This is a genomic window from Pseudaquabacterium inlustre, from assembly GCF_038066595.1.
GTDB lineage: Bacteria > Pseudomonadota > Gammaproteobacteria > Burkholderiales > Burkholderiaceae_C > Pseudaquabacterium > Pseudaquabacterium inlustre.
The window spans coordinates 1-115,343 of sequence record NZ_JBBUTH010000003.1 but is presented as its reverse complement, the minus strand read 5'-3'; the positions used below and the strand labels follow the sequence as shown (position 1 = coordinate 115,343).

Sequence of the window (115,343 nt, the reverse complement as noted above, 5' to 3'; positions counted from 1 at the left end):
GATTGCCTGACTGGAGTACCCCATGAGCACCTTCGCCCAACGCTCGGCCGCTGCCATCGCCGCCCTCACCTTGCCGGTGGCCGCGCTGGCGGTCCCGGCCACCGAGAGCCACACCTCCAACCTGATCGCGCTGCAGGACACCGACTGGGACGACCAGCTGGTGCTGCAGCAGTACGCCGGCACCGGCACGCTGACCGGCGTGACCGTGGAACTGTTCGGCTCGCTGGCCGGCAACATCGTGGTCGAGAGCACCGACAAGCAGGCCTCGACGCTGACGGTGACGCTGGCCTCCACGATCTCGCTGGCGCTGCCCACGCTGGGTTCGCCGTCGCTGAGCGTGGCGCCGCAGTACGCCAAGCAGCTGCAGTTCAGCGCCTTCGACGGCACGGAAGATTTCGCCGGCACCTCGGGCACCGAGCTGAACCTGAGCACCCCGGTGCAGCGCAGCGCCAGCCTCAGCTTCAGCGACAGCGCCAGCCTGGCGCTGTTCACCGGCAACGGCACGCTGAACCTGGCCGTGATGGCCCGCGACGGCTCGACGACCAGTGGCGCCGCCAATTTCACCGACGGCTACGCCTCGCAGGCCGGCGCCTATGCCCGCGTGACCTACACCTACGTGTCGGCGCCGGTGCCCGAGCCCGGCACCTGGGCGCTGATGTTCGCCGGCCTGGGCATGGTGGGCACGCTGGCCGCGCGTCGACGCGTCGGCTGACACGTCCTCCCGGCGCGGCGGGGCGGCCGGCTACCATGCCGGCCATGAACCCCATCTTCACCCGCGTCGTCCTCTTCACCGACACCGACGGGCGCGCCCGCTTCCGCGAGGAACCCGTCGTGCTCAGCGAGGGCAAGCCGCAGGCGCGGCTGTCGCCGCTGATGCCCAGCGGCGGCTTTCAGCTGCGCGAGAGCCCGGTGGGCTTTCGCAGCGAGTTCCACTGCACCGAGAACCCGCAATGGCTGTTCGTGCTGCGCGGGCGCATGGAGATCGGCCTGCAGGATGGCAGCTCGCGCGTGTTCGGGCCGGGCGAGCACTTCTACTCTGCCGATGTGCTGCCGGCCGGCGCAAGCTTCGATCCGCAGGTGCACGGCCACTGGAGCCGGCAGGTGGGCGACGAGCCGCTGGTGACGCTGTTCGTGCGCGGCTGAGCGCCGCGCCAGCGACACCCCCTGGGGCTTGATGGATGTCAACCCAAAGTCAGCGGCTTCAGGCACAGTCGCACGCCATGGGCCGTCACGCCACCATCATCCCCATCGTCGCCGCGCAACCCGCGCGCGGCTGCCAGGCCTGCCTGCAGGCCAGCAGTGGCCCGGTGTGCCGCAGTGTGCTGGGCGAGCCCTGCGGTGCGCCCGAGCTGCACGGGCCGGCACCGCAGGTGCAGCGCCTGCTGCTGGCCTTGGGGCAATCGCTGGGCCTGCCGGTGGATGGTGCCGAGAACCGTGTGGTGCGTTCGCTGGCGCTGGGCGATGGCGAGGTGGAATTGCGGCTCACCGTGAGCCCGCGCTGCGGCGGCGCCGAGCTGGCCGACACCGCGTTCCAGACGCTGCGCCGGCTGCTGCCCGACACCGACATCTACGTCACCCACGCAGGTTGAGCGGCTTGCGCGCCGGCGTGGCCGCGGCCACCGGCTGGCTGGCAGCGGTGGCCTGCGCCAGCAGCTGCTGCGCGTGGTAGCCATCGGCCAGGCCCTGCATGGCCGAGAAGCTGACCAGCGTGGTCGCGGCGGCCAGCACCAGGGCGGCCAGGCGTTGCGACAGGGGCATGTGAAGGGCTTGAGCGGTCATGTCGGGTGCTCCGTGTGGAGGCCATCGGTGAGTCGATGGCTGGATCATCGGCATCCCGGCCGGCCCGCGCGAGGCGCGTGCGATGAACCGTCAGCCCACCCACCTCAGCCGCAAGGCCGGGCGACGAACGCGGCCCCCGGCGGCCTGGCCGGCATCAGCACATCAACACCGCGGCGCCGGCCAGGCGGCCGGCGCGCAGGTCGTCCAGCGCGCGGTTGGCATCGGCCAGCGCATAGGGCGTGGTGTGCACCTGCAGCGGCACCTGGGCGGCCAGGGCCATGAAGGCCTCGCCGTCGGCACGGGTCAGGTTGGCCACCGAGGCAATGCGTCGCTCGCCCCACAGCAAGGCATAGTCGAAGGCCGGGATGCGGCTCATGTGGATGCCGGCACAGACCACCACGCCGCCCGGCCGCACCGCGCGCAGCGCCTGCGGCACCAGTTCACCCACCGGGGCGAACAGCAGCGCCGCATCCAGCGGCGCCTGCGGCGGCGCATCGGATGGCCCGGCCCAGACCGCGCCGAGCTGGCGCGCCAGCGCCTGGGCGGGCGCATCGCCGGCGCGTGTGAAGGCGTGCACCTCGCAGCCCTGGTGCACGGCCACCTGCGCGATCAGATGCGCGGCGGCGCCAAAGCCATACAGGCCGATGCGCTGCGCATCGCGTGCGGGCTCGGGTCCGGCCAGCTGACGCGCCATGGCATAGGCGCGGTAGCCGATCAGCCCGGCGCACAGCAGCGGCGCAGCCTGCGCGTCGCTGTAGCGCTCAGGCAGTGCGAACACGTAGCGCGCATCGGCCACCATCTGCTGGGCATAGCCGCCCGCCAGTTGCCAGCCGGTGAAGCGGGCGTCGCGGCACAGGTTCTCGCGGCCGGCCCGGCAGTCGGCACAGCGGCCGCAGGTCCAGCCCAGCCAGGGCACCCCCACGCGCTGGCCCAGCACCAGGCCGTGCACGCCCGGACCCCGTGCAGCCACGCGGCCCACCACCTCGTGGCCGGGCACCAGCGCATGGCCCGGGTGCGGCAGGTCGCCGTCGATCAGGTGCAGGTCGGTGCGGCACACGCCGCAGGCGCTGACGGCCAGGCGCACCTGACCCGGCCCGGGCACAGGCAGGCCCTGCCGCCACACCGCCTGCAGCGGGCGGCCGCTGGCGGCCAGTTCAAGCCGGGTGTAGCCCGCCTCACCGCCAAGCGGTGATGCAGGGTCGGGTGTCGGGTCGACGGCATCCATGCCGCCCTTGTAGCGCGACCGGGGCGGCGCGCGCTTGACGCGCCGCAGCCCCGGCGCTGCCGCCGCAGCGGCAAGGCCCCGGCTTACAGCTTGGCAGCCGAACGGCGCTTGGCCTCGGTGGCGTCCAGCTGGTACTGGGCCTCGGCCTCGCGGCGCATCTGGATTGCCGAATCCAGCGCCGCCTGGTAGCGCTCGGGCGAGTAGGTGTTCTGGTTGGCGATGTAGACGCTGCGGCGCAGCGGCTTGGCCCCGAAGCGCGGCAGGTTCACCGAGAAGTGGCACTCGGGCACCGAGCGGCCGGGGCGGTGGCGCAGGATCGGGCCGCTGATGCCCACCGGCAGGTCGTTCTGCTTGTTCGGGCTGATCTCCTTCTGCAGGCCCGTCGGGGCCGGCAGTTCGGCGATGCGCTGGCGCAGCGCCTCGACGGCGCGCTTGAGCGCCTGGCGGGGGCCATTGCCGGCGCCCTGGCCGTCGGAGAAGAACAGCGTGGGCTGCCCGTAGCGCATCTGCCAGCCATGCGTGCTGTGCGTGTCGATGCGCTGGATGTGCTCCGGCACGCGGATGCGGACGCCGGTGTGGATCGTGACAGTTCTTGTATTCATGTGAGTAGGCCTTTCAAGGGTTCCTCCCCTCGAAGCCGTCGCTCGCGTATGCCGACGACGCCCGTTCTAGTTCTCTTCTGCAGCGGATCGGTCAGACGTCCCAACGGGAAACCGGCACGGAACCGTTCTCCGGCCTGACCTTCCAGGTGATCGGTCCGGTTTGCTCATCCGGCTCGTCACGCATGGAAACAATTCTATCGTTTTCGCAGACTTCAGCGCATACGCTGTCCCCGCAGCCGACAGGGTCCTTCCACGCCGGGCGTGCGGCATTGCACGCCCGCGCCGAACTTTGCGATGCCGGCCAGGGTATCAGACCCGAGTGCATCAGACCGTCCGGTATGCCGCAACGATGGCATGTTGGGTGCGCGTCCAGAAACCCTGACTCCGCGAATCGGGAAACACCGATCACGCACCCGCCGGCGCGGCCGGGATCGGCTACCAACGGCAGCCGTCGCCCTGGATCGCGTCGCGTGCCAGCGGCGCCACGGCGGCCAGGCCCATGTTGGCGTAGGCCGTGCGGCAGTCGGGTTTGGTGGCCTTCTCCAGCTCTTCGGCCAGCTTGGACTTCGCCGGTGTCTCCGGTGGCCGGGGCAGCAGCGGCAGCACGCCCGACGTGGCGCGGCGCGACAGCTCGCCGCCACGCGGGCGCACCAACTCCAGGTTCAGGCGCGGCGCGCTGGCCGGCAGCGAGGGCGGCGTGGCCACGTCGTGGCCCAGGCGGGCACCGGCGGCCGGATCGCCCGCCACGGCGCGCCGCTGCGCGTTGTCGGACAGCGGGCCGACCTGCGGCGTTGCGGTGGTGGCCGTGGTGGCTGCCATGGTTGCTGTGGCGGTGGTCGCGGTGGTCGCGGGGGTGGCGGCCGGGCTGGTCGTGACGCGAGTGGCCGGTGCGGGCGTCGGCGAAGGGCTGGACGCCGTGGCGTTGGCGGTGCTCGCCGGCGATGTCGGCACCGTCGACGTGGCCGTACGCACCGGGGCCGGCGGTAACGCCGCAGACGAGGCGGCTGCGGCGGGGGCGACCGGCGCGGCCACCACGGCCGCTGGAGCCGGCGGCGCCACGGCGACGGTGGGCGGCGCCGGCAAGGTCGGCGGCGGGGCCAGCGCCGGGCCTGCCGCCAGCGGGGCACTGGCTGGCGCCACCACCGATCGCACGGGGGCCGGCAGCGGCAGCGCCGCCCGGGGCGGCTCTGGCGGCGCCGGCTCCGGGGCGGGGGACGGGGCAGGCAGGGCCACGGCCGGCAGCGCCGGCAGGGGGGTCGACAGCGCCGGCGCGGCGCTGCTCAGGCTGGGCGAAGGCGGCACGGCAATGGCACTGCGCACCTGTGCCGGGCGCGGCAGCGGTGCACGCGCGGGCAGCGGTGGCTCGGGCAACTGCGGCGGCGCAGGCAGCGCGGCGGCGGCAGCGCCCAGTTGCACCGGGGCCACCGGCGCGCGCACCGAGGGCGCCGGCGGCGCCAGCGCCGTCGGTGCGCGCGGCGGCAGTCGCTCGGGTTCGGCCGGAACACGCAGTTCGGGCGGCGCCACCGCCAGCACCGCGGCGGCGGCCTGCGGCGCGGCAGCCGCCACGCGCACGCTGCTGGTGGCGGCGCTCAGCGCCACGGTGGCGCGCGGTGGCAGCGGCTGCGGCGCCACCGGCTCGGCGGGCACGGCCGGGGCCGGCTGCGGTAGAGGCTGAGGCTGAGGCTGGGGTGGGGGTGGGGGTGGGGGTGTCGGCTCGGCACGCACCATCGGCGGCGGCTCGGGAACGCTGCGCGCGGCAGGCTCCGTCGCGGCCTGTGGCGGCACCGGCAGCGCCACGGCGGAAGGCTGCGGCTGCGGCTGCGGCGGAACGGCCGGAGCGGCCGGGTGGGCCGGCGCGGCATCGGGCGTGGCCGCCAGTTCGGCCGCGGGCGACGGGTCGGTGGACGGCGTGGCCTGCCACTCGCCCAGCCGCGCCGCGCCGGGCCGGTCGGCGGGCGCCGGGGGGTCGCTGTCGCGCCGCACGGCCCCACCCCAGCGCCGCTCGCGGGCCTCGCCGCGCGGGCCGGTGTAGGCGTCGCTGGCCACGGTGGCGGCGTCGCCCTCGCCCCGCGCCTCGCCACGCAGCGTGACGTTGAGGGCGCCGAACACGCCTTCGCCCTGGCGCGCGCTGCCGCCGGGCGTGTTGCCCAGCACCAGCACCGCCAGCACATGCAGCAGGGCCGCCAGCAGCAGGCACTGGCGCAGCGACGGCGACCGCAGCCCCGCCGGCCCACGCCAGGGGCCCGGCAGCAGTTCGGCGATCAGGTCATGGGCGGCGGTCAGGCTCACGGCGCGCGGTGCCAGGGCACCGGCCCGCACTGGCGCGGCTCAGCGTCGCGCGCCTGCCCAGGCCGGCAGATGACGCATTCTGGCCGCAGCCCGGCGCGGGGAACGGTGGAACAGCGCGGCGAACCACCGCGCCGTGTCAGCCGGGTTGACCGTCCAAACGCGGCGCGAGGAACCAGCGGCCGTGGCGCACGGCCCAGGCGGCCATGGCGGCGAACCAGCACTGGGCCGCGAACAGCGTCAGCGGCGTGGCGGCGGCCGGCACCAGCGCGGCCACCACACGGGCCACGATGCCGGCCTGCAGGGCCCAGAACATCATCCAGGTCCAGTTGTCGGCCACCAGCGTGCGGCCGGAATGGCCGCAGGCCACGCGCGTGGCCATCGAGAACAGCGTGCTGCCCAGGTAGCCCATCGTGAGGGCATGCAGCGGCGCCAGGCCCAGGCTCACGGCGCCGTCGCTCAGGCTGATCAGCGCATGCGACACGCCGCCCAGCGTGAAGGCCACGCCCAGCCAGAAGAAGCCCATGTGCAGCATGGCCAGCAGGCGGATGCGCAGGCTCTGCACCAGGCCCCAGCGGATGGCCAGCCACAGCAGCAGCGCGCCGCCCGGCAGCTCGATGGCCGCGCGCAAGCCGGCCGGGCCCGGCGGCAGCTGGCCGCCGGCCAGCACCTCGGCCGCCGCGAACGGCGCCTGCACGGCCACCAGCAGCGCCAGGATGCCCAGCAGCGCGCGCGGCTTCCAGGCATCGAGTGCAGGGACTGCGGCCGCGGTGAAGAACGGGATCATGCGGTGCGCCACGCTGACGAACACCAGGCCGAAGCAGCCCCACAGCGCGGCGTGCATCGCGGCACGGGCCACGGCGTCGGCGCGCAGCGCCACGGCCACCGCGGCGATCCACAGCGCCACCACGCCGACGAAGCAGCCCAGCAGCACCAGCGTGGCATGGTCACGGTCGCCCGCGGGCTGCTGCATGCGGCTTTCCAGCAGCATCAGCCCGAACAGGCCGGTGCCCAGCGCGAAGCCCACGGCCACCGCGGCCAGGCCCAGCGCGGCCAGCGCCGGGCTCAGGTGGAAGCCGGCGAAGGCCGCCACCCAGCCCAGGCCGATGAAGCCCACCGGCACGCGCAGCTGGCGAGCAGGCACGGCGGCATGGCCCAGCCAGCGCGGGCCGGCGGTGAACATGAAACCCAGCATGAACAGCGGCATGAAGCCGAAGCCCATCGCCAGCGCATGGGCGGTGCCGGGGTTCACGGCCCAGGGCACGGCCACGCCGGCGGCGCGCGCCACCAGGGCCAGGCCCCACCACAGCGCCGAGGCGCCCATCAGCACCGCGGCAGCGAAGAAGGCCAGGCGGTGCGGCGCGTCGAGCAGGCGCGCGAACGGGCCGGAGCGTGCGGCCGAGCGGGAACGGCGGCCGCCGATGGTGCCGGAGGGCAGGCCGGCCGGTGCGGGTTGCAGCGGGATCATGGGGTCACACGAGACGAGGGAAGTGATGAATCGGGTGGCCCGCCCGCGGCACCGCACCCACCGGTGCGACACCGGAGCGGAGTCAGGTGGGCAGCGGTTGCGGCACGGCCATGCCGCGCGTGAGCAGGCGCTCCATCAGCTCGCGCACCGAGCGGATCTGCGCGCCGAAGGGCAGCGCGCCGGCGCCGCGGAAGAACAGGCCCTTCTTCAGGTCGCCACGCAGCGCGGCGGCCAGCTGGTTGTCGATGCAGAACTGGCCCCAGTCCTTGAAGCCGTCGCGCAGGCCGCACTGGGCCAGGCAGTCGAAGGCCTTGGTGCAGCGCGCCTTGGCATGGGCCACGGCCTGCAGCGCCGGCTCGGCCTTCAGGTAGTTCTTCAGCCACGGCGTGGCCACGGCGCGCGCCGGCAGGCCGGCCACGCTGGTGAACTCGACGACATCCTCGTCACGGGCCTCGGCCAGCACGCGCTTGAAGGCGTCGCTGGCATCGCCCTCGGTGGTGACGGCGAACGGCGTGCCCAGCTGCACGCCGGCGCCGCCCAGGGCCTGGATGCGGGCGATGTCCTCGCAGCTGCGGATGCCGCCGGCGGCGATCAGCGGGATGTCCACGCCCATCTTGGCCAGGAACTCGCGCGACTCGGGGATCACGCGCTCGAAATCGAAGCGCGGGTCGTTCAGGTCGGCGATGCGCGCCGCGCCCAGGTGGCCACCGGCCAGGCGCGGGTGCTCGATGACGATGGCATCGGGCAGGCGCTTCTTCCGTTCCCACTTCTTCACCAGCAGTGCCACGCCGCGGCTGTCGCTGAGGATGGGCACCAGCAGCGCCTTCGGGTGCTCGGCGGCCAGGTCGGGCAGGTCGAGCGGCAGGCCGGCGCCCACCACCACCATGTCGACGCCGGCTTCCAGCGAGCGCTTGACGTAGGCGGCGTAGTCGCTGACCGCGCGCATCACGTTCATCGCGATCAGGCCCAGGCCGTCGGACGCGGCGCGTGCGGCCTTGACTTCGCGCTCCACCGCCTCGAGGTTGGCGGCGTCGATCTGCGCCTTGGTGTCGGCATCCATGCCCTGGCGGGCGGCCAGGCCTTCGGTGCGGGCCATCAGGTCGGGGTGGTGGCGGCGCAGGTCCACGCTGCTGAGCGTGCCGATGCCGCCTTCGCGCGCCACCGCGCCGGCCAGCTTGTGGGCCGACACGCCCACGCCCATGCCGCCCTGCACGATGGGCAGCAGCGTGCGGCCGCCCAGTTGCATGGGCTGCAGGCCGCTGGCGGCGAGCGTGGGCAGGAGGTCGGGCGCGATGCCCGTGTCGACGGCAACCGGGGAGAGCATGTTCAGGCGGCCCGGCGCACCAGGGCGGTGCGTTGAAGCGGGCGATTGGATGAGCAGGCGGCAGGCTAGCCGCCCCACCCCGGCTGGAACTTGACCAAGATCAGGGACAACCCGAATGGTACCGGCCGGGGGTACCGGCGCCAACCCCGAGGGCCGGTGGCGCCCCCGGCGGCCCGCCGGCACCGTGCATTCCGCCCGGCCAACCGCCGGCCGGGCGGCCGCGCATCCGACAATGCCGCGCATGAGCATGGACGAAGTCGACTGCGCCGTCATCGGCGCCGGGGTGGTGGGTCTGGCCGTGGCGCGGGCGCTGGCGCTGGCCGGGCGCGAGGTGGTGATCCTGGAGGCCGAGAACGCCTTCGGCACCGTGACCAGCGCGCGCAACAGCGAGGTCATCCACGCCGGCATCTACTACCCCCCGGGCTCGCGCCGGGCCGAACTGTGCGTGCGCGGCAAGGCCTTGCTGTATGACTTCTGCGCCAGCCACGGTGTGGCGCACCGGCGCTGCGGCAAGCTGATCGTGGCCACCACGGCCGACGAACTGCCGGCGCTGGCGCAGTTGCAGGCCACGGCCCAGGCCAACGGCGTGCATGACCTGCAGTGGCTCAGCGCCGCCGAGGCGCAGGCGCTGGAGCCGGCGCTGGCCTGCGTGGGCGCGCTGCTGTCACCGTCCACCGGCATCATCGACAGCCACGGCCTGATGCTGGCGCTGCTGGGCGAGGCCGAGGCGCATGGCGCGGCGCTGGGCCTGTGCACCACGGTGCTGGGCGGTGAACTGCAGACCGGCGGCGGCGCGGTGCTGGAGCTGGCGGACGGCACGGCGGACGGTGCCCGCAGCCGGCTGCGCGCGCGCCAGGTGGTCAATGCCGCCGGCCTGGGCGCGCCGGCGCTGGCGCGGCGCATCGCCGGCCTGCCAGCCGACAGCATCCCGCGCGAGCACCTGGCCAAGGGCTGCTACTTCACGCTGCCGGGGCGCGCCCCGTTCTCGCGCCTGGTCTACCCGGCGCCCGGCCACAGCGGGCACCTGGGCGTGCACCTGACGCTGGACCTGGGCGGCCAGGCGCGCTTCGGCCCCAGCTTCGAGTGGGTGGACACGATCGACTACACGGTCGACGCCGCGCAGGCCACCCCTTTCTATGCCGAGGTGCGGCGCTACTGGCCCGGCCTGCCCGACGGCGTGCTGCAGCCCGGCTATGCCGGCATGCGGCCCAAGATCAGCGGCCCGGGCGAGCCGGCGGCCGATTTCCGCATCGACGGACCGGCGGTGCATGGCGCGCAGGGCTGGGTGAACCTGTTCGGCATCGAGTCGCCGGGGCTGACCTCGTCGCTGGCGATTGCCGAGGTGGTGGCCGGCCTGCTGGCCGAGGCGCAGGAATGAGCCACCTGGGCATGCTGCGGGCCGGTGCGCTGGTCGCGGGCCTGACCGCCGTGGCGATGCCGCCGGCCCATGCCGCCTCGCCCTGCCCGCCGGTGGACCTGCCGCAGCAGGCCCTGCAGGCGGTGAACGCGCTGCGCGCCCAGGGCGCGCGCTGCGCCGGGCGCTGGCTGCCCGAGGCGCCGGCGCTGCTGTGGTCGGCCGCCGCCGCGCAAGCCGCAACCGTGCACGCCGCCGACATGGCCGGCCAGGCCACGCTGGCGCACCGCGGCAGCGACGGCAGCCAGGGCGGCGAGCGGCTGGACCGGGCCGGCTACGTGTGGAGCAGCTGGGGCGAGAACCTGGGCCAGGGCCACCGCAGCGTGGCCGCGCTGGTGGCGCACTGGACGGCCAGCCCGGGCCACTGCGCCAACCTGCTGAACCCGCGCTTCACCGAGCTGGGCATGGCCTGCGCGCGCAGCGCCAGCGGCGAGCCCTACTGGGCCATGACGCTGGCGCGGCCGTCTAGCGATCGGCCATCACGTTGACGCCGCGCTGCGAACCGAGCGTGTGGGCTGGATCGGCCCGCTTGCCGGTGAGCGCGCGGCGCAGGCCCGACTCGAACACCACCGCGTCCAGCGGCTTGACCCAGTACTCGTAGGCGCCCAGGCTCATGGCCTTGATGATGTCCATGCTCATGGTGCGGTCGCCGGTGAGGATGCTGATGCGCAAGCCCCGGGCGGCAATGGCTTCGCTGAGCTGGCGCACCACGTCCAGCCCGGTCATGTCGGGCAGGTGCATGTCCAGCAGCACGAAATCGGGGTGGGCATGGCGGGCCAGGTGCACGCCGTCGGCGCCGTTGGCCGCATGCAGCAGCTGCACGCCGGGGTGCGCCTCGAGCAGGGCGCCGATCAGCTGGACACTGACCGGATCGTCTTCGATCGACAGCACGGTGCCGCGCAGCGGCGGGGCGTCGGCGGGAGCAGGCGTGGGGGTCATCGTGGTCGTCCTGGGGCAGCGGGCGGCAGATGGTCGATCGCCGCAAACGCCACCGGCCGACCGAAGGCCACAGCATAGCGCCGCCGCCGGCGCCGCGTGGGCCGGCGCCCGAACTCAGCGGCGCTCGCCCGTGCCGGCCCGGCGCACGGCGACCTCGCCGTCGGTGAACGGGCGGATGCCCAGCGCCTCGTGCACCTGGCGCGGGCGCAGCAGCGCACCCTGGGTGATGACCAGGGCCACGCGGCGGATGTCCTCGATGCACTGGGTGGGCTCGCCGTCCACCAGGAGCAGGTCGGCGCGCCGGCCGGGCCGGATCTCGCCACGGTCGCCCAGCGTGCCGCTGACCTTGGCGCCGTTGTAGGTGGCCACCTGCAGCGCCTGCGCCGGCGTGAGCCCGGCGCGCGCATAACCAATGAGTTCGCTGTGCAGCACGATGCCGGCCGTGTGGTCGGTGCCGGCCACCAGCGTGACGCCGGCCGCATGCAGCCGCGCGGCGAACTGGCCCAGCCTGGCCACCGCCGCACGGTAGCGACGGGCGGTGGCGTCGTCGGGGATCTTCATCTGCGCCGCCAGGGCGCCGCGCTGCATGTCGGGCGGCAGGTGCGCCATCACGTCGGCGTACTCGGCCGGTACCTCGCCGTCGCGCTGCTGCAGGAACTGGAAGGTCATCAGCGTCAGGTCCACCGTGGTGCCGCGCGCCGCCAGCTTGGCGATGAAATCGCGCACCGGCGCACTGTCCAGGTCCAGCTCGCCCAGGCGCTCGGCCGGCAGGTAGAAACGGTCGAGCGTGCGCGTGTCGGTGCTGGGCGTGACCAGGAAGTTCAGCAGCAGCTGGTTGACATGCGAGACCTCGTCGAAGCCCATGTCCAGCACCTCGTCGGCGCGCAGGAAGGCCGGCACATGGCCGCCCACGCGCAAGCCGCGCTGGTGCGCATAGGCCACCGTCTCGCGCAGGAACTCGCGCGGGAACGAGTTGTAGATCTTGACCATCGGGTAGCCGCGCTGGGCGTACCAGTCGACCGCCGCCTTGGCGTCGTCCAGCGTGCGCACCAGGATGCCGTGCACCGACGAGAACGGGCTGGCCCCCTCGATGAAGCCGGCCGGCACGATGTGCGGATAGGCCAGCTCGCGGCGCTGGCGCTCGGCGATCAGCTGCTGCAGCGCGTCGTTGGCATTGCCCATGTCGCGCACGGTGGTCACGCCGGCGGCCAGGTGCAGGCCGCCGCTGCCGCGCCAGGCATGGTCGTGCATGTCGAACAGGCCCGGCAGCATCACGCGGCCGGCGGCGTCGATCTCGGTGTCGGGCGCGCGCGGCACCATGCTGCCGGCCGGCACCACGGCGCTGATGCGGTCGTGCACCAGGTACACGTCGGACAGCGGGCCCAGGCGCGCGGCCGCGCTGTCGAACACACGCGCATTGCGCACCACGGTCAGGCCCGGCAGCGGCTGCAGCCATTCCGCCGCATGCTGGCGGTGCAGCGCGGCCTCGGCGGCGCGCTGGCGCTCGCGCAGCTGCGGCAGGCTGTCGGCCCAGCCCTCGGCCACCAGCGCGCCCCAGCCCAGCCACAGGCTGGCGAACAGGCGCGGCGCGGGCTCGTCGGTGGCCCACAGGTAGTTCGGCGACAGGCCCAGGCCGGTGTGCGCCAGCAGCTGCAGCCGCTGGCGCTGGCCGCCCTGCACCAGCTCGAAGCGGTCGAGCACACGCTGGCTCAGCCGGCCCGAGGGCAGCAGCGGCAGCGCGCGGTCGGCGCGCCGCGCCAACGCCGCCACGGCCACCGCGTCCAGTGCCGGCGAGCCGCCCATCGCCGCGTACAGCGCCGCGCCCTCGTGGCCCCGGTCGCCCCGGTCGACCGGCGACTGCCAGCGCACGCGGCCGGCCTCGCGGGCGAAGTGCTCGTCGATGGCGCTGCCGAAGGTGCTGGTGCCCTGCACGCGGTAGCTCAGCAGCGAGCCGTCGTCGGCCAGGCGCACCTGCTCCACCGTCTCGGGGCCGCGGCCGTTGTCCTTGTAGGCATAACGCACGCTGAACGCGCGCGGCAGGCCGGCGGACGGCACCGCGCCAGGATCGGCCGTGATCACCAGCTGGCCCAGCGGCTTCGCGGTCGACTCGCCCACCAGCGCATAGCGCCACGATGTGGCACCGGCCGGCTGCGCCAGCGCGACCGCGGGCACGGCGCCCAGGCACCAGGCCAGGCACCAGGCCAGGCAGCCACCCAGCCACACAGCCAGCCGCGTCATCCCGACCTCCTTCGCCACCGTGCGGTCAGCGTCCACAGCGGGTGGCCGCACAGCAGCAGCGCCAGGCCGGCCAGCACCGCGGCCGCCAGGCCCTGCCGCGCCCAGGGTGCGATCAGCAGCAGCGACACCGCCGCCATCGCGCCATGCCACAGCGCCCACAGGCGGCCGGTCCAGTGCTCGGCCCCGGCCAGGCCCAGGCGCGCCAGCGCCGCCATGCCCCAGCCCAGCCAGGTGGCGGTGGCCGGGCCGCAGGGAAAGACCATGAACGCGATCACGCCGGCCGCGAAGGCGGCTGGCAGTTCGCGCACCAGCACCGCGCGCTCGGGCCGCAGCGGGTCGCGCCACAGCGTCACGCCGCCGCCGGCGGCCTGGGCCTCGCGCAGCTGGGCGATGGCGCGGTCGCGGTCGCGGTCCGAGGTGCTGTCGACCAGCGACACCACGAACACCTGTGTGCTGGTGTGCGTCCGGCCGTCCACCTGGTAGCTGAAGCGGGCCTGCAGGCCATGCGAGGTGGCCGGCCGGGGATGGTTGCCCAACCAGGGTGAGCGCAGGCTCGTCAGCGACCAGCTGTCGAGCTGCGCCGCTTGGGGCTGCCAGTCGCGCGCCTGCCACGCCAGGCTGGCGCCCTGCCACCACCAGACCTGCAGGTACAGGCCCAGCCCCCCGAACAGCAGCAGGTACAGCGCGGCCAGCACGCCGACCGGCCCGGCGGAGAACAGGCGCTTGCGCTCGGTCATCGTCGGCGGGCCGTGCGCGCCGGGGGGTCAGCGCGCCGCGGCGGCCGGGGCCGCCGGAGCGGTGGGCCGGCTGCGCGCCGCCAGGCCGCCGGCGCCCTTGTCGACGCCCGGCACCTCCACGCGGCAGGTCAGGCCGGCCGGCAGGCGCAGGTCGGCATTCGGCAGCTCCAGGCGCACGCGGAAGGTGCCGCTGCCCACGTCGATCACCGGGTCCAGCGTCTTGACCCGGGCGCTGAGCTTGCCGCCCACCGGCGCGTCGGGCAGCACCTCCAGCGCCTGGCCAGGCTGCAGCTTGCGGTAGGCCGCCACCGGCAGCAGGGCCTCGACATGCAGCACCGAGACATCGGCAATGCGCAGCAGCGGCTTGCGGATGTCGCGGTTGTCGGCCAGGTCGCCCGGGTGCGCCATGCGCTCGGTGACGACGCCGTTGAACGGGCTCTTGATGGTGCGCAGGCGCAGCTGCTCGGCGGCGCGCACCTGCTCCAGCGCGGCCACGCGCTGGTTCTCGCGCGCCTGCACCAGCTCGGCCTCGGCCAGGCGCTTCTCGGCGGCGGCCTCGTCGCGGTCCTGCAAGGACACGAACTGGCCGTCGGCCAGCTTCTCGCGCCGCTGCAGCTTGACCCCGGCATATTCCACCCGGCTCTCGCCCGACTTCACCGCGCCCACCATCGTGGCGCGGTACTTGGCCTGCTCGAAGTTGGCCTTCTCCAGGCCCGAGTCGAGCACCAGCAGGGTCTGGCCGGCGCGGATGCGGTCGCCACGGTCGACGAACACCTGCTCGATCAGGCCTTCGACCGGCGCGCGCACGTCCACCGTCATGCGCGGTTCGAGCACGCAGTCGTGCTCGCCGGCCAGCGCCGGCGCGGCGGCGGCCATGCCGAGCAGGGCGGCGGCCCAGGGGCGCAGCGACAGGGGCGATCGGGTGATGGTGTTCATGGTCGTGCGACAGGTCTGCAATGCGGTGACGGCGGCCCGGCCTCAGAGCGGCCGGCCGCCGAAGGCCAGGCGGCGGTCGAGCTCGCGGTCCTGGTCGATCGTACGGCGGCGCACCGCCGAGAAGTGCGCCTCGGCGCGCCACTGGGCATGGCGGCGCAGCCACTGGCCCAGCCAGGCCGGCAGGTGGGCCTCGGGCCCGGCACTGGCGCCGAGCAGGCGGCGCACCCAGCGCGCGGGCCCGGCGCCGAAGCCCAGGAACAGGTCGTCGTCCAGGCTCACCAGGGCCTCGAAACTGCCCGGATCGCCCTGGCGGCCGGCGCGGCCGTAGAGCTGGCGGTCGACGCGCGCGGACTCGTGGAACTCGGTCAGGATGACATGCAGGCCGCCGGCGGCGCGCACGTCGTCGTGCAGCAGGATGTCGGTGCCGCGGCCGGCCATGTTGGTGGCCACGGTGATGCGCCCGGGCTGGCCGGCCTGGGCCACCACCTCGGCCTCGGCGGCGTCCTGGCGGGCATTGAGCAGCGCGTGGGCCAGGCCGTGCTCGGCCAGCGCCGCGCTCACGGCCTCGGAGGCGCGCACCGAGCGCGTGCCGATCAGCACCGCGCGGCCCTGGGCGGCCATGGCCTGCGCCTGCACGGCCACGGCCTGCCAGCGCGCGGCCTCGTGCCAGTACACGCGGGCGCCCAGGTCGCGGCGCAGCACCGGGCGGTGGGTGGGCACGCGCACCACGTCCAGCGCGTACACGGCGCGCAGCTCGGCGGCCACCTCCATGGCCGTGCCGCTCATGCCGCACAGGCGCAGGTAGCGGCGGAAGAAGCGCTGGTAGGTCAGGCGCGAGATGGTGTCGCGCCGTGCGCTGGTGGCCAGGCCCTCCTTGAGCTCGACCATCTGGTGCAGGCCGCGCTCCCAGCTGCGGTCGGGCATCACGCGGCCGGTGTTCTCGTCGACGATCTGCACCGTCATGCGGCCCTCGTGCTCGCGCACGATGTACTGGCGGTCGCGGTGGAACAGGTGCAGCGCCGACAGCGCCTGCTGCACCATGGCCAGGCGCGCGCGCCGCGCGGCCAGCAGCGGGTGCATGCCCTGGCACAGCGCGTCGATGCGCGCCTCGGCCGGCGGCAGCAGCTCCACCTGGCGCTCGCGCTGGCGCAGCCGGTAGTCGACGCCCGGCTCCAGCGCACGCGCGGCGTCGAGCGCGGCGCGCCAGGCGGCCTCGTCGTCGCCGCCGGGGCGCTCGGCCGACAGGATCAGCGGTGTGCGGGCCTCGTCGACCAGCACGCTGTCGGCCTCGTCGATGAGCACGAAGTACAGGCCGCGCAGCCGCCGCGGCGTGGCCTGCGCGCGGCGCTCGCCCAGCAGCGCCGGCACCGCGGCGTGCAGCTGGCGGCCGCCGTGGTCCATCTGGTCGCGCAGGTAGTCGAACACCAGGTCCTTGTTGGTGGTGTAGACCACCGGGCAGCGCCAGGCGGCCTGGCGCTCGGACTGCGGGCGGTCTTCCACCACCACGCCCACCTCGAGGCCGAAGCGGCGGTACACCGGCAACATGATCTCGGCGTCGCGCGCGGCCAGGTAGTCGTTGACCGTGACCACATGCGCCGGCGCGCCGGCCAGCGCCACGGTGACGGCCGGCAGCAGCGCGGTCAGCGTCTTGCCCTCGCCGGTCTGCATCTCGGCCAGGCGCCCGCCCAGCAGCACCAGGCCGCCGGTGAGCTGGGCCGGGTAGTGCGCCTTGCCCAGCGTGCGGCGCGACACCTCGCGCACCAGCGCGAAGGCCTGCTGCACCGCGCCGCGCGTCAGGCCCTCGGCCTGCAGCCGCGTGCGCACCGTGGCGATGTGCGCGTCCAGCGCGGCCTCGTCCAGCGCCTGCAGCGCATCGCCCTGGGCCAGCACCGCGGCCACGTCGGCACGCAGGCGGCGGCAGCGCCAGGCCGACAGCCAGGGGGCGGCCCAGCCGCGCCAGCCGGCCAGCCAGCGGTCGATGGGCTGCTCGCGGCCGTCGTCGCGCTCGACCACCGGGCCGGGGCGCAGCCGCCCGGCCTGCCACTGCGCCAGCAGCACGCGGCTCATAGGTCGAAGCGCGACAGCAGCAGCTGGCGCAGGCGCCGCCACAGCTGCCGGGCCAGCGGCTCGGGGGTGTGCTCCAGGCGCACATGCAGCCGCGTGCCCAGCTGCGGCGCGCCCACCTCGGGCGGCAGCGCCAGCTCGAACACGAACACCCGGTTCAGCGTGCGCAGGCCCTCGCGGTCACTCGGGTCCACCGGCAGCTGGCCGCCGCCATCGGGCGCCAGCGCACGCGACGGCAGGCGGTCGCTGCCGCCCGGCACCTCGCGCACGATGCGCGCCTCGTGCACCTGGGTCGGGCTGTCGGCCAGGCGCACCTCGATGCGGCGCAGGCGCTCGCGCACCAGGCCGATGTTGTCCTGCGTGACCACCAGGCGCGCGCTGCGCAGCGCGCCGTCGAGCACATAGCCCAGCTGCTCGCCCTGCCGGAGCCAGCGGCCCGGCGCATCGGCGGCACGCGGCACGCGCAGCTCGCCGTCGGTGCCGGCCACCAGCAGCAGCTGGTCCAGGCGCTCCTCCAGCCGCGCCAGCGCCTCGCGCTCGCGCGCCAGGCTGGCGGCGGTGCCGGCGGCTTGGGCGCGGTCCTGCACCAGCTCGGAGGCCACCTGCACCTCCAGGCGCTCGACGCGAGCGCGCTGCACGTCGTACTCGGCCCACACGCCGGGGTCGTCGAGCTGAGCCACGGCCTGGCCGGCGCGCACCCGCGTGCCGGGGGCCACCAGCAGGGCCTGCAGCGTGCCCGGCGCGCGGGCGCGGATCTCGGCCTGCTCGGGCACCCACACCACCCCCTCGGCCAGCGTGGACAGCGGCAGCGGCACCAGGGTCATCGTGCCCACGGCCAGCGCCAGCGCGCCGGCCGTGACGCCCACCGCGCGCTGGCGCTGGCGCGCCAGCACCGGCGCGGTGGCCACGAAGCGCAGCTGCTTGAGCAGCGGCCAGACCACGCCGCCCGCCAGGCCCCACAGCGCCAGCAGCACGCCGACGAAGAAGTACTGCTCGGCGATGAACAGCGCAATGCCGAAGGTGACCAGCATGCGGTACACCCAGGACAGCGCGCCATAGACCCACAGCACGCGCTGCTCGGCCGGCGTCTCGTCGGGCGGCTCGGCCTCGCGTGCGCCGAAGGCGTGGCGCTGCACCCACCAGCCCCACCAGCGCGTGGCGCGCTGCGCGAGGTTGGGCATCTCGATCAGGTCGCACAGGATGAAGTAGCCGTCGTAGCGCAGCAGCGGGTTGGCGTTGAACACCAGCGTCGACACGCCGGCCACCAGCATCACGTTGAAGGCCACGCTGCGCACCAGGCCGGGCTCGACCAGCAGCCACAGGCCCATGGCCAGCGCGGCCAGCGCCAGCTCGGCCAGCATGCCGGCCGCGCCCACCACCGCACGCGCCCATCGGCTGCGAAAGCCGGTGCTGGCCGAGGCATCCACATAGGGCACCGGCGCCAGCACCAGCAGCATCAGGCCCATCTCGTGCACCTCGCCGCCGCCGCGCTTGACGGCCCAGCCGTGCGCCAGCTCGTGCACCGCCTTGACGAACGGAAACACGACCAGCAGCAGCAACAGGTTGTCGGGCGCCAGTGCGCGGTCGCTCAGGTTGCTGGTCAGCGCGCGCCAGTGCATGCCCACCGCCACCAGGGCCGGCAGCACCAGGGCCAGCCACAGCAGAGCGCCGGCGCGGCCGAACAGCCAGCCCACGGCCGGCAGCGTGCGGGTGAGGAAGGCATCCGGATCCCACAGCGGCAGGCGCAGCGACATCGGGTTGCGCAGGTTCTGCAGCCACACCGAGCGGCGCTGCTTGCGCCCGCGCGCCAGCAAGTCCTCGACATCGGGCGACACGTCGGCCTGCAGCAGATCGGCCTGGTGCAGCTGCGACAGCAGGCCCAGCACCTCGTCCTGCGTGGGCGCGTCGTCGCCCAGGCGCGCCACGCCCTCGCGCCAGACCTGGTCGACGCTGCGCCGGCCGTCCATCAGCGACACCAGCAGCCAGGCCGCCGGGGTGAAGCGGTGCAGGCGGCCGCCGGCGGGATCGCGCAGCACGTACCAGGCGCGGCCGCGGTAACGCTGGCGGTGCACCTGGGCCTCGCGCGCCAGGCGCGGCACCAACTGCTCGATGCGGAACCAGGCGTCGCTGTGGAAGGCAGCCGTCACCGCACCATCCTCATGGCCACCACTGCCACAGCTTCAGCCGCAGCCAGTCGGTGAAGCGGTGGGTCCAGATCCACAGCAGGCGGCGCTCGCCAGCCTCGATCTTGCCCACGCCCTCCATGCCGGGGCGCAGGCCGGGCGGCGCGGCATCGAGCTGGGCCTCGACCTCGAAGGCGTTGCGGCCCTCGGCCGGCGCGGCCACCGAGATGCCGCGCACCGCGAAGCCCAGCTTGTCGCTGGTCAGGCCGGCCAGCACCAGCTGGCCGCGCTGGCCCACGGCCACGCCGCGCATGTCGGATTCGTCGACCTTCAGCACCACGCGGAAGGCGTCCAGCGGCGCCACCTCGAACAGCGTCTTGCCCTTCTCGACCGGGCTGCCCAGCTGCTGGGTGAGGTCGCCCGAAACCACCAGGCCGTCGTAGGGCGCCACCAGGCGGGTGCGCGCCAGGCGCTCCTCCACCAGCGCCAGCTGGGCCTGGGCCTCGGCCATCTCGGCGGCGGCCATGCGCGCCTCGGCGCGTTCATGGCGCGACAGCGCGTCGCGGTAGCGGCGCTCGTGGCGGTCGCGCTCGCTGGCGTAGCGGGCACGCTCGAGCAGCAGGTCGCGGTCGTCCAGCGTGGCCAGCACCTCGCCGGCCTTGACGCGCTGGCCAGCCTTGACCGGCGCGGTGCGCACGAAGCCTTCGAACGGCGCCACCACGGCGCGCTGGGTGGCGCCCTCGATGCTGGCCGGCGCGCTGATGCGCCACTGGCCGTCGACGAAGACCAGCGCCACCAGGGCCAGCAGCGCCAGGCCGGCGCCGATGCGCCAGGACGGCCGGCGCGGATCGGTCAGCGCCTCGCGCACCGCCAGCCACTGGCGGCGGGCGCGCCCAGCCAGCCAGCGCTCGCCCTCGCGGTGCAGCGCCAGCACCGGGCCCAGGGCCTGGGCCCAGGCCTCCAGCGCCTGCAGCTCGCCGTCGTCGAAGGGCTGGTCGGCCGGGCGCTCGATGGTCAGCACACCCAGCGCCTGGCTGCGCGCCAGCACGATGGCCGAGGCCACCGCCACGGCCTGGGTGCCGCCACCGGCCACCGCCTGGTGCGCCAGGTCCACCACCACCGGGCGGCCTGGCAGCGCCGGCACGGCGATGCTGCCGCGCTGGTCCCAGGCCTCCTCCATGGCGTTCTCGAGCCGCCGGGCCAGCGCACTGCGGCCGTCGAACCAGGCCGTGGCCGACATGGCCTGCAGGCGCACCCGACCGTCCCGTCCTTCCCGTCCGTCATGGCCGTCGGCACCCGGCCGCGCCGCGCCGTCGGCGATCAGGCCCAGCGACGCCCGGCCCAGGCGCAGCCGCTCGGCCAGGCCGTCGACCGCCAGGTGGGCGGCCTCGTCCAGCGCCCGGGCCTCGGCCACGCGCAGCATCAGGTCGATGACCTCGCGGCTGCGCGTGGCGGTGTGCGCCAGCTGGGCCACCTCCTCGCCGCGCAGCATGGCGTCGAGCCAGCCCATGCCCCAGGTCAGCGCGCGAAAGGCCTGCTGCACCTGCGCCTCGGGCCGGCCGGCCACGTCCATCACCACGGCGCCGCGCAACTCGCCGCGCAGGTCCACCGGGTAGGCCAGCACCAGGCCCGGCGGGCCGGCCGGGGCGCCGGCCGGCGGCACCAGGGCCTCGGCCTGCGCCGCGCGCGCCGCCAGGCAGCGGCGTGCCGGCTCGGCCAGATCGGTCATGTCGGTGTCGGCCGCCGGCCAGAAGGCCACCGGCGCGAAGCTGCCATCGGCGCCGCGCAGCAGCACCATGGCACGGCGGGTGCGGCCGACCTGCTCGGACACGAGGGCCAGCCAGGACTGGGCGAAGGCGCCGATCGACTCGGCCTGGGTGAAGGCGGCCCAGCGCTCCGACAGGCTGGTGGCCGCTGCGCCTTCGGCAAGGTCGGCGCGGGCAGACGGTTCCAAAACGGCAGGACTCCGGCTCGAGAGAAGCGCCAGGCACGCCACCGGCGGGCCTGGCCACGAAAGGCGGAAGGGGCCCGCAGGCCCCTCCACCGCCTCAGCACAGGATCAGAGCGTCACGCGGATGCTGGCGTTCGCGGTGATTGTGGCAGAGGCACTCACCAGCGGCGTCACCGTGCTCAGGGGTGTGCTGGCCAAGCGCGGCGTGACGATCGGCGGCACGACGCGCGGCGGCACCGTGACGCGGATCACCGGCGGCGTGGCCGGCGGCACCACCGGCGCACCGGGGATCGGCACCGTGATGCCGGCCGTGCCGGCCAGCGCCTGCTCCAGACGCAGCGGATCCACCGCGTCGAAGCTGCCGCTGCCGTTCACGTCGCCGAGCAGGCGGCCGTCGACCAGCGCCCAGCCCGGCAGACGACCGATGCCGCCCGCCAGCAGCTGGCGCATCAGCGTCACGTCGGCCGCGCTGTGCTGGCGATCGCGGTTCAGGTCGCCAGCAAAGGCCGCGACATGCACCGCGTCGTCGTCCAGCGCGGCCTGGGCCCCGCCGTTGACCAGCAGCTCGCGCACGTCGATCACGCCGGCCGCGCCGTAGCTGGCCCCGGCAGGCACGGTGGCCACCAGCTGCGCCAGCGTGAGCGCACCGGCCGGCAGGCCGGCGGCCGCGCTGATCTCCACCGCGATCAGGCCGTTGCCGGCCGAGGTGGCGCTGAACGTGGCACCGGCCGGCAGGCCGCTGCCGCGCTGCAGCGTGGCCACGCCCAGCAGCGCCGGGTCGTAGGCCAGCGTGAAGCGCACCGAGGTGACGCCCGTGCCGTTGCTCAGCCGCACCGCCAGACCGGTGTCGCCGATGGCCACACCCAGCGCCTGGCCGGCGCCGCGCGCCGTGTCGGCCAGCCCCACGGTGACCGCGTTGCCGCGGGTCACGCCGAAGCTGCCCACCCAGTCACCGCCGGCACTGCCGTCGGCATCGCCGTCGAGCAGCACGCCTGCCGTGTCGCGCAGCGCCTCGGCACCGGCGCGCAGGCGCACGGTGTAGGTGCCGTCGGCCAGCACGCCGCCCGAAGCCAGGAAGCGTGCGCTCAGGCCATCCGGCGCGACGAACAGCGAGCCGGCCACCACCTGACCGGCGGCGTTGGTGACGACGATGTCGCCGGCCAGGCCGTCGATGTCCAGGCCGTCGACCGCCACCGGCCGCGAGAAGCCGACGGTGAAGCCGTCGTGGCCACCGCGGAACTGCTGCACCCGCAGCAGGTCATGGCGCACGGTGAGCGTGACCGTGGCCTCGCTCTGGCTGACGCCGTCGCTGACCGCGTAGCGGAAGCTGTCGGTCCCCTCGTAGCCGCTGGCCGGCGTGTAGGTGAAGGCGCCGTTGCTGCCCAGCGTGAGCGTGCCATGCGCCGGGCCGCTGACCAGGCTGACCGTCAGCAGGGCCAGGTCGGCGCGGCCGGGATCGCTGTCGTTGTCGAGCACGTTGCCCGACACGGCGCGGTCGGCCACGGTGCTGGCGCTGTCGTCCTGGGCCACCGGCGCCACGTCGTGGCGGCCGAAGTCCAGGTCGTTGCGGTTCAGGCCGCTGCTCACCGTGACGGTGTGGCTGCCGCTGGCCGCACCGCGGGCCCAACCGGCCGGCAGGGCTTCGGTGAAGGTCAGCGTGCCGGCGCGCAGGCCGCCCAGCTGCCAGTGGCCCTGGGCATCGGTGGTCACGGTGGTCTCGCCGTCGTCGGCCTGGCCGTTGCCGTTGGTGTCGATGAACACCGTGGCCCCGGCGATGCCGGCCTCGCCGTCGTCGCGCACGCCGTCGGCGTCGCGGTCGTCGAACACCAGGCCGGCCACCTGGCCGAGCTGGAAGGCACCGAAGTCGGCGTCGCTGACCACCTGGCCGGGGTTCAGCGTCACGGTCACGGTGCCGCCACCGGCCGAGGGCTGCACTGGCGTGCCGCCGTCGCCCGCGCCGGTGTCACCGCCGCCGTCACCGCCGCCCGCCTGGCCGCCGCCCATCGCGACGATGGCGTCGGCCAGCGCCTTGACGTCGAGGCGGCCGAAGTCGAGGCCGCTGTTGGCCACGTTGTCGCGCTCGTCGTCACCGTCGTGGATCGTCACCGCGGTGCTGGCCAGCAGCGTGTGGAACTCGCCCACCGTCAGCGCGCGGCCGAGGTGCTGGTGCGCCATCTGCTGGGCCAGGGCCGCCACGCCCGAGACATAGGCGGCCGACTGGCTGGTGCCCTGCATGGTGCGCACGCCGCCGCCGATGGCCGCCGAGGTGAGCCGCGCGCCAGGCGCGAAGATGTCCACCTGGTCGTCGTCGCGCTGGCTGAAGCTGGCGATGTGGTCGGAGCCGGTGGCCTCGTCGACGCCGCCGTTGCCGAAGCGCCACGGACCACCGAAGTCACCGGCCCACACCGCGCCCACCGCCAGCACCGCCGGGTCGGCGGCCGGGTAGGCCACGCCGAGGGCGTTGACGTTGGCGTAGTTGTTGCCGGCCGCGGCCACGGTGATGACGTTCTGGGCCGCCAGGGCCGCGAACTCGTCACCCAGGCCGTAGCGGCTGCCCGCATCGGCCCAGTTGGCCCCGTCGCCCAGCGACAGGTTGACCACGCCGATGTTCCAGGCCGCGGCATTGGCGTTCACCCACTGCAGCGCGCGCTCCAGGTTGGCGAAGGAGCCGCTGCCGTCGTCGCCGAAGACCTTCAGCACGATCAGCTCGGCACCTTGCGCCACGCCGCCGAACAGCGCGTCAGCGCCGGCGATCACGCCGGCCACGTGCGTGCCGTGACCGTTGCGGTCGATGGCTTGCGTGTCGTTGTCGGCGAAGTCGTACTGGTAGACCACGCGGCCATCGAAGAACGGGTGCGTGGCGTCGATGCCGGTGTCGATGACCACCACACGCACGCCGCTGCCGTCGACGCCGGCATAGCCGGGGTCGGCGCGCAGCTGGTCCAGCTCGACCAGTTGCTCGTCCCAGCCGGCCTGCTGCGCCGCCACCGTGGTGATGGTGCCGCCGCAGGCGCAGGCCGGCAGGCTGATCGAGGCCAGCGAGCCGGCCAGCGTGACCACCGTGGCGGTCTGGCTCTGGCCCGCGCTGGCGGTGCCCGGCCGGGTCTGCACCCAGCCTTCGGGCGTGACCGCGGCGACATGGTAGGTGCCCGGACGCAGGTTGGCGAAGGCGTAGCTGCCATCGGCGGCGGTGACGGTGAAGCGCTCGCCCTCGTCGAGCAGCGCGTCGCCGTCGGCGTCGATGAACACGGTCCAGCCGGCCAGGCCGTCCTCGCCGGCCTCGCGCTGGCCGTTGCCGTTCAGGTCGTTGAACTGCACGCCACCGATCGCGCCCAGCGCCAGCGTGCCGAAGCTGCGGCCGGTCTGCGCATCACCGGCGGCGATGGCCACGTCCACGTAGCCGGCCACCGGGCTGGTGATCTCGTAGCCGCTGCGCGCCTGCATCGCGATGCGCCAGGTGCCGGGCTGCAGGTCGGCGAAGCGCCAGGCGCCATCGGCGGCCGTGACCACCGAGGCCTCGCCATCGTCGAGCACGCCATCGGCGTCGACATCGACGAACACCGTCCAACCTTCGGCCGCCCCTTCGCCCTCGTCGCGCGTGCCGTCGAAGTCGATGTCGTTGAACACCGTGCCGTCGATGCTGCCGGTCTGCGCCAGCACGCGGATGCTGGCATCGGCCGTGGCCGGCGCGGCCTCGACGTTGCCGGCGTTGTCGCGCGCCAGGCTGTAGAAGGCGTAGACGTGGCCGCCCTCGCCCTCGAACAGCGCCTCGGTGTCGGTGGTGGCCAGCTGCCACAGCGCGAAGGCGCCGCCATCGGTGCTGACATACACCTCGTAGTCGCGGATGGCCGAGCCGCCGGTGGCGTCGGTGCCGCCCCAGCGCACGGTGAAGGTCGGGCTGTCGGTGGTGGCCGGCAGCACCTCGACCCGGCTGCTCGGCAGGCCGGCATCCAGCGTGTTGAAGATCGGCGGCGTGTCGATCGGGGCCTCGGCGTCGAACACGATGCGCGCCTGCGCATCGATCACGGTGCCGGTGGCGCTGTTGCGCAGCGGCTTGACCGTGTAGCTGACGAAGCCGTCACCGCGGCCGCTGTCGTCGTTGGGCAGCAGGAAGCCGAGGTTGGCATCCACCGGCACGTTACCAGTGGCCGGATCGATCGACGTGAAGGTCCAGGTGACGACGCGTGTGGCGGTGTCGATGTTCACCGTCACGTCCACATAGATGCCCTGGGTGTCACGCAGGTCCAGGCGTCCGCTGTAGAACGCGCGGCTTTGCGTCGGCTCGACCCGCACATCGGCGAAGCCGAAGCCGGTGACGCGGAAGCTGCGCGGATCCAGGTCGGCGTCCAGGGTCTGCGTGACCGTGACCACCTGCGCCGGTGCGGTGGCATCGGCAGCGTTCTCGAAGCGGATCGTGTAGTCGAGCGCGTCGGCGGCCTTGATCCACTTCTCGTCGCCGAAGCCATCGGGGCCCAGGATGTCGTTGGGGTCGCGCGGCCGGGTGACGCAGGGCGCGTAGGTGATGGTCTTCTCGATGCAGGTCTTCGGATCGAGCGTGGTGCTGCTGCCACCGCCGGGGCGGCAGTCGGGCGCCGACTCCTTGATCTTCTTGATCTTGTCGGGCGTGCACTTCAGGCAGTCCTCGGGCACCGGCTCGTGCGGCAGGATGGCCGTGGGGTTGAAGCTGCCCAGGCTGGTGGCGCTGACGCCGCCCTGCTCGTCCGCCGCCTCGCCGGCCAGCGAGACATAGCTGAACCCGGCCGGCGTCGACCAGCCACCCGCCCCCAGGCGGGCGCTCATGATGGCCGGATCACGCGCCTCGGTGGCGCGCAGGTCGGTGGTCCAGTAGAGCTCCAGGCTGCCGCCGATGCGGGCGAAGGTGGCGTCGGCATAGTCGTCGCCCGTGGCCACCACGGTGGCCGGACCGAAGCCCGTGCCGTCGAAGGCGGCCACCTGCAGCGTGTCGGCGCCTTCGGTGGTGGCCACCCAGGCCAGCATCACGGTGCCGTCGCTGCCCATGCCCAGCGCGGCCTGCAGGTCGCGCTGGTCGGTCACGGCCAGTGCCTGCGGCGTGCCCCAGGTGCCGTCGGCGGCACGCACGGCGTACCAGATGTCGGCACGGTCACGCGCGGCGTTCAGCTCGTCGAAGCTGGCGTAGCCGGCGGCGCCGTTGTTGTCCTCGCGCGTCCACACCGCCACCAGCCGGCCGCTGGCGTCGAACATCGTGCGCAGGCCGCTGATGAAGCCGTCGGCACCGGCGATGGTGCCGGTCTCGACCCATTCGCCGTTGACATAGGCGGCCGTGCGCAGCTCGTCGGTGTTGATGCCGGCGGCCGGATCGACCGTGCGCGACCATACCGCGTTCAGCGTGCCGTCGGGCGCGGTGGACAGCGCCACGGCGCCGTCGCTGAACAGGTCGGTGGCGGCGGCGGCGCTGCCGAACAGCGCGTTGTCGCCATAGACGTTGCCGGTGCCGATGACCAGGCCGCTGTCGATGGTGAAGACGCCGTTCTCGTCATCCGCAGCCAGCGCCATCAGCTCGTCGGACGACAGCGACTGGATGTTGAACAGGTCCTTGGACGCCGAGAACTTGAACCACTTGTACTCGGCCTCGATGGCCACGTTGCCGCTGAGCTTCTTCAGGCCCAGGCTGGGCAGCAGGTTGAACTCGGCGTTCAGGTTGGCCGAGACCTCGACCTTGGCGTCGTTGACGCCGTCCTGCGTGGCGCGCAGCCAGGCGCCGGCGCCCAGCTGCATCGACACGGCGCCCCAGTCGTCCGGCGCGCGGAAGCTGGTGGTGGGCGGCGTGCTGTTCCACTTCATGGCCTCGAAGCTGAAGCCCAGGCTGCCCTTGACGCCGTTGGTGATGGTCAGCGGCGTGAAGCGGTTGACGAAGCCGATGCCGGTCTGGATCAGGCGCGACGCGGCGAAGCCCTGCGGGCCCAGCTTCTCCAGCAGGATCAGCAGGCCGTTGCCCCAGCTCACCTCGCCGGTGGCGTTGACGCTGGCCGTGGCCTCCTTGAACTTCCAGTCCTGCGTCTCGGTGTCGGCCGTCCAGCTGGCCTGGGCCTTGATGTTGCCCTTGATGCCGACCTTGATGTTGGACGAGAAGGCCGAGTCGTCCGGACCCGGCTGGTCGCTGCCCACCTCGAAGTTGATGCCGCCGGCGATGCTGGCGTTGTAGTCGCAGCCGTCCACGCCGGCCTCGATGGCGACCTCGCCCTTGAGGACCATCGGGAACAGGAAGTCGTTCTCCCAGATCGTCCAGCTGCCGGTGAACGAGATGCTCTCGGGCGAGATGCCGTTGTAGGCCGGCACCTCGGCCGGCGTGAACACCAGCCCCGCGGCGCTGAGCGTCAGGCGCATCTGGTAGAGGTCGGTGTCGTCCTGGATGGACGCGTCCTCCTTCAGGTAGACCAGGGTCACGCGGCCCAGCGCGTCGACCGCCAGGCGCGGCAGGCTGTCGGCCACGGCGTCGTCGGTGAGCTGCACCGCATCCGACCACTGCACCGCGCCACCGCCGATGCGGCCCACGGCAAAGAACAGCTCGGCCTCGTTGCCCTCGCCGGCCACCCAGCTGATCATCACGCCGGCACCAGTGCCGTCGAGCAGCTTGGTGCTGGCCACCATGGCCACGTTGGCCACGTTGCCCTGCACCAGGCGTTGCGCGTCGACCCAGTGGTCGCCGTCACGGCGGGCCACCCACAGCGTGTCTTCCTTGATCCAGGCCACCCAGGCCTGGCCGGCTTCGTCGACCGCCACCACCGGGATCGACTCCTGCGCGGCCGGGCGCGGCGCCTGCACCTGCTGGTACAGCGTGCCGGCATCGGTGTCGGCCGAGGCCAGCACGGTGACGCTGGGCAGCAGCGTGTCCTCGACACCGTCACGGTCCTGGTCGACGGCGCCGTTGTCGATGGCCAGCACATAGCTGCCAGCGGTGAGGCCACCGATGACGAAATGGCCGTCGGCATCGGTGACGCCCGAGCCGGCCTTCACATAGCTGTCGCCATCCGGCGCCCAGGCGGTGACGGTCTGACCCGCCACCACGGCCGCGGCATCGTTGCCCTGGCGCAGCTGACCGGTGATGGCCGAGGCCGGGCGCCAGGTGGCGTCCAGCGCCATCTGCGCGGCGAACAGCGCACGCACGTCGCGGATCGGGTCGCCCGCCGGCGACAGGCGCTTGGCCATGTCGTTGAGCACGTCGACCAGCTCGCCCATCGTGCTGCCCAGCGTGGGCTGCACGCGGGCCCAGAAGGTCTGCCAGGCCGCCAGCTGCACGCCGGCCGGGCGCAGCGCGCGCTCGATCAGGGCCCAGTCGGCGATGGTCTCGGTGCTGTCGGATTGCACCGGCCGCGCCTGGATCGACAGGAAGCCGGCCTCGCCCGGGGCCCGGTAGGCCACCGGCAGGCTGTAGCGCGCGCCGGGGCGCAGCAGGTCGATCGGGCCGTCCAGGCTGGTGCCCAGCAGGAACAGCGGCTCGGTGCCCAGCGTCTTGCTCGACAGGCCGATCTGCGTGCCATTGCTGGGCGTGACGATGATCAGCGGCGCACGGGTGTCGCCATCGCCGTCGTTGCTGTAGTTCAGCACGAAGCTGGCGTCGCGGTTGACCTGCACGGCCGTGGGGCCGCTGATCGACAGGAAGGCGTCAGGGCCCTCGCCCTCGATGACCGTGACCGAATCGGCCAGCGTGGCCTGCACCGTGGCGCCGGTGGCGGTGTCCACCCGCAGGGCGCGCAGGTCGTACTGGCCCAGCTCGGCACCGAACAGGTCGAACGTGACATAGGCGCGGCCGGCGTCGCGCAGCGACACGGCCACCGCCTCGAAGGTGCGGCCGTCGGCCGCGACCAGCTGGAAGCGGGTGCCGTCGTCGAAGCGCGCACCGTCCACGCGCAGCGTGGCCTCGCCGGCATTGCCGACCGTGTCCTTGGACACCCGCTCGATCGTGAACGGCACCAGGTCGGCGCGCAGCGAATAGGCGCCGCTGGCGAAGCCGGCGTCCACGCGCACGTAGTACACACCGGCCTCGGTGGTGGGCACGGTGAGCACCGGATCGGGCGTGTACTGCTCGCCGCTGCCCACGTCGTTGCGCGAACGCGAGGGCACCGAGGCATGGCTGACCCACAGGTCATGGGCCACATCGTCGCCCGGACCGTCGAGCGTGAAGCGCAGCGCCTCGCCGGCCCCCACGGTCACCTTGAAGAACAGCGACTGGCCGGCCGCCAGCGTGCCGGTGGTGGCCTGGCCCAGCGTGAGCGCCGGCACGTCGAGCGTGACGGCATCGACCGAGGCCGACAGGTTGTTCGCCTCGCTGGCCTCGACCAGCACGTTGCGCACGTCGCTGCGCACGATCAGCTTGTACTCACCGGGATCGACGCCCGGCACGGTGGCATGCACGGTGCGGCTGTAGGCGGTGCCGCCGGCCACCGGGCCGTAGACATCGACGCTGCCGAAGACCACGTCGCCGGTGTCCAGCACATCGTCGCGCGACAGGTACAGCGTGTCGCGCCAGGCGCCCAGCGCGGCATTGGTGCTGGCGTTGTTCACCGTGTAGGTGATGTCCATGGCCTGACCGGGCTGGGCATTGGCCGGCAGGCTGATGGTGCCGGCCACCAGATCGGCCGGCGGGGCCAGCGTCACATCCAGCAGCGCGGGGTCGAAGCCGGTGTTGTCAAGCTCCGAGCCCTCGGCGAAGCGGTTGCCCGCATCGGCCTTGACCAGCACGTAGAACGGGCCCGCACGGCCCACCGGCAGCGTGACGTCGAGGCTGCGCTCGACCTCGTTGCCACCGCCGGCCTGGCTGCCCCAGCTGGCATAGCCCAGCGAGATGTCGCCGCTGTCCAGGAACGGGTCGGACGACAGGAAGACCTGGTCGTAGGCCGACGACCACCAGTACGGATTGACCGCGGCGTCGCCGTCGTTGCGCACCGTCCAGCGCACGGTGACCTGCTGGCCGCTGAAGGCCGCCTCGGGCGCATCGACCGCCACCACCGTGAACTGCGGCGTCAGCACCTCCAGGCCGCCGATCGGCAGTTCACCGTCGGGCGACGGCAGACCGCCGATGCTCACCTGGGCCTGGGCCACGTTGTTGTTCTCGGCGCTCTCGATCAGGGCGCTGTCCTCGTCGGCCCGCACCAGCACCTTGAAGCTGCCTTCGGGCACGCTGGCCGGCACGGTGATGCGCAGGTCGACCGTGTAGCTGTCGCCCGCGGCCAGCGGGTTGCCGCGGTACACGGTCTTGACCCGCGTGTCGCCAGCGCCGATGACGCCGTCGGTGGACAGCCAGACGCCGTCGTTCCAGGCGTTCAGGTGCGTGGCGGCGATGCCGTCGTTGCGCACCACGAAATGCAGGTCGAAGCTGCGGTCGTCGCCGGCCACCGGCGTGACCACGGCCTCGCTGACCGTCAGGTCGGACTCGCGCCGCGCGATCGACGCCTGCACCACGGCCGAGACGTTGTTGGCCTCGGCCGACTCGGTGATCTGGGCGCCGGCATCGGTGCGCACATAGAAGCGGCCGGCGCCCTTGAGCGCGAAGGGCAGCGCCGGCGCCACGTCCACCGTGTAGCTGGCACCGGGTGCCAGCACACCCTGGTGCGCGACGCTGCCGATCAGCACGTCGTTGCCATCGCCCAGTGCATCGTCCAGGCTGACCCACAGACTGTCGGTCCAGCTGGCGGCGATGGTGTCGCCATTGCCCTGGTTGGTGACCGTCCACGAGAACAGCGCCGTGCGGCCGGCCTCCACGCTGGGCGGCAGGCTCAGGGTGTCGACCACCAGGTCGGGGCGCGACTGGTACACCGACACCGCGCCCAGCACCTGGGTGTTGTTGGCGTCGCCCTGGGCGCCCTCGAACAGCTGGTTGCCGTTGTCCAGGCGGGCCAGCAGCTTGAACTCGCCCTGCAGGTTGCTGGGCAGCTGGCCGCTCACATGGGCGGTATAGCCGCTGCCATCGGCCACCACGCCGTAGTGCCAGGCCGTGCCGAGCGACAGGTCGCTGGCATCGATGTGATCGTCCAGCGACAGCCACACCTGGTCGTACCACCAGGCCTGGCGCTCCGGCGTGGCCGTGCCACCCAGGTTCTCGACCTGCAGCTGCACGCTGTAGGTGGTGCCGGCGCGCGCGGTGTCGGCAAAGGCCGCGTCCACGATCTCCAGATCGGGCGGCGGCGTCAGCAGGATCGAGGTCGGCGTGGTTTCGACGCCGCTGTTGTTGTTCTCGCTGGTGTGCTCGTAGACGCTGCCGTAGATGTCGGTGGCCACGATGAAGTAGAACGGACCGGCCACACCGATCGGCAGCGTCACGGTGGCGGCGCCGTTGTAGCTCTCGCCCGTGCTCAGCGCACCGGCGTGCCAGAAGTCGCCAAGCTGGGTGTCGCCGGCATCCAGCCGGTCGTCGACCGACAGGTACACGCGGTCGGCCCAGCTGGTTTCGCGGGTGCGGCCCTCGCCGTCGTTCAGGACGGTCCAGTTCACCGTCACCGGCTCGCCCGAGAAGGCCTGCGGCGGGGCGCTGACCAGGCTCACCTTCAGGTCGGGCGGCGGGGTCAGCGTGACCCGTGCCGCGGCCGGAGCGCTGGTGTTGTCGGCTTCCGCGGCCGAGCCGTTGACCCCTTCGAACAGCTGCTGGTCCGCATCGGTGACGACGATGAAGCGGTAGTTGCCATCGATGCCGCGCGGCAGCGTGAACTCGGCGCTGTTGGCATAGGCGCCGCCCACGTCCAGGTAGCCGGGGTTGACGGCCGAGGCCAGCAGCGTGTCGGCGTTGTCCAGCGTGTCGTCGAGCGACAGGTAGACCCGGTCGTGCCAGACCGGCGCGCTGGTGGCGCCGGTGCCGGTGTTGGCCACCGTCCAGTGCACCACGGCGTTCTGGCCCGAGAACGCGTTCTCGGGCGGCGTGACGCTGCTCACCACCAGGTTGGGCAGCGGGCGCAGGCGGGTGGTGAAGGTGTCGGCGTCGACGCCGACGTTGTCGCCCTCGCCGGCGGGGCCCTCGTAGAGCTGGTTGCCGGCGTCGGTGCGCACCAGCAGGCGCCAGGTGCCCACCAGGTCACGCGGCAGCGTGACGGTCTGCACCCGCTCGATCGAGGCCCCGGCGGCCAGCACCGTCTCGGCGCTGAAGCTGCCCAGCAGGCGGTCGCTGGCGTCGATCACGCCGTCGGCCGACAGGTAGAGCTGGTCGGTCCAGCCGCTGCCGGTGGCCGCCGCGCCGCTGTTGGTGATGGTCCAGCGCAGCGGCACCTCGGTCTCGGTGAGGGCGTCGACCGGGGCCACGATGTTGCCCACCGTGAGGTTGGCCAGCGGCGGCAGCGTGACCAGCATCTGGTCGGTGTCGAGCCGGGTGTTGTTGTCGTCGAACGGGTACTCGACGACGTTGGCGCCGATGTCGGCCGTGACCTGCGCACGCAGCCGGCCGCTGAAGCCGGTGTTGCCGCTGTTCACCGGCAGCGCGATGCGCACGGTGAGGGTCTGCGAGGCGCCGGCCGCCAGCACGCCGTCGACCGCGTTGTCGACCTGGAGCGCCCAGGCGCTGCCGCTCTCCACGTTCAGGCGCACGCGGTCGGTGCGCGGGCCGGCATCGGCCGTGCCGTTGTTGGTGACGGTGTAGGTCACCACCACCTCGCTGCCGGCCACGGCAGCCGCCGGCGCGTCGGCCACGGTCACCACCAGGTCCGGCAGGGCCGGCCGCGTGATCACCGTGGTGCCCGGCGTGCTGGCGTTGTTGTTCTCGAGGTTGTACTCGTAGACCTGGTTGGACGTGTCGGTGACCACGCGCACGAACCAGGTCTTGCTGACCTCGTTGGCGCCGTTGACCGAGATCGGCAAGGTGATGTCGGCACTGCGCTCGGCCGCGCTGCCCGCCGTGATGCTGCCGCTGAACTGCAGCGTGGGCGACAGCGTCTGCACACCGCTGCTGAAATCGGCCACCGGCGAGATCTGCACCTGCTCGCGGAAGCTGCCCACGAAGTCGGCGCTGCCCGCATTGCGCGTGCGCCAGGTCAGCGACAGCGTGCCGCCGGCACTGGCCTGGGCCGGCACGCTGACCGTATCGACCTGCAGATCGACGCGCGGCGGCTGCGTGACGGTGAACACCGCCGACACGGCGCGGTTGTCGGCGCCCTCGCCATCGTGCTCGTTGATGTAGTCGAGGACGTCGGTGACCACCACGATGCGGTAGCTGCCGTTGACGACGCTGTCGGGCAGCGTCACGCGCTGCACGCGGGCCAGCGGTTCGGCATCGGCCGCGAAGGGGCCGTTGACCTGGAAGGCGCCCAGGTCGGCGATCTGCGTGGTGCCGCTGGCGTCGTACAGGTAGACGCGGTCGTGGAAGTAGTTGTAGTTGCTGCCGTAGCGCAGGTACAGGCCGCCGGTGCCGGTGTTGTCCACCACCCACGACACGTCGACCGGCAGACCGGCCGTGGCCGCCTCGGGGGCCACCACGTCGCGCACCACCAGGTTGGCCAGCGCGGGCACGCTCACCTGCAGCGGGCTGCTGCCGTTGTTGTTGCTGCGGTTGGCCTCGTTCAGCGCGGCGTACTGGTCGGTGATGACCTCGATGCGGTAGTCACCGGTCTCCACACCGGCCGTCAACGGCAGGCTCAGCGTGACCGTGTTGCTGTAGCTGCCGCCGGCTGCCACGCCGGTGCCGCTGTTGCCCGAGGTGATGGTGGTGGCGCTGATCTCGGCGCCGTCGCTCACGCGCACGAGGCGCACGCGGTCGGTCCACTGCACGTTCTGGGTGCTGCCGGTGCCGGTGTTGTCGACGGCATACGTCAGCGTCAGGCTGCTGCCAAAGGTGGCGCTGGCCGGCAGTTCGGACGTGATGCGGGCGTTCGACAGGTCGGCGCGGATGGCCTCGGTGACCGTGAAGTCCACCGACTGCGCCTGGTTGTTGTTCTCGCGGTCGTACTCGCTGACGTAGCCGTAGGGGTCAGTGGTCACGCGCACCCGGTAGGCGCCGGGCGCCAGCGAACTGGGCAGCACGATCTCCTGGCTGCGTGTTGCGGTGCCGCCGACGGCGATGGTCGCCGGTTCGGCGAAGTATTGATCGTTGCTCCAGTAGACCCCGCCATTGCTCACCCGCACCAACTCGATGCGGCTGTAGTACCCCGAGGCCGTGGCGGCGTCGCCGTCGTTGCGATCGGTCCAGGTGACGGTGATGCGGGTGTTGGCCGGCGCAGAGCCCGGTACCGACACGTCCACCGACACCAGGTCGGGCGTGGGGGCCGCCACCAGCGGCACCAGCGACTCGGCGGTGTAGGCGTTGTTGTTGTCGTTGGACTCGTTGACGCGCGGGCTCTGCCCGTCGGCCGTGACGCGGATGCGGTAGTTGCCTTCAGGCAGGCTGGTCGCGTCCAGCGGCGGGGTGAAGGTGATGGTGCCGGTGTAGCTGCCACCGCCGGCGGCCACGCCGCCACTCGGGCTGACCCACACGTAGGTGCTGTAGACCGAGGCGTTGTCGCTGGCGCGCAGGAACTCCACGCGCTCGTACCAGCCCGAGCCGGCCGCCACGTCACCGGTGCCGATGTTCGATCCGGTCCAGTTCAGCGTCAGCGGCTGGCCCAGCGTGATCTGCTGCGGCAGTTGGATGCTGTCGATGCGCAGGTCGGGCACGATGGCCGTCGTCACCGCGATCGCACCCGAATTGCCGGTGTTGTTGCCTTCGTTCAGCAACTCGTTGATGGAGCCGAGTGAATCGGTGACGACACGCACCGTGTAGTTGCCCACCGGCAGGGTGTGCGGCACACGCACCGCCGCCTGGCGCGTGAGGCTGCTGCCCGCGGCCACCGTGCCCGACTGGTACAGACGGGTCAGGTAGGTGCTGTTGCCACCGGCGTCGACGAGGAAGATGTCGTCGTAGTAGCCGCGCGTGGTGGCGGCGTCGCCCTGGTTGGCCACCGTCCAGCTGAGCGCCAGGTCGAGGTTGGCGGCGATGGTGGCCACGCCGGGGGTCACATCGGTCACCACCAGATCGGGCACCGAGGCCTTCACGATGGTCAGGCGGTTCTCGGCGTCGCGCGCGTTGTTGCCCTCGTTGCCTTCGCCGCGGTAGCCGTAATGGTCGGCCACCACGCGCACGATGTACTCGCCCTTGGCCAGGGCGGCGTCCACCGGCACGGTGAAGGTATACGAGTTGGTGTAACTGCCGCCGGCCGGCAGGCTGGGGCTGACATAGACCGCGGCGCCCCAGGCCTGGGCACCGGTCGCGGGATCGATCAGCTGCACCTGGTCGTACCAGCCGCCGCTGCCGGCGGCGCTGCCGGTGTTGCGCACTTCCCACGAGACGGTGAGCTGGTTGCCCATCGTCACGGTGCTGGCACTGGCGGACACGGCCACCGTCTGCAGGTCGAACTGGCGCACCGTGAACGGCGCCGATTCGGTGCTGTTGTTGTTCTCGTTGCCCACCTCCTGCACGTAGTTGTACGTGTCGGTGGTGATGCGCACGCGGTAGTCGCCTTCCGGCCGGTAATTCGGCACCGAGATGGTGTAGCTGCGGGCTTCGCCGGTGCCGGCCTCGATGTCGCCGTTGGTGTAGAAGTACGGCGTCCAGGTGTTGACCACGGTGCCGCTGGCGTCGAGCAGGTCGATGCGGTCGTAGTAGTGGTAACTGCCACCGCCCGAGCCGGCGTTGCCGCTGCCCTGGTTGAAGTCGGTCCAGGTCAGCGTGAGGTTGTTGCCACCGTCCACGGCAGCCGGCACGGTGATGTCGCGCACCACCAGGTCGGGGCGCAGCACCGAGAACGCCAGCGTCGCGTCCGAGCGCGTCTGGTTGTTGCCTTCGTCCACCTCGTCCACGTTGCCGTAGGCGTCGGCCAGCACCAGCACATGGTAGGCGCCGGCCGGGATGCTGGTCGACGTGGGCACGAGGATCTGCTGCGTGATGGTGACGGTGGCCCCGGGCGCCAGATCCGCGCCCAGGTAGACGCCGAAATTCCCCACGAAGTAGCTGGCACCCGCCATGTCCTGCAGCCAGATCCGGTCGGTCCAGCTGCTGCCGGCGGGCAGCACACTGTCACCGCCGTTGCGCAGCTCATAGCTCACCGTGGCCGACTGGCCGGTGATCAGGGCCTCGGGTGGCGTGACGCTGTCGATCGCCAAGTCCACCTGCGTGAGCACGATGGTGGTGGTGAAGCTGTCGTCACCGGCCTCGCCACCGGTGCCGTCCTGGTCCTGGTCCAGCAGGTTGCCGGCCAGGTCGCGCAACTGGCCGCCCAGCGTGATGCTGTACGCGCCCACGGCCGTCTGCCGCGCCAGGTTGACGGTGACCACACCGCCCTCGACGCTGACCGACTGGATCTGTCCGCGCAGATCCTCGCCCTGCGGCCCGGTGAAGGCGGCGATGTCGTCCACGCCCACCGTCGCCATGTCCAGGTTCTCGCTGAGCCAGAACTGCACCGACTGCAGCGGTGCACGCATCGTGCCGGCGGTGGCGCCCAGCACGCCGGGCCCGGTCAGGTCGATCCACATGCCGCCGGACGCGGCCTGGCTGCCCTGGCCGTCATGGCCCTGCACGGCGCCATCGGCCATCTGCCAGCCCACCCAGCCTTCGACCAGCGGTGCGCCGTTGAGGTGGAAGCGCAGGGTCTTGCCGCTGCGCACTTCCACCGATTGCACGGCCAGCCCCAGCTCGAGCGCCGCGCTGTCCAGCACCATGTCGTCGGCCTGGGCCGAGTCCGAGCGGATGAAGTTGTCGAAGGTGACGTCGATGTAGGGCAGCTGGTTCACCGCCTGGCCATCGGCCGGCGAACTGGTCACCACCTGTGGCGCCGGCGGCGTGCCCGTGGCGCCATCCACCTGCAGCAGGTACTCGCCGCCGGCCGAGGAGGACAGCACCTGCACCGTCCAGCGGCCGCTGGTCTGCACCGTGTAGCCGGTGCTCAGCCCGGCCATCGGGCCCTCGGGCAGGCCGGTGTCCAGGCGCACCACCCCCTCGGGATCGACCAGGCGCAGCGCGAACGGCAGGGCGCCGCCGCCGACGGCCTGCACGCCCAGCGCCAGTTCATCACCGGCGTTGGCCCAGAAGTGGTACGCATCGCTGGCGGCGGTGCGGAAGTTGACGATGCTGGCCAGCTCAGCCGCCGACAGGCCGGTGAGGACCTCCGGGGGCAGGCCGACCAGACGCTCGGCCGTGGCCCGCGCGGTCGCCTGGTTGTCCGCCTGCACAGCGAAATGCAGCAGCCCGATGGTCTGGCCAGGGGCCAGCGTCACGGTCCAGCGCTGGTTGAGACGGTCTACCGACAGGCTGGCGAGGTCCGGCGCCTGACCGCCGTCGCCCCAGACCACATGGGCCATCGACGGGTCCCATTGGCCGTCGATGTCGTCGGTGACCAGCCAGTGGTCGGCCTGGTCGTAGGCGGCCGCCTCAGCGGCGTCGGTGGCAATCAGGTTCGTGCCGCCGTCGGAACCGAGGTTGGTATTGAGCGTCAGCGTCACCGTGCGCGTGGTGGCGCCGGTGTTGGTGACCTGGTCGAGGTAGCGCGCGAAGCCGTCATCGGCCGGCACGTAGATGCGGCGGTCGAGTTGCAGCCCCAGCGTGGTGCTGTCGGTCAGCGCCAGCGTGCGACCATCCGTGGCCAGGGTGCCGCTGTCGGCAGCGAAGCTGGCGCCCGCACCGCTCTGCGTGTCGGTCAGCTGCAGGTAGAGGCCGCCGTCATAGGCATCGGAGGTGCCGTTGTTGACGTCACCGTCCGAATACACGTCCCACAGGTGGCCGGAGCCATCGTTGACATACAGGCTGGTCGCCGGGCTGCCGGTGATCGGACCGACACCGCCCCCCAGGCCCGTGCCCACATCGCCGCCATCGGCCAGATGCCCCAGCACGGCCCCGGTGGGCCCCAGGGCCTGGGGCTGATCGGGCGTCGCACCGATGTCGAAGCTGGCGCCGCGCGTCACCACCAGGCTGTATCGCGCCGCGGTGTCGCCGCGCGGCCGTGCGAACAGCGTCACCGCGCTGTCGGAGTGGTTGGTGTAGTCGAGGATGATCCGGTCGGCCGCCGGGCTGGACACGGCCGCGGCCACGATCTGGCCCGCCGAGGCGGCCCAGTCACCGGAATCGTCGAACAGCGCCATGCGCAGGTTGGCCACCGAGGTGTCGCCTTCGACCGCCATCACGATGCTGGCCGACTGGCCGGCCTCGAGCGTGAAGCGGAAGAAGTCCAGGTCGGACCGCACCGCGCCGGTGACGGCATCCACGCTGGGCGCGAAGCGACCCACGCTGGCCAGCCGGTCGATGCCGTCGGCCAGCACCAGGGCGCTGCCATCCAGGTTCTCGGCGGTGGCGCGGCTGCCGTTGGACGGCTGCAGTTCGCCATCCACCTCGGTGCCCTCGCGCTGCACATCGGCCCCGACGATCACCGACGCCGCATAGGCGCCGCTGCCGCCCTCGGGCGAGCTCACGCGCAGGGTCCAGGCCCCGGCCATGGTGGTGGTGATGCCCGGCAGCAGCAACGCGCGCCCCGGCGCGCTGCTGGCGGCGTAGGCCACCTCGTTGCCCAGCGGGTCGAGCAGGGTCAGATCCAGCTGCGGCAGTGTGGCGGCCGACTGGCCCAGCTGCGTGCTCAGCACGGCCGTGAAGGTGACGCCCTCGGCCAGTTCGATGGTGAACTGGTCCACATCGCCCGGGGTCAGCTGGGCGTTCAGGCCCGAGGCATAGACCAGCGAACCCAGGGGCTCGCGCGCGGCCAGCGCCGGCATCACGTCCACCTCGCGATCGACCGCAAAGCGCACCTGCAGCGGCTGCACGCCCACCTGTGCGGCATCGCCGTCGACGGGGTTGCCCGCCTCGTCGGCCATCGACCAGGCCGGCAGGGTCATCGTGAAGATGCCCTCGGGCAGTTCGCCGGACAGGCGGACGGTGAGCACCGTGCCGTCCTCCGACCATGCATGCGACCACTGCAGCGCCGCGTTCTGGCCCTGCGCGTCGGTGAAGGTGGGCGACGGCCAGTAGCGGGCCATCGGCTCGTCGAACTGCAGCGTGATCGATTGGTCCACCGCCTGCAGTTCCACCACGGCGCCCGGCGCCGGTGACAGCAGTTGCGGTGCCACGGTGTCGAGCTCGAAGCTGTACTCGAAGCCGGCCATCGGCTGGCCGGTCAGGTCGACCAGGGTGCCGTCGTCGAACACCAGGCGGTAGGCCCCGGCCGGCAGGTCGCCGGGCAGGCGCGCGTAGAGGTAGTCGCCCTGGTTGAAGACCATCAGCGTGGGCGACTCCAGCTCGACCCCCTCGGCGTCGAACAGGTGCGGCTGCCCCATCCGGTCGGCGCGCACGGGCTCGGACAGCAGCATCCACTGGTAGGTGCTGGAGGCCGCCACCAGACCATCGTCAAACGCGCTGGCCTGCACCTGCGGTGCGGCTTGGACGCCGGCCGCACCCTGCACCTGCATCACCCACTGGCCGGCCAGATCGGCCTCGACCGTCAGGCGCAGCATCTGGCCCGGGGTGGCCGCCACGCTGTAGCGCCAGCCCAGCTGGCCCTCGGGCGGCGTCTCGGGCGTGACCGGCAGGCCCAGGCCGGTGCCGGTATCGATGACGAACAACAGGGGCATCACGCCCGACAGGCCGCTGTCGGCGATCGGCGCGATGTCCACCACCACCGTGTCGCCCTGCGCCACGGCCACGAAGCTGCGCGACGCCCCCATGCCGGCCGCGGCCGGGGCCAGGCTGACCTCGGCGGCCATGGCCTCGCTCACCGGTGCCGGCGCCATGGCCAGCAGTTGGACGCCCGACTCGCCGAGCCGGTCGTGCACATCGGGATCCAGGCTGGCGTTGCGCGCCACCACCAGCGCATAGCCCAGCGGCGCGAGATCGGTCTGGCCGGACCACCAGGCCTCGACCTTCAGGTAGTAGTCGCCGCCGGTGTCGCTGACGAAGCGCGGCAGGCCTTGCGGGCCTTGCCAGGACATCGTCTCGCCCGTGCGCACGGCCGAGGCCACCAGGCGGCCGTCGGCATCCAGCAACTGCAGGTAGCCATCGGCAGCGGTGATCGTGGTCTCGACCTCGATGGCCTCGCCCGCGGCCAGCGTCACGCGGTAGTAGTCGGGGTCGGGCGACGGGCTGCGTTGAAGCTGGCCCGCGACGGCGGTGCGCGACGCACCACCCAGGGGCAGCGGCCGCGCGGCGTCCAGCCACTGTGCCGTCTCGCGTGAGTCGTTGTCGCCGTTGTCGAGCGCTTCGCGCTCGATCGCGCCATCGGCGACGGCCACCAGCGACCAGCCGACCTGCTCCGGCAGGTCGTACTCACCGGGCTCGGCCCAAAACGCCACTTCCATGCGCACGGTGTACACACCGGCCTGGCCCGCCACAAAGGACTGGATCTGGGCGCGGTCGAACTGGCTGTCCAGCGCCACCTCGTTGCCATCCGGGTCGAGCACCAGCAGCGCCACGCCGTAGTGCCCGGTCAAGGTGCCGGCATCGAGCGTCACGCCCACGCTGAGCGTCTGCCCCTCGGACAACGCGAGGCTGAAGTCCCTCGACTGGGGCAGGTCACCGGGATTGGAGGGCACGGTGCCGGTCATCTCGCCGGACACGCGCAGGCCACCCTCCAGCGCACCGAAGGTCTGCATCGACAGCGGCGTGCTGAGCTCGGAGACCTGCGGCGTCAACGAGACGGTCGGCACCTCGGCAACGACCGGGTTCATCGCGCTGACCGCGGGCACGGCGCCCGGCAGCACGTCGGCCGACAACAGCAGGCGCGGCTCGAGCGATTCGAACAGCGCCTTGCGCCGGAACGGCGTGGCCGCTGCCGAGGCGCAACGCCACGATGACAACCGACGTGCGGCCTGCTGGCCCAGCTTGGTGACGAGCTTGTCCATCCCGGATCTCCTGTGTTTGTCGCGAGGAGCGGGACGGCGACACATCCCCAGGTCGCCGTGCGCTGGCCCCTCGGTTCAGTGGTGCATGGTGTTCACGCGGTGCGGGCCGCGTGGATGCGTGGGTTCAGACTGGCTGCCGCCAGTTCAGGCCACGGCGCCGGTGCGGCGGCGGCGGGCGCCCACGCCGGCCAGCAAGACCAAGCCAGCCAGCATGCTGGCCACGGTGGCCGGCTCGGGCACGGCCTGAACGGCCACGCCGGCGGACTCGAAGCTGTAGTAGTTGGCGGGCAAGCCCGGGCCCACCGGATCGATGAAGTAGACGGCGGTGCTGGCCGACGGCGTCCAATGGTCCAGACGCAGCGTGACGCTGAAGACATCCATGCCGGACTCCGCGCGCGACGCGTGGCTGCCGCCAGACACGCTGTACTGCCAGCCCGGCACCAGGCTGCCGGTGCCGAAGTCGACATCCACCGCAGTCGGGCTCGACGTAAAGGCACCCGCGCCGAAAACACTGCCCGCCGCCGCGCTGACCAGCGAGAAGACCGTCGGGTCGAACTGGAGCACGACGGTGGACTCGTCGAAGCCGTTGGTGACGCCGCTGTCGTGCCAGGTGATCACGACCGTGCCACCCACGACCACAGGCAACGGGTCCTGGGTGAAGAAGAACTTGTCGGCGCTGCCGGCAGCCTGCGCCCCCATGCACGCCAGCACCGCTGCCACCGCCACCGCCGCACGCTGTGCGGTCTTCAGGATCGACATGCCCATCTCTCGCCCCCAGAACAACTTTGCAAATGCGTGGCCGCGCGCAACGCTGGTTCACGCCCAGAAACCGTGCAGACATGATGTCATGGGCCTGTCGCCGGACCATTGATCTGGCCCCACCCCCGCCCCCCCGGTTCAAGGGGAGACTCACCCGCATCGGGGGGACGGGCCGTTGGCCGCGTGGGCGTGGTCGCCCAGCAACACGTCATCGCGCTTGCGGACATCGGCCCCACCTTCGAGCCGGTTAGGGATGGCCCTGCCCGGCCCGCCGCCGCAAGGTGAACCTGCGGCGCATCGAGACCGTCCGCACCCAACCGAGGAGAACGTCATGACCAAGAAAGCCATCTGTGTCGGCATCAACAAGTTCGCCAACTACCCGCAGTTCGCGCTGAACGGCTGCGTCAATGACGCCAAGGACATGGCCGCGCTGGCCAAGGACGTGCTGGGCTTCAAGGCCAGCGAGATCAAGGTGCTCACCGACGCGCAGGCCACCAAGGCGGCGATCATGGCCGAGCTGCAGGCGGCGGTGGCCGCGGCCAAGGCCGGCAAGCTGAGCTACATCCTGTTCAGCCTGTCCTCGCACGGCACGCAGATGGCCGACAAGAGCGGGGACGAGCCCGACGGCATGGACGAGGCCTTCGTGCCCTACGACATTGCGCAGAAGGGCAATGCCTGGGACCCGGCGCGCATCATCAGCGACGACGAGTTCAATGCGCTGTTCTCGCAACTGCCGGCCAGCACGCTGCTGGAGGTGTACCTGGACACCTGCCACAGCGGCACCGGCCTGCGGGGCGCCGAGTTCAGCCTGTACGCGCCGCGGCCGCGCTACGTGGCACCGCCCGCCGGTGAGCTGCAGGGCGTGGTCAAGCAGCGCAAGGTGCGCGGCTTCACGCTCGACCGCGCGGCGCGTGGCGACGCGCCCAAGCCCGCCAAGGGCAAGGCCAAGGCCGCCAAGCCGGCTGACAAGGGCGTGGCGGGCGAACACCACATCCTGTGGAGCGGCTGCAAGTCCGACCAGACCAGCGCCGACGCCTACTTCAACGGCCGCTACAACGGCGCCTTCACCTACTGGTTCGTGAAGACCGTGCGCGACACCGCCAACAAGCTCTCGCGCAAGGACGTGGTGGCCAAGATGCGCGCAGCCATGAAGGGCAAGTTCAGCCAGGTGCCGCAGCTCGAAGGCAACGCTACCAACCGCGCCAATCCCATCATTTATTGAGCGACGGGTGCGCGCGGCGCTGTCAGCGCCGCACCCCGGCATGCCGCTTGCCCTGGGTGCGGCATGCCCACCCTGCTGCTGATCAACCCGAACACCAGCGCCACCGTCACCCAGCTGCTGGCGCACCATGCTGGTGCCATGCGTCCGCCCGAGGGCGTGCTGCATGCGGTGACCGCACCGTTCGGTGAACCCTACATCGCCAGCGCCGCGGCCTGCGCCGTGGCCGAGCGCGCCGTGCCGGCCGCCTGGGCCGCCCATGTGGCCACCCATGGCGAGCCCGATGCCGTGCTGGTGGCCTGCTTCGGCGACCCCGGCGTGGCCGCGCTGCGCAGCCTCACCCGTGTGCCCGTGCTGGGCCTGGCCGAGGTGGCGATGCGCCAGGCCCAGGCGCTGGCCGCCACCCAGGGCGGGCCGGACGGGCGCTACGCCATCGTGACCGGCGGCGCCGCCTGGCGCCCGCTGCTGTGGGCGCTGGCCGAACGCCTGGGGCTGGCCGACCGCCTGGCCGAGGTGGTGACGGTCGAGCGCACCGGCGCCGAACTGATGGCCGACCCGCCGGCGGCCCAGGCCCTGCTGCGCGCGGCCTGCGGCGAGGCGCTGACCCATGACGACGTGCAGGCCATCGTGATCGGCGGCGCGGCGCTGGCCGACCTGGCCGCGCCGCTGGCGGGTCAGGTGCCGGTGCCGCTGGTGGACAACGTGCGCGTGGGCCTGCGGGCGGCCTGGCACGCCGCTTGCGGAGGCCGCTCCACCGTTTGATGGAGCGCCTGCCGAATGAAAACCCTGCCCCGAACCCTGGTTTCCCGAGCCATCGCCCTGACCCTGGGCGCCACGGCCGGCACCGCCGCCCTGCTGGCCAGCCCCGCCGCGCTGGCCCAGGAGAAGGTGCTGCGCATCGCGATGACCGCGGCCGACATCCCGCGCACGCTGGGCCAGCCCGACCAGGGCTTCGAGGGCAACCGCTTCACCGGCATCCCGCTGTACGACGCGCTGGTGCACTGGGACCTGAGCAAGGCCGATGCGCCCAGCGTGCCGGTGCCCGGCCTGGCGCTGAGCTGGGCGGTGGACGCCAAGGACAAGACCAAGTGGGTGTTCAAGCTGCGGCCCAACGTCAAGTTCCATGACGGCAGCGCCTTCAATGCCGACGCCGTGGTGTGGAACGTGCGCAAGGTGCTGGACAAGGATGCGCCGCAGTTCGACGCCAGCCAGGTGGGCGTGACCGCCAGCCGCATGCCCACGCTGCGCAGCGCGAAGAAGATCGACGACCTGACGGTGGAACTGGTCACCAGCGAGCCCGACGCCTTCCTGCCGCTGAACCTGACCAACCTGTTCATGGCCAGCCCGGCGCACTGGCAGAAGAAGTTCGATGCCGCTGCCGGGGCCACGCCGGCCGACAAGGCCAAGGCCGCCTGGACCGCCTTCGCCGCCGACGCCTCCGGCTCGGGCCCCTACCGCATGACCCGCTTCGTGGCGCGCGAGCGCCTGGAGCTGGCGCCCAACAAGGCCTACTGGGATCCCAAGCGCACGCCCAAGATCGACAAGCTGGTGCTGCTGCCGATGCCCGAGGCCAATGCGCGCACGGCCGCGCTGCTGTCGGGCCAGGTGGACTGGATCGAGGCGCCAGCACCCGACGCCATGGCCGCCATCCAGGCGCGCGGCCACAAGATCTACTTCAACCAGCAGCCCCATGTGTGGCCCTGGCAGCTGAGCTTTGCCGAGGGCTCGCCGTGGCTGGACAAGCGCGTGCGCCACGCCGCCAACCTGTGCGTGGACCGCACCGGCCTGCTCAAGCTGCTGGGCGGCATGATGGCCATCCCCAAGGGCACGGTGCCGCCGGGCCACCCGTGGTGGGGCAACCCGAAGTTCGACATCCGCTACGACCCCGCCGAGGGCAAGAAGCTGATGGCCGAAGCCGGCCACACACCGGCCAAGCCGCTGAAGGTGAAGGTGCAGATCAGCGCCAGCGGCTCGGGCCAGATGCAGCCGCTGCCGATGAACGAGTTCGTGCAGCAGTCGCTCAAGCAGTGCGGCTTCGACGTGCAGTTCGACGTGATCGAGTGGAACACGCTGTTCACCAACTGGCGCAAGGGCGCCAAGGACCCGTCGGCCAACGGCGCCAACGCCATCAACGTGAGCTTCGCGGCGATGGACCCGTTCTTCGCGATGGTGCGCTTCACCAGCACCAAGACCTTCCCGCCTGTCAGCAACAACTGGGGCTACTTCGGCAATGCCGAGATCGACAAGCTGATCGCCGATGCGCGCGGCAGCTTCGACGACAAGGCCCGCGACGCCGCGCTGGCCAAGCTGCACGCCCGCATCGTGGAGGAAGCGCCGTTCGTGTGGATTGCCCACGACGTGGGGCCGCGCGCCATCGCCGCCAAGGTCAAGGGCGTGGTACAGCCGCGCAGCTGGTTCATCGACCTCGCGCCGTTGTCGATCGACTGACCGCACCGCCGCGATGCTGAACACCCTGCTGCAGCGCGTGGCCTACGCGCTGCCCATCATGGCCGGCGTGGCGCTGGTGTGCTTTGCGCTGGTGCACCTGGCGCCGGGCGATCCGCTGGTGGCCATCCTGCCGCCCGATGCGTCGGCCGAGATGGCGGCGCAGATGCGCCAGATCTACGGCTTCGACCGCAGCCTGCCCGAGCAGTTCTTCGCCTGGGTGTGGCGGGCGCTGCAGGGCGATCTGGGCACCAGCATCGCCAGCGGCCGGCCGGTGGCCCGCGAGGTGTTCAATGCCGTGGGCAACACGCTGCGCCTGGCGGTGCTGGCCACGGCCATCGGCTTCGTGCTGGGCAGCCTGTTCGGCTTCGTGGCCGGCTACTTCCAGGGCAGCTGGCCCGACCGCCTGGCCTCGCTGCTGAGCGTGCTGGGCGTCAGCGTGCCGCACTACTGGCTGGGCATGGTGGGGGTGATCGTGTTCTCGGCACTGACCGGCTGGCTGCCCGCCACCGGCGCCGGGCCCGACGGATCCGGCAGCTGGGCCTGGGACTGGCAACACCTGCAGTACATGATCCTGCCGGCGGCCACGATGAGCGTGATCCCGATGGGCATCATCGCCCGCACCGTGCGCGCGCTGGTGGCCGAGATCCTGGCGCAGGAGTTCATCGTCGGCCTGAAGGCCAAGGGCCTGACCGACTTCGGGCTCTTCCGCCATGTGGTGAAGAACGCCGCGCCCACCGCGCTGGCCGTGATGGGCCTGCAGCTGGGCTACCTGCTGGGCGGATCGATCCTGATCGAAACGGTGTTCGCCTGGCCGGGCACCGGCTTCCTGCTCAACAGCGCCATCTTCCAGCGCGACCTGCCGCTGCTGCAGGGAACCATCCTGGTGCTGGCCATGTTCTTCGTGGTGCTGAACCTGCTGGTGGACATCGTGCAGTCGCTGCTCGACCCGCGGATTGCCCGTGGCTGATGGAGGCAACAACATGAGCACCCTCGCTCCCGCCGCAGCCTCACCCGCGGCCCATGCCGTGGCTGCCGCCGCGGTGCAGACCTCCCCCGGCTACTGGGCCAGCGTGCTGCGCCGCCTGCGCGCCGATCGCGTGGCCATGGGCGCCGCGCTGGTGGTGCTGATGCTGCTGGTGCTGGCGCTGTTCGGCAGCGCGCTGGCGCCGGCCGACCCATACCAGAGCGCGATGCTCTCGCGCCTGAAGCCGCCCGGCACCGAGGGCCACCCGCTGGGCACCGACGAACTGGGCCGCGACCTGCTCAGCCGCCTGATCGTGGGCACGCGCCTGAGCCTGTTCATGGGCCTCACCCCCGTGCTGATGGCCTTCGTCATCGGCTCGGGTCTGGGCATCCTGGCCGGCTATGCGGGCGGCTGGATCAACAGCGCCATCATGCGCACCATCGACGTGTTCTACGCCTTCCCGTCGGTGCTGCTGGCCATCGCGCTGAGTGGTGCGCTGGGTGCCGGCATCGTCAACTCGCTGATCTCGCTGACCATCGTGTTCGTGCCGCAGATCGCCCGCGTGGCCGAGGCCGTGACCGCCCAGGCAAAGGGGCGCGACTACGTGGAGGCCGCGCGCGCGTCGGGCGCCTCGGCCTTCACCATCGTGCGCGTGCATGTGCTGGGCAATGTGCTGGGGCCGATCTTCGTCTACGCCACCAGCCTGATCGCGGTGAGCCTGATCCTGGCCTCGGGCCTGTCGTTCCTGGGCCTGGGCGTCAAGCCGCCCGAGCCCGAGTGGGGCCTGATGCTGAACACGCTGCGCACGGCCATCTACACCCAGCCGCTGGTGGCGGCCCTGCCCGGCGTGATGATCTTCATCACCTCGATCGCCTTCAACCTGCTGTCGGACGGCCTGCGTTCGGCGATGGACAACAAGCGATGACCCCCGCGCTGCTCGACAACACCGATGTGGGCGGCCCGGCCCAGCCGCTGCTGACCCTCCGCGGCCTGACCAAGCACTTCGGCTTGAAGAAGGGCCTGCTCGGCGGCCTGCTGCCGTCCGACGGCAAGGTGGTGCGCGCCGTGGACGGCGTGGACTTCAGCGTGATGAAGGGCGAGACGCTGGGCGTGGTGGGCGAATCGGGCTGCGGCAAGAGCACCACCGCGCGGCTGCTGATGCAGCTGATCGCCCCCACGGCCGGCGAGGTGGTGTTCGACGGCCGCGTGGTCGGCACGCGCGACCTGCCGCTGAAGGAATTCCGCCGCCAGGTGCAGATGGTGTTCCAGGACAGCTATGCCTCCTTGAACCCGCGCCTGACCATCGAGGACTCCATCGCCTTCGGCCCCATGGTGCATGGCGTGCCACGGCGTGAAGCGGCTGCCCGCGCCCACGACCTGCTGGCCCGTGTGGGCCTGGAGCCGGCACGCTTTGCCGGCCGCTGGCCGCATGAGCTGTCGGGCGGCCAGCGCCAGCGCGTCAACATCGCCCGTGCGCTGGCGCTGCAGCCGCGCCTGGTGATCCTGGACGAGGCGGTCTCGGCGCTCGACAAGAGCGTGGAGGCCCAGGTACTGAACCTGCTGATGGACCTGAAGGCCGCGTTCGGCCTGACCTACGTGTTCATCAGCCACGACCTGCAGGTGGTGCGCCACATCAGCGACCGGGTGATGGTGATGTACCTGGGCCGCGTGGCCGAACTGGGCCCCACCGAGGCGCTGTACGACGCGCCGCTGCACCCGTACACGAAGGCCCTGCTGTCCAGCATGCCCGCGCTCGACCCCGACCAGCGCACGCTGGAGCCGCCGCTGGCCGGCGACCCGCCCAACCCGATCTCGCCGCCCAGCGGCTGCCGCTTCCACCCGCGCTGCGCAATGGCCGCCCCGGTGTGCAGCCAGCGCGCGCCGCAGCCGGTGGCCGCGCGCGCCGCGCATGGCGTGGCCTGTCTGATGCATGAGGCGGGCAGCGGGCACCCACAGGCGGCCGCGCAGGAGATCGCAGCATGAGCGAAGCCCTGGTCGACATCCGCAACCTCCAAGTCACCTTCGCCGGCAGCGGCGCCGCCGGCCAGCCGGTGCGCGCGGTCAGCGACGTGAGCCTGAGCGTGCAGCGCGGCGAGGTGCTGGCGCTGATCGGTGAATCGGGCTCGGGCAAGAGCGTCACGCTGCGCACGCTGCTGAAGCTGCACCCCGAGCGCCGCACCACCATCACCGGCCAGGTGCAGGTGGCTGGCACCGACGTGCTGGCACTGAAAGGCCGCGCGCTGGCCGACTACCGCGGCAAGACCACGGCCATGATCTTCCAGGAGCCGCTGCTGGCGCTGGACCCGGTCTACACCGTGGGCGCGCAGATCACCGAGGCCATCCGCCGCCACGAGCCCGGCGTGAGCGCCGCGCAGGCCCAGGCGCGCGCGCTGGCGCTGTTCGAGCAGGTGCGCATCCCCAGCCCCGAGCGGCGGCTGGCGGCCTATCCGCACGAGATGAGCGGCGGCATGCGCCAACGCGCGATGATCGCCCTGGCCCTGGCCTGCCGACCACAGCTGCTGCTGGCCGACGAGCCGACCACCGCACTCGACGCCACGGTGCAGATCCAGGTGCTGCTGCTGCTGCGCGAGCTGCAGCAGCAACTCGGCCTGGGGGTGATCTTCGTCACCCACGACATCGGCGCCGCGGTGGAGGTGGCCGACCGCATCGCGGTGATGTATGCCGGGCGCATCGTCGAGGAAGGCACAGTGCGACAGCTGATCCGCAGCCCGCGCCACCCGTACACGCAGGCCCTGCTGGCCAGCCGCCAGCACGGCGCCATGGTGCGCGGCCAGCGCCTGCCCACGCTGGGCGGCAGCCCGCCCGATCTGGCCGCGCTGCCGCCGGGCTGTGCCTTCGCGGCGCGCTGCCCGCTGGCGCAAAGCCGCTGCCTGGAGGCGCTGCCGCCCGACGTGCCGCTCGCCCCCGGCCATGTGGCACGCTGCCACCGCACCGACGCCACAGGCGCAGAATCCTTCGTGACGCTGCCCGCCGCCAGCCTGGAGTGAGCCCCATGCCCCTGCACGACCCCGCCCACGCCTTCGTGCCCTACCCCGACGCGCCGGTGCCGCATGCGGCCTCCGGGGTGCTGACGGGCCTGCGCTTCGGCGTGAAGGACCTGTTCGACGTGGCCGGCTACCCCACCGGCGGCGGCAACCCCATCGTGCTGGCGATGTCGGGCATCAAGACCCGCACCGCACCCACGGTGCAGCGCCTGCTCGACGCCGGCGCGGCCTTTGCCGGCAAGACCGTCACCGACGAGCTGGCGTTCTCGATGAACGGCCAGAACGCGCACTTCGGCGCGCCGGTCAACGGCGCGGTGCCCGAGCGCATCAGCGGCGGCTCGAGCTCGGGCTCGGCCTCGGCGGTGTCCAACCGGCTGGTCGACTTCGCGCTCGGCACCGACACCGGCGGCAGCGTGCGCGCGCCGGCCAGCCATGGTGCGATGCTGGGCCTGCGGCCCACGCACGGCCGCGTCAGCCTGGCCTGCGCGCTGGACCTGTCACCCAGCCTCGACACCTGCGGCTGGTTCGCGCGCGACAGCGCCACCTTCGCCCGCGTGGCCGATGTGCTGCTGGGTGCCGACGCGCGGCCACTGCCGGCCAGGGTGCGGCTGCTGTGGCCCACCGCGCTGTGGACGCTGCTGGTGCCCGACGCCGCCGCCACCGTGAAGGAGGCGGCCGGCCGCGTGCAGGCCGTGCTGGGCGGCGCCACGCCGGCCGACGTGGTGCACGAGAGCCTGGACGCGATGTACTGGCACTTCCGCCACATCCAGGGCCGCGAGGCCTGGCTGACCGACGGCCCGCTGATCGAGCGCTACGCCCCGCCGCTGGGCCCCGGCGTGGCCGAGCGCTTCACCTGGTCGCGCCAGGTGACGGATGCGCAGGTGGCCGCCGCCTGGGCCCACCGCCGCGAGATCAGCGCCAGGCTCGACGCGCTGCTGGACGACGACGGCGTGCTGCTGCTGCCCACCATGCCCGACGTGGCGCCACTGCGCAGCGCGCCCGAGGCCACGCTGGAGGACTACCGCAACCGCGCCATCCGCCTGCTGTGCCTGGCCGGCCTGACCGGCCTGCCGCAGCTGAGCCTGCCACTGGTATGGCGCGACGACGCGGCCGGTGGCCGCGCGCCGATGGGCCTGTCGCTGCTGGGCCCGCGCGGATCGGACCGCAGTCTGGTGGCGCTGGCCGAGCAGCTGGCGGCGGCGGGCGTGGGCGCCTGAACGCCTCAGCCGCTGGACCTGTCAGACTGCAGGCGCCAGCAGCTGAATCGGCGGCGCCAGCGCCACGGTCTCGCAATCGGGCAGCTCGCCGCGCCGCTCGACCACCAGGAAGTCTCCCGCATCCAGTGCCAGCAGCGCGTGGTGCCAGGTGCCCGGCGCCAGCCACACGCCCTGCGTGCCATCGGTGACGAAGGCCGCCAGCTGCGCGGCGTCAGTGGGCGCCGGCCCCGGCCGCGCCACCACCAGCACGAAGCGCCGCAGCGCGCCCAGCGGCACGAAGCTCTGGCTGCCCAGGCGGTGACGCTCCAGCTCGGTCAGTGCCATCGGCAGCGTGCGCGCCTGGGCGCGCATCAGCGCGATCACCGGCCGGTCGGCGCCGGCGCCCAGGCGGGCGTCGGGCACCAGTTCCAGCCGTTGAGCGGTGCCGGCGTTGATCGTCTCGGCCTCGGCCAGGGCACCGGCCGGGGCCTGCAGCACCCGTCCATAGGGCGCAAAGGCCACGGCCGTGAGGGGCTGCGGCTGCAGCAGCGAAAGCGGTTCGGCATCGGTCATGGCGGGCGCGATGCAAGCGCCGCGCCAGGGACGGCCGACGCCCACCAGGTGGACGCGCTCCGCGCCGTTCTCAGCGCCGCTCTCAGCGCCGTTCTCAGCGCCGGCCGCGGCGGGTCGCCAGGCGGCCCAGGCCCAGCAGGCCGGCAGCCCACAGCGCCCAGGTGGCCGGCTCGGGCACCGGGGCGGCGGCCACGGTCAGGCCCAGCTGGCCGTTGGTCCAGGCCAGGCTGGCCTCGCGGCCCGGCGCCAGGCCGGTGACGACCAGGCTGCTGCGGGTGCCCAGCGTGGGATGCTGGGTGCGCAGTACGCCGCCCACGCTCAGCAGGTCGGCAAAGCTCAGCGCAGCCCCACCGCGGTAGTCGCTCAGGTCGACGACGATGCGGCCGTTGTAGAGGTTCAGGCCGCCGCCGATCACCAGGTGGTCGGCCTGCGCGGCATCGGGCCCGTCCACCTCCAGCACCAGGTCACCGCCGTTGAGGGTGTAGCTGCCTTCGATGGTCACCGTGCCCGGCGAATGCCCGGGCGCGAACACGCCACCGGTCTGGCTGAGGCTGGTGATCGTGCCGGTACCGTCCAGCAGCCCCCCCTTGAGCTGCACGCTCTGCGCGCTGCCGTCCACCGTCACATGGCCATCCAGCTGCACCAGCGTGCCAGTGAGCATGCCGCCACGCTCCACCACCAGGCGGCCGGCCGTGTCGTTGCCCAGGCTGCTGGCCAGCGATTGCAGCGTGCCGCCGGCCTGCACCTGCATCTGGCCCTGGTTCAGGAAGCCCACGCTGTCGCTGCGGCCGGGCAGCGTGGCGGCGGTGATCTGCAGCGTCTGGCCGTCCTCCACCTGGATGCGGCCCTCGTTGACGAAGGCCAGCGTGCGCTGGCTGGTGCTGGCGCCGCCCAGCAGGGCCGAGCCGCTGAGCGTCTGGCCGGAGCCGAAGGTCAGCACCGGCGCGCGGCCGATCAGGCCGCTGTAGCCGGTGAAGCGCGCCGGCGGCTCGCCCGCACCGGCCATCACGATGCGGCCGCTGCCGTCGATGCGCATGTCCTCCATCACGTGCACGGTGGCGCCGACGCTCGAACTGATGCCCGGCGCCGTGCCGCTCAGGCGCAGCGTGCCATCGTTGACGAAGCCCGGCCCCAGGCCCAGCCACTTGCCCTGCGGCACCTCCAGCAGCCCGTCGAGCCGCGCGCCGGCGATGCTGACGACCGAAGTGCCGCCGGTCACGCGCAGCACGCCGCTGTCCACCGTGCGCAGTGTGCCGCCGGTGACGCCGGCCACCAGTTCCACCACGCTGCCGGCCTGGGCCACCATCTGGCCGCCGCGGTTGTCCACCGTGCCCTGCACGGTCAGCCGCGCGCCACCGGTGGCCTGCAGCGTGCCGGTGTTGACGATGGAATGCGTGCGCGGCGGCGAGATGCCCTGCAGGCCCACCAGCACCAGCTGGCCGCCCGACTCGGCCTGGATCAGGCCGTGGTTGTCGACCGCGAGGTTGCCATTGGCCACGCCCAGGCTGCCGCGCCCGCGCAGCGTGTGCTCGGCGGCCACCACCAGCACATCGCCCCAGCCGCCGTTGCCGCCGTAGAAGAACTGGCGGCTGGACTGGCCCGCCTCGGCCGTGCCTTCGGCAAAGCCGTTGTCCAGCACGGTCTGCCCACTGCCCTGCAGCGTGACGGTGCCGTACACGCCCACCATGGCCCGGTTGCCCAGCGAGCTCAGGCGCAGCGTGCCGGCGTTGTGGACCACGCCGGCACCGCCCATCTCGGCGCCGATCCATTCCATGCGCGCCGCCGCGTTGGCGTACTGCCACGCGTCGCCGAAGGCGCTGCTGCCGCCCACCACCGCGGTGGTGCCGGCGGCCAGCGTCAGGCTGCCCATGCGCGGGCCTACGCTGCCGCAGAGGAAGCTGCCGCTGCAGAACGGCGACGGGCTCAGGTACGACATGTACGACACCTGCACGCGGTTGCCGCGGCCGGCCAGGCCGTCGACGGTGATGGTGGTGCTGGCGTCGTTGAACGGCGCGCTGGGCTGCCAGTTGCTGCGGATCACGCCGCCGACGCTGGTGTTGTTGCTGAACCAGAGCGTGTCCACCTGGCCCAGCCAGACATAGTCCAGCGCCTGTGCCGGGCCGGCGCCCAGCGCCAGCACGGCGGCCAGGGCCAGCGCGGCACGCAGGCGCCGCGGCGGCCGAGGCGAGCCCGGCCGGGCATGGTGTGGCAGGCGGACAGACGGGGCGGTGCGGGCAGGCTGGGACATGGCGGCGGCTCGGGCGGGGTGATGGACACCGGCTTACGCCGCGTGGCCACCCGCCAGGGCTCACCAGCAGCCCCCCGCGATCACGGGGGCGGGTACGCCGGGGCTGCCGGGCACCCGGCGGCCTGACCGAGGTCAAGCGCCGGTGGCCGTGGCGCCGCAGAATCGGCCGATGCTGCTCGATGCCCTGCTGCTCACCGGTGCGCTGGCGCTCGCGCTGGCCCTGCGGCCCTGGCGTGCCGTGGCCAGCGGCGGGCCGCCCTGGCCCTGGCTGGCCTGGTGGGCGGTGCTGCCGCTGCTGTGGGCGGCCGACCATGTGGCGCGCGCACCCATCGTGCAGCCGCTGTCGGGCGCCAGCCTGCTGGTGCTGCTGGCGGGCTGGCCGCTGGCCATGCTGGCGCTGCTGCCCGCGGCGCTGGTGATGAAGCTGGCCGGCGGCATGCTGTGGCTGGAGGCCCTGCACCGGCTGGTGTGGCTGGGCGTGGTGCCCGGCACGCTGGCGATGCTGCTGGGCGCGGCCGCACGGCGCTGGCTGCCCGGCCACCTGTTCGTCTACATCATGGCGCGCGGCTTCTTCACCACCTGGATCGCCGCCACCGTGTCAGGCGCGCTGGCCCTGGCCGTCACCGGCGCCCCGGTGGGCACCGATCCCGGCGACCTGATGCTGGGCCGCTTCCTCGCCGCCAGCGGCGAGGCCTTCATGACCGGCATGTTCGCCGCCATCTTCGTGGCCTTCCGGCCCGAGTGGTTGGCGACCTACTCCGACCGGCTGTACCTGCCGAAGGATTGATCCGGCGGGCCGAGCGCGCGGCCGCTCCGGAGCCGGCCCGCGACCCGCTTGGCGGGTGGACTCGCGTCAACGCGAGTCCGGGTGCCCCATCAAGCCAACGCCCGCGCGATGAGGATCTTCTGCACCTCGGATGTGCCTTCGTAGATCTGGCACACGCGCACGTCGCGGTAGATGCGCTCGACCGGGAAGTCGCTGACATAGCCGTAACCACCCAGCACCTGGATGGCGGCCGAGCACACGCGCTCGGCCATCTCGCTGGCATTGAGCTTGGCCATCGCGGCCTCCTTCAGGCAGGGCCGGCCGGCGTCCTTCAGCGCGGCGGCATGCCAGATCAGCTGGCGCGCCGACTCGATCTGCATCGCCATCTCGGCCAGCTTGAACTGCACCGCCTGGTGGTTGAAGATGGCCGTGCCGAAAGCCTGGCGGTCCTTGGCATAGGCCAGCGCGCATTCGAAGGCCGCGCGCGCCATGCCCACGCACTGGCTGGCGATGCCGATGCGCCCGCCCTCCAGGCCCGACAGCGCGATCTTCAGGCCCTCGCCCTCCTCGCCGATGCGGTTGGCCGCCGGCACGCGGCAGTTCTCGAACAGGATCTGCGCCGTGTCCGACGCATGCTGGCCCATCTTGTCCTCGACGCGCGCCACGGTGTAGCCCGGCGTGGCCGTGGGCACCAGGAAGGCGCTGATGCCGCGCTTGCCCGCCGCCTTGTCGGTCACCGCCATGACGATGGCCACATCGCCGTTCTTGCCGCTGGTGATGAACTGCTTGACGCCGTGGATGACGTAGTCATCGCCGTCACGCACGGCGGTGGTCTTCAGGCCGTCGGCCTGGCTGCCCACATGCGGCTCGGTCAGGCAGAAGGCGCCCAGCATGTCACCGCGCGCCAACGGCTTCAGGAAGCGCTGCTTCTGGTCCTCGTTGCCCCAGGCCATCAGGATCGAGCACACCGGGCAGTTGTTGACGCTGACCACGGTGCTGGTGGCGCCATCGCCGGCGGCGATCTCTTCCAGGATCACGGCCAGCGCCAGGTAGTCGAGGCCGGCGCCGTCGTACGCGTGCGGCACGGCCACGCCGTAGCAGCCCAGCGCGGCCAGGCCCTTGAGCTGTGCGGCCGGGAACTGGTGGGTCTTGTCCCACTGCGCGGCGTGGGGCGCGATCTCGGCCTGCACGAACGCGCGCACGGCGTCCTGCACGGCGACATGGTCGTCAGGCAACAGCATGGGGGTGTCTCCGGGGAAGGGAAATCTCGTAGGTCGTCACCACGCCAGGGCTTGCCCGTCGTGGTTGAGGAAGCGGCCGTTGTCGGCCGGGGTCAGGCCCGCAACGGTGGCGCGCAGGTCGGCGGCGCTGCGCTCCACCGTCAGGTCAGCACCGGTGCCGCCCATGTCGGTCTGCACCCAGCCGGGGTGCAGCGTGACACAGATGGCCTTGCCCGCCAGCGCCAGCGAGGCGTCCTTCAGCACCGAGTTCAGCGCCGCCTTGGAGGCACGGTACAGCCAGCCGGCGGTGGCGCTGCGCAGGCCGATCGAGCCCATGCGCGACGAGATCACGGCCAGCCGTCCGCCCGGCGCCAGCGCCTCGCCCAGTTGCGGCAGCAGGCGCATGGCGGCCAGCACATTGGTGTGCATCACGGCGTCGAACTCGGCCTCGGTGGGCGGCTGCAGGCCCTGGCTGCGCGGGCCGTACACGCCGGCCACCAGCCAGGCGACGTCGAACTGCTCGCCATCGATCGGCCAGGCCAAGCCGGCACACCCGGCGGCGCTGGCCACGTCCAGCTTCAGCGCATGGGCGCCCAGCGCAGCCAGGCGCGCCAGCCCCTCCTCGTCACGCGCGGTGGCCACCACACGCACGCCATCGGCGCGGTACTGCCGCACCAGTTCCAGGCCGATGCCGCGCGAGGCGCCGACGATCAACACATTCTTCATCGATGCCCTTTGGTGTCGGAGGCTGGTGCGCCGCTTCAGCAGGTCAGATCATCTCGACGGCCATCGCCGTGGCCTCGCCACCGCCGATGCACAGCGCGGCCACGCCGCGCTTGAGGCCCTGCTTCTTCAGCGCCCCCAGCAGCGTGACGACGATGCGCGCGCCCGAGGCGCCGATCGGGTGGCCCAGCGCGCAGGCACCGCCGTGCACGTTGACGATCTCGTGCGGCAGCTTGTATTCGGCCATCGCGGCCATGGTCACGGCAGCGAAGGCTTCGTTCACCTCCCACAGGTTCACGCTCTTGGCGTCCCAGCCGGCCTTCTTCAGCGCCTTGTCGATGGCGCCGGCCGGTGCGGTGCTGAACCATTCCGGTGCCTGGGCATGCACGGCGTGGCTGGCGATGCGGGCAATGGGCTGCAGGCCCAGCGCCCTGGCGGTGGACTCACGCACCAGCACCAGGGCTGCCGCGCCGTCGGAGATGCTGCTGGCGTTGGCGGCGGTGATCGTGCCGTCCTTCTTGAACGCGGGCTTCAGGCCGGGGATCTTGTCGAGCTTGGCCTTGAACGGCTGCTCGTCGCGCGTGACCACGGTGTCGCCGGCCTTGCCGGGCAAGGTGACCGGAGCGATCTCCCAGTCGAAGCTGCCGTCCTCGTTGGCCTGCTTGGCGCGCGTGGTGCTGGCGATGGCGAAGCTGTCCTGCGCCTCGCGGCTGAAGCCGTACTTGGCCACGCACTGTTCGGCGAACACGCCCATGGCCTTGCCGCGCTCGTAGGCGTCTTCCAGGCCGTCCATGGCCATGTGGTCGAACATCTGCGCGGCGCCATAGCGCACGCCCTTGCGCGCGAACATCAGGTGCGGCGCATTGGTCATGCTCTCCATGCCACCGGCCACCATCACGTCGGCCGTGCCAGCGGCCAGCATGTCGTGCGCGAACATCATCGTGCGCATGCCGCTGCCGCACATCTTGCTCATCGTCACGGCGCCGGCGCTGTCGGGCAGGCCGGCGCGGCGCAGGGCCTGGCGGGCAGGCGCCTGGCCCTGGCCGGCCATCAGGCAGTTGCCCATCAGCACCTCGTTGACCGCGTCGGCCGGCACGCCGGCGCGCTCGACGGCCGCCTTGATCGCCACTGCGCCCAGTTCCCAGGCGGCCAGCGAGGCGAAATCACCCAGCATGCCGCCGATGGGCGTGCGGGCGGCGGAAACGATGACGATGGGATCGGTGGCCATGGAATGCTCCTGGTGAGGGGATGGCGGCGGGCGCGGCAGGGGTCAGGCGCTCGGGGCGCGCGTCGCGCGCTGGTTCACGAACCGCTTGTGCGGCTCGTACGGGAACACGTCGTGCACATGGCCGGCCAGGATGCGCTCCTTGTGGCCCTGCCAGAACGCGGCGTCCAGCAGGTCGCCGTGGTGCTTCATGAAGATCTCGCGCACCTGCGGGTTGCCCAGCAGGAACGGGCCGAAGGTCTCGGGGAACACGTCCTTGGGGCCCACCGCGTACCAGATCTCGCCGGACATCTCTTCTTCCTCGTTGCGCGGCGCGGGCACACGGCGGAAGTTGCAGTCGGTGATGTACTCGATCTCGTCGTAGTCGTAGAACACCACCTTGCCGTGGCGCGTGACGCCGAAGTTCTTCCACAGCATGTCGCCGGGGAAGATGTTGGCCGCCACCAGGTCCTTGATGGCGTTGCCGTACTCGATGACCGCGTGGTTCATCTGCTCGGGCGTGGCGTCCTGCAGGTAGATGTTCAGCGGGATCATGCGCCGCTCGATGTACAGGTGCTTGATGATCAGCTGGTCGCCGTCTTCCTCGATCAGGCTGGGGCAGAACTTCATCAGCTCGTCGATCAGCTCCTGCTCGATGCGCGCGCGCTCGAAGGCCACGCTGGTGTACTCCAGCGTGTCGGCCATGCGGCCCACGCGGTCGTGGGTCTTCACCAGCAGGTACTTGCCCTTGATCTGCTCGCGCGTGGTGTCCTTCTGCGGCGGGTAGTAGTCCTTGATGACCTTGAACACGTAGGGGAAGGACGGCAGGTCGAACACCAGCATCACCATGCCCTTGATGCCGGGGGCGATGCGGAACTTGTCGCTGCTGTGGCGCAGGTGGTAGAGGAAGTCGCGGTAGAACGCGTTCTTGCCCTGCTTTTGCAGGCCGAGTGCCGCATACAGCTCGCTGCGCGGCTTGCGCGGCATCAGCGAGCGCAGGAACTGCACGTAGGCCGAAGGGATCTCCATGTCCACCATGAAGTAGGCCCGCGCAAAGCTGAACAGCATCAGCAGGTCGTCTTCGGTGAACAGCGCCGTGTCGATCAGCAGCTTGCCGCTGGCGCCGTACAGGATGGGCAGCGCGAACGGCGTGCTGGCAAAGCCGTTGACGATCTTGCCGATGATGTACGCGCCCTTGTTGCGGAAGAACAGCGAGCTCAGCACCTGGATCTGGAAGTTCGCGCGCAGGCGCACATTGCCGCCCACCTCGTCGCGCAGCGCCAGCATCACGTCGTCGATGTCGCGCTCCAGGTCCTCGAACTCGCGCTGCAGCTGGAAGTTGTCGACGATGCGGATCAGCGTCTCGCGCAGCGTCTCGCGCGTGGGGTAGTAGGCGCGGTAGGTCGGCAGCGCCGCGGGCTCGTCGTTCTCGATGTACTCGGTGCTGACCGCCGGCCGCACGAAGATGAAGTCGTTGCGGAAGTAGCTATGGTGCAGGATGCGCGTGGTGACCGAGTTGAAGAAGGTCTCGGCCAGCTCGGGCTGGTGGTGGTCGACCAGCAGGCCGATGTAGTGCAGCTTCACCTGCTGCCAGGTGTCGTCGGCCAGCGTGCCGATGTCGAAGCCGGTCTGCAGGCGCTGCACGCACTCGTCCACGCGGATGTCGTAGAACTCGATGCGCTCGCGCTGGGCGCGCTGCTGGCCATGCCAGTCGGCCTGCTCGAAGCGCCGCTTGGCCTCGCGGTTGGTTTCCGAGAACAGCCGGTAGTGGCGGTTGAACCCCTCCATCATCGTCTTGGCGATGTCGTAGGCGCGGGGGTCGGTCAGGCGGTGGGGAAACATCGGCGCGAAATCCTTGGGCAGCCGCGGTGCGTGCGGGCCAGTGTGCGCTCAGGCGTTGAGCTGACTGTTGCGCTGGCGCCAGCGCTGGTGCAGTTGCGCCCGGGCCGTCTCGTAGGCCAGGTTCACGTCCTCCGGCGCGCCGGCGGTCAGCTTCAGGTCCTGCAGCAGACCGTTGTGCAGGCCGTACACCCAGCCGTGCACCACCACGTCCTGGCCACGCTGCCAGGCATCGCGCACCACGGTGGTGTGGCACACGTTGCGCGCCTGTTCCAGCACGTTCAACTCCACCAGCGCGTCCACGCGCAGGCTCTCGTGCAGGCCGGCCAGGAAGCCCTCGTGCGCATCGCGCACGTCCTGCACATGGCGCAGCCAGTTGTCCACCAGGCCGGCGCGCTGGTTCAGCAGCGCCGCGCGCACGCCGCCGCAGCCGCTGTGGCCCACGACGATGATGTGCTTGACCTGCAGCGCATCTACCGCGTACTGGATGACGCTCAGCGCGTTCAGGTCGCTGTGCACCAGCAGGTTGGCGACGTTGCGGTGCACGAACAGTTCGCCCGGCAGCAGGCCCACCAGCTCGTTGGCGGGCACGCGGCTGTCGGCGCAGCCGATCCACAGGTACTGCGGGGTCTGCTGCGCCAGCAGGCGGGTGAAGAAACCGGGTTCGCGCGCCTCGGTGGCGGCGGCCCATTGCTGGTTCTTCTCGAACAGGTCGTCCAGTGCGTTGGTCATCGTATCGGTCTCGTCCGGCGCCCCACCCCAGCGGCGGGGGCGGCCATGTTGCACCGCACAGTTTACGAACGGCTGTCGCGGCGCACCGTCACGAGGGCCTCACAGGGTTTCGGCAAACAGCTCACGGCCGATCAGCATGCGGCGGATCTCGGAGGTGCCGGCGCCGATCTCGTACAGCTTGGCATCGCGCCACAGGCGGCCCAGCGGGTAGTCGTTGATGTAGCCGTTGCCGCCGAAGATCTGCACACCCTCGCCAGCCATCCAGGTGGCCTTCTCGGCGCACCACAGGATCACCGACGCGCAGTCCTTGCGCACCTGGCGCACATGCTCGGTGCCCAGCAGGTCCAGGTTCTTGCCGATGGTGTAGCAGAAGGCCCGGCCGGCCTGCAGCACCGTGTACATGTCGGCCAGCTTGCCCTGGATGAGCTGGAACTCGCCAATGCTCTGGCCGAACTGCTTGCGGTCGTGCACATAGGGCACCACGTTGTCCATCACCGCCTGCATGATGCCGATGGGCCCGGCGGCCAGCACGGCGCGCTCGTAGTCCAGGCCGCTCATCAGCACCTTGGCGCCGCCGTTCACGGCGCCCAGCACGTTCTCGGCCGGCACCTCCACGTCGTGGAACACCAGCTCGCCGGTGTGGCTGCCGCGCATGCCCAGCTTGTCGAGCTTCTGGGCGATGCTGAAACCCTTCATGCCCTTCTCGATCAGGAAGGCCGTGACGCCGCGTGCGCCCAGCTCGGGCTCGGTCTTGGCGTAGACCACCAGCGTGTCGGCGTCAGGACCGTTGGTGATCCAGAACTTGCTGCCGTTGAGCAGGTAGTAGCCGCCCTTGTCCTGGGCCTTGAGCTTCATGCTGATGACGTCGGAGCCGGCGTTGGGCTCGCTCATCGCCAGCGCGCCCACGTGCTCACCACTGATCAGCTTGGGCAGGTACTTCTTCTTCTGCGCCTCGTTGCCGTTGCGCTTGATCTGGTTGACGCACAGGTTGCTGTGCGCGCCGTAGCTCAAGCCCACCGAGGCGCTGGCGCGGCTGATCTCCTCCATCGCGATCATGTGGGCCAGGTAGCCCATGCCGGCGCCGCCATATTCCTCGGGCACGGTGATGCCCAGCACGCCCAGATCGCCCATCTTGCGCCACAGGTCCATCGGGAACTGGTCGCTGCGGTCGATCTCGGCGGCGCGCGGCGCGATCTCGGCCGCGGCGAAGTCGCGCACCGCGTCGCGCAGCGCGTTGATGTCGTCACCCAACTGGAAGTCGAGGCCGGGAAGCTGGCTCATGGGGTCTCCGGAACGTGGCAGAACGGGCAGGAACAGGAAAGAGCGCGGGACATCACCGCGGCGGCAGACCGGATCGGCGCAACCAAGTGACGTTTACGTAAACGTCAATCATAGCGAGCCTCGCGGCGCCTGCGAAGGGGCGGGAAAGCTCGGGGGCGGCGGCGCTCAGCCGGCGCTGCGCGCGCGTGGCTGGCCGGCCCGCGACTCGGCGGTCGGCACCACGCCCTTGTCGGCCAGCAGCTGGCGGCACTTGTCCTCGTGCTGCTGCAGTTCCTCCAGCGTCACGCGGATGTCTTCCAGCTGCTGCGCCAGCGCCTCGCGGTGGCTGGTCAGCACGTCGAGAAAGGCTTCCAGCTGCGGCACCGTGTCGGCCTCGGTGTCGTACATGGTCACCAGCTGCTTGATGTCCTGCAGCGAGAAACCCAGGCGCTTGCCGCGCAGCGTCAGCTTCAGCCGGGTGCGGTCGCGCGCGGTGTAGACGCGGTTGCGCCCCTCGCGGCCCGGCTCCAGCAGGCCCATGTCTTCATAGAAGCGGATCGCGCGCGGCGTCACGTCGAACTCCTGCGCGAGCTCGGTGATCGTGAAGGTCTTGCTGTCCTTCGTGCGGGAGGTGGGCATCGCGCGGGCTTTACGTTGACGTCAACGTCAATCGTAACGCCCCGCCGCGCGCCGGCGTCAGTCGAAGGACGGCAGCAGCTCCGAGCGCAGCGCACCGCGGTGGCGCTCGAAGTCGGGCAGCACCGAGCGCACCACCTCCCAGAAGGCCGGGCTGTGGTTCATCTCGCGCAGGTGGGCCAGCTCGTGCGTGACCACGTAGTCGATCACCGGCAGCGCGAAGTGGATCAGCCGCCAGTTCAGCCGCACCGAGCCGTCGGCGCTGGCCGAACCCCAGCGCGTGCTGGCCGAGCTGAGGCTCAGGCGCTTGATGCGCACACCCAGCTGCGGGGCGAAGTGGTTGCAGCGCTCCTCGAACACGCGACGCGCCTGGCGCTGCAGCCAGCTTTGCACGGCCTCGGCCACCTGGCCCTCGCTGGCCGTCTGCGGCAGGCCCACATGCAAGGTGAGCCGCGGCACGCCGGGCAGGGTGTCGTCGGCGGTGCGCAGCTGCGCGCCGGTGACGCGGGCGTCGAGCACCACGATCACCGTATCGCCCAGGAAGGGCAGCGTGGCACCGTCGCGCCACACCACGCGGGCAGCGGCCACGCGCTGGGCGCGCTCGTGCTGCTCGTGCAGCTTGCGCAGGATCCAGCCGGCCTTGGCGCGCAGCGCGTTCTCGACCTCGCCCACGCCCACCCAGCGCGGCGCCGAGACGCTCAGGCCCTCGGCCCCGACGACGAAGCCGATCGAGCGGCGGCGCGCACGGCGGAACTCATAGCCCACGCGGTGCTCGCCCAGGTCGATCTGGCGCTGCGCGCGCGGGTGCTGGAAGCGTGGCAGCGCCGCGATGGCGCCGTGCGGCGCGGGCCGCGCCACGGCGACGGGCGCGAGGCCGGCGGCGCCGTCGGTGCGTTCGGTGCCGTCGGTACCGGTGGCCGGGTGACGCAGCGCCCCGGCGGGGGGCGCGGCGGCCCGCTCGGGCGCGGGGGCATCGAACAGCGACAGCTGCCCTTGTTCGCTTGCCGGATCCGCGCCGCGATGTGCCATGTTGGCCACCGATTCTAAAGAGGCGCCGCAGGCCCTTCCGGCGTCAGCGGTAGGCCTCGGGGTCGAGGCGCCGCATCTCGGCCTCGATCCAGGCTTCCACTTCCTTCATCAGCGCGCCCGGGTCGCGCCCGGCGGCGGGGATCGGCGCGCCGATCGACACGTCGATCACGCCCGGCCGCAGCAGCCAGCTCTTGCGCGGCCAGCACTTGGCCGAGGTGGCGGCGATCGGCACGATGGGGATGCCGGCGGTGGCCGCCAGGCGCGAGGCGCCGGTCTTGTACTCACCCACCTCGCCGCGCGCCACGCGCGTGCCCTCGGGGAACATGATCACCCACACGCCCTTGGCGGCCAGGCGCTTGCCCTGCTTGAGCACCTTGGCCCAGGCCTCGGCGCGGCGGCCGCGGTCGATGTGCACCATGTCCAGCCGGCTCATGGCCCAGCCGAAGAAGGGCACGTACAGCAGCTCGCGCTTGAACACATAGGCCAGCGGGTGCGGCATCAGCGCCGGGAACGCGAAGGTCTCCCAGGTGCTCTGGTGCTTGGGCGCCAGCAGCACGGCGGCGTTGGCATCGGCGGCGCTGGGCACGTTCTCCATGCCCTGCACGCGCCAGCGCACGCCGCAGATCCACTTGGCGCCGTGCACCGCCACCTTCAGCCAGCCGGCGCACATCCAGTACACCTGGGTGCTGTTGAGGAACAGCGAGGCCACCAGCACCGCCAGCGCCCACGGGATCACCGTGACGGCCAGCCACAGCACGAACAGGAGGGAGCGCAGGTAGATCATCGGTTCAACAGCAAGGCGGGCGCCGCAGGCACCCTGGGATCAATTCAAGGCGCCCGGGGTGGTGATCTGCACCTGGCCGCGGCGCAGCAGGTGCTCGGCGAAGGCGCCCAGGCTGTCGTGCACCTCGGCGCCCGGCACCTGGGCCAGGATGTGGGCGATCTGCGCGTCGTCCAGCGCCGCGGCGCGGCCCGAGCGCACCAGGTGCGGCTCGCAGCCGGCGGCGGCGGCGGCCTGCAGGTCGCGCAGCGTGTCGGCCACCATCGGCACCTGCTCGAGCGCGATGCCGTAGCGCTTGCCGATGTCGTGCATCAGCCCGGGCTGGGGCTTGCGGCAGTCGCACTGGTCTTCGGGCGTGTGCGGGCAGAAGAACACCGCGTCGATGCGTCCGCCCACCGCCGCCAGCTGCTTGAACAGGTGGGCGTGCACGGCGTTCACCGAGGCCATGTCGATCATGCCGCGACCCACCCCCGACTGGTTGGTGGCGATCACCGCATGCCAGCCGGCATGGTTGAGCCGCGCCACCGCCTCCAGCGCGCCGGGGATGACCTGCAGCTCCTCGGGCGCCTTGACATGGTCGTCGCGGAACTCGTTGAGGATGCCGTCGCGGCCCAGGATCACGAGCTTGTCGAGGTGCTGCATGGTCCGCTTGCTGCCGAGGTGGAAGGATGGTTTACGCGGCCAGGCGCGACAGGTCGGCCACGCGGTTCATCGACGCATGCAGCGTGCCCAGCAGCGCCAGACGGTTGGCGCGCAGCGCGGCGTCCTCGGCATTGACCATCACGCCGTCGAAGAAAGCGTCTACCGGCGCCTTCAGCCCGGCCAGGGCCTGCAGCGACGCGGTGTAGTCACCGGCCTCGAAGGCCTTGTCGGCCAGCGGCGCCAGCGCGGCCAGGGCCTGGTGCAGCGCGGCCTCGGCGGCCTCCTTCAGCAGCGTGGCGTCCACCGTGGTGCCCACGGCGCCGTCCACCTTCTTCAGGATGTTGCCTACGCGCTTGTTGGCCGCGGCCAGCGAGGCGGCTTCGCGCAGCGCCGCGAAGCCGCGCACCGCGGCCAGGCGCTTGGTCACGTCGCCCAGGCGCGCCGGCTGCAGCGCCAGCACGGCGTCGATCTCCTGCGCGCTGTAGCCCTGCTCACGCAGGTTCACCGCCAGGCGGTCGTAGAAGAAGGCCAGCAGCTTGGCCACGGTGTCGTCGGCCAGCGCCAGCTCGGGCGGGAACGCGCCGAACGCCGCCGCCAGCAGCTCGGGCAGGGCCAGCGGCAGGTTCTTCTCGGCCAGGATGCGGATCACGCCCAGCGCATGGCGGCGCAGCGCGAAGGGGTCCTTGTCGCCGGTGGGCAGCTGGCCGATGCCGAACAGGCCCACCAGCGTCTCCAGCTTGTCGGCCAGCGCCAGCACGGTGCCGGTGTGGTTGCGCGGCAGCGCATCGCCGGCAAAGCGCGGCTTGTAGTGGTCTTCGATGGCGATGGCCACGCCGTCGCGCAGGCCCTCGTGGCGGGCGTAGTAGCCGCCCATGATGCCCTGCAGCTCGGGGAACTCGCCCACCATGTCGGTCAGCAGGTCGCACTTGGCCAGCGTGGCGGCCTCGCGCACCTTGCTGTCGAGCACCTCGAATTCGTCTTTCGCCTCCACCGTGAACGGCACGGTGGCCATGCGCAGCTGGTTGACGATGGCATGGCCGATGGCCCGCACGCGCGCCATGCGGTCGCCCTGGCTGCCCAGCTTGCCGTGGTAGACCACCTTGGCCAAGCCGTCCACGCGGCTGGCCAGCGTCTTCTTGCGGTCTTGGTCAAAGAAGAACTTGGCATCGGCCAGGCGCGGGCGCACCACGCGCTCGTTGCCGCCGACCACCGCACTGGCATCGGCCGGGCGGATGTTGCTGACGATCAGGAACTTGTTGGTCAGCTTGGCCGAGGCGTCCAGCAGCGGGAAGTACTTCTGGTTGGCCTTCATCGTCAGGATCAGGCACTCCTGCGGCACGGCCAGAAACTCTTTCTCGAACTGGCAGGTCAGCACATTGGGCCGCTCGACCAGGGCCGTCACCTCGTCCAGCAGCGCGTCGTCGTCGATGGGCTTCAGGCCCTCGGCGGCTGCCGCGGCATCGAGCTGGCGGCGGATCTCGGCACGGCGCTCGTCGAAGCCGGCGATCACCGCGCCCTGCTCGCGCAGCTGCTGCGCGTAGCTGTCGGCGCTGTCGATCGCCACCACCGGCGTCGTGGCCTCGAAGCGGTGGCCCAGCGTCTCGCGGCCGGCGTGCAGGCCCAGCACCTGCACCGGCACCACATGCGTGCCGTGCAGCGCCACCAGCTTGTGCGCCGGGCGCACGAACTTCACGTCGCTCCAGCCGTCGGCCAGTTGGTAGGTCATCACCTTGGGAATCGGCAGCTTGGCCAGGGCCTCGTCGATCGCCTTCTGCAGGCCCTCGGCCAGCGTGGCGCCGGGCACAAGGCTGTCGAGGAACAGCGCTTCGGCCTTGCCATCGGGCAGGCGCTTCAGGCTGGGCACCACCGAGGCGTCGGCGCCGAGTGCCGCCAGTTTCTTCAGCAATGCGGGCGTGGGTTGGCCGTCGGCGGTGAGGGCCACGGCCACGGGCATCAGCTTGCTCTGCACGGCACGGTCGGCGGCGCGGCTGGCCACGCCCGCCACATGCACGCCCAAGCGGCGCGGCGAGGCGTAGGCGGTGACGGCGGCGCCGGCCGCGGCCAGGCCTTGCGCCGCCAGGCTGGCGGCCAGCGTGGACGAGAAGGCCTCGCCCAGCTTCTTCAGCGCCTTGGGCGGCAGCTCCTCGACGAAGAGTTCGACAAGCAGGTTGTTCGTGGTCATGGTCAGGCGGCCTTCTTGTCGTCGTTCTTGTCGCTGGTCTTGGCGGCGGCCTTGGCCGCCTCGGCATCCAGCCGCGCGATCACTTCCTCGCCCCAGGCCTTGGGCGCCATCGGGAAGCCCAGGCGCTTGCGGCTGTCCAGGTACGCCGCCGCCACGCTGCGCGCCAGGTTGCGGATGCGGCCGATGTAGGCCGCGCGCTCGGTCACGCTGATCGCGCCGCGCGCGTCCAGCAGGTTGAAGGTGTGGGCGGCCTTGAGCACCTGCTCGTAGGCCGGCAGCGCCAGCTGCTGCGCCATCAGGTGCTGGGCATTGCCCTCGTGCGCGCTGAAGGCCTGCAACAGGAACTCGACGTTGCTGTGCTCGAAGTTGTAGGTGCTCTGCTCCACCTCGTTCTGGTGGTAAACGTCGCCGTAGCTGAGCGTGTCGGTCCACTTCAGGTTGTAGACGTTGTCCACGCCCTGCAGGTACATGGCCAGGCGCTCCAGGCCGTAGGTGATCTCGCCGGTGATGGGCTTGCAGTCGATGCCGCCCACCTGCTGGAAGTAGGTGAACTGGGTGACTTCCATGCCGTTGAGCCAGACTTCCCAGCCCAGGCCCCAGGCGCCCAGCGTGGGGTTCTCCCAGTCGTCCTCGACGAAGCGCACATCGTTCTTCTTCAGGTCGAAGCCCAGGGCTTCCAGGCTGCCGAGGTACAGCTCCAGGATGTTGGCCGGCGCCGGCTTCAGCACCACCTGGTACTGGTAGTAGTGCTGCAGGCGGTTGGGGTTCTGGCCATAGCGGCCGTCCTTGGGGCGGCGGCTGGGCTGCACATAGGCCGCCTTCCAGGGCTCGGGGCCCAGCGCGCGCAGGAAGGTGGCCGTGTGGCTGGTGCCGGCGCCCACTTCCATGTCATAGGGTTGCAGCAGCGCGCAGCCCTGGGCGTCCCAGTAGTCCTGCAGGCGGAGGATGATCTGTTGGAAGGTGAGCATGGGCAAGGCGCCGGTGCGCGACGCGGTGCGTCGGTGGAATTCTGGGTGGGCCGATGGCCAGGCCGTGGCACGGCATGGCTTGCCGCCGAGTTTAGCGGCCGCCTCCGGCCGGGCCGGCCGCCGCCGTGCGCCGGCGCCAGGCCATCGCCACCACCACGGCCAGGCCCAGCGCCCACAGCGGCGCCAGACCCACGGCCGCCAGCCAGCGCGCATAGGGCGTGGCGCCCTGGCGGCCCTCCACCTCGGCCTCCAGCGTGGCGGCCACCTCGGCCGGCAGCCGGGCGGTGACGCGGCCGCGGTGGTCCACCACTGCCGTGGCGCCGGTGTTGGTGCTGCGCACCACCGGCCGCTCGAACTCCAGCGCGCGCATGCGCGAGAACTGCAGGTGCTGGTCCTGCACCATGTCGGGGCCGAACCAGGCCAGGTTGCTGGCGTTGACGTAGACGGTGGCCGAGTCGGGGCCGACCGCGCTGTCGGCGAAGTCCTCGCCGAACAGGTCCTCGTAACAGATCAGCGGCCGCAGACGCTGCGCGCCCAGGTGCATCGGCGCGGTGGTGCTGCCGCGCGCCTGGTCGTCCAGCGGTATGGCCATGGCCTTGACGAACCAGTGGAAGCCCGGCGGGATGAACTCGCCAAAGGGCAGCAGGTGGCGCTTGCCATAGCGGTAGAAGCTGTCGTCGGGCACCGTGCGCCCGGCCGACAGCCCGACCATGGAATTGACATAGCCCGTCCGGTCGTCGCCCAGGAACACGCCCACCAGCGCCGCGCGGCCCGGCGCCGCCACGGCCTGGCCCAGCCGCGCCCAGTAGTCGGGCGGCACGGCCGGCAGCGGCAGCGGCACCACCGATTCGGGCGTGACCACCAGCTGGCCACGCGCGCCTTCCACCGCGCGGGCCAGCGCATCGAGGTTGGCGTCCATGCGCGCGGCGTCGAACTTCAGGTCCTGCGCGATGTTGGGCTGCACCAGGCTGACCGTGAGCCGGCCGGTGGGGCTGGAGAAGCCCTGCGGCAGCAGCCACGGGCCCAGCACCAGCAGCACGGCCACCACCGCCAGCGGCCGCCAGCCGGCACCCGGCCGGGCCCCCGGTCCGCGCCAGGCCAGCGCCAGGGCCCCGCTGGCGGCCGCCGCCAGCGCCAGGATGCCGTACACCCCGATCCACGGCGCCCAGGCCGCCAGCGGCCCGGTGGTGTGGGCGTAGCCCGAGGCGATCCACGGAAAGCCGGTGAAGAAGGCGGCCCGCGCCAGCTCCGCCAGGCCCCAGCAGGCGGCGAACAGCGCCACGTCCAGCGCCGGCCGGCCGCTGCGCCAGCGCGCCCAGGCCGCCAGCGCCGCGGCCGGGTACAGCGCCAGGAACAGTGCCAGCAGCCCCACCGCCCCGGCGGCCAGCGGCGCCGGCAGCCCGCCGTAGCGGTGCATGCTGATGAACAGCCACCACAGCCCGGCGGCGAACCAGCCCAGGCCGAACAGCCCGCCCAGCAGCGCCGCGCGGCGCGCCGGCAGGGCTGGATCCCGGCCGACCACCCAGACCAGCCCGGCCAGCGCCACGATCTGCAGCCACCAGGCTTCCACCGGCGCGAAGGCCGCCGTGTGCAGCACGCCCAGCGCCAGGGCCAGGCCGGCCCGCCAGCGCATCAGGCCGCGGCCGGCGCTTGCCGCGTCACGCGGAACCAGCGCACCGCGCCGCCGCGCGTGAGCATCACGCTGAACACCAGGCCGCCGGCCTCGGCCACCTCGCCGCGGCGCGGCACCTGGCCCAGCTGGTGCACGATCAGGCCGCCGATGGTGTCGAACGCGTCCTCGGACAGCGCGGTGCCGAACACCGCATTCACCGCACCGATGCCGGCGTCACCGGCCACGCGCCAGCTGCCGTCGGCCAGCGAGACGATGCCGTTGTCGGCCGCGGTGGCCGCGTCGTCGAACTCGTCCTCGATCTCGCCGACGATCTCCTCCAGCACGTCCTCGATGGTGATCAGCCCGGCGGTGTTGCCGAACTCGTCGATGACGATGGCCAGGTGGTTGCGGTTGCTGCGGAAGTCGCGCAGCAGCTCGTTGAGCTTCTTGCTCTCGGGCACGAACACCGCTGGCCGCAGCAGCGTGCGCAGGTTCAGCTCGGGCGCACGCTGCAGCTTCAGCAGGTCCTTGGCCATCAGGATGCCGATGATGCTGTCGCGCTGGCCCTCGAACACCGGAAAGCGCGAATGCCCGGTCTCGATCACCGTGGCCAGCAGCTCGTCGTACGGCGCGTCGATGTCCAGCAGGTCCATGCGCGGCGCGGCCACCATCACGTCGCCGGCGATCATGTCGGCCATGCGGATCACGCCCTCGAGCATCAGGCGCGATTCGGTGGGGATCAGTTCGCGCTGTTCGGCGTCGGCCAGCGTCTCGATCAGTTCGGCACGCGAATCGGGGCCGGGCGAGATGAACTCGACGACGCGTTCGAACAGGGTGCGCCGCTCAGTGGCCAGGGCCGGGCGGCCGGAGCCGTGCCGTGTCGGCCGACTCGAAGGGGGTTCTGACACAGCGGGTGCCGGAAGTCGCGATGCGCGCAAGAATACCCGATCACCTTGACACGGCGCGGGTCTTGCAAGACAGTCCGCCGCCCCCAACTGCCGGGGTCGTTTTCCAGCGCCGCCCGGCGCCGCCCCCTTGGAGCTCCCTCACATGTCCGTCGGCCTCATCCCCGCCACCATCCTCACCGGCTTCCTGGGCTCGGGCAAGACCACGTTGCTCAAGCGCGTGCTGACCGAAACCCACGGCCAGAAGATCGCCGTCATCGAGAACGAGTTCGGCGAGGAGAACATCGACAACGACATCCTGGTGGCCGACACCGAGGAACAGATCATCCAGATGAGCAACGGCTGCGTGTGCTGCACGATCCGCGAGGACCTGCGCACCACGCTGTCCGAGCTGGCCACCAAGCGCCGCCGCGGCGAGCTGCACTTCGACCGCGTGGTGATCGAGACCACCGGTCTGGCCGATCCCGGCCCGGTGGCGCAGACCTTCTTCATGGACGACGAGATCGCCGAGAGCTACCTGCTCGACTCGATCCTCACGCTGGTGGACGCCAAGCACGCCGACGGCCAGCTCGACACGCGCCAGGAAGCGCGCCGCCAGGTGGGCTTCGCCGACCAGATCTTCATCAGCAAGACCGATCTGGTGGACGCCGCCGCCGTCGACGCGCTGGCCCACCGCATCAAGCACATGAACCCGCGCGCCCCGCAGCACCGGGTGCACTTCGGCGAAGTGCCGATCGCCAGCGTGTTCGACCTGAAGGGCTTCAACCTCAACGCCAAGCTCGAGATCGACCCCGAGTTCCTGGCTGCCGACGACCACGGCCACCACCACCATGGCCATGACCACGGGCACGACCATGGCCACGAGGGCCACGACCACGCCCCCGGCGAGGCCTGCAACCACCCGCACCACCATCACCACGACGACGACGTCAAGAGCTTCGTGTTCCGCAGCACGCGCCCGTTCGACGCGGCCAAGCTGGAAGACTTCCTCGGCTCCATCGTGCAGGTCTACGGCCCCAAGATGCTGCGCTACAAGGGCGTGCTGTACATGAAGGGCAGCGACCGCAAGGTGGTGTTCCAGGGCGTGCACCAGCTGATGGGCAGCGACCTGGGCCCCAAATGGGTGCCGCAGGAGACCAAGCAGAGCAAGATGGTCTTCATCGGCATCGACCTGCCGCGTGAGATCCTGCTGCAGGGCATGGAATCCTGCCTCGTCTGACGCCCGCCGGACGCCGCCCGCTTCGTCAAGTTGGCGTGCGTTTTGCGTGGCTACAATCCGCGCGCCCAAACCGATGCGGTGTTCGCACAGGCGGTGGCACAGAACAGGTATAAAGCCACTGCGAGGAGTCCCGAAGTGAGCAAGACCTCTGGCAAGAGCGCGGCCACCGACAAGGCCGCCGCCCCGACACCCGCCCCGAAGGCGGCCAAGACCACGGCCGCCCCCAAGCCCGCGTCCACACCCCAGGCCACGGCTGCGCCCGAACCCGCGCGCAACCGCTTCGCCGAACGTTTTTCTCCGCCCAAGCCTCCCGCCCGGGGTTACCCAGAACCGATGGAAACTGTGAAGCCTGCCCACAAGGCAGACCCGAAATTGGCCAATGCCTGGAAGTCCAAGGCCGGCCGTGATCTGACCGAAGCCGAACTCCTGGCCATGCCGGAGTCGGAGTACATGAACGACAAGCAGATCGAGTTCTTCCGCGTGCGCCTGACCGCGCTGAAGGACGACCTGCTCAGCAACGCCGGCGAAACCACCGAGCACCTGCGCGAAGACACCTCGATCGTGCCCGATCCCGCCGATCGCGCCACCATCGAGGAAGAGCACGCCCTGGAGCTGCGCACCCGCGACCGCGAGCGCAAGCTGCTGAAGAAGATCTCGCAATCGCTGGCCCGCCTGGACACCGGCGAGTACGGCTACTGCGACGAGACCGGCGAGCCGATCGGCCTGGGCCGCCTGCTGGCCCGCCCGACCGCCACGCTGTCGCTCGAGGCGCAGCAGCGCCGCGAGCTCAAGCAGAAGATGTTCGGGGACTGAGCATGTGCTGCGGGCCGCGCACCCGCCGCGGGTCGGCTGGCCTGGCCCGCTGCCGGTCCTCCCACGCCATCGCACGCTGAAGGCAGGGCCTCGGATGGCGGAACCCAAGGACAACGAGAGCTTCTTCCGCAAGGTGGTGCGGTTCGTGGCCAACCCGGCCACCGACTGGAACGAACTCGCCACGCGGCAGGACGACAGCCTGGATCTCGAGAAGTCCGAGATCAAGGCGATGATCGAGCGCAAGAAGCGCAACGATTTCGTGCGCAAGCGCGAGTTCGACACGCTGCGCCGCCTGCGCCGCGATGGCTTGTCGCCCGAGCAACTGGCCGCGCTGGGTGGCTCGTCGCGCGTCGACGACTCCGAAGGCCGGCTGTCCGAGCCGGCCGCCCTCGGCGTCAAGGCCAAGATCGACGAGATCGAGCAGCAGATGGTCGGCGAGGCCCATGGTCCGCTGGGATCGCATGCGGTGGCCCCGCCCACGCCGGTGCGCCGCCCCCCGGCCGATGCGCCGCGCCGCGCCCCCCCGCCGGCCACCACGCAGCTGCCGTCGGGCTTCCACACCGCACCCACCGTGCCGCAGGCCTTCGACACGCTGCCGCCGGGCCCGCCCAGCGGCGCGCTGGCGTCGATGCCGCTGTCGTCGCTGGAATCGCTGCCACCGCTGCCCGACCTCGACCTGTCGACCCCGGCGCCGATCGACTTCTCCGATTTCGGCCCGGTGGGCGGCGGCATGCCCGAGCGCAGTGCCCCGCGTCCGGCCATGCCGCCCGACCGGCCCACCGACCGCTCGGCGATGCGTCACCACACCGCCAGCTCGGCCGTGGCGCCGGCCGGCCGCACTGCGGGCAGCCCCGGCGGCCCGCCAGCCGCACCGCCGGCGGCGCTGCGTCCGCTGCAGGCCCCGCCGTCCGAATGGTCCAGCATGCTGGACAGCCCCGGCCAGCGCACCGGCGTGCCGCCGCGCCGCGCCGTGGCCGAGCCGGCACTGGCCAGCAAGTTCGCGGTCGAGGTCAGCGAGCTGGTGCACGACCCCGAACTGGACGAGGCGGTGATCGCCTTTGCCAATGCCGATTTCGAGCACTGTGAGCACTCGCTCACTGCGCTGTGCCGGGTGCAGGGCCCGCGCCGCCAGCATGCCGAGACCTGGCATGTGCTGTTCGACCTGTACCGCGCCACCGGCCAGCAGGCCAAGTTCGAGGCCCTGGTGCCCGACTATGTGAACCTGTTCGGCCGCTCGCCGCCGCAGTGGTTCTCGCTGCCCAAGCTGGTGGCCGACGCCGCCGCCGACGAGCGCCCCGACACCCGCGGCGTGCAGGGTGACGTGGGCTGGATCAGCCCGCCCCACCTCGACGAGGACGGGGTCGCGCGCCTGCGCTCGGCCACGCTGCAGCTGCCGCTGCCCTGGGTGCTGGACTGGCAGGCGCTGGAGCGGGTGGACATCGGCGCCGCCGTGCACCTGCAGCAGCTGTTCCGCCAATGGGCGCCGCAGCCGCTGGACATGCGCTGGCTGGGCGCCGACCGCCTGTTCGCCGCGCTGCAGGAAGCCGCGCCCACCGGCGTGCGCGACGCCGACCCGGCCTTCTGGATGGCGCGGCTGGAGGCCTTGCGCCTGGTGAACCGGCCCGACCAGTTCGACGAGACGGCCATCGACTACTGCGTCACCTACGAGGTGTCGCCGCCGTCGTGGGAGCGCGCGCGCTGCGCGGTGCGCTGCGTGGGCGCGGGCCACTCCACCACGGCGCCGCCGATGTCCATCATCACCGAGGGCGGCAGCAGCTTCCTCGAGTCGCGGCTGATCGACGAGGCGCACGGCGTCACCACGGTCGAGCTGTCGGGCCAGCTGGCCGGCGACATCGGCAGCACGCTGCAGCAGCTGGACCGGCGACTGGGCGCGGGCACGCTGGTCACGGTGTCGTGCGCGCGGCTGATCCGCGTGGACTTCATCGCCGCCGGCGACCTGCTGAACTGGGTGCTGGCCAAGCAGGGCGAGCAGCGCAGCGTCACCTTCGCCGAGGCCCACCGGCTGGTGGCCCTGTTCTTCGGCGCGATGGGCATCAACGAGCACGCCCGCGTGCAGGTGCCGCGCAACTGAAGCGCACGAGCACTTTCCTGCTGCGCCTGCCGATCTTGCTCCTGCGTTGCTCGCCGTACGGGTGTACGGCTGCGCTACTCGAAACAAGCTCGACACGCTCGCGACGGAAATTGCCCATGCGCTTGCACCCCTCCATACCAAACGACTGACATCCCATGGAATCCTTCCACGGCACCACCATCCTCAGCGTGCGCCGCCAGACCCCGCAGGGCTGGCAGGTGGCCCTCGGCGGCGACGGCCAGGTCACACTGGGCCACATCGTCGTCAAGGCCAGCGCGCGCAAGGTGCGCAAGCTCTACCGCGACCAGGTGCTGGCCGGTTTTGCCGGCGCCACCGCCGACGCGTTCACGCTGTTCGAGCGCTTCGAGTCCAAGCTGGAAAAGCACCAGGGCCACCTGCAGCGCGCTGCCATCGAGCTGACCAAGGACTGGCGCACCGACCGCGTGCTGCGCCGCCTGGAGGCCATGCTGGCCGTGGCCGACCGCGAGAGCAGCCTGATCATCACCGGCAACGGCGACGTGCTGGAGCCCGAGCAGGGCATCGTGGCCATCGGCTCGGGTGGCGCCTACGCCCAGGCCGCGGCGCGGGCGCTGCTGAACCACACCGAGCTGAGCGCGGCCGACATCGTGAAGCAGAGCCTGGTGATCGCCGGCGACCTGTGCATCTACACCAACCAGAACCACACCATCGAGACGCTGGGCTGACACCATGTCCATGACGCCGAAAGAGATCGTTTCCGAACTCGACCGCCACATCGTCGGCCAGGCCGCCGCCAAGCGTGCGGTGGCCATCGCGCTGCGCAACCGCTGGCGCCGCCAGCAGGTGCCCGAGGGCCTGCGCCACGAGATCACGCCCAAGAACATCCTGATGATCGGCCCCACCGGCGTGGGCAAGACCGAGATCGCGCGCCGTCTGGCGCGGCTGGCCGATGCGCCCTTCATCAAGGTGGAGGCCACCAAGTTCACCGAGGTGGGCTATGTGGGCAAGGATGTCGACACCATCATCCGCGACCTGGTGGACATGGCCGTCAAGCAGGAGCGCGAAGCCGCCATCGTGCGCAACCGCCTGCGCGCCGAAGACGCCGCCGAGGAGCGCATCCTCGATGTGCTGGTGCCGCCGCCGCGCCACAGCATGGGCTTCGACACCGGCACCGCCAGCGGCGAGGGCAAGGACGGCGCCGCGCGCCAGGCCTTCCGCAAGAAGCTGCGCGAGGGCTCGCTGGCCGACAAGGAGATCGAGCTGGAACTGGCCGAGCCCAAGGCCAACGTCGACATCATGACCCCGCCGGGCATGGAGGAGATGGCCGAGCAGTTGAAGGGCCTGTTCAGCCAGATGGGCCAGGCCAAGAAGACCACGCGTAAGCTCAAGATCGCCGACGCGCAGAAGCTGCTGATCGACGAGGAAGCCGCCAAGCTGGTCAACGAGGACGAGATCAAGGCCCGCGCCGTGGCCAATGCCGAGCACAACGGCATCGTGTTCATCGACGAGATCGACAAGGTGGCCTCGCGCAGCGAGCACGGCGGCGCCGAAGTCAGCCGCCAGGGCGTGCAGCGCGACCTGCTGCCGCTGGTGGAAGGCACCACCGTCAGCACCAAGTACGGCATGGTCAAGACCGACCACATCCTGTTCATCGCCTCGGGCGCCTTCCACCTGGCCAAGCCGAGTGACCTGATTCCCGAGCTGCAGGGCCGCTTCCCGATCCGCGTGGAACTGGGCGCCTTGAGCGTCGACGACTTCGAGGCCATCCTCAACAGCACGCACGCCAGCCTGATCAAGCAGTACCAGGCGCTGCTGGCCACCGAGGGCGTGACGCTGGACATCGCGGCCGACGGCATCCGCCGGCTGGCGCAGATCGCCTACGACGTGAACGAGCGCACCGAGAACATCGGCGCGCGGCGCCTGGCCACGGTGATGGAACGCCTGCTCGACGAGGTGAGCTACGACGCGCCCGACCGCGCCGGCACCACGGTGACGGTGGATGCCGCCGCGGTGGACGCCAAGCTGGCCGAGCTGGCACGCAACGAGGACCTGAGCCGCTTCATCCTCTGAGCCTGCGCGCCGGCGCCGTCACAGATGGCGGTCGAGGAAGGCGATCACCCGCGCCAGCGCCTGGCGCGTGACATCGCCGTCGCCGTGGCGCTCGTACTCGTGCGTCAGCAGCGCATGCGGCGAAAAGCGCAGCAGACGCCAGCGCTCACCCGGCCGCTGGTATGCATGCACCTCGGCCTGCGCGCCGAAGGCCTCGGCCACGCGCTGCAGTCGCTCGCGCGGGCAGGCGCGGTCGGCGCTGAAGTGCTGCAGCAGCAGGTGCTTGCCGTCGCGTCGCGCCACGTCGGCCGCTGCGGCGAGGTCGGCATCGGCCACGTTCAGCTGCGTGCGCCAGGCGGCATCGCGCTCCCAGCCGAGTGCCAGGTAGCGGCCATCCACCGGCATGGCCGGCTGCGAGGCCACGGCGGCCACCACGCCAGGCTCGAGGATCAGCGGGATCACGAAGCTGCCGGTCAGGCACATGCCGATCGCGCCGACGCGCTGGCCGGGACGCGCGGCCACCAGGTCGGCGGCCAGCGCGCGCAGCCAGTCCACCACGGGCGCGGTCACGCCGGCCTGCAGTCGGCCGAACTCCTGGGACACGCACAGCTTGCGGTAGTTGCCCAGCGTGGCGCTGCGCAGCGCCGGGCCGAACAGCCAGGGCAGATGCACCGCGAAGCCGGCGGCCACCAGCCGGTCGGCGAAGGCCACGTTGGGCCCGTCCATGCCCGGCAGCTCGTGCATCAGCAGCACCGGCCGGCCCTGGCCGCGGCTGAACACGGTGTGCCGCAGGCCCGCGGCCTCGAACGGCCGGGCCGTGTAGCCTCGCGCGGCCATGGCCGCCAGGGCGGGGTCAGCGGCCGGATCACGCGTCTGCATCGGGTTCATCTCCACAAGCGGCCACACCAGTATCCCAGCGCGTCGCGCGCAGCGTCCGGGGCTTGACCGACATCAACCGCGCCGCGCGGTCGCACCCGCTAGGCTCGACACTCACACCATGCTCGCCGACCTGTCGCAACGCTTTCAACGTGGCTCGCTGTGGGGCCTGCGCCTGGCGCCGCGCGAGGCGGTGCGGGCGCGCCAGATCGAGCGCCGCTGGCGCTGGCCCACGCTGCTGGTGCTGGCCGGCACCATCCCGGCCTTCTACGCCGAGCTGCTGGACGAGCCCACGCACTGGGTGGCCAAGCTGGCCTATGCGCTGGCCGCGCTGGTCACCGGCGCGGCGCTGGTGCACACCGCCTCCCATGCCGCCCAGCATGGCGAGGGCATCGGCCGGCACCTGCGCGCCAACCCGCTCGACCTGGTGCTGGTGGCCGGGTTGGCCGTCTCGGTGCTGATCCCCGAGAGCAGCCAGTCGCTGCCCGCGCTGCTGGTGCGCCTGGCCGTGGCCTTCATGACGCTGGTGCGCATGGTCTGGAGCATCCAGCACCTGATCACGCGCGGCGGCCTGACCTACATGCTGCTGCTGGCAGCCAGCGTGCTGGGCCTGTGTGGTATCGGCTTCTGGTGGCTGGAGCCCAAGGCGCACACGCTGGCCGACGGCCTGTGGCTGGCCTTCACCACCGCGGCCACCGTGGGCTATGGCGACATCGTGCCATCCACGCCGGCGTCCAAGATCTTCTCGGTGTTCGTGGTGATGCTGGGCTTCGGCGTGGTGTCGCTGGTCACCGCGGCCATCGCCACCAAATGGGTGGAGACCGAGGAGCGCAACATCGAGCACGAGATCCTGCGCGACATGCACCGCCAGATCGACGGCCTGCGGCACGAGATCGCCAGCCTGCGCGATGAACTGGCCGCCTCGCGCGCCGGGCCGGCCCAGCCGCCGGCCGCGCAGGGCGACTGACCCGGACGCGGGCATGCTGCCGCGTCAGCGCGCGGCGCGGCGTCGCGCCAGGCCACCCAGCATCAACAGGCCGGCGCCCATCAGGGCATAGGTCTGGGGCTCGGGCACGGCGGCCAGCAGTTCGGCGCCCACCAGCGTGCGGGTGGTCGTCGACAGGCCCGGAACCACGGTGTACGTGTGGCCGTAGGTCTGCGTGGTCAGCGAAACCCACAGGTTGGTGGGATCGACCAGGGCGCTGGTGTCGTCCACGGCCACGGTGAAGGTCAGCGAGCCGTTGGCCGCCAGCGTGTACGAGGCATATCCGTTGGTCTGGAAATGGGCGCCGTCCGACAGGCTGGTGTTGCTGGTGACGTTGCTCCACGTGCCTGTGGTGTTGAGGTACAGCGACGGCATGGTGGGCGTGGCCAGTGCGCCAAAGCTGCCTGTGGCGGCCAGGTAGCTGCCCCAGGTGGCGATTTGCAGATACAGGGAGACATCGCTGCTGGTGCTGTTGGTGACCGTGAAGCTCAGCGTGGCGGTGGTCGCATCGGCCGTGGTCTTGAAGGTGAGGTTGGCCGCATAGGCGTCGTACAGGGTGCTGTACTGCGTGATGCTGGGCGTCGAGGTGGTCACGTCGTAGACGTAGGCCAGGCCGCTCGACGTGGTGGTCGGCGCCACCTGCACCACCGTCTCGGTGCTGTGCGTGACGGCGACCGCATTGGTCCACCAGTCCGAGTACGAGCGCGTGGCCACGCCGTCGACCTGCAGTTCGCCGACGGTGTCGGCCCCGGTCAGCGAGACCGTGACATCGCTGACACCGCTGGCGGTGATCTGCGTGGCCTGGGCCGTGGCGGCCAGGCCACCGGCCAGCAATGCCGCGCACAGCGGACGGAACAAGGAGGAGGGTTGGCGCATGGTGCAGGGTCCTGGTGAAGCGGAGGAAGGGCAGGGTGTGAGGCCATGCTAGGCACGCGTGCTGCGCCGCACCATCGGCCATCTGGCCACCCGCGAATGGGGGGCTGCCGCAGCCGCCATCGGCGAAGATGCGGCCATGCGCCCCTGCCCTGCCCCTGTCCGTGGCCAGCCGCCGGCCGCGGCACCCGGGCGGGTGGTCGGGTGGGCGGTCGGCGGTCGTGCGTGGGCACTGGCCGCGCTGCTGACGCTGCCGCTGGCCGCCCTGGCCTCGGGTACCGCAGCGGCCGGCCCGGCGGCCGATGGCAGCCTGCGCCTGAACCAGGCCGAGGTGATGGCCCTGGACAGCCCCGGCCCGGGCCACCCCGTCGTGCTGCCGGACGACTGGCACCAGCGGGGCGCGGCGCGCCCCGGTTCGGCGCGCTACCGGCTGACCACCACCTTGCCGGCCACGGCCGCCCCGGGCGCCTGGGCGCTGTGGTCGGCGCAGTGGCCGCTGCACCACCGGCTCACGCTCAATGGCGAGGTGGTCAGCGACACGCTGGACACGCACGAGGGCCTGCAGCCGCGCCCCGGCCCGCGCGCCGTGGCGTGGCCGGCCAGTGCGCAGCGGCCAGGCCGCAGCAACGAGATCGTGCTCGACATGCACAGCGGCCTGCAGGCCGGCCTGGGCGAGCTGTGGGTGGGCCCGCAGGCGGCCATCGAGGCGCGCGCACTCGCGCACCGCCGGCTCACGGTGGAGCTGCCGCGCCTGCTGAACATGCTGGCGGCCGGCAGCTGCCTGTTCATGGGGGTGCTGTGGGCGCGCAAGCGCGACGAGCGGGCGCTGGGCTGGTTTGCGCTGCTGGGCGGCCTGATGTCGCTGCGCAATGCCATGGTGCTCGACCCGGCAGGCCATGCGCCCGTCGGCTGGAGCCTGGTCACCTACCTGGGCGTGGTGGCCATGGCCGCCCTGCTGGGCGGCTTTGCGCAGGCCGTGACGCCGCGGCCACGGCGCTGGTTTCCGCCCCTGCTGGGCGCGGTGTGCCTGTTCAGCGCGCTGAACGGCCTGGTCGCCGGCACCGACCCTGCCGCGCTGGACCAGGCGCGGCGCTGGGGCTATGCGCTGCTGTTCCCGGTGGAGCTGCTGTCGATGGGCCTGATCGTCGGCCACCTGCGCACCTTGCCGCGCGTGCAGGGCCTGGCCGTGGGCGCCACGCTGGCGGCCACGCTGCTGGCCGGCGTGCACGACTGGCTGCTGCACCGGGGCGAGCTGCCGATCACCGGCTTGTTCTGGATGCCCTGGACCGTGCCGGCCATGGTGCTGGCCTTCGGCGCCGTGCTGGCCGCGCGCCTGGTGGCCGCGCTGCGCGCCATGCAGGACAGCCACCGCCGGCTGGAACAGCGCGTGGCCGAGCGCACCGCCGCGCTGGAGGCGGCCAATGCCGCCAAGACCCGCTTCCTGGCCGCCGCCAGCCATGATCTGCGCCAGCCGCTGGTCACCATTGGCCTGCTGCTGGGCGTGCTGCGTGACCAGCTGACCGTGCCGGCCCAGCAGCGCCTGGCCGCGCAGCTGGACGAATCGGTGGGCACGATGGAGGGCCTGCTGCGCGGCCTGCTGGACCTGTCGCGCCTGGAGGCCGGCCGCACCGTGGTCGACTGGCAGCCGGTGGCGCTGGCGCCACTGCTGCGCGCCCTGGTGGATGAGGCCCGCACCCAGGCCGAGCGCCGCGGCCTGCGCCTGCGGCTGCGCGTACCGCCCGGCGCCACGGTGCGCGCCGACGCAGTGCTGCTGGAGCAGATCGTGCGCAACCTGCTGGGCAATGCCCTGCGCTACACCATGCAGGGCGGCGTGCTGCTGGCCGTGCGCCGCCGCGGCACCCAGTGGTGGCTGGCAGTGCACGACACCGGGCCGGGCATCGCGCCCGAGCTGCAGGCCAGCGTGTTCGAGGAATTCGTGCAGGGCGGCAACCCGCACCGCGACCCACAGCAGGGCCTGGGCCTGGGCCTCGCCATCGTGCGCCGCGCCGCCACGCTGATGGGCACCGATGTGACGCTGCGCTCGCAGCCCGGCCGGGGCAGCGGCTTCGGCGTGGCGCTGGCCGCGGCCGACCCCGCCCCCGCCCGCACCACATCGGCTGGCACCACGGCGGCCCCGGCCCTGCCGGCACCGCTGCCGCCCGGCACGCGGGTGTGGGTGGTGGAGGACGATGCCACCGTGCGCCAGGCGCTGACCGAGCGCCTGGCCGCCTGGGGTGCGCAGGTCACGCCACTGGCCCAGGCTGCGGCGGTGTCGCAGGCCCTGACCGGGCTGGCCGCCACGCCCGGCCGCCAGCCACAGCTGCTGATCACCGACCTGCGCCTGCCCGATGCCGACGGCCTGGCCGTGGCGCGCGCGGTGGCCGCCGCCTGCGGCGCGCTGCCTACGCTGCTGATCACCGGCAACACCGCCCCGGCCGAACTGGACCGTCTGAGCGACAGCGGCCTGGCCGTGCTGCACAAGCCCTTCCGCGACGCGGCGCTGCGCGAGGCGCTGGCCGCGCTGACATCGCACCCGCCAGCGATGCGCCCGGCGGGCTGAGGCTCAGGCCCCGGCAGGCAGCAGGCCCAGCCGTGCCGCCGCCAGCACGGCCTGGGTGCGCGATGACACACCCAGGCGCCGGTACACGGCCTCGAGGTGCGTCTTCACCGAGGATTCGGACAGGTCCAGCGTGCGGCAGATCAGCTTGTTGGGCTTGCCCTCGACCAGCAGGCGCAGCACGTCCAGCTGGCGTGGGGTCAGCACCACCGGGTCGTCCACCGGTGCGCTGCGGGCCACCACCGCCGGGGGCAGGGCCAGGCCGCCCTCGATCAGCAGGCCCAGCGCACGCTCCAGACGCGCCAGGTCGGCGGTCTTGGGCACGAAGCCGCAGGCACCGGCCTCGATGGCGGCGGTCACCGTCTCGGGCCGGTCGTCGGCCGACAGCACCACCAGCCGCACCTGCGGCGCGCGGGCATGCAGGGCCTGCACGGCCTGCAGGCCGACGGCATCGGGCAGGCCCAGGTCCAGCAGCAGCAGCGCGTCGTCGGGCAGCGGCGCGGCCAGCGGCAGCGCCTCGGCCAGCGTGCCCGCCTGGTGCACCGTCACGCCGGGGTGGCGGGTGCCCAGCAACAGCGCCAGGGCCTGGCGCAGCAAGGTGTGATCGTCAACGAGCAGCACATCCATGCGCCCTGATTCTGGCAGCGGACTTGTCAGACCTTGTTGCTGCCGCGTTGCCGATCGGGCGGGGGCGTTGCGGTTCCTTTGCCCGCCCTGTTCGGCCGGCGCCTACAGCGCCAGGCGATGCGACTGCAGCGCGAGCAGGCCGTCGAAGATCAGCGAGTCCACCAGCTCATGCGCCTGCTCGATGTAGGGCGCCACCTTCCAGCCGGCGCCGCCGGTCATCAGCAGCAGCGGCGTCTGGCCGCTGTGCAGCGCCAGGTGGCGGTGCATGCGCTCGATGGCGCCGGTGATGGCATAGGTGCCGCCACTGGTCAGCGCGTCGCTGGTGTTGGTGGGGAAGTCGCGCACCTCGCCGGTGGGCACCCGCAGGCCCGCGGTGCCGCCTTCCAGCGAGCGCAGCATGATGCCGTGGCCCGGCAGGATCAGGCCACCGAGGAACTTGCCGTCCACGTCCAGCGCATCCACCGTGACGGCCGTGCCCACCATGACCACGATCACCGGGCGCGCGGGGCCGCGGGCCAGCACATGCTGGCGCGCGCCGATCAGCGCCACGAAACGGTCGGCGCCCAGGCGGCCGGGGTGGTCGTAGCCGTTCACGATGCCACCGGCCTGCGCGCTGGAGACGACCCAGCGCGGCTCGATGTCCCACAGCTCCAGCTGCTCCTCGACGCGGCGGCGCACCGCGTCGCCGGCCACGTTGCAGCCCAGCACCGAGCCCGGCACCGGCAGCTCGCGCCACTGGTCGTCGGCCAGCGTGTCGATGTGCTCGAGGAACACCACGCCATGCGAGAGCACGGCCGCCCCCGGCTGGGGCGCCGCGTACAGCGACCATTTCAGTCGCGTGTTGCCGATGTCGATCGCGAAAAAGCTCATAAGCCGGGACAACGCCCCAAGGCGGGGCACGGGCTGCATGACAGGGAGCGCGCAGCGTAACAGGCCCGGCCCACCCCGCCGCCGCGCGGGCGACAGCGGCCGCGGCCGGCGTGGTGCAGGGGCCACGCCAGCAGGCAGCGCACTCGGCCAGCGCACTGTGCCGGCGCATCCGGCCAGACGCACCAGACCAGGGCTGCGGCACGCCGCTGGCGGCTGGCACCGGCCTTGCATACAAGGCTCATCGACCAGCCGCGTGCACCACACCACGGCATGACCCGCACCGACCCTTCGCCCATCGCCGCCAGCCGCCCCGACCAGATCGCCGACCGCATCGTCGACGCCATCCTGGCCGGCCGCCTGGCCCCCGGCCAGCGCCTGGGCGAGCAGGACCTGGCGGCGCTGTTCGGCGTCAGCCGCACGCTGGTGCGCGAGGCGCTGGCGCGGCTGTCGGCGCGCGGCATGGTCACGGTGAATGCGCGGCGCGGCTGGTATGTGGTGCAGCCCTCGCTGGCCGAGGCGCGCGAGGCCTTCGGCGCCCGCGTGGCCATCGAGACCGGCCTGCTGCGCACGCTGGACGGCCCGCCCTCGCCCGCCGCCGTGCAGCGCCTGAAGGCCCATGTGGCGCAGGAGCAGGCCGCCATCCACGACGGCGAGCCGGGCCAGCGCAGCTGGCTGCTGGGCGACTTCCATGTCTGCCTGGCCGACTGCCTGGGCAATGCGCTGCTGGCCGACATCCTGCGCGACCTGACCGCGCGCACCACGCTGATCGCCACGCTGTACCAGAGCACCCATGCCGCCGGCACCAGCTGCGCCGAGCATGGCGAGATCGTCGCCGCGCTGGAGGCCGGCGACATCGCGCTGGCCGTGCAGCGCCTGCAGGCGCACATCGGCAGCGTGGCCGAGCACCTCGACCGCGCCGTGCGCCCGCCCGAGGACGACCCGCTGGCGCCGCTGCGCGCCGCACTCGGCCCGCTGGCCATCACCGCGCAATCGCCGGCCGCACAGGCCGGCACCGCCACGCGCCGCCGGCCGCGGCGCGCCCTGTTCACCCCGCTGGTCGGCGGCGATGCCGCGCCCGCGACCCTTCCCTCGTCAACCAAGGATTGAGCCCATGTCCGCCCTGCCCCGCCGCACCCTGCTGTCCACCCTCGGCCTGGCCGCACTGGCCCTGGCCACCAGCGCCCAGGCGCAGAACGCGCTGGACGAGATCCTGGCCAAGAAGCAGATCACCATCGCCATCCCCACCGACTACCCGCCCTATGGCTACGTGGGCACCGACCTGAAGCCGCAGGGCCTGGACATCGACATGGCCAATCTGATCGCCGCCAAGCTGGGCGTGAAGGTGGAGCTGGTGCCGGTGGTCAGCGCCAACCGCATCCCCTACCTGCAGACCAGGAAGGCCGACCTGGTGATCTCCACGCTGGGCAAGAACGCCGAGCGCGAGAAGGTGATCGACTTCACCGCCGCCTACTCGCCCTTCTACCAGGCGGTGTTCGCGCCCAAGACGCTGACCGTCAAGGGCCCGGCCGACCTGGTGGGCAAGACCGTGGCCGTGACCCGTGGCGCGATGGAGGACCAGGAGCTGAGCAAGGTGGCCCCGGCCGGCGTGGACGTGCGCCGCTTCGAGGACAACAACGCCACCGTCTCGGCCTTCGTGGCCGGCCAGGTGCAGGCGATTGCCACCGGCGCCTCGGTGGCCGGCAACATGATGGCTCGCAACCCCAACCTGGGCGCCGAGTACAAGTTCGTGCTGAAGGACTCGCCCAACTTCATCGGCGTGGCCAAGGGCGAGGACAAGCTGCGCGCCAAGGTCAACGAGATCATCGCGGCGGCCAAGGCGGCCGGCGACCTCGACAAGATGGCCCAGAAGTGGCTCGGCCGCCCCGCCGGCGATCTGCCGAACTGATGGCCCACCCCCGAAGCGGCCAAGGCCGCTCCCCCTCAAGGGGGCGCCGCCAGTGGCCCGGCAAAGCCGGTTCCACGGCGGCCGCTGGGTTCTGACTCCCGCCTGCGAAGGGCTGTTCGCTCATGATTCAAATGGACTTTGGCGCGGTGCTGGCCGAATGGCCGGCGCTGCTGCGCGGGGCGGGCGTGACGCTGGCGTTGACCGCCACGGCCGCGCTGCTGGGCGGGGCGCTGGGCACGGCCTGTGGCTGGGCGCGTGCGTCCGGGCCGCGGGCGCTGGCGCGCGCGGTGGCGGTGTACGTGGAGCTGATCCGCAACACGCCCTTCATCGTGCAGCTGTTCTTCGTGTTCTTCGGCCTGCCCGGCCTGGGCCTGCGGCTGTCGCCCGAGGCCGCGTCGGTGATCGCCATGGTGCTGAACCTGGGCGCCTACGTGGCCGAGATCGTGCGTGCCGGGCTGGAGAGCACGCCCAAGGGCCAGATCGAGGCCGGCCGCAGCCTGGCACTCAGCGAGTGGCAGCTGTTCAGCCGCGTGGTGCTGCCACCGGCACTCGGCCGCGTGTGGCCGGCGCTGGTGGGGCAGATCGTCATAGTGATGCTGGGCTCGGCGGTGTGCGGCCAGATCTCCACGCCCGACCTGAGCTTTGCCGCCAACCTGATCCAGAGCCGCAACTTCCGCGCCTTCGAGGCCTTCATCGTGGCCACCGCGATGTACCTGGTGCTGGCCATCGCGGTGCGCCGGCTGCTGGAGTGGGCCGGCCCGCGCTGGGTGTTCGGCCACCTGCCGCCCGCCGGCCGATAACCCCCAGGAGACGCGAACACCATGGTCGACTTCACCTTGTGGGACATGCTGCGCAACCTGCTGCTGGCCGCGCGCTGGACGGTGGCGCTGTCGCTGATCGCCTTCATTGGCGGCGGCCTGGTGGGCGCGCTGCTGCTGTGGTCGCGGCTGGCGCGCTGGCCCGGCGCCGAGCGCGCGGTGCGCGCCTGGGTGCAGCTGTTCCAGGGCACGCCGCTGCTGATGCAGCTGTTCCTGGCCTACTTCGGGCTGGCGCTGCTGGGCCTGAATGTCTCGGCCTGGGTGGCCGCCGGCCTGGCGCTGACGCTGTACGCCAGCGCCTACCTCACCGAGATCTGGCGCGGCTGCGTGGCCGCCATCCCGCGCGGCCAGTGGGAGGCCGCCGACAGCCTGGGCCTGAGCTTCGCCGAGACGCTGCGCCATGTGGTCGGCCCGCAGGCGTTGCGCATCGCCGTGGCGCCCACGGTGGGCTTCGCGGTGCAGGTCATCAAGGGCACGGCGCTGGCCTCGGTGATCGGCTTCATCGAGCTCACCAAGGCCGGCACCATGATCACCAATGCCACCTTCCGGCCCTTCACCGTGTATGCGCTGGTGGCGCTGATGTACTTCGCGCTGTGCTGGCCGATCTCGGCCGCCAGCCGCCGCCTCGAACGAAAGCTCCGACATGCCCACTGAGATCACCCCGAGCGACGCCATCGTCCACATCCAGGGCCTGCGCAAGCGCTACGGCACGAACGAGGTGCTCAAGGGCATCGACCTGGCCGTGCCGCGCGGCGAGGTGGTGGCCATCATCGGCAAGAGCGGCTCGGGCAAGAGCACGCTGCTGCGCTGCATCAACGGGCTGGAGGAGTTCCAGGACGGCAGCCTCAGCGTCGACGGCCAGCCGCTCAAGCATGGCGATGCAGCCGCGATGCGCGCACTGCGCCAGCACGTGGGCATGATCTTCCAGAGCTTCAACCTGTTTCCGCACCTCAGCGTGGGCCGCAACGTGATGCTGGCGCCGGCCCTGGTGAAGCAGCAGGCCAAGGCCGAGGGCGAGGCCCAGGCGCGCGCGCTGCTGGCCCGCGTGGGCCTGGCCGACAAGTTCGACGCCTGGCCCGACCAGCTGTCGGGCGGGCAGCAGCAGCGCGTGGCCATCGCCCGCGCGCTGGCCATGGGCCCTGCCGTGCTGCTGTGCGACGAGATCACCAGCGCACTCGACCCCGAGCTGGTGGGCGAGGTGCTGCGCGTGGTGGAGCAGCTGGCCGCCGAGGGCATGACGCTGCTGATGGTGACGCACGAGATGGCCTTCGCGCGCAAGGTGGCCGACCGGGTGGTGTTCATGCACGCCGGGCGCATCCACGAGATGGGGCCGCCCGAGGCGCTGTTCGGCGCGCCGCAGACGCCCGAGCTGCGGCAGTTCCTGTCGGCGCTGCACATGGCGCCGGCCACGGCATGAGGCTTGCTGCGACATCCGGCACACGCCACGCACCCCTCAGGCCCCGGACAAACCCGGCCCATGCCCTTTGTCGCATGGGTTTCACGGGCGGGCAGCGATAATTCGCCATGTCGACTCCCACACTCATCGTCACCCAGAGCTTCACCGATGCCGACGCCGCCCTGGCCCACGCCAGGACGATCTATGACAGCGGCATCGCCCACCTGCGCCAGAGCCTGCAGGAATTCGTCGCCGGCAAGGACCCCGGCCAGCGCGTGCGGGCCTGCTACCCCTTCGTGCGGGTGCGCACCGACCGCTCCACCCGCACCGACTCGCGCCTGAGCTACGGTTTCGTCGCCGGCCCTGGCACCTACGAGACCACGCTCACCCGGCCCGACCTGTTCGCCAGCTACTACCGCGAGCAGTTCGCGCTGCTGCTGCAGAACCACGGCGGGCCGCTGGAAGTGGGCATGAGCAAGCAGCCCATCCCGATCCACTTCTCGTTCGCCCAGCACGACCACGTGGAAGGCAACATGACGGCCGAGCGCCGCGCGCTGATGCGCGACGTGTTCGACCTGCCCGACCTGGCGGCCATGGACGACGGCATCGCCAACGGCACGTATGAGCCCGGTCCGCGCGACCCACTGCCGCTGGCGCTGTTCACCGCCCCGCGCGTGGACTACTCGCTGCAGCGCCTGCGCCACTACACCGGCACCGCGCCCGAGCACTTCCAGAACTTCGTGCTGTTCACGAACTACCAGTTCTACATTGACGAGTTCGTGCGCCTGGGCCACGAGATGATGGCCAAGGCCCCCGGCGAGGGCGGCCTGCTGGGCGACTGGCCCAAGCACGCGGCCGACAGCGACGGCTACGTGGCCTTCGTCGAGCCCGGCAACGTGGTCACGCGCCGCACCGGCCAGCCGGCGCAGCCCGAAGACGCTTTCGGCGCCCCGCCGCCGCGCCTGCCGCAGATGCCGGCCTACCACCTGGTGCGGCCCGACAACTCGGGCATCACCATGGTCAACATCGGCGTGGGCCCGGCGAATGCCAAGAACATCTCCGACCACATCGCCGTGCTGCGCCCGCATGCGTGGCTGATGCTGGGCCACTGCGCCGGCCTGCGCAACACGCAGGAGCTGGGCGACTACGTGCTGGCCCACGGCTATGTGCGTGAAGACCATGTGCTCGATGAAGAACTGCCGCTGTGGGTGCCCATCCCCGCACTGGCCGAGATCCAGCTGGCGCTCGAGAAGGCGGTGGCCAACGTCACGCAGCTCGAAGGCTTCGAGCTGAAGAAGATCCTGCGCACCGGCACCGTGGCCAGCACCGACAACCGCAACTGGGAACTGCTGCCACACCCGGGCCCCGAGCGCCGCTTCAGCCAGAGCCGCGCGGTGGCGCTGGACATGGAAAGCGCCACCATCGCGGCCAACGGCTTCCGCTTCCGCGTGCCCTACGGCACGCTGCTGTGCGTCAGCGACAAGCCGCTGCACGGCGAGATCAAGCTGCCGGGCATGGCCAACGCCTTCTACCGCGAGCGGGTGGATCAGCACCTGCGCATCGGCATGCGGGCGATCGAGATCCTGCGCCGCCAGCGGCTCGATCAGTTGCACAGCCGCAAGCTGCGCAGCTTTGCCGAGGTGGCGTTCCAGTGACGGCCACGCCGCGCTGAAACGATAAAGGCCGCGCAGTGCGCGGCCTTTTGCATGGGGCGGTTGAGCCGGAAATCAGCGGCGGCGACGCGCGGCCACGCCTACCAGACCCAGGCCGGCCAGCAGCAGCGCGGTGCTGGCGGGCTCGGGCACGGCGCTCACGGTGGCTGTGATCGCCAGGCCCGGGTTGATGTTGTTGTTCCACTCGTAGGCGTCCATCGTGCCCAGGAACAGGCGCGTGGCGCCCACCGGCACCCGGAACGATTGCACCGTGCCACCGCCAGTACCGGTGAGGCCATCGCCGATGAAGAACACCTGCTGCAGGGCCGGGGCCAGCGTGGTGAAGTCAGTGCCCAGCGCATCGGTGCCGGCCGCACCAAAGTTCAGCGCAGCGGGCGCAGTTCCGAGGTTCGGCGCCTGGGCGCCCAGAAACACGCCGACCAACGCATCGAGCCGGGCGTTGACGATGCCCGAGATGCCATTCTCGGCATCGAACGAATACAGCGAATTGCTGCCATCGGGCCCTCCACCCCAGCAGCCGCCCCCGCAATTGCCCACCTGGCCCGACACCTGGGTGAACTGCATCCAGGTGCCTGCCACCAGGCTGAGTCCAGTCACCTCCAGTGGAGACTGCGCCGGGGCGGTGTCGTAGACGCTGGGATTGCCCGGCTGCACGCCAGCCACGCTGCCAACAGGCATTCCCGCCAGCTTGGGGTTGGCCAGACCGGTTACCGATACCGTCACATCGGCGGCGTGCACCGTGCTCGCTGACGCCAGCACCAGCATGATCGTTGCCAGGGCTTGTTGAACGGGCTTGTGCATGGCTTGTCCTCCTGCTCACGAAACAGACGACAAGTATCTGCACTTACGGCATCAGCGGCGACAGGGTGGCCCCACCAGCCCCCCGTGAATCAGGCCCCCGGCCGGCCGCGAAGTTGTCAGCAGATGTCACCGCCGGCAGGCCGCGTACGCATCCAGTCCCGCCTGGTAGGCCTGCGTCTGCACCGCCGCCAGCCCCAGCATCGAATGGAACAGGTGGTCATGGCTCAGCGGCGTGCCGGCGCGGCCGGCCAGGCAGGCCGCGTCCAGCTTCTGGCGTGCCGCGAAGGCCGGGCTCAGCCAGGTCAGCCAGGGCACGTGCTTCTGCACCTGCGGCGCCACGGCATAGGGCAGGCCGTGCAGGTACAGGCCGTTCTCGCCCAGCGATTCGCCGTGGTCAGCCAGGTAGACCATGGCGGTGTCGTGGCGGGCCGACTGCTGCTTCAGCCACACGATGACGCCGGCCAGCACATGGTCGGTGGTGGCGATGGTGTTGTCGTAGGCGTTCCACAGCTGCTCGCGGCTGCAGTCCTGCAGCGTGGCGCTGGTGCACTCGGGCAGGAAGCGCTTGAGCGCCGGCGGCGAGCGCTTGAAGTAGGCCGGCCCGTGGCTGCCCATCTGGTGCATCACCAGCACCGTGCCGCGGGCGCGCCGCTCGGCCGGCAAGGCGGCCAGGCGCGCGTCCAGGCCGTGCAGCAGCGCGGTGTCGAAGCATTCGCCGTCGGGGGCGCAGGTGCCGGCCGGGTACGGCGGCACGCCGGCCGGCAGCGGATCGGCCGTGTTGGCGTTGGGCACGCGGTCGCACACGCCCTTGCAGCCGGCCTGGTTGTCCAGCCACAGCACGGCCAGACCGGCGCGCTGCAGCACGTCCAGCAGGGTTTCGTGGCGCAGCGGGCTGGCCTCGAAGCCCTCGCGGCCCAGGTGCGAGAACATGCAGGGCACCGAGGCCGCGGTGCTGGTGCCGCAGGACATCACCTGCCTGAAGCTCAGCACCGAGCCCTCGCGCGCCAGCTCGGGCGTGGTGTCGCGCGTGTAGCCGTTCAGGCCGAAGTTGCCGGCGCGGCCGGTCTCGCCCAGCACCAGCACGATCAGCGGCGGCTTGCCGCCGGCCGGCGCGGGCGCCAGGTGCGCGTCCTCGGCCACCGGGTGCAGGCGCGTGTCGCGCTTTCGCAGCGGCTCGGTGGCCACCCAGCCGCCGGAGTACAGCGTGGTCAGCGGGTTGATCAGGTAGCGCACATGCTTGTGGTTGCGCATCGCCGACGACAGCGGCTGGAAGCTGGCCATCACCGCGCCCACCAGCAGCAGCAGCGCGGCCAGCAGCAGCACCGCGTTGTGCAGCGCCCGCCGCGGCCAGTGCCGGTAGTGCAGCGGGGCCCGCCACACCAGCAGCGCCGGTAGGCCACCGGCCAGCGCCAGCACCAGCAGGAAGCGCAGGCCGATCAGGTCGCCGGCCTCGCGCGGATCGGTCTGCGCCACGTTGACCATCATCGTGGGGTCGATGACGATGCGGTAGGTGTGCATGAAGTAGCCGCTGGCCGCCCCGATCAGCAGCAGCGCGATGGCCGTGCCCTTGAGCGTGAAGCGCCAGGCCAGCAGGCTTTGCAGCGCCATCAGCGCGGCGGCGATCACCAGCATCAGGCCAGCGCCCAGCAGCCAGCCGCCACGCCCCTGCAGCATGCCCAGGCGGCCCAGCTCCAGCCACAGCGGCAGGTTGCCCACGCTGGCCAGCCACAGGCTGGTGGCCAGCATCAGGCCGACCGGGCGGCGGAAGAACGAGCGCAGGGAATGGGCGGTCATGCGTCGGGCAGGGAAGGCGGCAGCGTCAACCCGCCAGTGTCGCCGACCCGGATGAGGGCAAGCTGAAGGCGGGCCGCCGGCCCCGCAACGGGGGCCGGCCGGCGGCGGCCGCGGTGCCGGGTCAGCGGCCCAGGGCCTTGTACAGCGTCACGCGGCTGGTCTGCTCGGCCAGGCCGGCCTGTAGCCAGGCCTGCTCGGCGGCGTACAGGCTGCGCTGCGCCTCCAGCTGCTCCAGCACGCTGGCGGCGCCCTGGGCGGCCTTCAGGTCGGTCAGCCGCGCGGTCTCGCGGGCGGCGTCGCGCTGCTGGGCCAGGGCAGCCAGCTGCTCGCGCCAGGTGCTCAGGGCCACCAGCGCGTCGGCCGTCTCGCGGAAGGCCGACTGCACCGCGCGCTCGTACTGCGCCAGCGCGATGCGCTCGGCCGCGTCGGCCTGGGCGATGGCCGACTGGCGGCGGCCGCCGTCGTAGATGCTGAGCACGGCATTGGCCGCCAGCGTGTAGGCGAAGTGGCCGCCCTCGAACAGACCCGACAGCTGCGCCGAGGCCTGGCCCGCCTGGCCGGTGAGGGTGATGCTGGGCCACAGCGCGGCGCGTGCGGCGCCCAGGTTGGCGCGCGCCGCCAGCAGCTGCTGCTCGGCCTGCACCACGTCGGGCCGCTGCAGCAGCACCGCCGACGGCAGGCCCACCGGCACCTCGGCCAGCGGGCTGCTGCCGGCCGGGGCGGCCAGCAGATCGGCCGGCACCGGTGCGCCGACCAGCAGCACCAGCGCGTTCTCGTCCTGCGCACGCTGGCGCTGCCACTGGGCCAGCGTGGCGCGGGCCTGGGCGACCAGCGCCTGCTGCGCCTGCAGCTCCAGCATCGAGGCCGCACCCACCTTCTCGCGCAGCACGGTCAGGCGCAACGTCTCGTCGCGCGTGGCCAGCGTGCGCCGGGCCAGCGTCAGCTGCGCGTCGTCGTGGCGCAGCGTCAGGCCCGTGGCCAGCACCTGGCTGACCAGCGCCAGCTCGGCCGCGCGCTGGCCGGCGCGCGTGGCCAGCAGGCTGGCGCGGGCCGCGTCGTCCAGCTGGCGCAGGCGGCCGAACAGATCCAGCTCCCAGCTGGCCAGCTGCACGCCGGCGGTGAAGGTGTTGACCTGCTTGCCCTGCGTGTTGGGCGCGCGCTGCGCCCCAACGCCCACGCCGATGGCGGGCAGCTTGTTGGCCTCGCTGCCGGCCAGCGCGGCCTGCGCCCGCTCGACGTTCAGCAGCGCCACGCGCAGGTCGCGGTTGTTGGCCAGGGCCAGTTCGGCCAGGCGCTGCAAGGCAGGGTCGGTGGCCAGCGCATGCCAGTCGGCCAGCGTGCCGGGCTGGCCGCTGTCGGGCAGGCTGCCCAGCGGCAGCACGGCGGGAATGCCGGGCTGGGCATCGGCCGGGGCACGCGCCGGGCCGCTGGCGCAGCCGGCCAGCAGCGCCAGCACCGCGGCCACGCCCACGCCGCTGCGGCGGATCGGTGAAGACAGGTTCATGGCGGATCGGGACATCAGGGGCTGCGCGCGGCTCATGCCTGGCCTCCCTCGGTGGTGCCGGTGGTGCCGGTGGTGCCGGCAGCCGGCAGCGCATGGTGCGGCACCGGCGACGGCGGCAGCGGCGCCGAGATCGGCGTGCCGTGCGGCGCCGGGTGGCGCGCCGGCAGCAGCTTGCGCACCACCACGTAGAACACCGGCACCAGGAACACGGCCAGCACGGTGGCGGCGATCATGCCGCCCATCACGCCGGTACCGATGGCGCGCTGGCTGTTGGCGCCGGCGCCGGTGGCCAGGGCCAGCGGCAGCACGCCCAGGATGAAGGCCAGCGAGGTCATCACGATCGGGCGGAAGCGCAGGTGACAGGCCTCCAGCGTGGCCTGCAGCAGGCCCTTGCCTTCGGCCTGCAGGTCCTTGGCGAACTCGACGATCAGGATGGCGTTCTTCGCACTCAGGCCGATCACGGTGATCAGGCCGACCTTGAAGTACACGTCGTTGGGCATGTCGCGCAGCAGCACGCCCAGCAGCGCACCCAGCACGCCCAGCGGCACCACCAGCAGCACGGCCACCGGGATGCTCCAGCTCTCGTACAGCGCGGCCAGGCACAGGAACACCGCCAGCATCGAGAAGGCCAGCAGGATGGTGGCCTGCGAGCCCGACAGCTTCTCCTCGTAGGACTGGCCGGTCCATTCGAAGCCGAAGCCGGCCGGCAGCTGCTTGGCCAGGCGTTCCATCTCGGCCATGGCCTCGCCGGTGGAGCGGCCCGCGGCCGCGTCACCCGCCAGCTTCATGGCCGGGTAGCCGTTGTAGCGCACGGTCTGCATCGGGCCGGTCACCCAGCGCGTGGTGGCGAAGCTCGACACCGGCACCAGCTGGCCGCGGCTGTTCATGACCTGCAGCTTCAGCACGTCTTCCGGCACCATGCGCGCGGCCGGCTCGGCCTGCACGATCACGCGCTGCAGACGGCCCTTGGCCGGGAAGTCATTGACATAGGCCGAGCCGAGAGCGATCGACAGCAGGCTGTTGATCGAATCGAAGCTCACGCCCTGGGCATAGGCCCGCTCGCGGTCGATGTCGACCTGCAGCTGCGGCGCGTCTTCCAGGCCATCGGGCCGCATGCCGGTGATCACCTTGCTCTGGCTGGCCATGCCCAGCAGCTGGTTGCGCGCGGCCAGCAGCGCCTCGTGGCCATGGCCGGAACGGTCCTGCAGGCGGAAGTTGAAGCCGGTGGCCGTGCCCAGCTCGGGGATGGGCGGCGGGCTCAGCGGGAACACGAAGGCATCGCGGATGCCCATCATGGCGCCGAAGGCACGGCCGGCCAGCGCCTGGGCGGTGTGGTCCTTGCCCTTGCGCTCGTCCCAGCTCTTCAGCGGCACGAACACCAGGCCGGCGTTCTGGCCCTGGCCCGAGAAGCTGAAGCCGATCACGGCCACCACCTGGTCGACCTCGGGCTGCTTCATGAAGAAGCCTTCCACCTGCTGCATCACGGCCTGTGTGCGCTCGACGGTGGCGCCCGGCGGCAGCTGCACGTTGACGATCAGGTAGCCCTGGTCTTCATTGGGCAGGAAGCTCGACGGCAGGCGCTGGTACATCCAGGCCACGGCGGCCACGATCAGGCCGAACACGATCATCCAGCGGCCGGCCTTGGCGATGATGCGGGCCACCAGACCCTCATAGCCCTTGGCGGTGCGTGAGAAGCCACGGTTGAACAGGCCGAAGAAGCCCTTGCGGTCGTGGTGCGCACTCACCGGCTTGAGGAAGGTGGCGCACAGCGCGGGGGTGAGCGTCAGCGCCAGGAAGGCCGAGAACAGGATGGACGCGGCCATGGCCAGCGAGAACTGGCGGTAGATGGCGCCCACCGCGCCGCCGAAGAAGGCCATCGGCAGGAACACCGACACCAGCACCACGGTGATGCCGATCACCGCACCGGTGATCTGGCCCATGGCCTTGCGCGTGGCCTCGCGGGGGCTCAAGCCCTCCTCGGCCATCAGGCGCTCGACGTTCTCGACCACCACGATCGCGTCGTCGACCAGGATGCCGATGGCCAGCACCATGCCGAACAGCGTGAGCACGTTGATCGAGAAGCCCGCCAGCAGCAGCATGCCGAAGGTGCCCAGCAGCGCCACCGGCACCACGATCGTCGGGATCAGCGTGTAGCGGATGTTCTGCAGGAACAGCAGCATCACGATGAACACCAGCACCATGGCCTCGACCAGGGTCTCGATCACCTGCTCGATCGAGATGCGCACGAACTTCGAGCTGTCGTAGGGGATGGCGTAGTCCATGCCCGGCGGGAAGAAGGGCTTGAGCTCCTTCATGCGCGCGCGCACGGCCTCGGCCGTGGCCAGCGCATTGCCGCTGGGCGAGAGCTGGATGCCCACGCCGGCCGACGGCTGGCCGTTCAGGCGCGAGTAGCTGCCGTAGCCCTGGCCGCCCAGCTCGACGCGCGCCACGTCCTTCAGGCGCACGGTGGAGCCGTCGGTGTTGGCGCGCAGCACGATGTTGCCGAAGGCGCGCGCATCGGCCAGCTGGCCGTTGACCACGATGGTGGCGCTCATCGGCTGGCCCGGCACGGCCGGCTGGTCACCCAGCGTGCCGCCCGGCACTTGCAGGTTCTGCGCCTGGATGCCGGCCACCACGGTGGCCGGCGTCATGCCGAAGGACACCAGCTTGGCCGGCTCCACCCAGATGCGCATGGCGCGCTCGGTGCCGAACAGCTGCGCCGTGCCCACGCCCGCAATGCGCTGCAGCTCGGGCTGGATGTTGCGCGCGGCGTAGTCGCCGATGCTCACCGGGTCGTCGTTCGGGTTGCTGGAGGTCAGCGACACGAACATCAGGAAGTTGAAGCGCGCCTTGTCGATGCGCACGCCCTGCTGCACCACCGAGGCCGGCAGGCGCGAGGTGGCGCGGCTGACGCGGTTCTGGATCTCGACCTGCGCCAGGTCGATGTTGGTGCCGGTGCCGAAGGTCACGGCGATCGAGCCGACGCCGTTGGCCTGGGCGGTCGACTCCATGTAGATCATGCCGGGCGCGCCGTTGAGCTCCTGCTCCAGCACGGACAGCACGCTGTCCTCCAGCACCTTGGCCGAGGCGCCGGGGTAGACCACCTGCACCTGCAGCGCCGGCGGCGCCACCGACGGGTACTGCGCCACCGGCAGCTTGGTGATGGCCGCGGCGCCCAGCACCGCGATGAACAAGGCGATCACCCACGCGAAGATGGGCCGATCGATGAAGTATTTCGAGAACATGGTGTGTGCAGCCCTCGACGATCAGCGGCTGGCGGCCGAGGCGGCAGCAGGCGCAGCACCCGAGGCCGGCGCGGCGGCGGCAGCCGGTGCACCACCGGCCTTCGGCGCACCGGGCGTCCACGGCACCGGCGTCACCGGTGCGCCGGGCACGAACATCTTCTGGAAGCCGTCGACGATGACCTTCTCGCCGGCCTTCAGGCCGTCGGTCACCACCCAGTCGGGGCCCATCGCGCCAGCGATCTTGATCGGGCGCTTGACCGGCTTGTTGCCCTCGCCCACCACCAGCACGGTGTCGCCGGCGGTCTCGCGGGTGACGGCCTGCTGCGGCAGGCGGATGGCCTGCTCGTTGACGGCCTGGGTGATGCGCACCTTGACGAACAGACCCGGCAGCAGCACACCGCTCGGGTTGGGCAGTTCGGCGCGCAGGCTCACCTGGCCGGTGCTGGGGTCCACCGTGGGATCAGCGAACAGCAACTTGCCCGCCAGCGGGTACTCGCTGCCGTCTTCCAGCACCACGCGCACCTCGGCAGCCGCCCCGCCGGCGGCGCGCTTGAGCTGGCCGCCATCGAACGCCCGGCGCAGGCGCAGCGCATCGGCGGCCGACTGCGTGAAGTTGACGTACAGCGGGTGCGTCTGCTGCACCACGGCCAGCGCGGTGGCGTCGGTGGGGCCGACGAGTGCGCCCTCGCTCACCTGGGCGCGGCCGATGCGGCCGGCGATCGGCGACTTGATGGCCGTGTAGTCGAGGTTGACCTTGGCCGCCTGCACGGCGGCCTTGGCGGCAGCCACATCGGCCACGGCGGCCTTGGCCGTGGTCTGCGTGGCCAGCCATTCCTGCGCGCTGATGGCCTTGTTCTCGGCCAGCGGGCGGTTGCGCTCGAGCTGGGCATTGGCCTGGGCCAACGCGGCCTCGGCGCGGGCCTGCGTGGCCTCGGCACTGGCCAGGGCGGCGCGGAAGGCGTCGGCATCCAGTGTGAACAGCGGCGCGTTGGCGACCACCACCGCGCCTTCGGTGAACTGGCGCTTCTGCACGATGCCGGCCACGCGGGCGCGCACCTGGGCCACGCGCCAGGCCTCCAGGCGGCCGGGCAGCTCGGTCGGCAGGGCCACGGCGCCGGGTTGCACTGTCACCACCCCCACCTGCGGCGGCGGCATGCCACCACCCCCCGGCCCGCCGGCGCCGGCCTTGGCGCCGTCACCGCCGCCGCAGCCGGCCAGGGTCAGCACGGTGGCAGCGGCCAGCGCCAGCGCGCTGACGGTGGGAAACACGGAAACAGAGCAGGAGCGGTGCAGCGGCATGGCAGGTCGTGCGCGGGAAAGGTCTGCAAAACGCGGGGACCGCCGGATCACGGCGGCGCCCCACTACGGGGAGGCATGGGCGGGTGCGGCGGTGCCCGCGCCAGTGGCGCCGGGCCTCGCGCACCGCGGTGCACGAGTTCACGCCGAACGGCTGATCGGGATCAACCCCCACGACGAATCGTGGCTTGGGGATTCGACGACATCTTACATACAATCGCGAATGTATGTTGCGGGTTTGAAAGCCCTTGCAGTCTCGCGGGGCCTTTGGCCCACTGTCACGCTGACCCACCGACACCACGACCATGCGCCGCACCAAGGAAGAAGCCCAGGCCACGCGCGAGCAGCTGCTCGATGCGGCCGAGCGCCTGTTCCTCGAGCGCGGCCTGGCCGCCACCTCGCTGCAGGACATCGCCCGCGCCGCCGGCGTCACGCGCGGCGCGGTGTACTGGCATTTCGCCGACAAGGTGGCGCTGGCCGAGGCGCTGTTCGAGCGCGTGGACCTGCCGATGGAGCAGGTGATGGCCCAGGCCGAGCGCGACCTGGCGGCCGACCCGCTGGCGCAGCTGCGCAACCTGGCCGGCTCGGCCATCCGGCTGATCCGCGACGATGCGCCGGCGCGCCGGGCCTTCACCATCATCCTGCACAGCGGCCCGTTCATCGGCGAGCTGGCGCCGCTGGCCCAGCGCCACGACGAATCGCTGAGCGACTGCACCAGCCGCATGGAGCGCCTGTTCGCCGCCGCCATGGCCGCCGGCCAGCTGCGCCGCGACATCACGCCGCGCCAGGCCGTCACGGCGCTGTTCGGCCTGGTGGACGGGCTGCTGCGCCTGTGCACGCTGAACGAGGCCGCCATCGCCCGCTGCGACGAAGCCGAGCGCGCCATCGCGCTGCTGTTCGACGGCCTGCTGCCCCAGGCGGCGGGCCACGGCACGCGGGTTTGATCCAGCCCAAGACCGGCGCGCCCAGGCTTGCGCGCCGGCGCCGTCAGGCATAGGCTGCAAGTCCCCCAAGCCACACGACGCCCGGCCGCCTCCCGGCCGGTGCTGGGCGCCAAGGCCGTTCCGACCGGGCTCATGCCAGCCTTGAGGAGAACCGCCATGCCAAGCCCACACACTGCCGGCGCCGTGCCGGTGCAGGCCATCCGCACCCTGGCCCTGGTCGGGCCCGCCGCCGCCGGCAAGACCACCCTGGCCGAACAGCTGCTGCTGGCCAGCGGCGCCATCGCCAGCGCCGGCAGCCTGGAACGCGGCAGCACGGTGAGCGACTTCGACCCGATCGAGCGCCGCCTGCAGCATTCGCTCAACGCCACGGTGATGCACACGCGCTGGCGCGACAGCCGCATCCACTTCATCGATACGCCCGGGGCGGCCGATTTCGTCGGCCAGAGCCTGCCGCCGATCGAGGCGGTGGAAACCGCCGCGGTGGTGATCAGCGCCGTCAACGGCATCGAGCCGATGGCCATGCGCATGATGCAGTACGCCGCCGACCGTGGCCTCGACCGCCTGATCATCGTGAACAAGATCGACGCGCAGGGCGTCGACCTGCCCGGCCTGCTGGCGCAGATCCAGGCCGCCTTCGGCAAGGTGTGCCTGCCACTGAACCTGCCCGACGCCGGGGGCACGAAGGTGGTGGACTGCTTTTTCGCCCGCGACGGCCACAGCGACTTCGGCAGCGTGGCCGACGCCCACCGCGCGCTGGTGGAGCAGGTGGTGGAGGTGGATGCCGCGTTCGTCGAGCGCTATCTCAACGACGGCGACATCGACGCCACCGAGCTGCACGCACCGCTGGAGCAGGCGCTGCGCGAAGGCCACCTGATCCCGGTGTGCTTCGTCTCGGCGCGCACCGGCGCCGGCGTGAAGGAGCTGCTGGACGTCATCGACCGCCTGCTGCCCAACCCCACCGAGGGCAACCCGCCCGATTTCCTGAACGGCGAGGGCGAGGCCGCGGTGCGCATGCACGCCACGCCCGACCCCACCGCGCATGTGCTGGCCCATGTGTTCAAGGTCACGGTCGATCCCTACGTGGGCAAGCTGGGCGTGATGCGCGTGCACCAGGGCACCATCACCCCCGGTACGCTGCTGTACGTGGGCGACGGCCGCAAGCCCTTCAAGGTGCAGCACCTGTACCTGCTGCAGGGCAAGGACCATGTGGAGGTGGCCAGCGCCGGACCCGGCGACATCGTGGCCGTGGCCAAGGTGGACGAACTGCACTATGACGCCGTGCTGCACGACGCGGCCGAGGACGACCACATCCACCTGGCACCACTGGCCCTGCCGCGACCGGTGCACGGCCTGGCCATCGCGCCCAAACGGCGCGGTGACGAACAGCGCATGTGGGAGATACTGGCCAAGCTGATCGACGAAGACCCCTGCCTGCGCGTGGAGCAGGACGCCAGCACGCACGAGAGCGTGGTCTACGGCCTGGGCGAGTTGCACCTGCGCATCCTGCTCGAGCGGCTGCGCGAGGTGCACCGCTTCGAGGTCGACACGCAGCCGCCGCGCATCGCCTACCGCGAGACCATCACCGCCAGCGCAGAGGGCCATTACCGCCACAAGAAGCAGACCGGCGGCGCCGGCCAGTTCGGCGAGGTGTACCTGCGCGTCGAGCCGCTGCCGCGCGGCGGTGGCTTCGAGTTCGTGGATGCGGTCAAGGGCGGCACCATCCCGGGCCAGTTCATGCCGGCGGTGGAAAAAGGCATCCGCGAGGTGCTGGCCGGCGGCGCCATTTCGGGCCACCCGGTGGTGGATGTGCGCGTGGTGGTCTACGACGGCAAGCACCACAGCGTGGACAGCAAGGAGATCGCCTTCGTCACCGCCGCGCGCCAGGCCTTCCTGGGCGCGGTGCGCGAGGCGCGACCGGTGGTGCTGGAGCCCATCGTCGACGTGGAGATCCAGGCGCCCACACCGGCGATCGGCGACATCACCGGCGATCTGTCGTCGCGCCGGGGCCAGGTGGGCGGCACCGAGTCGGGTGTGGCCGGGCAGTCGCTGGTGCGCGGCCAGGTGCCGCTGGCCGAACTGGCCAGCTACCAGAACCGATTGAACGCGATGACCAGCGGCCAGGGCCGCTACACGCTGGCGATGTCGCACTACGACCTGGCGCCTCCGCCCGTGCAGCAGCAGCTGATGGCCGCCTGGCGACCGACCGAGAACGACTGACCGCCGCCGCTGGCCCCAGCCGCTGACCAGGGCGGCGACGGGCGCGGCCGAGCGGCCCGGTCGCACGCGGGGCGGGCCCCTCGGCCGCCCCGCGCCACCTCGTGTCACCAGGGCCGCCCTTCCCGGCGGGGCGGCGCTGTTGCGCTGATCCGACGCGCGCTTTGATGCCGCGCAAGCTTCTGTATTGCGAATCACTCGCATTTGCACTAGCATGAGCTTGTCGCCGATCTCTTGCTGCACTGCGCCATGAACAGCCCCGCCCTGCCCCTGCCGCCCGGCCCGATGCTGGCCGGTGGCCGCCCCGCGCGGTGGCCGCGCACCGGCGGAGACGCCGTCGCCCGCCCGACCGTGGCCGACCGCAGCACGCCCGACGGCGCGCTGCCGGTGGCACCGGCCACGCCGATGGCGGCCCGGATGGCCGCCCCGCTGGGCACGGCGGCCTACAGCGTCGGCTCGCAACGCCGCCTGGGCCTGCTGGTGCTGGGCCTGCACATCGCCGCCGTGTGGGGCCTGATGCAGCTGGGCCCGGTGCGCGACACGCTGCGCGAGGTGGCGCCGGTGATGGTGAGCCTGATCCACACGCCTGCGGCCAGCCCGGCCTCACCGCCGCCGCTGCCGGCCCCGCCCAAGGCCGCCCGCCCCGAACCGGCCCCGCTGCTGCCGCCACCCCCGGTGGTGGTGCAGAGCGCCGCGCCGGCCCCGCCGCCGCAGCCGGTGCACGTGGTGGCCGATCCTGCGCCGGCCGTGACCGCGCCCACGCCGCCGGCCGCCACTGCCCAGCCCGCCACCACGGCCACCCCCAGCCCGGCCGTGGCGCCGGTGGCCGCCGGGCCGCGCATGCTGCCGTCGGCCGCCGTGCAGTACCTGGTGCCGCCGGTGCCGGAGGTGCCACGCGCCTCGCGGCGCCTCAACGAGACCGGCCGCGTGATCGTGCGCGTGCTGATCACCGAGGCCGGCCTGCCCGACCGCCTGAGCGTCGAGCGCAGTTCGGGCTTCGCCCGACTCGACGAGGCCGCGCTGGCCGCCGTGCGCAAGGCGCGCTTCCGTCCCTACACCGAGAACGGCCAGCCCCAGTCGGGCTGGGCCCTGGTGCCGGTGAGCTTCGAACTGGAACCCTGAAGCCGCCGCCCAGCCCCGTTTCGCGTTCCCCCGTTTCCCTTGTCCGACGCGCCGCAGTCGGCCGGCCCTCCCGCCGGCGGGCTGGCCGCCGGTGTGCCCAGCCATCCGCCAGGCCCATGTTTTCTCCAGAACCCCCAACGATCGAGGAAGTACCCGACATGAGCAAGCCCTCCCGTGATGCTGGCATCCGCCGACCGACCAGCCTGCGCGCCGCAGCCCCCCACGCCCCCCAGGGCGGCCACCCGGCCCTGCGCAACGGCCTGGCCCTGGGCCTGAGCGCCGCGATGCTGGCCCCGCTGGCCGCAGGCGCGCAGACCGCCACCCCGGCCGCGGCCAGTGCCACCAAGAAGGAAGAGACCCAGCTGCCCGAGGTGAAGGCCCGCGCCCAGGTGATCGATCCCAACCCCAACGCCCAGACCGGCGTGCCCTACAAGGCGCGCACCTCGGGTGATGCGCGCCACACCCGTCCGCTGGCCGAGACGCCGCAGACCATCACGGTGATCACCAAGGCCGCGATCGACGAATCGGGCGTCACCGACCTGCGCAGCCTGCTCGACGCCCAGCCCGGCATCACGCTGGGCACCGGCGAGAACGGCAATGCCTTCGGCGACCGCTACATCATCCGCGGCCAGGAAGCGCGCAGCGACGTCTTCGTGGACGGCCTGCGCGACCCCGGCATGACCACGCGCGAGAGCTTCGCGGTCGAGCAGATCGAGATCGCCAAGGGCCCGAACTCCAGCTTCGCCGGCCGCGGCACGGTGGGCGGCGCGGTCAACGCCATCACCAAGCAGGCCACGCTGGACTACGACTTCAAGCGCCTGTCGGGCAGCGTGGGCTCGGACGGCCACCTGCGCGGCTCGCTGGACGTGAACCACATCTTCACCGACCAGTTCGCCGTGCGCGCCAACGTGCTCAGCAGCCAGGAAGACGTGCCCGGGCGCGCGCCGTCGGACCGCCGCCGCCAGGGCCTGGCGCTGTCGGCGCTGTACGAATTCGGCAAGGACCGCGAGCTGACGCTCGACTACTACGGCCTGCGCGCGCACGACAAGCTCGACCTGGGCAGCTACCTGGTCGGCACGGCGCCCAACCGCACGCCCGCCAACCCGGTGCCGCCCGCGTATGTGCAGGATCAGGACTTCCTGGACTCGAAGGTCGACACGCTGACCGCCCGCGTCAAGTGGCGCCTGGACGACAACCGCCTGATCACCAGCCTGACCCGCTTCGGCACCACCAGCAACGGCTACATCGTCACCGGCGCCCGCAGCGCCACGGCCTACAGCGGCGCGGCCGGCACCACCGATGGCGCCTACACCACGGCCTCGCTGAGCACCCACAACGCCTGGCAGGACGTGACCTACCTGGCGCACCAGACCAACCTGCAGTGGAACCACCAGCTGTTCGGCCTGAAGAACGAGTCGATCCTCGGCGTCGAGCTCAGTGACCACCACGTGGTCAAGGGCACCTACAGCATCACCAACAGCGGCGCCTTCAACTGCCGCACCACCGGCACGGCCACCGCCAACAACGCGTACTGCATCTACGACGCCAGCGGCGCCGTCGTCAGCGGCCTGAACCGGCTGATGGGCCGCAGCTACACGCAAGGCGCCTGGGCCACCGACTGGCAGGTGAAGACGCTGGCCCTGTCGGCGATGAACACGGTGGACCTGACCGACCGCTGGACGGCCTTCGGCGGCCTGCGCGCCGACCGCTTCGACTACGACTTCTCGGTGCGCAACGCCACCACCGGCGCGGTGACCGACTACGGCTACAACGACACGCTGTGGAACGGCCACCTGGGCCTGACCTACAAGCTCCAGCCCGGCCTCATCGTCTACGGCAGCGTGGCCAGCGCCGCCGACATCAACGGCGGCGAGTCCGACGTGGGCACCAACAGCGGCTACGGCGGCCTGATCATCAACCCGGCCAACAACTCGATCGACGCGGCGCCCGAGAAGTCCACCAACTTCGAGCTCGGCACCAAGTGGGACCTGATGGACGGCAAGCTGCTGGCCACCGCGGCACTGTTCCAGACCACCAAGCGCGGCGTGATGGAAGGCAGCGGCTACACCAGCTCGGGCACGGCCAACAGCGGCAAGAACCGCGTGCAGGGCGTGGAGCTGGGCCTGGTGGGCGCACTGACCGACAAGCTGAGCGGCCAGCTGGGCCTGACGGTGATGAAGAGCAAGGTGCTGGCCTCGGCCACCGCGGCCAACGTCGGCCTGCCGCTGAGCAACTTCGCCGACCGCTCGGCCAGCGCGCAGCTGAAGTACCAGTTCACCGACGCCGCCGCCTTCGGTGGCACGGTGAAGTACGAGAGCCAGCGTTGCGCCGGCCAGCCCGACACCGCGGCCGGCTACACCAGCGGCCAGTGCAGCCAGCCGGTGCCGAGCTACACCACGCTGGACCTGTTCGCCAGCTACCGCTTCAACCGCGCCGTGGAAGCCCGCGTCAACGTGCTCAACGTGACCGACAAGGACTACTACCTGGCGGCCTACCGCTCGGGCTCGTTCCTGTACAAGGGCGACAGCCGTGCGGTGCGTCTGACGGTCGACTACAAGTTCTGAGCCTTCTTGCCGTGACCGACCGGCCGCCCCACGCCCCCGTGCAGGCCCCGCTGCAGCAACTGCCGGCGGGCCTGGGGGCGGCCGCCGACTACGCCCGGCTGGCACAGCGCTTCATCGCCGAGCCGCTGCTGGCCCACCTGGACGGCGGCGCCGGGCACGACCGCAGCGCCGCCGCCAACCTGGCGGCGTTCGGCCGTTGGCAGGTGATGCCGCGGCTGCTGCGCGACCTGCGCCACGGCCACACCCGGTGCCGACCCGCCGGCCTGGATCTGCCGCACCCGCTGCTGCTGGCCGCCGTGGCGCGGCTGGGCGAGTACCACCCGCAGGCCGAGCGCGCCGTGGCCCAGGCGGCCGCCGCCACCGACACGGTGCAGGTGCTCAGCACGCTGTCCAGCCTGACGCTGGAAGAGGTGGCCGCCGCCGCGCCTGCGGCGCCGCGCTGGTTCCAGCTCTACCTGCAACCGCGCCGCGAGGCCACGCAGGACCTGCTGCGCCGCGCCGCCGCCGCCGGCTACCGCGCCGTGGTGCTGACCCTGGACGCCCCGGTGCAGTCGCCCAGCCTGCGCGCGCTGCGCGCCGGCTACCGCGCCCCCGCCGCGCCGGCCCCCAACCTGCTGCCCTATGCGGCCGGCGACGCGGCCCTGCCCACGCCACCGCTGGGCCCGGGTGACAGCCGCGTGTTCCAGGGCGCGCTGCGCCACGCCCCGCGCTCTGAGGACCTGGACTGGCTGCTGGCCGACAGCCCGCTGCCGGTTTGGATCAAGGGCGTGCTGCACCCCGACGACGCGCGCGCGCTGGCCACCCGTGGCGTGGCCGGCCTGGTGGTGTCGAACCATGGCGGGCGCAGCCTGGACGGCGCGCCGGCCAGCCTGGACTGCCTGGCCGCCGTGCGCGCCGCCGTGGGGCCGCAGCTGCCGCTGCTGTTCGACGGCGGCATCCGCGGCGGCGATGACGTGTTCAAGGCCCTGGCGCTGGGCGCCAGCGCGGTGATGGTGGGCCGCCTGCAGGCCCATGCGCTGGCCGTGGCCGGCGCGCTGGGCGTGGCCCACATGCTCAAGCTGCTGCGCGAGGAGCTGGAGCTCACCATGGCACTGGCCGGCTGCGCCACGCTGGCCGACATCGGACCGCACTGCCTGGTGGCGGCGCCGGCGCCCATCGCCCCACCACCTTCCGCACTGGCCCCCGGCCCCGACGAAAGACCCCCATGCTGATCATCCTGGAATCGGTGCTCGACGCGGCCACGCTGGCCGAGTTCCGCCACGCGCTGGCCGATGCCCGCTGGCACGACGGCGGCGCCACCGCCGGCACGCTGGCGCGCAGCGTCAAGCGCAACCAGCAGCTGGCCGACGACGACCCGCTCGCCCAGCGCCTGGGCCAGCACATCCTGCGCACGCTGGGCCGCCATCCGCGCTTCATCGCGGCGGCGCTGCCGCGGCGCATCGTGCCGCCCAAGTTCAACCGCTATGCCGATGCCGGCACCTACGGCGTGCATGTCGACAGCGCGGTGATGGGCATCCCCGGCACCGGGCAGCAGCTGCGCACCGACCTGTCGGCAACGCTGTTCCTGGCCGATCCGGCCGACTACGGCGGCGGCGAGCTCGAGATCGAGACGCCCTTCGGCGCCCAGGCGGTCAAGCTGGCCGCCGGCGACATGGTGCTGTACCCGTCCACCAGCCTGCACCGTGTCACGCCGGTCACGCGCGGCGCGCGCGTGGCCTCGTTCTTCTGGATCGAAAGCCTGGTGGCCGACGAAAGCGCCCGCGCCCTGCTGTGGGACCTGGACCAGGCCATCCAGAGTCTGACCCCCGGCCTGCCGGCCGACGACGAGCGCCTGCTCAAGCTGACCGGCGTCTATCACAACCTGCTGCGCCGCTGGGCCCAGGCCTGAGCCCTGCCCCCGCCGGCGCAACGCCTCCTTTCCCCACATCCGGACTGCCCCCATGAACCCCATCCGCACCCGCCTCGGCGCCCTCGTTCTTGCCACCCTGGCCCTGCTGGGCAGCCATGCCGCCGTCCAGGCCCATGGCGACGTCAAGTGCGCCCCGGTCCCCAAGGCCGAATGGCGCCCGCACACCGAACTGGAGCGCAAGCTCACCGCCGACGGCTGGGTGGTGCGCCGCATGGTCGCCACCGACAGCTGCTACGAGGTCTACGCCAAGGACCCGCAGGGCAAGCGCATCGAGGCCTTCTTCCACCCCAAGACCTTCGAGCGCGTCGACGCGAAATGACGCCCGCACAGGCCACCGGCACGGTGCCGGTGTGGGACCGCCCGGTGCGCGCCCTGCACTGGGCACTGGCCGGCGGCACCACCGCCACCTGGCTGACCGGCCAGTGGTGGCACGACAGCCACGAATGGCTGGGCTACGGTGTGGCCCTGGTGATCGCGCTGCGCCTGGCCTGGGGCTGGCTGGGCAGCGCGCCGGCACGCTTCGCGCACTTCGTACGCGGCCCACGGGCCACTTGGTCCTATGCGCGGGCAGTGGCCGCCGGCCGGGCGGCCCGCCACCTGGGCCACAACCCGCTGGGCGGCTGGATGGTGCTGGCCCTGCTGGGCTGCGCGGCCGGCACCGCGTCCACCGGCATCCTGTACACCACCGACTGGCTGTGGGGCTTCGACTGGCTGCACCGCCTGCACCAGGCCCTGGCCTGGTGCATGGTGGGCCTGGTGACGCTGCACGTGGCCGGCGTGATGTTCACCAGCTGGCAGCACCGCGAATCGCTGGTGGCGGCCATGGTGCACGGCCGCAAGCGCGCCGCGGCGGCCGACGACGTGCCGGCCTGAGCCCGGCAGGCGCCGTGCCCATTCCCGCGGCAAGCCACCGCACAGGGCAAGCAAGATTTATCATCTGGGCCATGTCCGAAGCCTTCGATCTGGCGCGCGTCCGCCACGACAACGCGCTGCGCCTGTTCGACGAGTTCGTGCACGCCAATGTGCGCTCGGCCGACGCGGCCACGCTGCGCGGCCTGGAGCGCCGCTTTGCCGAGCGCCTGCAGATCCAGCCCAGCTACTGGAGCCAGATCAAGGCCCGCTCACGCCAGATCGGCGAACGGCTGGCCCGCCAGTTCGAGCAACTGAACCGCAAGCCGGCCGGCTGGATGGACCAGCGCCACGATGGCGACGCCGCCGCCCACGCGTCTGCGCAAGCCGCCACGCCAGCGCACATGCACACGCCAGGGGCGGCAGGCGGCGCGGCCCGCGGCCTGCCGTTGCCTTCTCCAACGACCGGCGCAGGTGGCAGCGCCGGCGCGGCCCCGTCGCCCAGCCAGCCGCACGACGACGACGAGCGCTTCATCGTCGGTCTGGTGCTCACCTACTACCGCCGGCATCCCCAGCGCGCCCGTGCGCGGCTGCTCGACCTGCTGGGCGAGGTGCTGACACCCTCGGATCCGGGCACCGACGACCGCGCCGCCGCCGCCGCGCGCCCGGCGTCCCGTGCCGGCGCGCCGGGGGCACCGGGGGCACCGAGTTCAGGCCCGGTGGTGGGTCGGCCAACCGGCGCCACGCCGCGCCCGGCCGCTGGAGGCACCGCGTCCGGCCCGGCACCGGCGGCGGACGACGACCTGTCGCTGTGGCAGCGAAGCCAGAGCGGCGTCTCGCCGCTGCCGCGCAAGCGCTAGCCACTCGCCGCGGCAGCGGGCGCCACCACAACCCGCCCAAGGGCAAACCCACCCCCTAGCTCGCAGCGCTTGCATTTGATAAACACTTGTTTATCATGCGCATCAAGCGTTCACCAAGCCGTCGGTCGTCATCGATGCACACGGTGTTCGCGACACCCCTTGTTTCACCTACACCGAGCCGTGTCCTGAGCATGTCAGCAGCCGTCCACCGTCAACCCGCCGCCGGGCCGTCGTGCCTGTGCGCGTGTGGCGTGGCGTTGCGGGTCATGGGCTTGTCACACGGTCCGCGACGTGTTGTTGCAGCCGCGCCTCCCGGCGCCGCGGCAGGTTGAGGTCAGGCTCGCCCCCGAGTCCCCTCGCCCACCCGGCCCGGAGCGCACCCCGCACTCCGGGCCTTTTTGCTTTCTGGCGCCCTGCCCAGGCGCCGAGGAGAACTTCGATGACCGTCACCCCGAACTCCCCCCGCAAGCCGCGCAACCCGCTGGTGGCCGCCGCACGCCTGCGGCAAGCCGGCCTGCACCGCCGCAGCACTGGCGGTGAGCGCCAGCTGGCCCGCCAGGCACTGCGCCACGAACTGCGCCACGAACACCCCCCCTCGCCCTGAACCGTCTGGAGGCAGACGCCGGCCCAAGGCCACGTCGCCTTCCTGGAGAACGACATGACCGAAAGCCTTCTGGGAGCCCACGGCCCCCTGGCCGACGAGCCCCGCCGCACCCTTCGCCCCGTCGCGGCCGGGGCACTGCGCCATGCCAGTCGCCTGCTCGCCCGGCTGGCGCGCCGGCTGGAGGCTGCGCAAGCCGCCCGCGCCCGACGCACACCCGAGCTGGAGTTCTATGCCGACGCCTGCGCACCGGAAGGCGCGCTGTACGCCGACGGCGAGCTCGTCGGCTACCTGACTGGCGTCACACGCCTGTGACGCCCCAACCGCACGGCGCACAGGCTGCCCGTCCGGCCCTTTCCGGCCGGACGGGCATCTCATCCCGCTCCAAAGGCCGCTGCGGCTCAAGGCCCCACGGCCGCGGGCCGATATGCGCTGAACGACACATCGTGGAAGTCTGCCAATGGAGCGCCAGCCCCTGGGTGCCGATGCGCCTCAATTCTTGACCCAACCGCCAGACAGCCTGGCCGGCTGGGTACAGGCCTTCGACACACGGGAACTGCCCGTGCTGCGCGACAGCGCTCTGTTGCTCGAAGATCTGCGGTTGGTCGAAGAGGAGGTGGACGCGCACACGATCGCCGACGGCATTGGCGACGATCCCTTGATGACGCTGAAACTGCTGCGCCACGTGGCGCAGCTGCGCAAACCGGCCACGCGCGAACACAGCGACGCAGAAACAACCGTGGAGGCGCTGGTGATGCTCGGCATCACCCCGTTCTTCCGGCATTTCGGGCCGCAACCGACGATCGAGGAACGTCTGCGCGCACAGCCCCTCGCATTGCTGGGTCTGCGCAATGTGCTATCACGCGCCAGCCGCGCCGCCCGATTCGCGCTGGGCTTCGCCGCCCACCGTCTCGATCACGACGCCGCAGTCATCCACGAGGCCGCCCTGCTGCACGACTTCACCGAACTGCTGCTCTGGGCCCACGCGCCGACGCTCGCACTGGAAGTCACCCGGCGCCTCGAACAGGATCACGACCTTCGCAGCGTCGACGCACAACGCAGCGTTCTGAACGTCACGTTGGGCGATCTGCAACAGGCACTGATGAAGCGCTGGCATTTGCCAGACCTGCTGGTGCGAATCTCGGATGACCACGCCAGTGAGAACGCACAGGTTCGAAACGTGCAGCTGGCCATCCGGGTGGCGCGCCACAGCGCTCACGGCTGGGACAACCCCGCGCTCCCCGACGACGTCGATGCCATCGCGCAGTTGCTGAACCTCGGCACCACCCCCACCTGGACGCTGCTGCACGACCTCGACCGCTGAATCGAAGCCGTGCGGCTTCGCCTGAAAAGCGTGGCGAAAAAAGGCAAAGCGCCCTGTTGAGAATATCAACAGGGCGCTTTGCGCTGCACAAAAGAAAACGCCCGGCGCTAAGTTTCTCACATTGTACTAGCCTGACGATGTCCTACTTTCACACGGGAATCCGCACTATCATCGGCGCTGAGGCGTTTCACGGTCCTGTTCGGGATGGGAAGGAGTGGGACCACCTCGCTATGGTCATCAGGCTTAACTTGTTGCCGAACTGACTTTGCCTTTGCGGCGTCAGCCCGACCAATTCACAGAGTTTCGAATCAGCTTTTGATTGCGTCTGCCAGATCGGCAAAACGTGTTTAACGCATTGTACAACAGATTTTGTCGTACCGTCAAAATTATAGGGTCAAGCCTCACGAGCAATTAGTACTGGTTAGCTTAACGCATTACTGCGCTTCCACACCCAGCCTATCAACGTCCTGGTCTTGAACGACTCTTCAGGGGGCTCAAGGCCCCGGCAAGACTCATCTTGAGACGAGTTTCCCGCTTAGATGCTTTCAGCGGTTATCTCTTCCGCACTTAGCTACTCGGCAATGCCACTGGCGTGACAACCGATACACCAGAGGTGCGTCCACTCCGGTCCTCTCGTACTAGGAGCAGGCTCTCTCAATCTTGCAGCGCCCACGGAAGATAGGGACCAAACTGTCTCACGACGTTTTAAACCCAGCTCACGTACCTCTTTAAATGGCGAACAGCCATACCCTTGGGACCGGCTACAGCCCCAGGATGAGATGAGCCGACATCGAGGTGCCAAACACCGCCGTCGATATGAACTCTTGGGCGGTATCAGCCTGTTATCCCCAGAGTACCTTTTATCCGTTGAGCGATGGCCCTTCCATACAGAACCACCGGATCACTTTGTCCTACTTTCGTACCTGCTCGACTTGTCAGTCTCGCAGTCAAGCACGCTTATGCCAATGCACTATCACCACGATTTCCGACCGTGGCTAGCGTACCTTCGAACTCCTCCGTTACGCTTTGGGAGGAGACCGCCCCAGTCAAACTGCCTACCATACACTGTCCCCAACCCGGATAACGGGTCAAGGTTAGAACCTCAAACACACCAGGGTGGTATTTCAACGTTGGCTCCACCAGAACTAGCGTCCTGGCTTCAAAGCCTCCCACCTATCCTACACAGATCTGTTCAAAGTCCAATGTAAAGCTGCAGTAAAGGTTCATGGGGTCTTTCCGTCTTTCCGCGGGGAGATTGCATCATCACAAACATTTCAACTTCGCTGAGTCTCTGGAGGAGACAGTGTGGCCATCGTTACGCCATTCGTGCAGGTCGGAACTTACCCGACAAGGAATTTCGCTACCTTAGGACCGTTATAGTTACGGCCGCCGTTTACTGGGACTTCAATCAAGAGCTTGCACCCCATCATTTAATCTTCCAGCACCGGGCAGGCGTCACACCCTATACGTCGACTTTCGTCTTTGCAGAGTGCTGTGTTTTTATTAAACAGTCGCAGCCACCGATTCTCTGCGGCCTCATTGGGCTCCGCTTGTACAGCTTCACCTACTAAAGGCACACCTTCTTCCGAAGTTACGGTGTCAATTTGCCGAGTTCCTTCTCCAGAGTTCTCTCAAGCGCCTGAGAATACTCATCACGCGCACCAGTGTCGGTTTGCGGTACGGTCGTCTATAGCTGAAGCTTAGTGGCTTTTCCTGGAAGCAGGGTATCACTCACTTCGACGGCAAGCCGTCTCGTTATCACCCCTCATCTAAGCCCGGCGGATTTGCCTACCAGGCACGACTACAGGCTTGAACCGGGACATCCAACACCCGGCTGAGCTAACCTTCTCCGTCCCCACATCGCACTATAGATCGGTACAGGAATATTGACCTGTTTCCCATCAGCTACGCATCTCTGCCTCGCCTTAGGGGCCGACTCACCCTACGCCGATGAACGTTGCGTAGGAAACCTTGCGCTTACGGCGAGGGGGCTTTTCACCCCCTTTAACGCTACTCATGTCAGCATTCGCACTTCTGATACCTCCAGCAGACCTCACGATCCACCTTCACAGGCGTACAGAACGCTCTCCTACCGCGCATCTTGCGATGCACCCGCAGCTTCGGTTACTGGCTTAGCCCCGTTACATCTTCCGCGCAGGACGACTCGATCAGTGAGCTATTACGCTTTCTTTAAATGGTGGCTGCTTCTAAGCCAACATCCTGACTGTTTTAGCCTTCCCACTTCGTTTCCCACTTAGCCAATATTAGGGACCTTAGCTGGCGGTCTGGGTTGTTTCCCTCTTGTGTCCGGACGTTAGCACCCGGTGCACTGTCTCCCAAGCTGTACTCATCGGTATTCGGAGTTTGCAATGGTTTGGTAAGTCGCCATGACCCCCTAGCCATAACAGTGCTCTACCCCCGATGGTAATACTTGAGGCACTACCTAAATAGTTTTCGGAGAGAACCAGCTATCTCCAGGTTTGTTTAGCCTTTCACCCCTATCCACAGCTCATCCGCTAGTTTTGCAACACTAGTCGGTTCGGACCTCCAGTGCGTGTTACCGCACCTTCATCCTGGCCATGGATAGATCACCTGGTTTCGGGTCTACACCCAGCGACTAAAGACGCCCTGTTCGGACTCGGTTTCCCTGCGCCTTCCCTATTCGGTTAAGCTTGCCACTGAATGTAAGTCGCTGACCCATTATACAAAAGGTACGCCGTCACCCTTTCGGGCTCCGACTTTTTGTATGCATGCGGTTTCAGGATCTATTTCACTCCCCTCCCGGGGTTCTTTTCGCCTTTCCCTCACGGTACTTGTTCGCTATCGGTCGATTACGAGTATTTAGCCTTGGAGGATGGTCCCCCCATGTTCAGACAAGGTTTCACGTGCCCCGCCCTACTTGTTCCGCACCTAGTACCACCATCGACTTTTTCCATACGGGACTATCACCCTCTGTGGTCGGCCTTTCCATGCCGTTTTGATGAATCGATGGCTATCTTGCGCAGGCTGTTCCGATTTCGCTCGCCACTACTTTCGGAATCTCGGTTGATGTCTTTTCCTCGAGGTACTGAGATGTTTCAGTTCTCCCGGTTCGCCTCGCATACCTATGTATTCAGTATGCGATACCCTTGCGGGTGGGTTTCCCCATTCGGAAATCTTCGGATCAAAGCTTATTTGCCAGCTCCCCGAAGCTTATCGCAGGCTATCACGTCCTTCATCGCCTGTAATCGCCAAGGCATCCACCACATGCACTTAGTCACTTGACCCTATAACTTTGACGCCTTCTGACTTGAAAGCATCGTCAAGGACTGATTGATCTTTGCGATCAATGAGTATGTACGCGTTATGCCGTTCTTCATTCTTCCCAATCTTTCGATTGCGAGTTTGAAGTCTGGTGACGCAATCAAATGTTGCCGACGGCACGGTGCACGTGCCACCTTTACGAAGCACGTACTTTCCGTCGACAACGCTGATTCGACTCTATGAATTGTTAAAGAACAACAGCCGACTTATCGTCGACTGACGAAAGCGCCATCGATGAGGCGCTTTCGTCAGTCGCGAACAGATCACTTTGGTGGAGGATGACGGGATCGAACCGACGACCCCCTGCTTGCAAAGCAGGTGCTCTCCCAGCTGAGCTAATCCCCCAACGAAACCTTGCTTCGAATGGTTGGTGGGTCTGGTTGGATTCGAACCAACGACCCCCGCCTTATCAAGACGGTGCTCTAACCGACTGAGCTACAGACCCGCGCATTCGCTTGAAGCGCTAGGCCAGCAATGCAGCGTCACTGGCGATGCACATCGCTTGTCGACGCTCACCAGACTCACGCTCCACATGTCACTGTTGCCAAGACACAGCCGATAAGTGTGGGTGCGAGAAATTGAGTGCTATTTCCAGAAAGGAGGTGATCCAGCCGCACCTTCCGATACGGCTACCTTGTTACGACTTCACCCCAGTCACGAACCCTGCCGTGGTAATCGCCCCCCTTGCGGTTAGGCTAACTACTTCTGGCAGAACCCGCTCCCATGGTGTGACGGGCGGTGTGTACAAGACCCGGGAACGTATTCACCGCGACATTCTGATCCGCGATTACTAGCGATTCCGACTTCACGCAGTCGAGTTGCAGACTGCGATCCGGACTACGACCGGTTTTCTGGGATTGGCTCCCCCTCGCGGGTTGGCAGCCCTCTGTACCGGCCATTGTATGACGTGTGTAGCCCTACCCATAAGGGCCATGAGGACCTGACGTCATCCCCACCTTCCTCCGGTTTGTCACCGGCAGTCTCATTAGAGTGCCCTTTCGTAGCAACTAATGACAAGGGTTGCGCTCGTTGCGGGACTTAACCCAACATCTCACGACACGAGCTGACGACGGCCATGCAGCACCTGTGTGCAGGTTCTCTTTCGAGCACTCCCAAATCTCTTCAGGATTCCTGCCATGTCAAGGGTAGGTAAGGTTTTTCGCGTTGCATCGAATTAAACCACATCATCCACCGCTTGTGCGGGTCCCCGTCAATTCCTTTGAGTTTCAACCTTGCGGCCGTACTCCCCAGGCGGTCAACTTCACGCGTTAGCTACGTTACTGAACAGCAAGCCGTCCAACAACCAGTTGACATCGTTTAGGGCGTGGACTACCAGGGTATCTAATCCTGTTTGCTCCCCACGCTTTCGTGCATGAGCGTCAGTGCAGGCCCAGGGGATTGCCTTCGCCATCGGTGTTCCTCCGCATATCTACGCATTTCACTGCTACACGCGGAATTCCATCCCCCTCTGCCGCACTCCAGCTTTGCAGTCACAAAGGCAGTTCCCAGGTTGAGCCCGGGGATTTCACCTCTGTCTTACAAAACCGCCTGCGCACGCTTTACGCCCAGTAATTCCGATTAACGCTTGCACCCTACGTATTACCGCGGCTGCTGGCACGTAGTTAGCCGGTGCTTATTCTTCAGGTACCGTCATCCTCCCGAGGTATTAACCCAGAAGATTTCTTCCCTGACAAAAGCGGTTTACAACCCGAAGGCCTTCTTCCCGCACGCGGCATGGCTGGATCAGGCTTTCGCCCATTGTCCAAAATTCCCCACTGCTGCCTCCCGTAGGAGTCTGGGCCGTGTCTCAGTCCCAGTGTGGCTGGTCGTCCTCTCAGACCAGCTACAGATCGTCGGCTTGGTAGGCCTTTACCCCACCAACTACCTAATCTGACATCGGCCGCTCCAATAGCGAGAGGTCTTGCGATCCCCCCCTTTCACCCGTAGGTCGTATGCGGTATTAATCCGGCTTTCGCCGGGCTATCCCCCACTACTGGGCACGTTCCGATGCATTACTCACCCGTTCGCCACTCGTCGCCAGGTTGCCCCGCGTTACCGTTCGACTTGCATGTGTAAGGCATGCCGCCAGCGTTCAATCTGAGCCAGGATCAAACTCTTCAGTTCGATCTTGAATTCGCTCAAAGAATTGAAGTGAACTTCACTTCCATGAGCATTTAAAGTCTTGCGACCTCGTGTCTTGCGACACTTGGCACTCGCCTTCAAACACCCACGCTTATCGGCTGTGTGTTGTTAAAGAACTCAGAGCTTGCGCTCTTTGCTTAGCTTTCGCTAAAGACTGCAATCCAAAATCAAGGATCACACTCTTTAGAGAAGAAAACGCCCGGCGCTAACCGGGCGTTTCTCACATTGTACTAGCCTGACGATGTCCTACTTTCACACGGGAATCCGCACTATCATCGGCGCTGAGGCGTTTCACGGTCCTGTTCGGGATGGGAAGGAGTGGGACCACCTCGCTA

79 protein-coding genes, 2 tRNA genes and 4 rRNA genes are annotated in these 115,343 nt (G+C 71.0%); 39 read left to right on the top strand and 46 right to left on the bottom strand.

The features are described 5' to 3' along the window. The first annotated feature begins 22 nt into the window (after nt 1-22). The 3 genes from AACH10_RS05795 (at nt 23) to AACH10_RS05785 (ending at nt 1,589) form a co-directional block, all read left to right on the top strand. Entirely contained in the window at nt 23-712 is a 690-nt protein-coding gene (locus tag AACH10_RS05795; protein ID WP_341409420.1) for a choice-of-anchor E domain-containing protein, read from the top strand. Between the two features lie 44 nt (nt 713-756). Further along, nucleotides 757-1,143, top strand: a complete 387-nt coding sequence (locus AACH10_RS05790; RefSeq protein WP_341409419.1) for a cupin domain-containing protein — start codon at nt 757-759, stop codon at nt 1,141-1,143. Between the two features lie 77 nt (nt 1,144-1,220). Then, complete coding sequence (locus tag AACH10_RS05785; protein ID WP_341409418.1) at nt 1,221-1,589, top strand: hypothetical protein; 369 nt, start codon at nt 1,221-1,223, stop codon at nt 1,587-1,589. On the opposite strand, the gene AACH10_RS05780 is transcribed toward AACH10_RS05785, so the two are convergent. From AACH10_RS05780 to AACH10_RS05755, 6 genes are all read right to left on the bottom strand, one after another. Further along, the gene (locus AACH10_RS05780) at nt 1,573-1,758 is read right to left on the bottom strand and encodes a hypothetical protein (RefSeq protein ID WP_341409417.1); all 186 of its coding nucleotides are present in this window, start codon (nt 1,756-1,758) and stop codon (nt 1,573-1,575) included. The two genes, AACH10_RS05785 and AACH10_RS05780, sit on opposite strands and share 17 nt — an antisense overlap. 175 nt (nt 1,759-1,933) lie before the next feature. Beyond that, complete coding sequence (locus tag AACH10_RS05775) at nt 1,934-3,004, bottom strand: zinc-dependent alcohol dehydrogenase family protein (RefSeq protein ID WP_341409416.1); 1,071 nt, start codon at nt 3,002-3,004, stop codon at nt 1,934-1,936. Nucleotides 3,005-3,087: 83 nt separating this feature from the next. Beyond that, the gene (locus tag AACH10_RS05770) at nt 3,088-3,606 is read right to left on the bottom strand and encodes a hypothetical protein (RefSeq protein ID WP_341409415.1); all 519 of its coding nucleotides are present in this window, start codon (nt 3,604-3,606) and stop codon (nt 3,088-3,090) included. Between the two features lie 435 nt (nt 3,607-4,041). Then, nucleotides 4,042-5,895 (bottom strand): hypothetical protein, encoded by a 1,854-nt coding sequence (locus tag AACH10_RS05765; protein ID WP_341409414.1) that lies wholly within the window; start codon nt 5,893-5,895, stop codon nt 4,042-4,044. Between the two features lie 136 nt (nt 5,896-6,031). Next, complete coding sequence (locus tag AACH10_RS05760; RefSeq protein WP_341409413.1) at nt 6,032-7,360, bottom strand: NnrS family protein; 1,329 nt, start codon at nt 7,358-7,360, stop codon at nt 6,032-6,034. 82 nt (nt 7,361-7,442) lie between these two features. Continuing rightward, nucleotides 7,443-8,684 (bottom strand): NAD(P)H-dependent flavin oxidoreductase, encoded by a 1,242-nt coding sequence (locus AACH10_RS05755; RefSeq protein ID WP_423228565.1) that lies wholly within the window; start codon nt 8,682-8,684, stop codon nt 7,443-7,445. Nucleotides 8,685-8,931: 247 nt separating this feature from the next. On the opposite strand from AACH10_RS05755, the gene AACH10_RS05750 reads away from it, so the two are divergent. Together AACH10_RS05750 and AACH10_RS05745 are read left to right on the top strand one after the other, a co-directional pair. Continuing rightward, nucleotides 8,932-10,062, top strand: a complete 1,131-nt coding sequence (locus AACH10_RS05750) for an NAD(P)/FAD-dependent oxidoreductase (protein ID WP_341409878.1) — start codon at nt 8,932-8,934, stop codon at nt 10,060-10,062. Further along, nucleotides 10,059-10,586, top strand: coding sequence for a CAP domain-containing protein (locus AACH10_RS05745; protein ID WP_341409412.1), 528 nt, complete (start codon nt 10,059-10,061; stop codon nt 10,584-10,586). The genes AACH10_RS05750 and AACH10_RS05745 overlap by 4 nt, the downstream gene beginning before the upstream one ends. Here AACH10_RS05745 and AACH10_RS05740 read toward each other — a convergent pair. The 9 genes from AACH10_RS05740 to AACH10_RS05700 all read right to left on the bottom strand — a co-directional run bounded on the left by AACH10_RS05740 (nt 10,564) and on the right by AACH10_RS05700 (nt 41,651). Beyond that, the gene (locus tag AACH10_RS05740) at nt 10,564-11,037 is read right to left on the bottom strand and encodes a response regulator (protein WP_341409411.1); all 474 of its coding nucleotides are present in this window, start codon (nt 11,035-11,037) and stop codon (nt 10,564-10,566) included. The genes AACH10_RS05745 and AACH10_RS05740 overlap by 23 nt on opposite strands. A gap of 114 nt (nt 11,038-11,151) precedes the next feature. Next, on the bottom strand, nt 11,152-13,275 hold the full coding sequence (locus tag AACH10_RS05735; RefSeq protein ID WP_341409410.1) for an amidohydrolase family protein: 2,124 nt from the start codon (nt 13,273-13,275) through the stop codon (nt 11,152-11,154). Then, nucleotides 13,272-14,012, bottom strand: coding sequence for a DUF3592 domain-containing protein (locus AACH10_RS05730; protein WP_341409409.1), 741 nt, complete (start codon nt 14,010-14,012; stop codon nt 13,272-13,274). The genes AACH10_RS05735 and AACH10_RS05730 overlap by 4 nt, the downstream gene beginning before the upstream one ends. Before the next feature lie 27 nt (nt 14,013-14,039). Beyond that, nucleotides 14,040-14,948: an efflux RND transporter periplasmic adaptor subunit gene (locus tag AACH10_RS05725; RefSeq protein ID WP_341409408.1), complete on the bottom strand. Its 909-nt coding sequence runs from the start codon at nt 14,946-14,948 to the stop codon at nt 14,040-14,042. A 42-nt stretch (nt 14,949-14,990) separates the two neighbouring features. Beyond that, nucleotides 14,991-17,015 carry a preprotein translocase subunit SecA gene (locus AACH10_RS05720; protein ID WP_341409407.1) on the bottom strand — a complete coding sequence of 675 codons (2,025 nt, stop codon included), beginning with the start codon at nt 17,013-17,015 and terminating at the stop codon, nt 14,991-14,993. Beyond that, nucleotides 17,012-19,159: an efflux RND transporter periplasmic adaptor subunit gene (locus AACH10_RS05715; protein WP_341409406.1), complete on the bottom strand. Its 2,148-nt coding sequence runs from the start codon at nt 19,157-19,159 to the stop codon at nt 17,012-17,014. Before AACH10_RS05715 ends, AACH10_RS05720 begins: the two co-directional genes overlap by 4 nt. A gap of 10 nt (nt 19,160-19,169) precedes the next feature. Then, entirely contained in the window at nt 19,170-21,089 is a 1,920-nt protein-coding gene (locus AACH10_RS05710) for an HlyD family efflux transporter periplasmic adaptor subunit (RefSeq protein WP_341409405.1), read from the bottom strand. Between the two features lie 105 nt (nt 21,090-21,194). After that, nucleotides 21,195-40,892 carry a CARDB domain-containing protein gene (locus AACH10_RS05705; protein WP_341409404.1) on the bottom strand — a complete coding sequence of 6,566 codons (19,698 nt, stop codon included), beginning with the start codon at nt 40,890-40,892 and terminating at the stop codon, nt 21,195-21,197. A 144-nt stretch (nt 40,893-41,036) separates the two neighbouring features. Then, complete coding sequence (locus AACH10_RS05700) at nt 41,037-41,651, bottom strand: PEP-CTERM sorting domain-containing protein (RefSeq protein ID WP_341409403.1); 615 nt, start codon at nt 41,649-41,651, stop codon at nt 41,037-41,039. Between the two features lie 331 nt (nt 41,652-41,982). Between AACH10_RS05700 and AACH10_RS05695 the strand changes: the two genes are divergently transcribed. The 8 genes from AACH10_RS05695 (at nt 41,983) to AACH10_RS05660 (ending at nt 50,504) form a co-directional block, all read left to right on the top strand. Further along, complete coding sequence (locus AACH10_RS05695) at nt 41,983-42,873, top strand: caspase family protein (RefSeq protein ID WP_341409402.1); 891 nt, start codon at nt 41,983-41,985, stop codon at nt 42,871-42,873. 63 nt (nt 42,874-42,936) lie between these two features. Beyond that, a complete protein-coding gene (locus AACH10_RS05690; protein WP_341409401.1) occupies nt 42,937-43,632 on the top strand; it encodes an aspartate/glutamate racemase family protein in 696 nt (231 codons plus the stop codon). Between the two features lie 15 nt (nt 43,633-43,647). Further along, nucleotides 43,648-45,318 (top strand): ABC transporter substrate-binding protein, encoded by a 1,671-nt coding sequence (locus tag AACH10_RS05685; protein ID WP_423228564.1) that lies wholly within the window; start codon nt 43,648-43,650, stop codon nt 45,316-45,318. 13 nt (nt 45,319-45,331) lie between these two features. Beyond that, nucleotides 45,332-46,285: an ABC transporter permease gene (locus tag AACH10_RS05680; protein WP_341409400.1), complete on the top strand. Its 954-nt coding sequence runs from the start codon at nt 45,332-45,334 to the stop codon at nt 46,283-46,285. A gap of 13 nt (nt 46,286-46,298) precedes the next feature. Next, on the top strand, nt 46,299-47,207 hold the full coding sequence (locus AACH10_RS05675) for an ABC transporter permease (protein ID WP_341409399.1): 909 nt from the start codon (nt 46,299-46,301) through the stop codon (nt 47,205-47,207). Next, nucleotides 47,204-48,265, top strand: coding sequence for an ABC transporter ATP-binding protein (locus AACH10_RS05670; protein WP_341409398.1), 1,062 nt, complete (start codon nt 47,204-47,206; stop codon nt 48,263-48,265). Before AACH10_RS05675 ends, AACH10_RS05670 begins: the two co-directional genes overlap by 4 nt. Next, nucleotides 48,262-49,290: an ABC transporter ATP-binding protein gene (locus AACH10_RS05665; RefSeq protein ID WP_341409397.1), complete on the top strand. Its 1,029-nt coding sequence runs from the start codon at nt 48,262-48,264 to the stop codon at nt 49,288-49,290. The genes AACH10_RS05670 and AACH10_RS05665 overlap by 4 nt, the downstream gene beginning before the upstream one ends. 5 nt (nt 49,291-49,295) lie before the next feature. Continuing rightward, nucleotides 49,296-50,504, top strand: a complete 1,209-nt coding sequence (locus AACH10_RS05660; protein ID WP_341409396.1) for an amidase — start codon at nt 49,296-49,298, stop codon at nt 50,502-50,504. A 21-nt stretch (nt 50,505-50,525) separates the two neighbouring features. Here AACH10_RS05660 and AACH10_RS05655 read toward each other — a convergent pair whose 3' ends face one another. Both AACH10_RS05655 and AACH10_RS05650 read right to left on the bottom strand, forming a co-directional pair. Continuing rightward, nucleotides 50,526-51,056, bottom strand: a complete 531-nt coding sequence (locus tag AACH10_RS05655) for an ureidoglycolate lyase (RefSeq protein ID WP_341409395.1) — start codon at nt 51,054-51,056, stop codon at nt 50,526-50,528. A gap of 94 nt (nt 51,057-51,150) precedes the next feature. Continuing rightward, nucleotides 51,151-53,304: a hypothetical protein gene (locus AACH10_RS05650; protein WP_341409394.1), complete on the bottom strand. Its 2,154-nt coding sequence runs from the start codon at nt 53,302-53,304 to the stop codon at nt 51,151-51,153. 169 nt (nt 53,305-53,473) lie between these two features. Here AACH10_RS05650 and AACH10_RS05645 point away from each other — a divergent pair, with 169 nt between their 5' ends. Then, nucleotides 53,474-54,091 carry a hypothetical protein gene (locus tag AACH10_RS05645; RefSeq protein ID WP_341409392.1) on the top strand — a complete coding sequence of 206 codons (618 nt, stop codon included), beginning with the start codon at nt 53,474-53,476 and terminating at the stop codon, nt 54,089-54,091. Nucleotides 54,092-54,180: 89 nt separating this feature from the next. Here the strand turns inward: AACH10_RS05645 and AACH10_RS05640 are convergent, their stop codons facing one another. The 14 genes from AACH10_RS05640 to AACH10_RS05575 form a co-directional block, all read right to left on the bottom strand. Next, the gene (locus tag AACH10_RS05640; RefSeq protein ID WP_341409391.1) at nt 54,181-55,311 is read right to left on the bottom strand and encodes an acyl-CoA dehydrogenase family protein; all 1,131 of its coding nucleotides are present in this window, start codon (nt 55,309-55,311) and stop codon (nt 54,181-54,183) included. Between the two features lie 36 nt (nt 55,312-55,347). Beyond that, entirely contained in the window at nt 55,348-56,016 is a 669-nt protein-coding gene (locus AACH10_RS05635) for an SDR family oxidoreductase (RefSeq protein ID WP_341409390.1), read from the bottom strand. A 43-nt stretch (nt 56,017-56,059) separates the two neighbouring features. After that, nucleotides 56,060-57,241, bottom strand: a complete 1,182-nt coding sequence (locus AACH10_RS05630; RefSeq protein ID WP_341409389.1) for an acetyl-CoA C-acyltransferase — start codon at nt 57,239-57,241, stop codon at nt 56,060-56,062. A 42-nt stretch (nt 57,242-57,283) separates the two neighbouring features. After that, nucleotides 57,284-59,059, bottom strand: a complete 1,776-nt coding sequence (aceK, locus tag AACH10_RS05625) for a bifunctional isocitrate dehydrogenase kinase/phosphatase (protein WP_341409388.1) — start codon at nt 59,057-59,059, stop codon at nt 57,284-57,286. Between the two features lie 48 nt (nt 59,060-59,107). Continuing rightward, entirely contained in the window at nt 59,108-59,788 is a 681-nt protein-coding gene (gene can / locus AACH10_RS05620) for a carbonate dehydratase (RefSeq protein WP_341409387.1), read from the bottom strand. A gap of 99 nt (nt 59,789-59,887) precedes the next feature. Then, nucleotides 59,888-61,069 (bottom strand): isovaleryl-CoA dehydrogenase, encoded by a 1,182-nt coding sequence (locus AACH10_RS05615; protein WP_341409386.1) that lies wholly within the window; start codon nt 61,067-61,069, stop codon nt 59,888-59,890. A gap of 165 nt (nt 61,070-61,234) precedes the next feature. Next, entirely contained in the window at nt 61,235-61,687 is a 453-nt protein-coding gene (locus tag AACH10_RS05610; RefSeq protein WP_341409385.1) for a MerR family transcriptional regulator, read from the bottom strand. Between the two features lie 57 nt (nt 61,688-61,744). Beyond that, nucleotides 61,745-62,713: a M48 family metallopeptidase gene (locus AACH10_RS05605; protein ID WP_341409384.1), complete on the bottom strand. Its 969-nt coding sequence runs from the start codon at nt 62,711-62,713 to the stop codon at nt 61,745-61,747. A gap of 43 nt (nt 62,714-62,756) precedes the next feature. Continuing rightward, nucleotides 62,757-63,497, bottom strand: coding sequence for a lysophospholipid acyltransferase family protein (locus tag AACH10_RS05600; protein WP_341409383.1), 741 nt, complete (start codon nt 63,495-63,497; stop codon nt 62,757-62,759). Nucleotides 63,498-63,536: 39 nt separating this feature from the next. Continuing rightward, nucleotides 63,537-64,136 (bottom strand): D-glycero-beta-D-manno-heptose 1,7-bisphosphate 7-phosphatase, encoded by a 600-nt coding sequence (gene gmhB / locus AACH10_RS05595; protein ID WP_423228563.1) that lies wholly within the window; start codon nt 64,134-64,136, stop codon nt 63,537-63,539. Between the two features lie 31 nt (nt 64,137-64,167). Continuing rightward, nucleotides 64,168-66,318 carry a glycine--tRNA ligase subunit beta gene (gene glyS / locus AACH10_RS05590; protein WP_341409382.1) on the bottom strand — a complete coding sequence of 717 codons (2,151 nt, stop codon included), beginning with the start codon at nt 66,316-66,318 and terminating at the stop codon, nt 64,168-64,170. Between the two features lie 2 nt (nt 66,319-66,320). Next, nucleotides 66,321-67,286 (bottom strand): glycine--tRNA ligase subunit alpha, encoded by a 966-nt coding sequence (gene glyQ, locus AACH10_RS05585; RefSeq protein ID WP_341409381.1) that lies wholly within the window; start codon nt 67,284-67,286, stop codon nt 66,321-66,323. Nucleotides 67,287-67,377: 91 nt separating this feature from the next. Further along, nucleotides 67,378-68,919: an apolipoprotein N-acyltransferase gene (gene lnt / locus AACH10_RS05580; protein ID WP_341409380.1), complete on the bottom strand. Its 1,542-nt coding sequence runs from the start codon at nt 68,917-68,919 to the stop codon at nt 67,378-67,380. Continuing rightward, a complete protein-coding gene (locus tag AACH10_RS05575) occupies nt 68,919-69,806 on the bottom strand; it encodes an HlyC/CorC family transporter (RefSeq protein WP_423228562.1) in 888 nt (295 codons plus the stop codon). The genes lnt and AACH10_RS05575 overlap by 1 nt, the downstream gene beginning before the upstream one ends. A 142-nt stretch (nt 69,807-69,948) precedes the next feature. On the opposite strand from AACH10_RS05575, the gene AACH10_RS05570 reads away from it, so the two are divergent. The 5 genes from AACH10_RS05570 (at nt 69,949) to hslU (ending at nt 75,976) form a co-directional block, all read left to right on the top strand. Continuing rightward, complete coding sequence (locus AACH10_RS05570) at nt 69,949-71,022, top strand: CobW family GTP-binding protein (RefSeq protein ID WP_341409379.1); 1,074 nt, start codon at nt 69,949-69,951, stop codon at nt 71,020-71,022. A gap of 135 nt (nt 71,023-71,157) precedes the next feature. Then, nucleotides 71,158-71,835, top strand: a complete 678-nt coding sequence (dksA, locus tag AACH10_RS05565) for an RNA polymerase-binding protein DksA (protein WP_341409378.1) — start codon at nt 71,158-71,160, stop codon at nt 71,833-71,835. 94 nt (nt 71,836-71,929) lie between these two features. Further along, a complete protein-coding gene (locus tag AACH10_RS05560) occupies nt 71,930-73,927 on the top strand; it encodes an STAS domain-containing protein (protein ID WP_341409377.1) in 1,998 nt (665 codons plus the stop codon). A gap of 155 nt (nt 73,928-74,082) precedes the next feature. Next, entirely contained in the window at nt 74,083-74,631 is a 549-nt protein-coding gene (gene hslV, locus AACH10_RS05555; protein WP_341409376.1) for an ATP-dependent protease subunit HslV, read from the top strand. Between the two features lie 4 nt (nt 74,632-74,635). Then, entirely contained in the window at nt 74,636-75,976 is a 1,341-nt protein-coding gene (gene hslU / locus AACH10_RS05550; RefSeq protein WP_341409375.1) for an ATP-dependent protease ATPase subunit HslU, read from the top strand. Between the two features lie 18 nt (nt 75,977-75,994). On the opposite strand, the gene AACH10_RS05545 is transcribed toward hslU, so the two are convergent. Then, complete coding sequence (locus tag AACH10_RS05545; protein ID WP_341409374.1) at nt 75,995-76,834, bottom strand: dienelactone hydrolase family protein; 840 nt, start codon at nt 76,832-76,834, stop codon at nt 75,995-75,997. Nucleotides 76,835-76,952: 118 nt separating this feature from the next. On the opposite strand from AACH10_RS05545, the gene AACH10_RS05540 reads away from it, so the two are divergent. Next, nucleotides 76,953-77,798 (top strand): potassium channel family protein, encoded by an 846-nt coding sequence (locus AACH10_RS05540; RefSeq protein WP_341409373.1) that lies wholly within the window; start codon nt 76,953-76,955, stop codon nt 77,796-77,798. A gap of 24 nt (nt 77,799-77,822) precedes the next feature. Here AACH10_RS05540 and AACH10_RS05535 read toward each other — a convergent pair whose 3' ends face one another. After that, complete coding sequence (locus AACH10_RS05535) at nt 77,823-78,692, bottom strand: PEP-CTERM sorting domain-containing protein (RefSeq protein ID WP_341409372.1); 870 nt, start codon at nt 78,690-78,692, stop codon at nt 77,823-77,825. Nucleotides 78,693-78,750: 58 nt separating this feature from the next. Between AACH10_RS05535 and AACH10_RS05530 the strand changes: the two genes are divergently transcribed. After that, nucleotides 78,751-81,249 (top strand): ATP-binding response regulator, encoded by a 2,499-nt coding sequence (locus AACH10_RS05530; protein ID WP_341409371.1) that lies wholly within the window; start codon nt 78,751-78,753, stop codon nt 81,247-81,249. Between the two features lie 3 nt (nt 81,250-81,252). Here AACH10_RS05530 and AACH10_RS05525 read toward each other — a convergent pair whose 3' ends face one another. Both AACH10_RS05525 and AACH10_RS05520 read right to left on the bottom strand, forming a co-directional pair. Beyond that, nucleotides 81,253-81,873 (bottom strand): response regulator transcription factor, encoded by a 621-nt coding sequence (locus AACH10_RS05525; RefSeq protein ID WP_341409370.1) that lies wholly within the window; start codon nt 81,871-81,873, stop codon nt 81,253-81,255. Nucleotides 81,874-81,975: 102 nt separating this feature from the next. Beyond that, on the bottom strand, nt 81,976-82,743 hold the full coding sequence (locus tag AACH10_RS05520) for a type III pantothenate kinase (protein WP_341409369.1): 768 nt from the start codon (nt 82,741-82,743) through the stop codon (nt 81,976-81,978). 270 nt (nt 82,744-83,013) lie between these two features. Between AACH10_RS05520 and AACH10_RS05515 the strand changes: the two genes are divergently transcribed. The 6 genes from AACH10_RS05515 (at nt 83,014) to AACH10_RS05490 (ending at nt 88,518) form a co-directional block, all read left to right on the top strand. Further along, nucleotides 83,014-83,850 (top strand): GntR family transcriptional regulator, encoded by an 837-nt coding sequence (locus AACH10_RS05515; RefSeq protein WP_341409368.1) that lies wholly within the window; start codon nt 83,014-83,016, stop codon nt 83,848-83,850. 4 nt (nt 83,851-83,854) lie between these two features. Beyond that, nucleotides 83,855-84,649: a transporter substrate-binding domain-containing protein gene (locus AACH10_RS05510; protein ID WP_341409367.1), complete on the top strand. Its 795-nt coding sequence runs from the start codon at nt 83,855-83,857 to the stop codon at nt 84,647-84,649. A 122-nt stretch (nt 84,650-84,771) separates the two neighbouring features. Then, nucleotides 84,772-85,449 (top strand): amino acid ABC transporter permease, encoded by a 678-nt coding sequence (locus AACH10_RS05505; protein ID WP_341409366.1) that lies wholly within the window; start codon nt 84,772-84,774, stop codon nt 85,447-85,449. 21 nt (nt 85,450-85,470) lie between these two features. After that, nucleotides 85,471-86,121 (top strand): amino acid ABC transporter permease, encoded by a 651-nt coding sequence (locus AACH10_RS05500; protein WP_341409365.1) that lies wholly within the window; start codon nt 85,471-85,473, stop codon nt 86,119-86,121. Beyond that, nucleotides 86,111-86,884: an amino acid ABC transporter ATP-binding protein gene (locus AACH10_RS05495; RefSeq protein ID WP_341409364.1), complete on the top strand. Its 774-nt coding sequence runs from the start codon at nt 86,111-86,113 to the stop codon at nt 86,882-86,884. Before AACH10_RS05500 ends, AACH10_RS05495 begins: the two co-directional genes overlap by 11 nt. A gap of 107 nt (nt 86,885-86,991) precedes the next feature. Further along, a complete protein-coding gene (locus AACH10_RS05490) occupies nt 86,992-88,518 on the top strand; it encodes an AMP nucleosidase (RefSeq protein ID WP_341409363.1) in 1,527 nt (508 codons plus the stop codon). A gap of 72 nt (nt 88,519-88,590) precedes the next feature. Here the strand turns inward: AACH10_RS05490 and AACH10_RS05485 are convergent, their stop codons facing one another. The 5 genes from AACH10_RS05485 to AACH10_RS05465 form a co-directional block, all read right to left on the bottom strand. Continuing rightward, nucleotides 88,591-89,337 carry a PEP-CTERM sorting domain-containing protein gene (locus tag AACH10_RS05485; RefSeq protein WP_341409362.1) on the bottom strand — a complete coding sequence of 249 codons (747 nt, stop codon included), beginning with the start codon at nt 89,335-89,337 and terminating at the stop codon, nt 88,591-88,593. A gap of 126 nt (nt 89,338-89,463) precedes the next feature. Further along, on the bottom strand, nt 89,464-91,131 hold the full coding sequence (locus AACH10_RS05480) for a phosphoethanolamine transferase (protein ID WP_341409361.1): 1,668 nt from the start codon (nt 91,129-91,131) through the stop codon (nt 89,464-89,466). Between the two features lie 121 nt (nt 91,132-91,252). After that, nucleotides 91,253-92,635, bottom strand: a complete 1,383-nt coding sequence (locus tag AACH10_RS05475; protein ID WP_341409360.1) for an efflux transporter outer membrane subunit — start codon at nt 92,633-92,635, stop codon at nt 91,253-91,255. A gap of 32 nt (nt 92,636-92,667) precedes the next feature. Then, nucleotides 92,668-95,880, bottom strand: coding sequence for an efflux RND transporter permease subunit (locus AACH10_RS05470; RefSeq protein ID WP_341409359.1), 3,213 nt, complete (start codon nt 95,878-95,880; stop codon nt 92,668-92,670). Nucleotides 95,881-95,901: 21 nt separating this feature from the next. Further along, entirely contained in the window at nt 95,902-97,179 is a 1,278-nt protein-coding gene (locus tag AACH10_RS05465; RefSeq protein WP_341409358.1) for an efflux RND transporter periplasmic adaptor subunit, read from the bottom strand. Between the two features lie 302 nt (nt 97,180-97,481). Here AACH10_RS05465 and AACH10_RS05460 point away from each other — a divergent pair, with 302 nt between their 5' ends. The 12 genes from AACH10_RS05460 to AACH10_RS05405 all read left to right on the top strand — a co-directional run bounded on the left by AACH10_RS05460 (nt 97,482) and on the right by AACH10_RS05405 (nt 109,563). Next, nucleotides 97,482-98,120: a TetR family transcriptional regulator gene (locus AACH10_RS05460; protein ID WP_341409357.1), complete on the top strand. Its 639-nt coding sequence runs from the start codon at nt 97,482-97,484 to the stop codon at nt 98,118-98,120. A gap of 156 nt (nt 98,121-98,276) precedes the next feature. Next, the gene (gene fusA, locus AACH10_RS05455) at nt 98,277-100,337 is read left to right on the top strand and encodes an elongation factor G (RefSeq protein WP_341409356.1); all 2,061 of its coding nucleotides are present in this window, start codon (nt 98,277-98,279) and stop codon (nt 100,335-100,337) included. A gap of 246 nt (nt 100,338-100,583) precedes the next feature. Continuing rightward, nucleotides 100,584-101,456: an energy transducer TonB gene (locus AACH10_RS05450; protein ID WP_341409355.1), complete on the top strand. Its 873-nt coding sequence runs from the start codon at nt 100,584-100,586 to the stop codon at nt 101,454-101,456. Between the two features lie 158 nt (nt 101,457-101,614). Continuing rightward, the gene (locus AACH10_RS05445) at nt 101,615-104,020 is read left to right on the top strand and encodes a TonB-dependent receptor (RefSeq protein WP_341409354.1); all 2,406 of its coding nucleotides are present in this window, start codon (nt 101,615-101,617) and stop codon (nt 104,018-104,020) included. An 11-nt stretch (nt 104,021-104,031) separates the two neighbouring features. Beyond that, nucleotides 104,032-105,231, top strand: a complete 1,200-nt coding sequence (locus tag AACH10_RS05440; protein WP_341409353.1) for an alpha-hydroxy acid oxidase — start codon at nt 104,032-104,034, stop codon at nt 105,229-105,231. Beyond that, the gene (locus tag AACH10_RS05435) at nt 105,225-105,908 is read left to right on the top strand and encodes a Fe2+-dependent dioxygenase (RefSeq protein WP_341409352.1); all 684 of its coding nucleotides are present in this window, start codon (nt 105,225-105,227) and stop codon (nt 105,906-105,908) included. The genes AACH10_RS05440 and AACH10_RS05435 overlap by 7 nt, the downstream gene beginning before the upstream one ends. A gap of 52 nt (nt 105,909-105,960) precedes the next feature. Further along, the gene (locus AACH10_RS05430; RefSeq protein ID WP_341409351.1) at nt 105,961-106,248 is read left to right on the top strand and encodes a PepSY domain-containing protein; all 288 of its coding nucleotides are present in this window, start codon (nt 105,961-105,963) and stop codon (nt 106,246-106,248) included. Continuing rightward, the gene (locus AACH10_RS05425; RefSeq protein WP_341409350.1) at nt 106,245-106,802 is read left to right on the top strand and encodes a cytochrome b/b6 domain-containing protein; all 558 of its coding nucleotides are present in this window, start codon (nt 106,245-106,247) and stop codon (nt 106,800-106,802) included. The genes AACH10_RS05430 and AACH10_RS05425 overlap by 4 nt, the downstream gene beginning before the upstream one ends. Nucleotides 106,803-106,873: 71 nt before the next feature. Beyond that, entirely contained in the window at nt 106,874-107,638 is a 765-nt protein-coding gene (locus AACH10_RS05420; RefSeq protein WP_341409349.1) for a hypothetical protein, read from the top strand. Between the two features lie 439 nt (nt 107,639-108,077). Next, a complete protein-coding gene (locus AACH10_RS05415; protein WP_341409348.1) occupies nt 108,078-108,242 on the top strand; it encodes a hypothetical protein in 165 nt (54 codons plus the stop codon). A gap of 54 nt (nt 108,243-108,296) precedes the next feature. Next, a complete protein-coding gene (locus AACH10_RS05410; RefSeq protein ID WP_341409347.1) occupies nt 108,297-108,554 on the top strand; it encodes a hypothetical protein in 258 nt (85 codons plus the stop codon). Between the two features lie 145 nt (nt 108,555-108,699). Beyond that, on the top strand, nt 108,700-109,563 hold the full coding sequence (locus AACH10_RS05405) for an HDOD domain-containing protein (protein WP_341409346.1): 864 nt from the start codon (nt 108,700-108,702) through the stop codon (nt 109,561-109,563). A 129-nt stretch (nt 109,564-109,692) separates the two neighbouring features. On the opposite strand, the gene rrf (AACH10_RS05400) is transcribed toward AACH10_RS05405, so the two are convergent. From rrf (AACH10_RS05400) to rrf (AACH10_RS05375), 6 genes are all read right to left on the bottom strand, one after another. After that, nucleotides 109,693-109,805 (bottom strand): 5S ribosomal RNA (gene rrf / locus AACH10_RS05400). A gap of 148 nt (nt 109,806-109,953) precedes the next feature. Beyond that, nucleotides 109,954-112,829 (bottom strand): 23S ribosomal RNA (locus AACH10_RS05395). A gap of 306 nt (nt 112,830-113,135) precedes the next feature. After that, nucleotides 113,136-113,211 (bottom strand) — tRNA-Ala (locus tag AACH10_RS05390). Between the two features lie 23 nt (nt 113,212-113,234). Next, a tRNA-Ile gene (locus AACH10_RS05385) sits at nt 113,235-113,311 on the bottom strand. Between the two features lie 150 nt (nt 113,312-113,461). Continuing rightward, nucleotides 113,462-114,990: ribosomal RNA gene (locus tag AACH10_RS05380) — 16S ribosomal RNA — on the bottom strand. 251 nt (nt 114,991-115,241) lie between these two features. After that, a 5S ribosomal RNA gene (rrf, locus tag AACH10_RS05375) occupies nt 115,242-115,343 on the bottom strand; the annotation flags it as partial.

Excerpts from the sequence above, each read along its gene's own strand:
- AACH10_RS05795 (WP_341409420.1), top strand. The coding sequence starts at position 23 with ATGAGCACCTTCGCCCAACGCTCGGCCGCTGCCATCGCCGCCCTCACC.
- AACH10_RS05790 (WP_341409419.1), top strand. The coding sequence starts at position 757 with ATGAACCCCATCTTCACCCGCGTCGTCCTCTTCACCGACACCGACGGG.
- AACH10_RS05785 (WP_341409418.1), top strand. The coding sequence starts at position 1,221 with ATGGGCCGTCACGCCACCATCATCCCCATCGTCGCCGCGCAACCCGCG.
- AACH10_RS05780 (WP_341409417.1), bottom strand. The coding sequence starts at position 1,758 with ATGCCCCTGTCGCAACGCCTGGCCGCCCTGGTGCTGGCCGCCGCGACC.
- AACH10_RS05775 (WP_341409416.1), bottom strand. The coding sequence starts at position 3,004 with ATGGATGCCGTCGACCCGACACCCGACCCTGCATCACCGCTTGGCGGT.
- AACH10_RS05770 (WP_341409415.1), bottom strand. The coding sequence starts at position 3,606 with ATGAATACAAGAACTGTCACGATCCACACCGGCGTCCGCATCCGCGTG.
- AACH10_RS05760 (WP_341409413.1), bottom strand. The coding sequence starts at position 7,360 with ATGATCCCGCTGCAACCCGCACCGGCCGGCCTGCCCTCCGGCACCATC.
- AACH10_RS05755 (WP_423228565.1), bottom strand. The coding sequence starts at position 8,684 with ATGCTCTCCCCGGTTGCCGTCGACACGGGCATCGCGCCCGACCTCCTG.
- AACH10_RS05750 (WP_341409878.1), top strand. The coding sequence starts at position 8,932 with ATGGACGAAGTCGACTGCGCCGTCATCGGCGCCGGGGTGGTGGGTCTG.
- AACH10_RS05745 (WP_341409412.1), top strand. The coding sequence starts at position 10,059 with ATGAGCCACCTGGGCATGCTGCGGGCCGGTGCGCTGGTCGCGGGCCTG.
- AACH10_RS05740 (WP_341409411.1), bottom strand. The coding sequence starts at position 11,037 with ATGACCCCCACGCCTGCTCCCGCCGACGCCCCGCCGCTGCGCGGCACC.
- AACH10_RS05735 (WP_341409410.1), bottom strand. The coding sequence starts at position 13,275 with ATGACGCGGCTGGCTGTGTGGCTGGGTGGCTGCCTGGCCTGGTGCCTG.
- AACH10_RS05730 (WP_341409409.1), bottom strand. The coding sequence starts at position 14,012 with ATGACCGAGCGCAAGCGCCTGTTCTCCGCCGGGCCGGTCGGCGTGCTG.
- AACH10_RS05725 (WP_341409408.1), bottom strand. The coding sequence starts at position 14,948 with ATGAACACCATCACCCGATCGCCCCTGTCGCTGCGCCCCTGGGCCGCC.
- AACH10_RS05720 (WP_341409407.1), bottom strand. The coding sequence starts at position 17,015 with ATGAGCCGCGTGCTGCTGGCGCAGTGGCAGGCCGGGCGGCTGCGCCCC.
- AACH10_RS05705 (WP_341409404.1), bottom strand. The coding sequence starts at position 40,892 with ATGGACAAGCTCGTCACCAAGCTGGGCCAGCAGGCCGCACGTCGGTTG.
- AACH10_RS05700 (WP_341409403.1), bottom strand. The coding sequence starts at position 41,651 with ATGTCGATCCTGAAGACCGCACAGCGTGCGGCGGTGGCGGTGGCAGCG.
- AACH10_RS05695 (WP_341409402.1), top strand. The coding sequence starts at position 41,983 with ATGACCAAGAAAGCCATCTGTGTCGGCATCAACAAGTTCGCCAACTAC.
- AACH10_RS05690 (WP_341409401.1), top strand. The coding sequence starts at position 42,937 with ATGCCCACCCTGCTGCTGATCAACCCGAACACCAGCGCCACCGTCACC.
- AACH10_RS05685 (WP_423228564.1), top strand. The coding sequence starts at position 43,648 with ATGAAAACCCTGCCCCGAACCCTGGTTTCCCGAGCCATCGCCCTGACC.
- AACH10_RS05680 (WP_341409400.1), top strand. The coding sequence starts at position 45,332 with ATGCTGAACACCCTGCTGCAGCGCGTGGCCTACGCGCTGCCCATCATG.
- AACH10_RS05675 (WP_341409399.1), top strand. The coding sequence starts at position 46,299 with ATGAGCACCCTCGCTCCCGCCGCAGCCTCACCCGCGGCCCATGCCGTG.
- AACH10_RS05670 (WP_341409398.1), top strand. The coding sequence starts at position 47,204 with ATGACCCCCGCGCTGCTCGACAACACCGATGTGGGCGGCCCGGCCCAG.
- AACH10_RS05665 (WP_341409397.1), top strand. The coding sequence starts at position 48,262 with ATGAGCGAAGCCCTGGTCGACATCCGCAACCTCCAAGTCACCTTCGCC.
- AACH10_RS05660 (WP_341409396.1), top strand. The coding sequence starts at position 49,296 with ATGCCCCTGCACGACCCCGCCCACGCCTTCGTGCCCTACCCCGACGCG.
- AACH10_RS05655 (WP_341409395.1), bottom strand. The coding sequence starts at position 51,056 with ATGACCGATGCCGAACCGCTTTCGCTGCTGCAGCCGCAGCCCCTCACG.
- AACH10_RS05650 (WP_341409394.1), bottom strand. The coding sequence starts at position 53,304 with ATGTCCCAGCCTGCCCGCACCGCCCCGTCTGTCCGCCTGCCACACCAT.
- AACH10_RS05645 (WP_341409392.1), top strand. The coding sequence starts at position 53,474 with ATGCTGCTCGATGCCCTGCTGCTCACCGGTGCGCTGGCGCTCGCGCTG.
- AACH10_RS05640 (WP_341409391.1), bottom strand. The coding sequence starts at position 55,311 with ATGCTGTTGCCTGACGACCATGTCGCCGTGCAGGACGCCGTGCGCGCG.
- AACH10_RS05635 (WP_341409390.1), bottom strand. The coding sequence starts at position 56,016 with ATGAAGAATGTGTTGATCGTCGGCGCCTCGCGCGGCATCGGCCTGGAA.
- AACH10_RS05630 (WP_341409389.1), bottom strand. The coding sequence starts at position 57,241 with ATGGCCACCGATCCCATCGTCATCGTTTCCGCCGCCCGCACGCCCATC.
- aceK (WP_341409388.1), bottom strand. The coding sequence starts at position 59,059 with ATGTTTCCCCACCGCCTGACCGACCCCCGCGCCTACGACATCGCCAAG.
- can (WP_341409387.1), bottom strand. The coding sequence starts at position 59,788 with ATGACCAACGCACTGGACGACCTGTTCGAGAAGAACCAGCAATGGGCC.
- AACH10_RS05615 (WP_341409386.1), bottom strand. The coding sequence starts at position 61,069 with ATGAGCCAGCTTCCCGGCCTCGACTTCCAGTTGGGTGACGACATCAAC.
- AACH10_RS05610 (WP_341409385.1), bottom strand. The coding sequence starts at position 61,687 with ATGCCCACCTCCCGCACGAAGGACAGCAAGACCTTCACGATCACCGAG.
- AACH10_RS05605 (WP_341409384.1), bottom strand. The coding sequence starts at position 62,713 with ATGGCACATCGCGGCGCGGATCCGGCAAGCGAACAAGGGCAGCTGTCG.
- AACH10_RS05600 (WP_341409383.1), bottom strand. The coding sequence starts at position 63,497 with ATGATCTACCTGCGCTCCCTCCTGTTCGTGCTGTGGCTGGCCGTCACG.
- gmhB (WP_423228563.1), bottom strand. The coding sequence starts at position 64,136 with ATGCAGCACCTCGACAAGCTCGTGATCCTGGGCCGCGACGGCATCCTC.
- glyS (WP_341409382.1), bottom strand. The coding sequence starts at position 66,318 with ATGACCACGAACAACCTGCTTGTCGAACTCTTCGTCGAGGAGCTGCCG.
- glyQ (WP_341409381.1), bottom strand. The coding sequence starts at position 67,286 with ATGCTCACCTTCCAACAGATCATCCTCCGCCTGCAGGACTACTGGGAC.
- lnt (WP_341409380.1), bottom strand. The coding sequence starts at position 68,919 with ATGCGCTGGCGGGCCGGCCTGGCCCTGGCGCTGGGCGTGCTGCACACG.
- AACH10_RS05570 (WP_341409379.1), top strand. The coding sequence starts at position 69,949 with ATGTCCGTCGGCCTCATCCCCGCCACCATCCTCACCGGCTTCCTGGGC.
- AACH10_RS05560 (WP_341409377.1), top strand. The coding sequence starts at position 71,930 with ATGGCGGAACCCAAGGACAACGAGAGCTTCTTCCGCAAGGTGGTGCGG.
- hslV (WP_341409376.1), top strand. The coding sequence starts at position 74,083 with ATGGAATCCTTCCACGGCACCACCATCCTCAGCGTGCGCCGCCAGACC.
- hslU (WP_341409375.1), top strand. The coding sequence starts at position 74,636 with ATGTCCATGACGCCGAAAGAGATCGTTTCCGAACTCGACCGCCACATC.
- AACH10_RS05545 (WP_341409374.1), bottom strand. The coding sequence starts at position 76,834 with ATGCAGACGCGTGATCCGGCCGCTGACCCCGCCCTGGCGGCCATGGCC.
- AACH10_RS05540 (WP_341409373.1), top strand. The coding sequence starts at position 76,953 with ATGCTCGCCGACCTGTCGCAACGCTTTCAACGTGGCTCGCTGTGGGGC.
- AACH10_RS05535 (WP_341409372.1), bottom strand. The coding sequence starts at position 78,692 with ATGCGCCAACCCTCCTCCTTGTTCCGTCCGCTGTGCGCGGCATTGCTG.
- AACH10_RS05525 (WP_341409370.1), bottom strand. The coding sequence starts at position 81,873 with ATGGATGTGCTGCTCGTTGACGATCACACCTTGCTGCGCCAGGCCCTG.
- AACH10_RS05520 (WP_341409369.1), bottom strand. The coding sequence starts at position 82,743 with ATGAGCTTTTTCGCGATCGACATCGGCAACACGCGACTGAAATGGTCG.
- AACH10_RS05515 (WP_341409368.1), top strand. The coding sequence starts at position 83,014 with ATGACCCGCACCGACCCTTCGCCCATCGCCGCCAGCCGCCCCGACCAG.
- AACH10_RS05510 (WP_341409367.1), top strand. The coding sequence starts at position 83,855 with ATGTCCGCCCTGCCCCGCCGCACCCTGCTGTCCACCCTCGGCCTGGCC.
- AACH10_RS05505 (WP_341409366.1), top strand. The coding sequence starts at position 84,772 with ATGATTCAAATGGACTTTGGCGCGGTGCTGGCCGAATGGCCGGCGCTG.
- AACH10_RS05500 (WP_341409365.1), top strand. The coding sequence starts at position 85,471 with ATGGTCGACTTCACCTTGTGGGACATGCTGCGCAACCTGCTGCTGGCC.
- AACH10_RS05495 (WP_341409364.1), top strand. The coding sequence starts at position 86,111 with ATGCCCACTGAGATCACCCCGAGCGACGCCATCGTCCACATCCAGGGC.
- AACH10_RS05490 (WP_341409363.1), top strand. The coding sequence starts at position 86,992 with ATGTCGACTCCCACACTCATCGTCACCCAGAGCTTCACCGATGCCGAC.
- AACH10_RS05485 (WP_341409362.1), bottom strand. The coding sequence starts at position 89,337 with ATGCACAAGCCCGTTCAACAAGCCCTGGCAACGATCATGCTGGTGCTG.
- AACH10_RS05480 (WP_341409361.1), bottom strand. The coding sequence starts at position 91,131 with ATGACCGCCCATTCCCTGCGCTCGTTCTTCCGCCGCCCGGTCGGCCTG.
- AACH10_RS05475 (WP_341409360.1), bottom strand. The coding sequence starts at position 92,635 with ATGAACCTGTCTTCACCGATCCGCCGCAGCGGCGTGGGCGTGGCCGCG.
- AACH10_RS05470 (WP_341409359.1), bottom strand. The coding sequence starts at position 95,880 with ATGTTCTCGAAATACTTCATCGATCGGCCCATCTTCGCGTGGGTGATC.
- AACH10_RS05465 (WP_341409358.1), bottom strand. The coding sequence starts at position 97,179 with ATGCCGCTGCACCGCTCCTGCTCTGTTTCCGTGTTTCCCACCGTCAGC.
- AACH10_RS05460 (WP_341409357.1), top strand. The coding sequence starts at position 97,482 with ATGCGCCGCACCAAGGAAGAAGCCCAGGCCACGCGCGAGCAGCTGCTC.
- fusA (WP_341409356.1), top strand. The coding sequence starts at position 98,277 with ATGCCAAGCCCACACACTGCCGGCGCCGTGCCGGTGCAGGCCATCCGC.
- AACH10_RS05450 (WP_341409355.1), top strand. The coding sequence starts at position 100,584 with ATGAACAGCCCCGCCCTGCCCCTGCCGCCCGGCCCGATGCTGGCCGGT.
- AACH10_RS05445 (WP_341409354.1), top strand. The coding sequence starts at position 101,615 with ATGAGCAAGCCCTCCCGTGATGCTGGCATCCGCCGACCGACCAGCCTG.
- AACH10_RS05435 (WP_341409352.1), top strand. The coding sequence starts at position 105,225 with ATGCTGATCATCCTGGAATCGGTGCTCGACGCGGCCACGCTGGCCGAG.
- AACH10_RS05430 (WP_341409351.1), top strand. The coding sequence starts at position 105,961 with ATGAACCCCATCCGCACCCGCCTCGGCGCCCTCGTTCTTGCCACCCTG.
- AACH10_RS05425 (WP_341409350.1), top strand. The coding sequence starts at position 106,245 with ATGACGCCCGCACAGGCCACCGGCACGGTGCCGGTGTGGGACCGCCCG.
- AACH10_RS05420 (WP_341409349.1), top strand. The coding sequence starts at position 106,874 with ATGTCCGAAGCCTTCGATCTGGCGCGCGTCCGCCACGACAACGCGCTG.
- AACH10_RS05415 (WP_341409348.1), top strand. The coding sequence starts at position 108,078 with ATGACCGTCACCCCGAACTCCCCCCGCAAGCCGCGCAACCCGCTGGTG.
- AACH10_RS05410 (WP_341409347.1), top strand. The coding sequence starts at position 108,297 with ATGACCGAAAGCCTTCTGGGAGCCCACGGCCCCCTGGCCGACGAGCCC.
- AACH10_RS05405 (WP_341409346.1), top strand. The coding sequence starts at position 108,700 with ATGGAGCGCCAGCCCCTGGGTGCCGATGCGCCTCAATTCTTGACCCAA.